General features: G+C 66.2%; 107 protein-coding genes and 1 pseudogene (1 of these 108 cut by a window edge). 33 read left to right on the top strand and 75 right to left on the bottom strand.

Annotation, left to right across the window (positions count from 1 at the left end):
* The 3 genes from ACQPZ2_RS12765 to ACQPZ2_RS12755 all read left to right on the top strand — a co-directional run.
* Positions 1–505: the 3' portion of a phosphotransferase family protein gene (locus ACQPZ2_RS12765; RefSeq protein WP_433525720.1), read on the top strand. The gene continues 626 nt to the left of window position 1, outside the view; only the last 505 of its 1,131 coding nucleotides appear in the window; its start codon lies beyond the left edge, outside the window; the stop codon is at positions 503–505.
* An 8-nt stretch (positions 506–513) separates the two neighbouring features.
* On the top strand, positions 514–1,644 hold the full coding sequence (locus ACQPZ2_RS12760) for a hypothetical protein (RefSeq protein WP_433525719.1): 1,131 nt from the start codon (positions 514–516) through the stop codon (positions 1,642–1,644).
* Between the two features lie 255 nt (positions 1,645–1,899).
* On the top strand, positions 1,900–3,114 hold the full coding sequence (locus ACQPZ2_RS12755) for a cytochrome P450 family protein (protein WP_433525718.1): 1,215 nt from the start codon (positions 1,900–1,902) through the stop codon (positions 3,112–3,114).
* 6 nt (positions 3,115–3,120) lie between these two features.
* Here the strand turns inward: ACQPZ2_RS12755 and ACQPZ2_RS12750 are convergent, their stop codons facing one another.
* The 6 genes from ACQPZ2_RS12750 to mqo all read right to left on the bottom strand — a co-directional run bounded on the left by ACQPZ2_RS12750 (position 3,121) and on the right by mqo (position 10,733).
* Positions 3,121–3,516, bottom strand: a complete 396-nt coding sequence (locus tag ACQPZ2_RS12750) for a cobalamin biosynthesis protein (RefSeq protein WP_433525717.1) — start codon at positions 3,514–3,516, stop codon at positions 3,121–3,123.
* Between the two features lie 106 nt (positions 3,517–3,622).
* Positions 3,623–5,302, bottom strand: a complete 1,680-nt coding sequence (locus ACQPZ2_RS12745; protein ID WP_433525716.1) for a cobyrinate a,c-diamide synthase — start codon at positions 5,300–5,302, stop codon at positions 3,623–3,625.
* Between the two features lie 262 nt (positions 5,303–5,564).
* The gene (gene cobO, locus ACQPZ2_RS12740; protein ID WP_433525715.1) at positions 5,565–6,179 is read right to left on the bottom strand and encodes a cob(I)yrinic acid a,c-diamide adenosyltransferase; all 615 of its coding nucleotides are present in this window, start codon (positions 6,177–6,179) and stop codon (positions 5,565–5,567) included.
* 153 nt (positions 6,180–6,332) lie between these two features.
* A complete protein-coding gene (locus ACQPZ2_RS12735) occupies positions 6,333–8,471 on the bottom strand; it encodes a VWA domain-containing protein (RefSeq protein ID WP_433527406.1) in 2,139 nt (712 codons plus the stop codon).
* A gap of 264 nt (positions 8,472–8,735) precedes the next feature.
* On the bottom strand, positions 8,736–9,185 hold the full coding sequence (locus ACQPZ2_RS12730; RefSeq protein ID WP_063045533.1) for a GNAT family N-acetyltransferase: 450 nt from the start codon (positions 9,183–9,185) through the stop codon (positions 8,736–8,738).
* Between the two features lie 18 nt (positions 9,186–9,203).
* Positions 9,204–10,733, bottom strand: coding sequence for a malate dehydrogenase (quinone) (gene mqo / locus ACQPZ2_RS12725; RefSeq protein ID WP_433525714.1), 1,530 nt, complete (start codon positions 10,731–10,733; stop codon positions 9,204–9,206).
* A gap of 281 nt (positions 10,734–11,014) precedes the next feature.
* Between mqo and ACQPZ2_RS12720 the strand changes: the two genes are divergently transcribed.
* Positions 11,015–12,106 (top strand): alpha/beta hydrolase, encoded by a 1,092-nt coding sequence (locus ACQPZ2_RS12720; protein WP_433525713.1) that lies wholly within the window; start codon positions 11,015–11,017, stop codon positions 12,104–12,106.
* 26 nt (positions 12,107–12,132) lie between these two features.
* On the opposite strand, the gene ACQPZ2_RS12715 is transcribed toward ACQPZ2_RS12720, so the two are convergent.
* From ACQPZ2_RS12715 to map, 3 genes are all read right to left on the bottom strand, one after another.
* Positions 12,133–12,696, bottom strand: a complete 564-nt coding sequence (locus ACQPZ2_RS12715) for an alpha/beta hydrolase (RefSeq protein ID WP_433525712.1) — start codon at positions 12,694–12,696, stop codon at positions 12,133–12,135.
* A 253-nt stretch (positions 12,697–12,949) separates the two neighbouring features.
* Positions 12,950–14,491: a cobyric acid synthase gene (locus ACQPZ2_RS12710; RefSeq protein ID WP_433527405.1), complete on the bottom strand. Its 1,542-nt coding sequence runs from the start codon at positions 14,489–14,491 to the stop codon at positions 12,950–12,952.
* A gap of 193 nt (positions 14,492–14,684) precedes the next feature.
* The gene (map, locus tag ACQPZ2_RS12705; RefSeq protein ID WP_433525711.1) at positions 14,685–15,548 is read right to left on the bottom strand and encodes a type I methionyl aminopeptidase; all 864 of its coding nucleotides are present in this window, start codon (positions 15,546–15,548) and stop codon (positions 14,685–14,687) included.
* 143 nt (positions 15,549–15,691) lie between these two features.
* Here map and ACQPZ2_RS12700 point away from each other — a divergent pair, with 143 nt between their 5' ends.
* Complete coding sequence (locus ACQPZ2_RS12700) at positions 15,692–16,702, top strand: LLM class flavin-dependent oxidoreductase (protein ID WP_433525710.1); 1,011 nt, start codon at positions 15,692–15,694, stop codon at positions 16,700–16,702.
* 263 nt (positions 16,703–16,965) lie between these two features.
* On the opposite strand, the gene ACQPZ2_RS12695 is transcribed toward ACQPZ2_RS12700, so the two are convergent.
* The gene (locus tag ACQPZ2_RS12695) at positions 16,966–17,688 is read right to left on the bottom strand and encodes a GntR family transcriptional regulator (RefSeq protein WP_433527404.1); all 723 of its coding nucleotides are present in this window, start codon (positions 17,686–17,688) and stop codon (positions 16,966–16,968) included.
* Positions 17,689–17,823: 135 nt separating this feature from the next.
* On the opposite strand from ACQPZ2_RS12695, the gene ACQPZ2_RS12690 reads away from it, so the two are divergent.
* The 7 genes from ACQPZ2_RS12690 (at position 17,824) to ACQPZ2_RS12660 (ending at position 24,470) form a co-directional block, all read left to right on the top strand.
* Positions 17,824–18,951 carry a TIGR03364 family FAD-dependent oxidoreductase gene (locus tag ACQPZ2_RS12690; protein ID WP_433525709.1) on the top strand — a complete coding sequence of 376 codons (1,128 nt, stop codon included), beginning with the start codon at positions 17,824–17,826 and terminating at the stop codon, positions 18,949–18,951.
* A 9-nt stretch (positions 18,952–18,960) separates the two neighbouring features.
* On the top strand, positions 18,961–19,647 hold the full coding sequence (locus ACQPZ2_RS12685) for a phosphonatase-like hydrolase (protein ID WP_433525708.1): 687 nt from the start codon (positions 18,961–18,963) through the stop codon (positions 19,645–19,647).
* Between the two features lie 62 nt (positions 19,648–19,709).
* Positions 19,710–20,780, top strand: a complete 1,071-nt coding sequence (locus ACQPZ2_RS12680) for a 2-aminoethylphosphonate ABC transporter substrate-binding protein (RefSeq protein ID WP_433525707.1) — start codon at positions 19,710–19,712, stop codon at positions 20,778–20,780.
* Positions 20,781–20,807: 27 nt separating this feature from the next.
* Positions 20,808–21,995, top strand: coding sequence for an ABC transporter ATP-binding protein (locus tag ACQPZ2_RS12675; RefSeq protein ID WP_433525706.1), 1,188 nt, complete (start codon positions 20,808–20,810; stop codon positions 21,993–21,995).
* Positions 21,996–22,170: 175 nt separating this feature from the next.
* A complete protein-coding gene (locus ACQPZ2_RS12670; RefSeq protein ID WP_433525705.1) occupies positions 22,171–23,055 on the top strand; it encodes a 2-aminoethylphosphonate ABC transporter permease subunit in 885 nt (294 codons plus the stop codon).
* Between the two features lie 2 nt (positions 23,056–23,057).
* On the top strand, positions 23,058–23,855 hold the full coding sequence (locus tag ACQPZ2_RS12665) for an ABC transporter permease (RefSeq protein ID WP_433525704.1): 798 nt from the start codon (positions 23,058–23,060) through the stop codon (positions 23,853–23,855).
* A gap of 18 nt (positions 23,856–23,873) precedes the next feature.
* Positions 23,874–24,470: a DUF4126 domain-containing protein gene (locus ACQPZ2_RS12660; protein WP_433525703.1), complete on the top strand. Its 597-nt coding sequence runs from the start codon at positions 23,874–23,876 to the stop codon at positions 24,468–24,470.
* Here the strand turns inward: ACQPZ2_RS12660 and ACQPZ2_RS12655 are convergent.
* A complete protein-coding gene (locus tag ACQPZ2_RS12655) occupies positions 24,467–25,102 on the bottom strand; it encodes a class I SAM-dependent methyltransferase (protein WP_433525702.1) in 636 nt (211 codons plus the stop codon). The genes ACQPZ2_RS12660 and ACQPZ2_RS12655 overlap by 4 nt on opposite strands.
* A 194-nt stretch (positions 25,103–25,296) precedes the next feature.
* On the opposite strand from ACQPZ2_RS12655, the gene ACQPZ2_RS12650 reads away from it, so the two are divergent.
* The gene (locus tag ACQPZ2_RS12650) at positions 25,297–26,502 is read left to right on the top strand and encodes a cytochrome P450 family protein (protein ID WP_433525701.1); all 1,206 of its coding nucleotides are present in this window, start codon (positions 25,297–25,299) and stop codon (positions 26,500–26,502) included.
* Here the strand turns inward: ACQPZ2_RS12650 and ACQPZ2_RS12645 are convergent.
* The 4 genes from ACQPZ2_RS12645 to ACQPZ2_RS12630 all read right to left on the bottom strand — a co-directional run bounded on the left by ACQPZ2_RS12645 (position 26,468) and on the right by ACQPZ2_RS12630 (position 30,066).
* The gene (locus ACQPZ2_RS12645) at positions 26,468–27,445 is read right to left on the bottom strand and encodes a helix-turn-helix domain-containing protein (RefSeq protein ID WP_433525700.1); all 978 of its coding nucleotides are present in this window, start codon (positions 27,443–27,445) and stop codon (positions 26,468–26,470) included. The genes ACQPZ2_RS12650 and ACQPZ2_RS12645 overlap by 35 nt on opposite strands.
* An 18-nt stretch (positions 27,446–27,463) precedes the next feature.
* Entirely contained in the window at positions 27,464–28,702 is a 1,239-nt protein-coding gene (locus ACQPZ2_RS12640; protein ID WP_433525699.1) for a hypothetical protein, read from the bottom strand.
* A 168-nt stretch (positions 28,703–28,870) separates the two neighbouring features.
* Entirely contained in the window at positions 28,871–29,377 is a 507-nt protein-coding gene (locus ACQPZ2_RS12635; RefSeq protein ID WP_433525698.1) for a hypothetical protein, read from the bottom strand.
* 257 nt (positions 29,378–29,634) lie between these two features.
* A complete protein-coding gene (locus ACQPZ2_RS12630) occupies positions 29,635–30,066 on the bottom strand; it encodes a hypothetical protein (protein WP_433525697.1) in 432 nt (143 codons plus the stop codon).
* A 127-nt stretch (positions 30,067–30,193) separates the two neighbouring features.
* On the opposite strand from ACQPZ2_RS12630, the gene ACQPZ2_RS12625 reads away from it, so the two are divergent.
* The gene (locus ACQPZ2_RS12625) at positions 30,194–30,322 is read left to right on the top strand and encodes a hypothetical protein (RefSeq protein WP_433525696.1); all 129 of its coding nucleotides are present in this window, start codon (positions 30,194–30,196) and stop codon (positions 30,320–30,322) included.
* A 329-nt stretch (positions 30,323–30,651) separates the two neighbouring features.
* Here ACQPZ2_RS12625 and ACQPZ2_RS12620 read toward each other — a convergent pair whose 3' ends face one another.
* Complete coding sequence (locus ACQPZ2_RS12620; protein ID WP_433525695.1) at positions 30,652–31,095, bottom strand: DUF4254 domain-containing protein; 444 nt, start codon at positions 31,093–31,095, stop codon at positions 30,652–30,654.
* A gap of 1,242 nt (positions 31,096–32,337) precedes the next feature.
* On the opposite strand from ACQPZ2_RS12620, the gene ACQPZ2_RS12615 reads away from it, so the two are divergent.
* Positions 32,338–33,198, top strand: a complete 861-nt coding sequence (locus tag ACQPZ2_RS12615; protein WP_433525694.1) for a helix-turn-helix domain-containing protein — start codon at positions 32,338–32,340, stop codon at positions 33,196–33,198.
* Here ACQPZ2_RS12615 and ACQPZ2_RS12610 read toward each other — a convergent pair whose 3' ends face one another.
* Entirely contained in the window at positions 33,199–34,023 is an 825-nt protein-coding gene (locus tag ACQPZ2_RS12610; protein ID WP_433525693.1) for an ABC transporter permease, read from the bottom strand. It lies immediately after the preceding gene.
* A complete protein-coding gene (locus ACQPZ2_RS12605; RefSeq protein ID WP_433525692.1) occupies positions 34,020–34,919 on the bottom strand; it encodes an ABC transporter permease in 900 nt (299 codons plus the stop codon). Before ACQPZ2_RS12605 ends, ACQPZ2_RS12610 begins: the two co-directional genes overlap by 4 nt.
* A gap of 409 nt (positions 34,920–35,328) precedes the next feature.
* Between ACQPZ2_RS12605 and ACQPZ2_RS12600 the strand changes: the two genes are divergently transcribed.
* A complete protein-coding gene (locus ACQPZ2_RS12600) occupies positions 35,329–35,829 on the top strand; it encodes a hypothetical protein (RefSeq protein ID WP_433525691.1) in 501 nt (166 codons plus the stop codon).
* Here ACQPZ2_RS12600 and ACQPZ2_RS12595 read toward each other — a convergent pair.
* Together ACQPZ2_RS12595 and ACQPZ2_RS12590 are read right to left on the bottom strand one after the other, a co-directional pair.
* Positions 35,826–36,263 (bottom strand): DUF4254 domain-containing protein, encoded by a 438-nt coding sequence (locus ACQPZ2_RS12595; RefSeq protein ID WP_433525690.1) that lies wholly within the window; start codon positions 36,261–36,263, stop codon positions 35,826–35,828. The genes ACQPZ2_RS12600 and ACQPZ2_RS12595 overlap by 4 nt on opposite strands.
* Positions 36,264–36,485: 222 nt before the next feature.
* Entirely contained in the window at positions 36,486–37,259 is a 774-nt protein-coding gene (locus tag ACQPZ2_RS12590) for an SDR family oxidoreductase (RefSeq protein ID WP_433525689.1), read from the bottom strand.
* A gap of 47 nt (positions 37,260–37,306) precedes the next feature.
* Here ACQPZ2_RS12590 and ACQPZ2_RS12585 point away from each other — a divergent pair, with 47 nt between their 5' ends.
* A complete protein-coding gene (locus ACQPZ2_RS12585; RefSeq protein ID WP_433525688.1) occupies positions 37,307–37,651 on the top strand; it encodes a winged helix-turn-helix transcriptional regulator in 345 nt (114 codons plus the stop codon).
* Between the two features lie 59 nt (positions 37,652–37,710).
* Here ACQPZ2_RS12585 and ACQPZ2_RS12580 read toward each other — a convergent pair whose 3' ends face one another.
* On the bottom strand, positions 37,711–39,015 hold the full coding sequence (locus ACQPZ2_RS12580) for a TIGR03118 family protein (RefSeq protein ID WP_433527403.1): 1,305 nt from the start codon (positions 39,013–39,015) through the stop codon (positions 37,711–37,713).
* 173 nt (positions 39,016–39,188) lie between these two features.
* Between ACQPZ2_RS12580 and ACQPZ2_RS12575 the strand changes: the two genes are divergently transcribed.
* Entirely contained in the window at positions 39,189–39,698 is a 510-nt protein-coding gene (locus tag ACQPZ2_RS12575) for a peroxynitrite isomerase (protein ID WP_433525687.1), read from the top strand.
* On the opposite strand, the gene ACQPZ2_RS12570 is transcribed toward ACQPZ2_RS12575, so the two are convergent.
* Positions 39,699–40,814 (bottom strand): hypothetical protein, encoded by a 1,116-nt coding sequence (locus ACQPZ2_RS12570; protein ID WP_433525686.1) that lies wholly within the window; start codon positions 40,812–40,814, stop codon positions 39,699–39,701.
* 227 nt (positions 40,815–41,041) lie between these two features.
* Here ACQPZ2_RS12570 and ACQPZ2_RS12565 point away from each other — a divergent pair, with 227 nt between their 5' ends.
* The gene (locus ACQPZ2_RS12565; RefSeq protein ID WP_433525685.1) at positions 41,042–42,196 is read left to right on the top strand and encodes a BTAD domain-containing putative transcriptional regulator; all 1,155 of its coding nucleotides are present in this window, start codon (positions 41,042–41,044) and stop codon (positions 42,194–42,196) included.
* Between the two features lie 7 nt (positions 42,197–42,203).
* On the opposite strand, the gene ACQPZ2_RS12560 is transcribed toward ACQPZ2_RS12565, so the two are convergent.
* The 5 genes from ACQPZ2_RS12560 to dxr form a co-directional block, all read right to left on the bottom strand.
* Complete coding sequence (locus ACQPZ2_RS12560; protein ID WP_433525684.1) at positions 42,204–43,991, bottom strand: penicillin-binding transpeptidase domain-containing protein; 1,788 nt, start codon at positions 43,989–43,991, stop codon at positions 42,204–42,206.
* Between the two features lie 64 nt (positions 43,992–44,055).
* Positions 44,056–44,919, bottom strand: a complete 864-nt coding sequence (locus ACQPZ2_RS12555; protein ID WP_433525683.1) for a GNAT family N-acetyltransferase — start codon at positions 44,917–44,919, stop codon at positions 44,056–44,058.
* Positions 44,920–45,007: 88 nt separating this feature from the next.
* Positions 45,008–46,165, bottom strand: coding sequence for a flavodoxin-dependent (E)-4-hydroxy-3-methylbut-2-enyl-diphosphate synthase (gene ispG / locus ACQPZ2_RS12550; RefSeq protein ID WP_433525682.1), 1,158 nt, complete (start codon positions 46,163–46,165; stop codon positions 45,008–45,010).
* A 181-nt stretch (positions 46,166–46,346) separates the two neighbouring features.
* Positions 46,347–47,549: a M50 family metallopeptidase gene (locus tag ACQPZ2_RS12545; protein WP_433525681.1), complete on the bottom strand. Its 1,203-nt coding sequence runs from the start codon at positions 47,547–47,549 to the stop codon at positions 46,347–46,349.
* A gap of 191 nt (positions 47,550–47,740) precedes the next feature.
* Positions 47,741–48,880, bottom strand: a complete 1,140-nt coding sequence (gene dxr / locus ACQPZ2_RS12540; RefSeq protein WP_433525680.1) for a 1-deoxy-D-xylulose-5-phosphate reductoisomerase — start codon at positions 48,878–48,880, stop codon at positions 47,741–47,743.
* Between the two features lie 89 nt (positions 48,881–48,969).
* Here dxr and ACQPZ2_RS12535 point away from each other — a divergent pair, with 89 nt between their 5' ends.
* Positions 48,970–49,236: a DUF2631 domain-containing protein gene (locus tag ACQPZ2_RS12535; RefSeq protein WP_387289052.1), complete on the top strand. Its 267-nt coding sequence runs from the start codon at positions 48,970–48,972 to the stop codon at positions 49,234–49,236.
* Between the two features lie 41 nt (positions 49,237–49,277).
* On the opposite strand, the gene ACQPZ2_RS12530 is transcribed toward ACQPZ2_RS12535, so the two are convergent.
* Positions 49,278–50,201, bottom strand: a complete 924-nt coding sequence (locus ACQPZ2_RS12530) for a LysR family transcriptional regulator (protein ID WP_433525679.1) — start codon at positions 50,199–50,201, stop codon at positions 49,278–49,280.
* A 154-nt stretch (positions 50,202–50,355) separates the two neighbouring features.
* Here ACQPZ2_RS12530 and ACQPZ2_RS12525 point away from each other — a divergent pair, with 154 nt between their 5' ends.
* Complete coding sequence (locus ACQPZ2_RS12525; RefSeq protein ID WP_433525678.1) at positions 50,356–50,769, top strand: DUF5997 family protein; 414 nt, start codon at positions 50,356–50,358, stop codon at positions 50,767–50,769.
* A gap of 49 nt (positions 50,770–50,818) precedes the next feature.
* On the opposite strand, the gene ACQPZ2_RS12520 is transcribed toward ACQPZ2_RS12525, so the two are convergent.
* Positions 50,819–51,085 carry a hypothetical protein gene (locus ACQPZ2_RS12520; RefSeq protein ID WP_433525677.1) on the bottom strand — a complete coding sequence of 89 codons (267 nt, stop codon included), beginning with the start codon at positions 51,083–51,085 and terminating at the stop codon, positions 50,819–50,821.
* The gene (locus tag ACQPZ2_RS12515; protein WP_433525676.1) at positions 51,075–51,614 is read right to left on the bottom strand and encodes an RNA polymerase sigma factor; all 540 of its coding nucleotides are present in this window, start codon (positions 51,612–51,614) and stop codon (positions 51,075–51,077) included. Before ACQPZ2_RS12515 ends, ACQPZ2_RS12520 begins: the two co-directional genes overlap by 11 nt.
* A gap of 243 nt (positions 51,615–51,857) precedes the next feature.
* On the opposite strand from ACQPZ2_RS12515, the gene ACQPZ2_RS12510 reads away from it, so the two are divergent.
* The gene (locus tag ACQPZ2_RS12510; RefSeq protein WP_433525675.1) at positions 51,858–52,649 is read left to right on the top strand and encodes an SAM-dependent methyltransferase; all 792 of its coding nucleotides are present in this window, start codon (positions 51,858–51,860) and stop codon (positions 52,647–52,649) included.
* Here ACQPZ2_RS12510 and ACQPZ2_RS12505 read toward each other — a convergent pair.
* Positions 52,646–53,686, bottom strand: a complete 1,041-nt coding sequence (locus ACQPZ2_RS12505; protein ID WP_433525674.1) for a hypothetical protein — start codon at positions 53,684–53,686, stop codon at positions 52,646–52,648. The genes ACQPZ2_RS12510 and ACQPZ2_RS12505 overlap by 4 nt on opposite strands.
* Positions 53,687–53,807: 121 nt before the next feature.
* Between ACQPZ2_RS12505 and ACQPZ2_RS12500 the strand changes: the two genes are divergently transcribed.
* Together ACQPZ2_RS12500 and ACQPZ2_RS12495 are read left to right on the top strand one after the other, a co-directional pair.
* Complete coding sequence (locus ACQPZ2_RS12500; protein ID WP_433525673.1) at positions 53,808–54,836, top strand: alpha/beta hydrolase; 1,029 nt, start codon at positions 53,808–53,810, stop codon at positions 54,834–54,836.
* Positions 54,837–55,114: 278 nt separating this feature from the next.
* On the top strand, positions 55,115–55,315 hold the full coding sequence (locus ACQPZ2_RS12495) for a hypothetical protein (RefSeq protein ID WP_433525672.1): 201 nt from the start codon (positions 55,115–55,117) through the stop codon (positions 55,313–55,315).
* A 181-nt stretch (positions 55,316–55,496) separates the two neighbouring features.
* Here the strand turns inward: ACQPZ2_RS12495 and ACQPZ2_RS12490 are convergent.
* Together ACQPZ2_RS12490 and ACQPZ2_RS12485 are read right to left on the bottom strand one after the other, a co-directional pair.
* Positions 55,497–57,278 (bottom strand): annotated as a pseudogene (locus ACQPZ2_RS12490) (catalase); the annotation flags it as partial.
* Positions 57,279–57,393: 115 nt separating this feature from the next.
* The gene (locus ACQPZ2_RS12485) at positions 57,394–57,678 is read right to left on the bottom strand and encodes a CBS domain-containing protein (protein ID WP_433525671.1); all 285 of its coding nucleotides are present in this window, start codon (positions 57,676–57,678) and stop codon (positions 57,394–57,396) included.
* Positions 57,679–57,941: 263 nt separating this feature from the next.
* On the opposite strand from ACQPZ2_RS12485, the gene ACQPZ2_RS12480 reads away from it, so the two are divergent.
* Entirely contained in the window at positions 57,942–58,253 is a 312-nt protein-coding gene (locus ACQPZ2_RS12480) for a hypothetical protein (protein ID WP_433525670.1), read from the top strand.
* 17 nt (positions 58,254–58,270) lie between these two features.
* On the opposite strand, the gene rlmN is transcribed toward ACQPZ2_RS12480, so the two are convergent.
* Positions 58,271–59,380 carry a 23S rRNA (adenine(2503)-C(2))-methyltransferase RlmN gene (gene rlmN / locus ACQPZ2_RS12475; RefSeq protein WP_433525669.1) on the bottom strand — a complete coding sequence of 370 codons (1,110 nt, stop codon included), beginning with the start codon at positions 59,378–59,380 and terminating at the stop codon, positions 58,271–58,273.
* 180 nt (positions 59,381–59,560) lie between these two features.
* Between rlmN and ACQPZ2_RS12470 the strand changes: the two genes are divergently transcribed.
* Positions 59,561–59,899, top strand: a complete 339-nt coding sequence (locus ACQPZ2_RS12470; protein ID WP_063045823.1) for a LapA family protein — start codon at positions 59,561–59,563, stop codon at positions 59,897–59,899.
* Here the strand turns inward: ACQPZ2_RS12470 and ACQPZ2_RS12465 are convergent.
* The 5 genes from ACQPZ2_RS12465 to rpsB all read right to left on the bottom strand — a co-directional run bounded on the left by ACQPZ2_RS12465 (position 59,896) and on the right by rpsB (position 64,610).
* Positions 59,896–60,762, bottom strand: a complete 867-nt coding sequence (locus tag ACQPZ2_RS12465; RefSeq protein WP_433527402.1) for a phosphatidate cytidylyltransferase — start codon at positions 60,760–60,762, stop codon at positions 59,896–59,898. The genes ACQPZ2_RS12470 and ACQPZ2_RS12465 overlap by 4 nt on opposite strands.
* Positions 60,763–61,265: 503 nt before the next feature.
* The gene (gene frr / locus ACQPZ2_RS12460; protein WP_040693344.1) at positions 61,266–61,823 is read right to left on the bottom strand and encodes a ribosome recycling factor; all 558 of its coding nucleotides are present in this window, start codon (positions 61,821–61,823) and stop codon (positions 61,266–61,268) included.
* A 49-nt stretch (positions 61,824–61,872) separates the two neighbouring features.
* A complete protein-coding gene (gene pyrH / locus ACQPZ2_RS12455) occupies positions 61,873–62,601 on the bottom strand; it encodes a UMP kinase (RefSeq protein WP_063045820.1) in 729 nt (242 codons plus the stop codon).
* Positions 62,602–62,849: 248 nt separating this feature from the next.
* Positions 62,850–63,674 (bottom strand): translation elongation factor Ts, encoded by an 825-nt coding sequence (tsf, locus tag ACQPZ2_RS12450; protein ID WP_387289078.1) that lies wholly within the window; start codon positions 63,672–63,674, stop codon positions 62,850–62,852.
* Positions 63,675–63,776: 102 nt separating this feature from the next.
* Complete coding sequence (gene rpsB / locus ACQPZ2_RS12445) at positions 63,777–64,610, bottom strand: 30S ribosomal protein S2 (RefSeq protein WP_063045818.1); 834 nt, start codon at positions 64,608–64,610, stop codon at positions 63,777–63,779.
* Between the two features lie 365 nt (positions 64,611–64,975).
* On the opposite strand from rpsB, the gene ACQPZ2_RS12440 reads away from it, so the two are divergent.
* From ACQPZ2_RS12440 to ACQPZ2_RS12430, 3 genes are all read left to right on the top strand, one after another.
* Entirely contained in the window at positions 64,976–65,809 is an 834-nt protein-coding gene (locus ACQPZ2_RS12440) for a hypothetical protein (RefSeq protein ID WP_433525668.1), read from the top strand.
* 6 nt (positions 65,810–65,815) lie between these two features.
* A complete protein-coding gene (locus tag ACQPZ2_RS12435; protein WP_433525667.1) occupies positions 65,816–66,361 on the top strand; it encodes a M23 family metallopeptidase in 546 nt (181 codons plus the stop codon).
* Between the two features lie 69 nt (positions 66,362–66,430).
* Positions 66,431–66,949 carry a DUF1990 family protein gene (locus tag ACQPZ2_RS12430; RefSeq protein WP_433525666.1) on the top strand — a complete coding sequence of 173 codons (519 nt, stop codon included), beginning with the start codon at positions 66,431–66,433 and terminating at the stop codon, positions 66,947–66,949.
* Between the two features lie 172 nt (positions 66,950–67,121).
* Here ACQPZ2_RS12430 and ACQPZ2_RS12425 read toward each other — a convergent pair whose 3' ends face one another.
* From ACQPZ2_RS12425 to ACQPZ2_RS12360, 14 genes are all read right to left on the bottom strand, one after another.
* The gene (locus ACQPZ2_RS12425) at positions 67,122–67,487 is read right to left on the bottom strand and encodes a hypothetical protein (RefSeq protein ID WP_433525665.1); all 366 of its coding nucleotides are present in this window, start codon (positions 67,485–67,487) and stop codon (positions 67,122–67,124) included.
* A gap of 69 nt (positions 67,488–67,556) precedes the next feature.
* Positions 67,557–69,455 (bottom strand): alkyl/aryl-sulfatase, encoded by a 1,899-nt coding sequence (locus ACQPZ2_RS12420; protein WP_433525664.1) that lies wholly within the window; start codon positions 69,453–69,455, stop codon positions 67,557–67,559.
* Positions 69,456–69,503: 48 nt separating this feature from the next.
* The gene (locus ACQPZ2_RS12415; protein ID WP_433525663.1) at positions 69,504–69,812 is read right to left on the bottom strand and encodes a DUF202 domain-containing protein; all 309 of its coding nucleotides are present in this window, start codon (positions 69,810–69,812) and stop codon (positions 69,504–69,506) included.
* Positions 69,809–70,174, bottom strand: a complete 366-nt coding sequence (locus ACQPZ2_RS12410; RefSeq protein ID WP_040693247.1) for a YidH family protein — start codon at positions 70,172–70,174, stop codon at positions 69,809–69,811. The genes ACQPZ2_RS12415 and ACQPZ2_RS12410 overlap by 4 nt, the downstream gene beginning before the upstream one ends.
* Before the next feature lie 162 nt (positions 70,175–70,336).
* The gene (locus ACQPZ2_RS12405) at positions 70,337–71,065 is read right to left on the bottom strand and encodes an acetoacetate decarboxylase family protein (protein WP_433525662.1); all 729 of its coding nucleotides are present in this window, start codon (positions 71,063–71,065) and stop codon (positions 70,337–70,339) included.
* 267 nt (positions 71,066–71,332) lie between these two features.
* Positions 71,333–72,253, bottom strand: coding sequence for a tyrosine recombinase XerC (locus ACQPZ2_RS12400; protein WP_433525661.1), 921 nt, complete (start codon positions 72,251–72,253; stop codon positions 71,333–71,335).
* Between the two features lie 336 nt (positions 72,254–72,589).
* Positions 72,590–73,708 carry a DNA-processing protein DprA gene (dprA, locus tag ACQPZ2_RS12395; protein WP_433525660.1) on the bottom strand — a complete coding sequence of 373 codons (1,119 nt, stop codon included), beginning with the start codon at positions 73,706–73,708 and terminating at the stop codon, positions 72,590–72,592.
* A gap of 866 nt (positions 73,709–74,574) precedes the next feature.
* A complete protein-coding gene (locus ACQPZ2_RS12390; protein ID WP_433525659.1) occupies positions 74,575–76,083 on the bottom strand; it encodes a YifB family Mg chelatase-like AAA ATPase in 1,509 nt (502 codons plus the stop codon).
* Positions 76,083–76,439 carry a YraN family protein gene (locus ACQPZ2_RS12385; RefSeq protein ID WP_433525658.1) on the bottom strand — a complete coding sequence of 119 codons (357 nt, stop codon included), beginning with the start codon at positions 76,437–76,439 and terminating at the stop codon, positions 76,083–76,085. The genes ACQPZ2_RS12390 and ACQPZ2_RS12385 overlap by 1 nt, the downstream gene beginning before the upstream one ends.
* 152 nt (positions 76,440–76,591) lie before the next feature.
* Positions 76,592–76,897 carry a DUF2469 domain-containing protein gene (locus tag ACQPZ2_RS12380; RefSeq protein WP_011210678.1) on the bottom strand — a complete coding sequence of 102 codons (306 nt, stop codon included), beginning with the start codon at positions 76,895–76,897 and terminating at the stop codon, positions 76,592–76,594.
* Between the two features lie 46 nt (positions 76,898–76,943).
* The gene (locus tag ACQPZ2_RS12375) at positions 76,944–77,750 is read right to left on the bottom strand and encodes a ribonuclease HII (RefSeq protein WP_433525657.1); all 807 of its coding nucleotides are present in this window, start codon (positions 77,748–77,750) and stop codon (positions 76,944–76,946) included.
* Between the two features lie 25 nt (positions 77,751–77,775).
* Positions 77,776–78,519, bottom strand: coding sequence for a signal peptidase I (gene lepB, locus ACQPZ2_RS12370; RefSeq protein ID WP_433527401.1), 744 nt, complete (start codon positions 78,517–78,519; stop codon positions 77,776–77,778).
* 107 nt (positions 78,520–78,626) lie between these two features.
* Positions 78,627–78,968, bottom strand: a complete 342-nt coding sequence (gene rplS / locus ACQPZ2_RS12365; RefSeq protein ID WP_011210681.1) for a 50S ribosomal protein L19 — start codon at positions 78,966–78,968, stop codon at positions 78,627–78,629.
* 425 nt (positions 78,969–79,393) lie between these two features.
* Positions 79,394–79,771: a DoxX family protein gene (locus ACQPZ2_RS12360; RefSeq protein WP_433525656.1), complete on the bottom strand. Its 378-nt coding sequence runs from the start codon at positions 79,769–79,771 to the stop codon at positions 79,394–79,396.
* A gap of 95 nt (positions 79,772–79,866) precedes the next feature.
* Here ACQPZ2_RS12360 and ACQPZ2_RS12355 point away from each other — a divergent pair, with 95 nt between their 5' ends.
* Positions 79,867–80,739 (top strand): sigma-70 family RNA polymerase sigma factor, encoded by an 873-nt coding sequence (locus ACQPZ2_RS12355; protein ID WP_433525655.1) that lies wholly within the window; start codon positions 79,867–79,869, stop codon positions 80,737–80,739.
* A 94-nt stretch (positions 80,740–80,833) separates the two neighbouring features.
* On the opposite strand, the gene ACQPZ2_RS12350 is transcribed toward ACQPZ2_RS12355, so the two are convergent.
* The 4 genes from ACQPZ2_RS12350 to ACQPZ2_RS12335 form a co-directional block, all read right to left on the bottom strand.
* Positions 80,834–81,703: a hypothetical protein gene (locus ACQPZ2_RS12350; RefSeq protein WP_433525654.1), complete on the bottom strand. Its 870-nt coding sequence runs from the start codon at positions 81,701–81,703 to the stop codon at positions 80,834–80,836.
* A gap of 30 nt (positions 81,704–81,733) precedes the next feature.
* Positions 81,734–84,163, bottom strand: a complete 2,430-nt coding sequence (locus tag ACQPZ2_RS12345) for a Tex family protein (RefSeq protein WP_433525653.1) — start codon at positions 84,161–84,163, stop codon at positions 81,734–81,736.
* A gap of 195 nt (positions 84,164–84,358) precedes the next feature.
* A complete protein-coding gene (locus ACQPZ2_RS12340; protein WP_433525652.1) occupies positions 84,359–85,993 on the bottom strand; it encodes an AMP-binding protein in 1,635 nt (544 codons plus the stop codon).
* Positions 85,993–87,774 carry an AMP-binding protein gene (locus ACQPZ2_RS12335; RefSeq protein WP_433525651.1) on the bottom strand — a complete coding sequence of 594 codons (1,782 nt, stop codon included), beginning with the start codon at positions 87,772–87,774 and terminating at the stop codon, positions 85,993–85,995. The genes ACQPZ2_RS12340 and ACQPZ2_RS12335 overlap by 1 nt, the downstream gene beginning before the upstream one ends.
* 95 nt (positions 87,775–87,869) lie before the next feature.
* Between ACQPZ2_RS12335 and ACQPZ2_RS12330 the strand changes: the two genes are divergently transcribed.
* Positions 87,870–88,724 carry a LuxR C-terminal-related transcriptional regulator gene (locus tag ACQPZ2_RS12330; protein WP_433525650.1) on the top strand — a complete coding sequence of 285 codons (855 nt, stop codon included), beginning with the start codon at positions 87,870–87,872 and terminating at the stop codon, positions 88,722–88,724.
* Positions 88,725–89,159: 435 nt separating this feature from the next.
* Here the strand turns inward: ACQPZ2_RS12330 and trmD are convergent, their stop codons facing one another.
* The 13 genes from trmD to ftsY all read right to left on the bottom strand — a co-directional run bounded on the left by trmD (position 89,160) and on the right by ftsY (position 102,637).
* Complete coding sequence (gene trmD / locus ACQPZ2_RS12325; protein ID WP_063045797.1) at positions 89,160–89,840, bottom strand: tRNA (guanosine(37)-N1)-methyltransferase TrmD; 681 nt, start codon at positions 89,838–89,840, stop codon at positions 89,160–89,162.
* A gap of 35 nt (positions 89,841–89,875) precedes the next feature.
* On the bottom strand, positions 89,876–90,400 hold the full coding sequence (gene rimM, locus ACQPZ2_RS12320) for a ribosome maturation factor RimM (protein ID WP_433525649.1): 525 nt from the start codon (positions 90,398–90,400) through the stop codon (positions 89,876–89,878).
* Positions 90,400–90,642 carry an RNA-binding protein gene (locus tag ACQPZ2_RS12315; protein ID WP_040693288.1) on the bottom strand — a complete coding sequence of 81 codons (243 nt, stop codon included), beginning with the start codon at positions 90,640–90,642 and terminating at the stop codon, positions 90,400–90,402. The genes rimM and ACQPZ2_RS12315 overlap by 1 nt, the downstream gene beginning before the upstream one ends.
* Positions 90,643–90,807: 165 nt before the next feature.
* Positions 90,808–91,233 carry a 30S ribosomal protein S16 gene (gene rpsP, locus ACQPZ2_RS12310; RefSeq protein ID WP_063045795.1) on the bottom strand — a complete coding sequence of 142 codons (426 nt, stop codon included), beginning with the start codon at positions 91,231–91,233 and terminating at the stop codon, positions 90,808–90,810.
* A 197-nt stretch (positions 91,234–91,430) separates the two neighbouring features.
* A complete protein-coding gene (locus ACQPZ2_RS12305; protein WP_433525648.1) occupies positions 91,431–92,009 on the bottom strand; it encodes a Uma2 family endonuclease in 579 nt (192 codons plus the stop codon).
* Positions 92,010–92,180: 171 nt separating this feature from the next.
* The gene (locus ACQPZ2_RS12300; RefSeq protein WP_433525647.1) at positions 92,181–93,164 is read right to left on the bottom strand and encodes an LLM class F420-dependent oxidoreductase; all 984 of its coding nucleotides are present in this window, start codon (positions 93,162–93,164) and stop codon (positions 92,181–92,183) included.
* A gap of 113 nt (positions 93,165–93,277) precedes the next feature.
* On the bottom strand, positions 93,278–94,372 hold the full coding sequence (locus ACQPZ2_RS12295) for an amidohydrolase family protein (protein WP_433525646.1): 1,095 nt from the start codon (positions 94,370–94,372) through the stop codon (positions 93,278–93,280).
* 61 nt (positions 94,373–94,433) lie between these two features.
* Positions 94,434–95,987 carry a signal recognition particle protein gene (gene ffh / locus ACQPZ2_RS12290; protein ID WP_433525645.1) on the bottom strand — a complete coding sequence of 518 codons (1,554 nt, stop codon included), beginning with the start codon at positions 95,985–95,987 and terminating at the stop codon, positions 94,434–94,436.
* Positions 95,988–96,080: 93 nt separating this feature from the next.
* A complete protein-coding gene (locus ACQPZ2_RS12285) occupies positions 96,081–96,395 on the bottom strand; it encodes a hypothetical protein (protein ID WP_433525644.1) in 315 nt (104 codons plus the stop codon).
* A gap of 108 nt (positions 96,396–96,503) precedes the next feature.
* Positions 96,504–98,960, bottom strand: a complete 2,457-nt coding sequence (locus tag ACQPZ2_RS12280; RefSeq protein ID WP_433525643.1) for a [protein-PII] uridylyltransferase — start codon at positions 98,958–98,960, stop codon at positions 96,504–96,506.
* An 87-nt stretch (positions 98,961–99,047) separates the two neighbouring features.
* A complete protein-coding gene (locus ACQPZ2_RS12275; RefSeq protein ID WP_063045789.1) occupies positions 99,048–99,386 on the bottom strand; it encodes a P-II family nitrogen regulator in 339 nt (112 codons plus the stop codon).
* 4 nt (positions 99,387–99,390) lie between these two features.
* Positions 99,391–100,770 (bottom strand): ammonium transporter, encoded by a 1,380-nt coding sequence (locus tag ACQPZ2_RS12270; RefSeq protein ID WP_433525642.1) that lies wholly within the window; start codon positions 100,768–100,770, stop codon positions 99,391–99,393.
* 235 nt (positions 100,771–101,005) lie between these two features.
* A complete protein-coding gene (ftsY, locus tag ACQPZ2_RS12265) occupies positions 101,006–102,637 on the bottom strand; it encodes a signal recognition particle-docking protein FtsY (protein ID WP_433525641.1) in 1,632 nt (543 codons plus the stop codon).
* Between the two features lie 111 nt (positions 102,638–102,748).
* On the opposite strand from ftsY, the gene ACQPZ2_RS12260 reads away from it, so the two are divergent.
* Positions 102,749–103,138, top strand: coding sequence for a DUF2237 family protein (locus ACQPZ2_RS12260; RefSeq protein WP_019048221.1), 390 nt, complete (start codon positions 102,749–102,751; stop codon positions 103,136–103,138).
* Positions 103,139–103,211: 73 nt separating this feature from the next.
* Here ACQPZ2_RS12260 and ACQPZ2_RS12255 read toward each other — a convergent pair whose 3' ends face one another.
* Positions 103,212–104,000: a TetR family transcriptional regulator gene (locus ACQPZ2_RS12255; RefSeq protein ID WP_433525640.1), complete on the bottom strand. Its 789-nt coding sequence runs from the start codon at positions 103,998–104,000 to the stop codon at positions 103,212–103,214.
* Positions 104,001–104,106: 106 nt separating this feature from the next.
* Between ACQPZ2_RS12255 and ACQPZ2_RS12250 the strand changes: the two genes are divergently transcribed.
* The gene (locus ACQPZ2_RS12250) at positions 104,107–105,024 is read left to right on the top strand and encodes an NmrA family NAD(P)-binding protein (protein ID WP_433525639.1); all 918 of its coding nucleotides are present in this window, start codon (positions 104,107–104,109) and stop codon (positions 105,022–105,024) included.
* 46 nt (positions 105,025–105,070) lie between these two features.
* On the opposite strand, the gene ACQPZ2_RS12245 is transcribed toward ACQPZ2_RS12250, so the two are convergent.
* From ACQPZ2_RS12245 to ACQPZ2_RS12230, 4 genes are all read right to left on the bottom strand, one after another.
* Positions 105,071–105,964: an IS982 family transposase gene (locus tag ACQPZ2_RS12245; RefSeq protein ID WP_433523587.1), complete on the bottom strand. Its 894-nt coding sequence runs from the start codon at positions 105,962–105,964 to the stop codon at positions 105,071–105,073.
* Positions 105,965–106,025: 61 nt separating this feature from the next.
* Complete coding sequence (locus ACQPZ2_RS12240) at positions 106,026–110,423, bottom strand: tetratricopeptide repeat protein (protein ID WP_433525638.1); 4,398 nt, start codon at positions 110,421–110,423, stop codon at positions 106,026–106,028.
* Positions 110,424–110,516: 93 nt separating this feature from the next.
* Positions 110,517–114,134 carry a chromosome segregation protein SMC gene (smc, locus tag ACQPZ2_RS12235; protein WP_433525637.1) on the bottom strand — a complete coding sequence of 1,206 codons (3,618 nt, stop codon included), beginning with the start codon at positions 114,132–114,134 and terminating at the stop codon, positions 110,517–110,519.
* A gap of 578 nt (positions 114,135–114,712) precedes the next feature.
* The gene (locus ACQPZ2_RS12230; protein ID WP_433525636.1) at positions 114,713–115,282 is read right to left on the bottom strand and encodes a hypothetical protein; all 570 of its coding nucleotides are present in this window, start codon (positions 115,280–115,282) and stop codon (positions 114,713–114,715) included.
* Between the last annotated feature and the right edge of the window lie 61 nt (positions 115,283–115,343).

The following is a 115,343-nucleotide window of genomic DNA, read 5'->3' as shown; positions in this document are numbered from 1 at the left end:
ATTGGCCGATGACGGCTACCCGATTCCCCTGATCGAGCGGACCTTCGACTGGCTCGACGCGCACTGGCCCGCCGATCCCGGTCCGGACGTACTGAGCTGGGGCGATTCGCGACCGGGCAACATTCTGTACGACGGCTTCACCCCGGTCGGGGTACTCGATTGGGAGATGGCCGGACTCGGCCCGCGCGAACTGGATATCGCCTGGGTCATCTTCATTCACCGCTTCTTCCAGGACCTTGCCACCCGCTTCGATCAGCCAGGGCTGCCGGACTTCCTGCGGCGCGCGGATGTCGTCGCGAAATACGAGGAGACCACCGGATATACGGTTCGGGATCTCGACTTCTACATCGTGTACGCCGCGCTGCGGCACGCGATCGTGATGGCCAGGGTCAAGCGCCGGATGATCCACTTCGGCGAGGACACCGACACCCCCGATCGCGACGACTACGTGATGCACCGTGCAAGCCTGGAGGCGCTGCTCGACGGAACCTACGAATGGGATTAGAGGAAATCATGGCTGCATCTGATGGTCGCTCCGCAGGCTCCGCTCCCTCGCCCCTCGACGAATACCCCATCCACCAGACCCACCTGTCCATGTCCCGAGTCGCCAGCAGCGACCGGAACTTCTACGACAGAAGCTATTTCAACGGTCACGACCGCGACGGCGGCACCTTCTTCGTCACCGGCGGCGGGGTGTATCCGAACCTCGGGGTGATCGACGCGTACGCCTGCGTCCGGCGTGGCGACACCCAGCGCACGGTCCGCTTCTCCGACGCGCTCGGCGATCGCGGCGTCGAGCTGCGCGTCGGCGGCTACCGCATCGAGGTGCAGGAACCGCTGCAGCGGATCCGGGTGATCTGCGAGCACGATGACCTCGGCTTCGACCTCACCTGGCACGGATCCTTCCCCACCGTCCAGGAACAACCGCATCTGATCCTCAACGGCAACCGCCCGATCATCCAGGCCACCCGGTTCGCACAGGTCGGCTCGTGGGAGGGAACGCTGCACGTCGACGGCACGGATCTCACCGTCGACCCGGCCGTCTGGATGGGCACCCGGGACCGCTCCTGGGGCATCCGCCCGGTCGGCGAACCCGAGCCGCCGGGCCGGGCCGCCGCCGAACCGTCCGGCGGATTCTGGTGGATGTACGTGCCGCTGCGCTTCGACGATTTCGCCATCGTGCTGATCCTGCAGGAGGAACCGGACGGCAAGCGCACCCTCAACGACGCCGTCCGCATCTTCCCGGACGGTCGCACCGAACAGCTGGGGTGGCCGCACTACCACATCGAATACCGCTCCGGCACAAGGCATCCCATCGGCGCGCGGCTGGAGCTGACCACCCGGGACGGTAAGCCGCTCGAGGTCGAGGTCCGGACCGTCACCAATATCCCCCTGCACGTCGGCTGCGGATACGGCGGGGATCCGGACTGGTTGCACGGTCGATGGATGGGTCGCGACTGGTCCTCCAGCAGCAGCTACGACCTCACCGATCCGGCCATCGCGGGGCGCATCCCGTTCGGGGTCATCGATCATGTCGCGCACGCGCGCTGCGGGGATGCCGAGGGGTGGGGCCTGTTCGAACACGGAAGTCTCGGGCGGCACGATCCGACCGGGTTCGCCGACTGGGGTTCGGTCGCGCCGTAGAGGTTTTCGGTGGGCATGTGCTCGCGCGTGCCCACCGGATTCAGCTCGTCGACCGTGCCGACTCGGGACGTTCGATGGGCTTCCCGCGACTGAGAACTGTCCTGCTGGCGGGTGCGCCCGATCCCTGGCACCATGCCGCTCCACCGACGAAACATCTTGCTGAACAAGGTGATTCGGCGGAAGCTTTGTCTGGTTGCGCAAGCGACCGATCGTCCATACCCGTGCCAACGGGTCGGCACCGCCCGAGGGGTCATCATGACAAGTCTTCCCGCATTCCCCGCCGCCGACGAAAGCCCGCTCGACACCTGCATCCGGCTACAGCGGACCGCGCCCGTGGTCGAAGTGGAATTCCCGGGCGGCGTGCCTGCCTATTTGGCGTTGACGCACAACGCCGTTGCGGAAGTCCTCGCCGGCGACAACAAGACCTTCGCCAGGGACCCGAAGCATTGGCCCGCGCTATACGACGGATCGATACCGGAGGACTGGCCGCTACGGGCCATCGTCCAAGGCGACCACCTGTCGACGAAGGATGGCGAGGATCACCGTCGGCTGCGTGGTCTGGTCGGGAAGGGATTCACACCTCGACGGGTGCAGGCGATGGAACCGCGCATCCAAGAGCTCATCGACAGTCTGTTGGACGAGGTGATCGCCACAGGTGACGGAGTGGATCTGGTACCGACCTTCACCGACGCACTGCCGATGGCGGTCATCGCCGAATTGTTCGGTGTGCCCGAAGCAGACCGGCCACGGCTGCGGAAATGGACCTCCACTCTGCTGGCGCATACCACCCCGCCGGAGGTGGCGTTCGCGACCCAGAACGAACTCGGGGCTTTCCTGCACGAATTGGTGCAGCGCAAGCAACAGGAACCCGGCGACGACCTGACCTCGGATCTGGTGCAGGCCCGCGATGCGGACGATCGGCTCACCACCGACGAATTGGTCGGCGTGCTCTGGCTGATGCTGATCGCCGGTCACGAGACCACGGTGCATCTGCTCGGTCACGCCGTCGTCGCACTGCATCGGAACCCCGATCAGCTGGCGGTGGCCAAGGCCGAAGACCGTTGGGCCGATGTGGTCGAGGAAACGCTGCGATACCGCCATTCGGTGATGATGACCAGCTACCGGTTCACGCTGACCGATGTGACGATCGCCGGGGTAGCCATTCCCAAGGGGAATGCGGTCGGTGTGGTCTATCAGGCGACCGGCGTCGATCCGGAGAAGTACGGCGCGACCGCGAACCAGTTCGATCTCACCCGCGAACAGACCGGCCATCTCGGCTTCGGACACGGAGCGCGCTACTGCATCGGCGCACCGCTCGCCCGATTGGAGAGCCGACTCGCCCTCGCCTCGCTCTACCAGCGGCTGCCCGACCTGCGGCTCACCATCGATCCGGACGACATTCCCTACTCGCCGTCGTTCTTCACCATCGGCCCGTTGTCCCTGCCGATCGAATTGGGAAAGGTGTCCTGACTCTCGTTATGTCAGTGGCGATTTCGGGGTGAGCGCGGCCGCGATCACTATTCCGTCGACGGTCCGCTTGGGAATAACGAGCGGACCGTCGGCGGCCAGTAGCGCGGCCGCCTCGGCGACGCTGGCGGTGCCGAGTGCGTCATCGGTGCGTGCCGAGGGATTCGGGACGTCGACCTGGGCGAGCTCGGCCGCCGTGAATGTGCGGACCGAGACGCCCAAGCAGTCGGCGGCAGCACGTAGTTCCTCGGCGCGTCGATCGATGCTCGCGAGACAGGTAATAAGCTTGTCGCCCAGCACTTCTCGCAGCGCATTCAGAATCCGTCCGGTCGATGTGCCCGACCGGAACCCGAGACCAACAGCCAGTTCAGGCGCTCGCGGATATCCTGCTGGCGCTGCCGTCATATCGCACAGCGCTGCCACGGGATCGTGTGGATCTACTGCCGGATCGAGCTGTGCCGCAAACGAGTCAGGCCGAATCACCGGTGCGGCGGTGCGAAACTCGGGCGGGTCAGACGGTTGCACGGGTGCGGGCGTAGTCGGCGGCTGCCGCGACGAAACGGCTTGTGGCTCTGGGGTTTCCGGCGGGATGGGTGTGCAGGTACGAGGCGTGGACACGATGGATGAGAGCGCCCTCGCGGATGCGATCGCCTGCGGTGTGCCAACCCCAGGCGGGAGTATCGGTGCCGGTGGTGACCAGGCGGGTGCGGTGGAATTCGTGGCCGCGCACCCGTTCGCCCACGCGCCATAGGGCGGAATCGGCCAGCGCCACGGCATCCCGATAGCCGAGGGTCAGGCGGGGGCCGAATTCGGCTGTCGCATCGACCACACCCGCCATCGGATGGCCATCCAGTGAGCGGCTGAGGTAAAGCAATCCGGCACATTCGGCATGCACCGGAAGGCCCGCCCCGGCTTGCTCGGCCACCTGCGCCAACAGCCGATCATTGGCCGCCAATGCCGCCGCATGCTCCTCCGGAAACCCGCCGGGCAATACCAAACCGGCTGTCCCCGTGGGAAGTTCGTCCCGCATCGGATCGAAGACCACAACCCGCGCTCCTGCGGCCTCCAACAACTCCCGGTGCTCCGCATACCCGAACGTGAATGCCGGTCCGCCAGCCATCGCAATCACAGGATCGAGCCCGGACCGCGTGGCCGCACCCCGGACACGTGTGGCCGTCGGCGTCGCACGACCCGCTGCGACTGCATCGGCTGAACACGCTCCGTTGCCGACGCCTGCAGCAGCACCAGTCGCGCGACTCGAACCGACCTCCCCGAGCTCGGCGATGTTCCCAGCGGATGCGGCCGTGCGACTGGCACCTGCGGGACCGGGGGCATTCGAACCACTCGCGCCCCCCGCAGACGTGCTGGTCACGACGGCGGACACCGCTTCGTCCACACTCGCTGCCGCATTGCTCGCGGACACCGAATCCTCGGTTTCGCTGATCGCGGTTGCGGGATCCCAAGCTGGAGTCGTGATAGTCGAGCGGGCGAGGCGGGCGATGGTTGGGAGGTCGACGTGGGCGGCCACAAGGTCGGTCATTGCTTCGACGGCGGCGGTGGCGGCGTGGCCGTGTTCGACCGCGGGGATGAGGCCGAGGTGGCGGGAGGGGACTTCGAGTTCGGCCATGCGCGGTAGTGATCCGAGGACCGGAAGTCCGACTCGGTCGCAGGCGGCGCGCAGTACCTGGTCGTGACGCTCGCTGCCGACGCGATTCAGGATGACGCCGCCCAAATGGATCGCGGTATCGAAGGTGGCGAAGCCGTGCAGGAGTGCGGCGAGGCTCTGACTGTGCCCGCGGGCGTCGACGACCAAAATCACTGGGGCGCCGAGCAATCCGGCGACCTGCGCGGTCGATCCCTCGGCGATCGGTGCGGCGTTGTTCTCGTCGATTCGGCCGTCGAACAGACCCATGACGCCCTCGACCACCGCCAGATCACACCCCTGGGCACCGTGGCGATACAGCGGAACCACACGTTCCGCGCCGACCAGCACCGGATCGAGATTGCGACCGGGCCGCCCGGCCGCCAAGCCGTGATACCCCGGATCGATGTAGTCCGGCCCCACCTTGAACGGTGCCACCCGATGCCCGGCCCGCCGCAGTGCGCCGATCAAACCGGTCGCCAACGTCGTCTTCCCGCTACCCGAAGCGGGCGCGGCGATCACCACCGCCGGAACCTGCCCCGCGCTCACGACCGCCGCACACTTTCTCGGACCCCCTTGTGTGCGCCCACACCGGGCACGGAGCCCGACACGGGGTGCCAATTGTCCGATCCCCGGCGCCAGACCGCACTCCAAGAAGTCGAGCGATCACGATGCACACGGGCACACGAACGCGGAGTACCGACCCGCGCCAGCTTTCGGTAGGTCGGGTGATCACCATGCGCTGGTGCAGGCACACCCCGAGTACCAGCCTGCACCAGTACATTCTCGAGCGGCTCCGCGGTGGGTGAGGTCACCATTCGATGCCCCGTTGGCCCTTGCGGCCCGCTTCCATGGGGTGTTTGACCTTGGTCATTTCGGTGACTAGGTCGGCGGCGTCCAATAGTGGCGCGGGGGCATCGCGGCCGGTGACGACCACATGCTGGTTACCCGGGCGGTTGCGCAGAGTTTCGACTACCTCGTCGACATCGACCCAGCCCCATTTGAGGGGGTAGGTGAATTCGTCGAGGACGTAGAAGCGGTGCTGCTCAGCCTGCAGCCTGCGCGCGATCTCGCGCCACCCGGCCAGCGCGGCGGCCGCATGGTCCTCATCGGTGCCCTGCTTGCGGGTCCACGACCACCCCTCACCCATCTTGTGCCATTCGACCGGCCCACCGACACCCGTCTCCTCGTGCAGGCTGCCGAGGGTGCGAAATGCCGCCTCCTCCCCCACCTTCCACTTGGCACTCTTGACGAACTGGAATACCGCGATATCGAACCCCTGATTCCACGCCCGCAGCGCCATCCCGAACGCGGCCGTCGACTTACCCTTCCCCGGCCCCGTATGCACCGCGAGCACCGGCAAATTCCGCCGCTGCCGCGTCGTCAGCCCATCATCCGGAACCGTCTCCGGCACACCCTTAGGCATCGAAACTCCTTGATAGCCCATTGATCAGAACGTCCACACCCGCCGAACCGCCACGTGCTACGAGATCGAAGCTGCCCGACTGCACATCCACCAGGTGCTGAGAGGCCGAATACCGCTGTTCGGCTACGGGTTCGGTAGGTAGATCCGCCACGATCAGGCGGCTCGTGTCACGCCGGGGCGACCGGACCCCGCGCGGACGACATCGGCGACCGAGTCGCCGGTCAGTTCGGCGAGTTGGAGATAACCTGCGCGGAGGGTGCGGGCCAGGTCGACGGCGAGCCCCAGGCGGACCATACCGCGTTCGCAGTCCACGACGATCGAGGTGATCGCCTCGGCGGCAACCAGATTCGCGGCGGCGCGGGCGCGGGGCACCGGATCGACGCCGCCGGTGGCGCGCCCGTCGGTGAGCAGGACGAGCATCGGGCGGCGGCGCGGATCTCGGACGCGTTCGCGATGCACGACCTCGCGGGCCTTCAAAAGCCCTGCGGCGAGTGGGGTTTTACCGCCGGTGCGAATACCGGACAGGCGTCGCACCGCGATATCCACCGAGGAGGTCGGCGGTAGGACGAGCTCGGCTTCTACGCCACGCACGGTGATCACGGCGACCTTGTCCCGCCGCTGGTAGGCGTCGCGCAGCAAAGCGACGACCGCGCCGGTAACCGCCGATAGACGGTCGCGCGCCGCCATGGATCCGGAGGCATCGACCACGAATACCACCAGATTGCCCTCGCGCCCTTCGCGATACGCGCCGCGCAGATCCTCGGCGGCCAGTTTCAACGGGCCGTCGGTTCGGCCGCGGGAGTGCTGGTGCGGTGCGGCGGCGAATACGGTGCCGAGCAGGTGCAGGCCGCCGGAGGTATCGGTACTGGACCGCACCGTGCGTCCCTGCCTGGTCTGTGCGCGCGAACGGCGGCCTGCCGCCCCCTCGCCGACACCGGGCACCTCCCAACGCGGCGGTGTCACAACGGATGTCGCGGGCGCGCCGATACGCCCCTCGCGCGCGGACGGTGACTGCCCGCCGCCCGGCGAATCCGGTCCATCGCCGTCGGGGGCCGGTGCACCCGGACCTCCAGGGCCTGGACCGCCATCCGGATCGTCGTCCGGGCCTCGATCATCCGGTCCACCGTTACCGGAACCGCCATCCCGATCATTCGCATTGCTCAACGCACTGTCGACATCGCTGGAGCGGCCGTCCGGACCACCATCGTCCGACCGGCCGTCGTCGAGATCATCCCCTGCGAGATCCTCCGCCCCATGCTCCAATTCCGCACGCTCGCTGGACTTTTCCGCCTCTTCCCCCGCGGCGCGCATCGCCTCGTCCAGCTGCTCTTCGCTGATCCCGGGCTCATCGAACGGATCTCGCCGCCGCCGATGCGGCAATGCCAGCTCGGCCGCAACCCGCACATCCGCCTCGGCCACCGCGTCCGCCCCACGCCAGGCCGCATGCGCGGTAGCGGTCCTGGCAACCACAAGGTCCGCCCGCATCCCATCCACATCGAATGACGCACACAGCGCGGCGATCCGCCGCAACTCCACATCATCGAGCGCGACGGAAGCGACCCGCTCGCGGGCGGTGAGAATCCGCTCGGCCACCTCCCGATCGGCCGCGGCATAGCGTGCGGCGAATCCGGCCGGATCCGCCTCGTAGTCCAGCCGACGCCGCACCACCGACATCCGCATGTCCACATTCCGCGAGGCCGCGACATCGACGGTGAGCCCGAACCGGTCCAGTAGCTGCGGCCGCAGCTCACCTTCCTCCGGATTCATGGTGCCGACCAGCACGAATCGTGCCGGATGCGAATGCGAGACGCCATCGCGCTCGATATGCACCCGCCCCATCGCGGCAGCATCGAGCAGCACGTCCACCAGGTGGTCGTGCAGCAGATTCACCTCGTCGACGTAGAGCACGCCGTGATGTGCGGCCGCCAACAGTCCGGGCCGGAACGCCTGCTCGCCGTCGCGCAGCACCCGCTCCAGATCCAAAGAACCGACCACTCGATCTTCTGTGGCCCCCACCGGCAACTCGACCAGCCGAGCAGGCCGCGCACCCGTCTCATCGACAATGGGCGGCAGCAATTGCGCAAGCGCCCGCACCACAGTCGATTTCGCGGTTCCCTTCTCCCCGCGCACCAAGACGCCGCCGATCCCGGGATGCACCGCACACAGGATCAACGCCAGCTGCAACCGCTCCTGCCCCACCACCGCCGAGAACGGAAAGCCCGCATCACCATCGGCACCGGAACGAGCCCCGGTCAGCGAAGAGGCATGCGGCGCGGTTTCGGTACGGGACATTGACACGCCCCCGACTCTATTAGCGCCACCACACCCACCTCCCAGCACCCTCCACTGCGAGACATCCTCCAGGGCCGCGTTGAAGGAAAGAGCGGGGCCTTCCAGTCAATTACCACCACGGAGCGAGTCTTACGAGCGACCGTTCGCGGCCGTCTCGCGGCCGAGTGGCCGAAGCGCATGCGACGTAGTCGCGAGTCTCGGCGGCTCGGACGCGAGACACAAGGGGCCGCGAACACGCCGCGCCCGCGCGGCCAACAACAGAGCTCAGCCCTTGCGCATGGGCAGATGCATGATGCCGTCTTCTTCGAACTCGTCGCCGTCGGGTTTGAACCCGAACTTGGCGTACAAGTCGACCAGATAGGTCTGGGCACTCAGGCGCACGGTCGCCGAACCCGCCTCGGCGAGCGCGGCCTGCACCAGCCGGGTGGTGTACCCGTGCCCGCGCGCCGGAACCGACGTGCACACCCGGCCGATGCGGAACGATTTCACGCCGTTCTCGTGCTCCTCGGTCAACCGCAGCGTCGAGATGATCTCGCCCTCGTCATCGAGCCAGAAATGCCGTGTCTCCGGCAGCAGGTCGAAGCCGTCCAGCTCCGGGTACGCGCATTTCTGCTCGACGACAAATACTTCGACGCGAAGCTTCAACAGCTGGTACAGGGTGGCAGTGTCGAGATCGAGCGCCCAGGACCGTTTGAGTGCAACCGTTGACATCATCGCGTCTTGCTATCACAACTACGCGATCGGCGCGACCCCTGCGTGCTTCGGCGTGTTGTCCGACACACCGTTCAGGTTCAGGGTTTTGGTCGACCAATCCCAGACTTCCTGGAACAGCGCCTGGTTCTCCGAGAGCTTCACGCCCAGCGAGGGCACCATTTCCTTCAGCTTGGGCGACCAGTCGTCGTATTCGCGCGGGAAGCACCGCTGCAGCACGTCGATCATGGCGCTCACACAGGTCGACGCGCCGGGTGACGCGCCGAGCAGACCCGCAATGGTGCCGTCTTCGGCGGCGATGACCGCCGTACCGAACTCGAGCACACCGCCCGCGCCCTTGCGCCGGATGACCTGCACGCGCTGCCCCGCGGTGATCAGCTCCCAATCGTGGCCGTCCGCGCGCGGAATGAACTCCTCCAGCGTGGCCACCTTGCCCGCCTCGGACTTGAGCAGCTCGCTGACCAGGTACTTGGTCAGGCCGAGTTCGGTGACGCCGACGCCGAGCAGCGAGAAGATGTTGTTCGGCTTGACCGACTTGAACAGATCGGTGTTCTTACCGTCCTTGAGGAACTTCGGCGTCCACCCGGCGTACGGGCCGAACAGCAGGCCGGGACGGCCCTTGATAATGCGAGTGTCCAAGTGCGGCACCGACATCGGCGGTGCGCCGACGGCGGCCTTGCCGTAGACCTTGGCCTCGTGCTTGTAGATCAGATCCGGGTTGGTGCAGCGGATGAACTGACCGCTGATCGGGAAGCCGCCGAACCCCTTGGCCTCCTTGATGCCCGACTTCTGCAGCAGCGGCAGCGCACCGCCACCGGCGCCGACGAAGACGAATTTGCTGATGAGCGTCCGGGTTCGGCGAGTACGCAGGTTGCGCACCTTGACCAGCCAGGAGCCGTCGGACTGCCTGGTGAGGTCGCGTACCTCGTGACCGAAGGCCAGATCGACGCCGGAGCGGCCGAGGTAGGCCAGCAGTTCGCTGGTGAGCGAACCGAAGTCGATATCGGTGCCCTCATCGGTCCAGTTGAGCGCGATCGGATCGGAGAAGTCGCGGCCCCTGGCCATCAGCGGCAGCCGCTTGGCGAATTCGTCGGGGCTGTCGACGTATTCCATCGTCGAGAACAGCGGATGCCGCGACAGCGCCTCGTACCGCTTGCGTAGGTAGTCCACGTTGTCCGCGCCGTGCACGAAGCTGACGTGCGGGATGGGGTTGATGAAGGCGGAGGGATCGCCGAGGATGCCGTTCTCCACGCCGTAGGACCAGAACTGGCGCGAGACCTGGAAGCGCTCGTTGATGTCGATGGCCTTGCTGATATCGACCGAGCCGTCCGGATTCTGCGGGCTGTAGTTCAGTTCGCACAGTGCGGAGTGTCCGGTGCCCGCGTTGTTCCACGGATCGCTGCTCTCGGCGGCGGCCGCGTCCAGCCGCTCGAATAGGGAGATCGACCATTCCGGCTGCAACTGCCGAAGCAGTGCGCCGAGAGTGGCACTCATGATGCCGGCACCGATGAGTACTACATCGGTCTTTTCAGTGATGGCAGCGTTCGGCACGGGTAGATCGACTTCCTTGTCCTTCTGCGCACGCCCACCCCCACGGTGGGCCTGCTGGGCACGGGCGCTATGTGGTTGTTGCGAGTCCTGCGTGACTCGGCGAGGTGTAGGTTACCCGCCGTTCACCTAGCCCAATTGTGCACCTCACCTGTTCGAAGTCCGGCAACGAACCTACTGAATGTGACATAGATTCCTTCCTGGGTTCGACCTTCGAAACGGCGTTGACGTCGCTGACCCTTTCGAGTGACCTGCAAGCAGTCACTACGGTTAGATTGATCCTTGTGACGAATGAAGCCTCGCTCAGCGTGTCCGATATCACCGCCCCGGGAACCGAGCGATGGCAGCCCGATGTCCTCGGTGCGGGCTATGAGCAGCGCACTCTGTCGCTCGGTCCGGACCCCGATGGTGAGGGCGAGGCCGTCGCGACCCTCGTTCGCTACACCCCCGACACCGGTGCCGCCGCTAGCGATCGCTTGCGGGTCGCTCGAAACAACACAGCCACTGAACCCGCGGTGCTCTACGTCCACGGTTTCACCGACTACTTCTTCCAGCAGCATCTGGCCGAGCACTTCGCCGGGCGCGGACATCGCTTCTACGCGCTGGATCTGCGCAAGTGCGGTCGCTCGCTGCGCGACGGCCAGACACCGCACTACGTCACCGATCTGGCCCTGTACGACGCCGAGCTGAACGAGTCACTGCGCGTCGTCCAGGAAGAGGCGGGCGACAACGTGTTGCTGGTCGCGCATTCGACCGGCGGACTCATCGTGTCGCTCTGGTTGAACCGGCTCAACAAGGCGAAGGGCACGGCCGAGTCGGGCATTGTCGGCCTGGTGCTGAACAGCCCCTGGTTCGATCTGCAGGGCCCGTCGTACTACCGGACCATCGGGACCCCGGTGATCAAGATGCTCGGCCGGATCCGGTCGATGGTCGAGCTACCCGGGAACAAGATCAGCTCCTACGGTGACAGCCTGCACCACAGCGTCGCGGGCGAGTGGGATTACAACCTGGATTGGAAGCCGCTGGCGGGCTTCCCGGTCCGGCTCGGCTGGCTGCGCGCGATCCGCAACGGGCACGCCCAGCTGCAGGCGGGGCTCTCGGTCGGCGTGCCCGCGTTGATTCTGCGTTCGCGCATCACGAAATTCGCGCGCAAGTACGGTCCGGCCGTCGATGTGGCGGATGCGGTGCTCGATGTGCGCCAGATCCAGCGCTGGTCGGGCTGCCTCGGTGATCGGACCAATATCGTCCCGATCGACGGCGCCCGCCACGATGTCTTCCTGTCCTCGGCCGAACCGCTGGCCAAGGCCTTCGCCGAACTCGACAGCTGGCTGGACTGGCTGGCTGACCATTTCGAGCGACCTGCAAGCAGTCGCTAGCGGCCTTCCATCGGAAGACCGCCGGATCACCAGAGGCTGGTGCGTAGCACGATCTCGGTGGCCAATTCGTGGTCGGCCTCGGTCGCCACATTGTCGACATCGATCTCCACGACCCGGAATTCGCCGTAGACGTAGCGACCGGAGGCATCCGCGACCGAACGCGGCAGATTCTTGGTGACCAGCACGGTGGCGGCGACCTCCACCGGCCGACACGTGGGGTCCGCGACGGTGCCGTCGGCGGCCGGAATCGCGGGATGGCCGCGATCGGCGACGACAAGGCTGATGAACCGGCCGAAACCGCCCGCGCAGACCTGCCAGCCCAGTTGCGCGCCCGCGCCGCGTCCGGCGACATTCACCCAGGGGATGCCGAGTTCGTCGAGGATGGCGTGCACGCCCGCCGGATCCAGGTCCGCTATCGATTCCACCGCGATGGTGCGCAGGTCCGAGGTGTGCAGCCGCGCACACACCTGGTTGTAGACGTCGACCGGATCACCGGCATCGGGCAACAGCAGCACGCTGTGCCGAGACTCCGGGCCGTCGACCCGTACGGTCCATGCCCGGTCACCGACCGTGATCCGCCGAGATTTCACCCGAAATACGGTACACGCCCGAAGTCAACTTCTCGGTCCGTAGGGGCGCGAGCTTGCACCTCTGACCGGCGTCGCGTTGGCCGCGTCGTCGGCGCCGTGACTCACTGCCCAGCCCGCCACACCGCGTGCGGCGATGTTGCGGGCTGCGTTCACATCAGCCTTTCAGCGAAGCCGCATGGCGTGCGCGGAAAGGGGCTTGGTTCGGCCGGTTTCGGCTTCGGCACATGCCCGTTTCGGCGATTGTGCGGGCTGATCAACAGGGTGCGCTGCCGACTCCCAGGCCCGAGATGATGGTCGGCAGATCGGTGGGTGCACCGTCGGTGAGCAGGCGTTCGATATGGGCGATGTCGAGGTGCTGTTCGATCAGGTCGGCGAGCAGGTCGAGTTGGGACGAGCGGATCGCGGCTACCGAAGTATTTCCGGCGACGACGAAACCGTGCCGTCCGGCGTGGACGGCGACCTCGCGGAGCCAGGAGCGGCGGAACTCATCCGATTCCAGCAGGCCGTGCAGGTGTGTGCCCCAGATCGCGTCGCGCGCAGTGCCCTCCGCGGTCGGGGAGCCGTCCAGCTCCAGCCAGGCCGGATCACCGCTGCGCTCGACGCGACCGTGGTGAATCTCGTAGCCGTGCACGGGAATTCCGTTACCACGCCCGGTGCTGCGCCGCAGCACCTTCCGGTCGGCGAATTCGATCTCCAGATCGAGCAGACCCAGACCCGCGACCGTCCCCGCATCCGATTCGACCCGGTCGACGATGCGACTCCCGAGCATCTGATATCCGCCGCAGATGCCGAGGATCGGCCGCCCGGATGCGGCTCTGGCCTGTAGCGCGTCGGCAATTCCGGTGCGCCGCAACCACTCCAGATCCGAGACGGTCGCCTTACTGCCGGGCAGCACCACCAGATCGGCATCGGCCAGCCGGGACGGTTCGCCGACCCAGCGCACCGCGACACCTGGCTCACAGGCCAACGCCTCGATATCGGTGGAATTGGAGATGCGCGGCAGACGGATCGCGGCGACCGTGAGCCATTCGGCGCCGACCGGCGGGCCGGGACGGCCGACCGGCGCGTCGGCGACCGTGCCGAGCGAGTCCTCCGCGTCGATCCACAGTTCGTCCGCGTAGGGAATGACACCGAGTGTGCGACGTCCGGTCAGCTCGGTGAGCCGGTCGAGTCCGGGACGCAGCAATTCGACATCGCCGCGGAACTTGTTGACGATGAAGCCGGAGATCAGTTGCTGGTCTTCGGGTTCGAGGACGGCCACGGTGCCGAACAGGTGCGCGAGCACGCCGCCGCGGTCGATATCGCCGACCACGAGCACCGGCAGTCGCGCCGCCTGGGCGAGCCCCATATTCGCCAGATCGGTGGCGCGCAGGTTGATTTCGGCGGGCGAACCGGCGCCCTCACAGATCACCACATCGAATTCGGCACGCAGCGAATCCAGTTCGGCGGCAACGACTTCGCGTAGGTCCTGGCGATGCTGGAAATAGTCACGCGCGCCGACGGTGCCGATGGCCTTGCCGCGCACCACGAGTTGGGAGCGCCGGTCGCTGCCGGGTTTGAGCAGGACCGGATTGAACCGGACACTCGGCTCGAGCCCGCACGCCGCCGCCTGCAGGGCCTGCGCGCGACCGATCTCGCCGCCGTCGAGGGTGACCACCGAATTGTTGGACATGTTCTGCGCCTTGAACGGCGCGACTCGAACGCCGCGCCGGGCGAGCAAGCGGCAAAGTCCCGCCACCACAACGCTTTTCCCGGCGTCGGAAGTCGTTCCGGCGATCAGCAGCGCGCCCTTCAAAACGCTGGTCACGGCGCGAGCCTGCGCGGTCCACTGGTCACGGCACGGTGAGGATTTCGGCGCCCGTGTCGGTCACGACCCAATAGCGCGAGCTTCGACCTGCTCGGTCCACTCGTCACGGCACGGTGAGGATTTCGGCGCCGGTGTCGGTCACGACCCAATAGCGCGAGCTTCGACCTGTCCGGTCCACTGGTCACGGCACGGTGAGGATTTCGGCGCCGGTGTCGGTCACGACCAACGTGTGTTCGAACTGCGCCGTCCACTTGCGGTCCTTGGTGACCACGGTCCAGCCGTCGTCCCAGATCTCGTAGTCGATACCGCCGAGGTTGATCATCGGCTCGATGGTGAAGGTCATGCCCGGCTCGATGACCGATTCGATGGCGGGCTGGTCGTAGTGCAGGATGACCAGGCCGCTGTGGAAGGTGGGGCCGACGCCGTGCCCGGTGAAATCGCGCACCACGCCGTAGCCGAAACGGTTGGCGTAGGACTCGATGACGCGTCCGATCACATTGAGCGCCCGGCCCGGCCGAACCGCCTTGATGGCCCGCATGGTCGCCTCGTGCGTGCGCTCGACCAGCAGTCGCACCTCCTCGTCGACATCACCGGCCAGGAAGGTCTTATTGGTGTCGCCGTGCACGCCGTCGATATAGGCGGTCACGTCGATATTGACGATGTCACCGTCCTCGATCACCGTCGAATCCGGAATGCCGTGGCAGATCACCTCGTTCAGCGAGGTGCAGCACGACTTCGGAAAACCCTTGTAGCCCAGGGTCGATGGATACGCGCCGTGGTCGCACATGTATTCGTGCGCGATGCGGTCCAGCTCATCGGTGGTGACACCGGGCGCGACCGCCTTGCCCGCCTCGTCGAGCGCCTGCGCCGCGATCTTGCCCGCGATCCGCATCTTCTCGATGGTCTCGGCCGTCTGCACCCAGGGTTCACGGCCCTCGTTCACGGTCTTCTTCCACGCATACTCCGGACGCTCGATCGAGCGCGGAACCTCACGGGTGGGCGAGAGCGTGCCGGGAACAAGCGGCTGGCGGGTACGCACTGACATGGAACAAGAGTATCCGCACCGGTCATCGAGCACTGTCCTTGCCCGAGCCGCGAACGCGCGGTCAACTGAAGGAATAGTTGCGGACCACGGTCCGTTTAGACTGGTGGTTGACGTAGAAACTTCACACGAACAGGACTCGAGCTGTGGAACTGGGACTCACGACTTTCGCGGAGCTGTACCCGGTCGGGGACCGACCGGCGCCCACCGCGGCCGAACGGCTGCGCGAGGTGGTGGACGAGGCGGTCGCCACCGAGCGCGCCGGACTCGACGTCTATGGCGTCGGCGAACATCACCGCAAGGATTTCGCGGCATCCGCGCCGGCGGTCGTCCTGGCCGCGATCGCGGCACGGACCGAGCACATCCAGCTGACCAGCGCGGTCAGCGTGCTGAGCTCGGATGATCCGGTACGGGTGTACCAGGATTTCGCCACGCTGGACGGACTCTCGAACGGTCGCGCCGAGCTGATGGCCGGACGCGGTTCGTTCACCGAGAGCTTTCCCCTGTTCGGTTACGACCTGAGCGACTATGACGAGCTCTTCGAGGAGAAACTGGCGCTGCTGCTGCACATTCGTGGGGACGAGCCGGTGACCTGGAACGGCAAATTCCGTGCTCAGCTGCGCGATGCGGTGATCTACCCGCGCACCGACAACCGGCCGCTGCCGGTCTGGATCGCGGTGGGCGGCAGCCCGGAATCCGTGGTCCGCGCGGGACTGCTCGGCCTACCGCTGGCGATCGCGATCATCGGCGGCCAGCCCGCCCGTTTCAAGCCGCTGGTGGATCTGTACCACCGGGCACTCGAACAGGGCGGCCACGAGAAGCTGCCGGTGGCGGTGCACGCGCACGGCTATATCGCCGATACCGACGAACAGGCCGTCGCCGACTTCTACGCGCCGTACGCCGGGGCGATGAGCACCATTGGGCGCGAACGCGGTTGGGGCCCGATGACCCGCGCACAGTTCGACGCCCTGCGCTCCCAGAGCGGTTCCCTCTTCGTCGGCAGCCCGGACTACGTCGCGGAAAAGATCGCCGACATCCGCGACACCCTCGGCCTGGACCGCTTCATGCTGCACACCAGCGTCGGCACCCTGCCGCACGAAAAGGTGCTGCACAACATCGAATTGCTCGGCGCGAAGGTCGCACCACAGGTGCGCTGAAGGACCCTCACGAGGTAAGGACCTTCTCCTGGTGCCGTGGTTGTGGCTGGCGGTCCCACCGCAAGCGGTCCTTGCGGATGTTGAGTAGTAACCGATCCAGGCCGAGGTGGCACCCCTCACGATCGCGAGCGCAGCACCGCAGAGGGCAAACACCGGCACAGCGTAGTTGGCCGACCATCCACGCGCGCAACAGATCTCCGCCTCGCGACGCGCGATACCGAGGCTCGAACCGTCACGGCGAGCAGTGGATGCAGCCCAAGGGCCTATCCACCGAGTTGCGCTTCGAAGGCGATGCGGTCGCCCCGGTAGAGCGCGCGGACGCGTTCGACGGGCGCACCCTGCTGGTCCACGCTGCGCCGGTGCAGGAGTAGCAGCGGTAGGGCCGTGGTGCACTCGAGCAGGGCGGCCTCGCGTGGGGAGGCCAGGACGGTTTCGATGCGTTCGGTGGCCTTGCCGAGTACCACGCCCGAGGCGCGCACCGCGGCGTAGAGCGATGTCGTCGGATCGTAGGTATCCCGCAGGTGACCGAAACGGTCGAGGGGCATGAAGGTGCTCTCCAGGCCGATGCGTTCGCCGTCGGCGAGGAGTACGCGTTCCAGGTGCATGACCGGGGTGCCCGGGGTGAGCCCGAGGTCACGCGCGGTATCGACGTCGGCGGGGATGTCGTCCCAGCCGACCAGCAGGCGGCCGGGCACACGGCCGTGACTGATGGCCCCCTCGGTGTAGGAGCGCAGCGACAGCGGCTGCACCATCTTCGGCCGGGACACCACCGTCCCACGGCCCTGGCGGCGGATTCGCCCCTCCACCAATAGATCTCGCAGCGCCTGCCGAACGGTTTCGCGGGCGACCTCGAATCGAACGGCGAGGTCGCGCTCGGAGGGGACGGGGTCGCCCTCCTCCAGATCGGTCAGCAGCTGCTCGAGTTCGGTGCGCACCAGGTACGACTTCGGCAGCCGCGGCGCCGAATCGATACGCCCGCCGCGCATTTCGTCGGCCTCGGCTCTCGTCGCACCTGATGTGTCCATACCGACAGCCTACCCCGAATTGGTCTATACCAATTGTTAACCCAGCGTTCGCGCGGGCAACACTCGTTGGTCTAGACCATTGCGCATTATGTATTCATGCGATTGGTCATCATCGGCGGCGGAATCCTCGGCACCGCGCACGCCCTGGCCGCCATCGGCCGTGGTCACGAGGTCGTGCAGCTCGAGCGCGAGCCCGAGGCGCGCGGTGCGACGGTGCGCAATTTCGGCCTGGTGTGGGTTTCCGGGCGCTCGGCCACCGAACTGGACTTCACGCTGCGCTCCCGGCAGCTGTGGGAAGAGATCGGCGGCAAGGTGCCCGGTGTCGGATTCCGGGCCGCCGGATCGATCACGCTGGTGCGCACCCCCTCCGAACTCGCGGTCGCCGAGGCCGCCGCGGCGAGCCCGCATGCCGGAGCCCGCGGCTTCGAACTGCTCGACCCCGAACAGGTGCGCGCGATCAATCCGGCCCTGCGCGGCAAATTCCTTGCCGGACTGCACTGTTCGACCGACGCCGCCGTCGAGTCCCGGCAGGCACTGCCCGCGCTGCGCGCCTATATGACCGCATCGGACCGCTACACCTTCCATGCGCGCACCGAGGCCCGCCAGGTCACCGATACCGGTTCCGGCGCAACGGTTCTCGACGATCAGGGTCGCGCCTTCGAGGCAGATCTCGTGTTGGTCTGTCCGGGCGCGGCGCACACCGGCCTGACCCGCGAACTCGTCGGCACCATCCCGGTGCGCCGAGTCCGGCTGCAGATGATGCAGACCGCGCCGCTCGGCGAACCGCTGACCACCGCGATCGCCGACGGCGACAGCTTCCGCTACTACCCGGGCTTCGCCGGTCCGAAGTTGGACGTGCTGAACGCGGAACAGTCGCAGACCGCGATCGCCGCCGAGCACAGGATGCAGCTGCTGTGCGTGCAGCGCCTCAACGGCGGTCTCACCATCGGCGACACCCACGAATACGAGGAGCCCTTCGCCTTCGATGTGGACGAGGCGCCGTACGAACACCTCACCGCCGTCACCGAGGAACTACTGGGACGCAAACTCCCGCGGGTAGTGCGGCGCTGGGCGGGCGTCTACAGCCAGAGCATCGATCCGGCCACCATCGTGACCCGCGCGAAGGCCGATGCGCACATCTGGGTCGTCACCGGCCCGGGCGGCCGCGGTATGACCCTCGGCCCCGCGATCGGCGCGGAAACCGCCGACCTGCTGAATCTCTGAGGAGCACCCGTGCCGGATAAGCACATCACCCTCGCCGTCCTGGATATGGCGGGCACCACGGTCGCCGACGGCGGACTGGTACTGCGCGCCTTCGATGCCGCCGCGACCAGTGCCGGTATCGAAATCGAAGGGCCGCAACGTGATATGGCCCGCCAGTATGTGCTCGACACCATGGGCCAGTCGAAGATCGCGGTCTTTCGCGCCCTGCTCGGCGACGAGGAGCGCGCACAGGCCGCCAACCTCGCCTTCGAGGCCGCCTACGACGCACTGATCGACGAGGTCGATATCACTCCGATTCCCGGTGCGGCCGAGGCGATTTCCGCACTGCGCGCGGCGGGAGTCAAGGTCGCGCTGACCACGGGCTTCAGCCGCACTACCCAGGATCGGCTGCTGAATGCGCTGGGCTGGAACGAGATCGCCGATCTGACGCTGGCCCCCGCGGATGCCGGACGCGGCCGCCCGTACCCGGACATGGTCTTGACCGCGCTGCTGCGGCTCGGCATCGATGCCGTGGATCAGGTTGCGGTACTCGGTGATACGACCAGCGATATCGCCAGCGGTCTGGCCGCCGGTGCGCGAATTGTCGCAGGGACGCTGACCGGCGCACATGACACAGCGCAGTTGCGTGCGGCGGGAGCCACCCACGTGGTGGCCTCGGTCACCGAATTCGCGGATTTGATCCTCGACCGAACCTGATCGCCCCGAATCCCCCGTCCCTTCGATTCCACACCCGACACGAACCGAAAGTTGTAGTCATCGTGCGTACTTCGAACACGCAGGGCCGTCTGGCACGCACCATTTCCCGGACCGCGCTGGCCGTCACCGCCGTCACCGCCGTCGCGCTCACCGCGGCCTGTGGCGGCACCGGCACCGACAGCAGCGGCGGCAAGACCATCACCGTGTACTCCGCCGACGGTGTCGGCAGCTGGTACACGACCCAATTCGACGAATTCAAGAAGAAGACCGGCATTTCGGTGAACCTGGTCGAGGCCGGTTCGGGTGAGGTCGTCAATCGGGTGGACAAGGAGCAGTCCAATCCGCAGGCCGATGTGCTGGTGACGCTGCCGCCGTTCATTCAGAAGGCCAAGAGCTCGGGGTTGTTGCAGGACAGCGGAATCGACACCAGCTTCGTCGCGGCAGGCGATAAGGATGCCGACGGCAAGTACGTCACGCTGGCGGGCAACTACCTGTCCTTCATTGCCAATCCGTCGGTCGACACCACCAATCTCACCTGGGACGACCTGCTGAAGCCGGAGTTCATGGGCAAGCTGCAATATTCGACGCCGGGTCAGGCCGGTGACGGCACCGCGGTGCTGATCCTGCTGCAGAATCTGCTCGGCAAGCAGGGCGCACTGGACTACCTGGCCAAGTTGCAGGCCAATAATGTCGGCCCGTCCTCGTCCACCGGCAAGCTGCAGGCCAAGGTCGACAAGGGGGAGCTGGTTGTCGCCAATGGCGATGTCCAGATGAACCTCACCACCGTCAAGGACAAGGGCTCGAAGTTCAATATCTTCTTCCCGGCCGCCGCCGACGGTAAGCGCTCCACCGTGGCCGTGCCGTACGTAATGGGCCTGGCCAAGGGCGCTCCGCACCAGAGCGAGGCGAAGCAGCTCATGGAGTTCCTGCTCTCGGCCGACGCGCAGAAGTCGCTACCCGACACCTTCGCGGTGCCTGCCCGCAAGGAGCTGCGTGATGCCCCGGCGACCGGTTCCGGTCCCTCGGCCAGCGCCGTGCTCAAAGGGGTCGAAGTCGTGAATGTCGATTGGACCAAGGTGCTTTCGGATCTGGACGCCGACGTGGCGGCTTACAACAAGGCAACTGGGCAGTAGATCCACCGAAACCGAGGAGCCGCAATCATGTCCGTCGGTGACGCGCATCCCAGGTCGGCCATCGCAGCCGAATCGACCACCACCGCAATCGAACCCGCGATTGTGTTCGACCAGGTGGGGGTCAGCTACGGCCGCGGCCGCAAGACCACGGTCGCACTGACCGATTTCAATCTGCGCGTCGCCGCCGGTGAGACGGTCGCGCTCCTCGGACCGAGCGGCTCGGGCAAGTCGACCGCACTCGGGGCGCTGGCCGGATTCGTCCGGCCGAGCTCGGGTGCGGTGCGGCTGGCCGGGCGCGATGTCACCGACCTCTCGCCCGCCAAGCGCGGGATAGGTGTGGTCGTGCAGTCCTATGCGCTGTTTCCGCATATGCGGGTGCAGGACAATGTGGCATTCGGATTGAGGGCGCATCGGGTGCCGCGCAAGGAGATCGACGGGCACGTGGCGGAGGCGCTGGCAATGGTCGGCATGGCCGCCTATGCGAGGCGATTGCCGCGCGAACTGTCCGGTGGTCAGCAGCAGCGGGTGGCGATCGCGCGTGCGCTGGCGATCCGGCCGAAGGTGCTGCTGCTCGATGAACCGCTGGCCGCGCTGGACACCCAGTTGCGGCAGTCGATGCTCGGCGAGTTGCAGGAGTTGCGAAAGTCATTGCCGGATACGGCGATGCTGTATGTCACCCATGATCAGGCCGAGGCGCTGGCCTTGGCGGATCGGATCGCGGTGATGCGCGATGCGCGACTGGTCGATATCGACACCGCCGAGAATCTGTGGCGGCGACCGCCGAGCGACTTCACGGCGGCTTTCCTCGGTGGCGCAAACCTTCTGCCCTGCATCGTGAATCGGGTGTCCGGCACCGCGGCGCTGGTTACCGTCGGGACTTTTACGCTGCGGGCCGAGGCACCGGATATCCCCGGCGGTTGGGGCGCGGACGCACCCGGATTGCTTTGTGTGCGTCCGCATACTGTGCAGATCGGTGCCACTTCCGAGCGGAATGCGGTACCCGGCACCGTTGTATCGAATGTGTGGCGTGGGGCCTCGACGCGATTGCGGCTGACGGTCGACGGATCGGGTGACGAGATCACCGCCGATGTGCCCGGCCATCTCGATACCGAGGTCGGCGCGCTCGTCGGTGTACGGTTCCCGGACCTGGCGGGAGTCTTGATCCCGCCGACGGCAGGGACTTCGGCCGCGCTCGAGCCGGGCGTGCCGAAATGAGGGGCGGCACGGTTCCGGCTCGGTGGAGCCCCGTGTTCCCCGTTATCAGGGGACATCTCCGTTGTCCCGGCGACGACCAGAGCCCAACCGCCGAGTGGGTGCTGGTCTTCGCCGGGATGACGACGGAACTCGCCTCGACGGGCATGTCGGATCCGGGCGGCAGTGAGGCTCAGGCATGAGCACTTCCGCCCTGATCGAACCACAGCTCACCGAGAACGCTCCGCCAGTTCAGCGCAATTGGCGGCCGGTGCTGTGGACCCTGCCGCCGCTACTCGTGGTGCTGCTCATCGCGGTGTATCCGATAGTGCGGGTACTCGCCGAATCGACCGAGACCGAGGACGGTCGGGGTACGGCCGTATGGTCGCAGGTGCTCAGCTCGGCATCGTTCCGTAATGCGTTGTGGCGCACCATTTCCATCGCGGTCTGCTCGACCGTCGGGTGTCTGGTGCTCGGCACGTTTCTCGCGATTGTGCTGGCATTCGTGCCGTTTCCCGGTTCGGCGCTGGTCGGTAGATTGATCGATACGGTGCTCACGCTGCCCTCATTCCTGATCACCTTGGCCTTCACGTTTCTGTACGGCACGGCCGGGGCTGTCAACGCGCTGATCGCCAGGATCACCGGGGACAAGACGCCGGTGCTGGACTTCCTGAGCACACCGCTCGGTGTGATCCTCGCCGAGATCACCTTCTTCACGCCGTTCGTGGTGCGCCCGCTGCTGGCCGGATTCGCTCAACTGCCGCGCGAACAATTGGATGTGGCGGCCAGCCTCGGCGCGTCGCCGTGGCGGGTGCTGCGCCAGGTGGTCATGCCGGAGGCATGGCCCGCGCTGGCGGCGGGCGGCAGTCTCGTTCTGCTGTTGACGCTCAACGAATTCGGCATCGTGCTGTTCACCGGCGCGAAGGGCGTGACAACCCTGCCCGCGCTGATCTACACCCGCGGCATCGTGACCTTCGACCTGCCGGGCGCGGCAGTACTGGCCTCGGTGCAGGTGCTGCTGTCGCTGAGCCTGTATATCGGCTACCGGCTGATCTTCGCCCGCTTCGCCGGAAGGGAGAGCTGACCATGCTGGTCTGGACGCGTCGTGGCCGGGGAATCGTGTTGGCGGTTTTCGCCCTTGTCGTGGTCGTGGTGTTCGTCGCGCCGATCGCCACGGTGGTCGGGGCCGCGCTGGCAGGCAGCTGGACCGGGCCGCTGCCCTCGAATCTCGGCGTAGCCAACTTCCGTGCAGCGCTGTCCGGCCAAGAGGCCGCGAGTCTTTCGGTCAGTCTGCAGACCGCACTGCTCTCCGGCGGGGTCGCCCTGATCCTGGGTACCTGGGCCGCACTCGCCGCGCGCGAGGCCCCCGGCTGGTGGTGCAAACTCACCGACGCGGTCTTCCATCTGCCGGTGGCGGTGCCGTCGGTGGCCATCGGTCTCGGCGTGCTCATCGCCTTCAATGAGCGGCCGCTGCTGCTCGGCGGCACCAAATGGATTGTCATCGTGGCACATTCGGTGCTTGTCCTGGCCTACGCCTTCAGCACGGTCTCGGCCGCGCTCGATCGGCTCGATCCCGCCTACCGGCAGGCCGCGGAATCCCTCGGTGCGGGTCCGGTCCGGGTGCTGTTCCAGGTGACGCTGCCGCTACTGCTGCCCGCGCTCGGCGCTGCCGCGGGTTTGGCGATCGCGCTGTCGATGGGCGAGCTCGGCGCGACCGTCATGGTCTATCCGGCCACCTGGAAAACATTGCCGGTCACCATTTTCGGGCTCACCGATCGCGGTGAGGTATTCGACGCGGCCGCTAGTACCTGCCTGCTGTTGGCGGTGACGCTGATCGCCTTGGTCGTCCTCGGTCGGCTGCGTGGTCGCGCCGCGCTGCGCTGAGCACCATACGATGACCCCATGTCAGCACTGCCCCTGATCTTCACCGCGGGCTGGGCGAGCGGGGTCAATGCCTATGCGGTGGTCCTGCTGCTCGGCATCTTCGGCGTGACCGGCTTGTCCGACGAGGTGCCGGAGGCACTGCAGCGCACCGATGTGCTGATCGCGGCCGGTGTGTTGTTCCTCATCGAGGCCGTCGCAGATAAGGTCCCCTATCTCGACAGCTTCTGGGATGCGGTACACACCATCGTGCGCCCGGCATCGGGTGCGGTTGTCGCGGCGCTGCTCGCGGGCCAGGACGGTTCGCTTCCCCAACTGGCGGCCGGTGCGGTCGGCGGAACCACCGCCCTGGCAAGCCATCTCGTGAAGGCCGGAACACGGATGGCCATCAACACCTCGCCAGAACCCGCCAGCAATATCGTCATGAGCCTCGTCGAGGATCTGACCGTCGGCGGCATCGTCACCATCGCGATCTTCCATCCGGTTGTCGCGGCCGCCTGTGCGGGCACACTGCTGGTGATCGGCTTGATCCTGGTCTATCTGCTGGCGAGCCGAATCCGCCGCTACCGCATTCGCCGCAGACAGCGTCGCGAGGCCAAACGCGCGGTGGCCGTCTAGCCGGGTTTGCGCCACACCAACGAGTAGCGCCAGAAGACCAGCCGCCGCACCCGCGCACCGGGCAGAACCGCCGCGACCCGCGCCCGCACCTGCCGCGTCGTCAGCGGCGGATCGAGTACAACCGGCATCACATCATGCGTCTGCTCGACCGCATACCAACTCCCCTGCCCACGCGCCCGAAGAATCCGAAACACCATCCCCAGCACCCGCTGCCCGATCGCCGCCACCAACTCGACGGGTAGTTCCCGAACAAGATCGGTTCGTGGCAATGCCACTGCCGCGATCACACCACCCGGCCGTAGTGCCCGTGCCAATACCGGCAGCACCTCTTCGAGGGGCATGTGGTGCAACGTGCTGATCGACACGATCGCGTCGTAGGTTTGATCGGGTAGTGGTTGCTCCAGCACATCCCCGAGAATGCACCTGACATTCTCCGGCACGGCCTGCTGCGTCGCGTCGATCATCACCGCGGACCGATCAATCGCATCGACATGCTCGACGCGTCGCGCAAGTCGCCCCGCGAATGCCCCAGCCCCACAGCCGACGTCCAACACCCGGGTAGACGGGATGGGCAGCTGCCGTATGAGAAACCGTTGGTAGTAGGCGTTGTGACTCCACTCGAGCTTGCTCATCCAGTACACCCTGCCACGCGTCTGCCGAAAGTACTTACGCGCCCGAAATTATGTTCCGATCGCGGCGAAATTCCGTTGCGGAGCAGAGGTTATCGATCGGGTGCACCGCGGCGTGGCGGCTGATCGACACTGACCTCGCACGAACTCGGATGGACGGGGATGCCATCCGTCGATCACACCAATTTGGAGACAGAATGTCCGAGTCGGTCATCCAGCTGCCCACCGACGGCGAAACGGTTATCGAAACCTATGAGCGAATCGCTCGACGCGGGGCGATGGTTCCGGTCGAGCTGACCGGCGGTGTCGCCGCCTGGAGCGCGGCGAGCTACCAGGCGGTGAGTGAAGTACTCGCCGGTGACGGCACACTCTTCAGCAAGAGCGCCAAGAACTGTCCGGCCCTGCACGACGGCACCATTCCGGCCGACTGGCCGATGCGCGCACTGACCGATATCGACCATATGTTGAACAAGGACGGCGAGGACCATCGGCGGTTACGCAAGACGATCAGCGCCGCATTCACACCTGCTCGGGTGGCCGGACTCGAGCCTCGGATTCATCAGATCGCCACCGAGATCATCGATGAATTCGCCGACGAGCCCGGCGAATTCGACCTCGTTCCGCGCTTCACCACGCCGCTTCCGGTGCGGGTGATCTGTGAACTGTTCGGTGTGGAGAAGGCCGATCGGTCCCGCATCCGGGACTGGTCCACCACGATCGTGTCGCACACCAGCACCATCGAGCAGATGCAGACGGCCATGGGCGAGATGATCGCGTTCTTCACCGAGCTCATCGAAGGCAAGCGGCGCGAACCGGGCGATGATATGACCTCCGCTCTGATCGCAGCCAATGTCGACAACCTGACCACCGACGAGCTGGTCAATATGTTGTGGCTGGTGATCGTGGCCGGACACGAGACGACGGTGCACCTGCTCGCCAATGCGATCATCGCCCTCAGCGAGAACCCCACGCAGCTCGAATTGGCGCGCACCCAGGACCGCTGGGCGGATGTGGTCGAGGAGGCACTGCGATACCGGTCCCCGGTGTACAGCGCCAACCTGCGCTACGCCCAGCAGGATGTCACCATCGCGGGTGTGGACCTGCCGAAGGGCGCGATCGTCATCTGGAACGGCAATGCAGGACGCGACCCGGACCGATACCCGAACGCCGATGTCTTCGATATCGATCACGATCACCGCGGTCAGCTGGCCTTCGGCTGGGGGCCGCACATCTGCCTCGGCGCTCCGCTGGCCCGGCTGGAAGCGCGCATCGCGCTGTCCACGCTGTTCAACCGCTTCCCACAGTTGCGCCTGGCGGGTGACTCAGCGGCACTGCAGCTCAGCCCGCAGATCCTGACCGCAGGCCCGATCACTCTGCCGGTGCGGTTGCATCCGGACGAGTGAGCACCGGTGCCGGCTGGTCGACGGTCTCGGCCAACCGGCGTTTGCGGAAGTCCCTCGGGGTTTCGCCGTAGCGCGTCTTGAACGCGGCGGAAAACCAGGTGACGGTGAATCCGCTGCGCGCGGCGATTTCGCCGATGGTCAGTGTCGTGCTCGGGCTTTCGAGCATGGCGCGCGCCGCACGCAGTGATTCATCCTGGCGCACTTCACGATACGTGGTTCCGGCTTGCTCCAGTGCGGTCCGCAGCTGTCGTGGCGACCAGCTCAATGCCAGAGCCACCGCGGCCAGCCGGAGGTCGGCGACGCCGATATTGTCACGTACATACCGGCGCACGGCCTCGGCTGTCTCGGCCAGCTGAGGCCGCTGCGGGGTGCTGTCGCCCACGGCCATCATGCACAGCAGTTCGGTGGTCCGGTCGCAAACCGCGTTGAATTGCCGACCCGTGAGCCGGGAGCGCTCGGCATGGGTGTCGCGGATCATGCTCCGGGTAACGCGTCCGAGTCCGGAGTCGAGATCGAATACCGGACGGCGCGCGCCGAGCGGCGATATCGCGTGGTCGACCTCGGTGCGTGGGATCTGGAAGCCGAATGCCACCGAGCTGGGCACCCCCAGCCGCAGGGTCTGATCCAACCCCATCAGCACCGCCTGACCCGGTCCGATACAAGTGGCTTCGCGATCATCGGCGACGGTGAATGTGCCATGCTCCGGGACCACCAGCCAGTAGAAGTTATCGGCAGGTCCCCTGCGGATATTCGACGGCGTGCGGAACGCCAGCCGGTCACCGGGCTGATCCCAGCGCAACAGGTTGTAGCTTCCCGCGTGCTGGCTGATCAGCGTGACCTGCCACCGGCTCCGGTCGCGATACCGATGATCCATCGGAACGATGCCGTTCGCCACGGCGGTCCATTCATCGACGCCGGTCACGTGCAGTTCGTTATAGATCATGTCGACACCCCGATCACCTCACCGGACAACGATATCCGCTCCGCTGAACAAAAGGTCTGCCGGACGGGATCGGGCCGACCGCACCGGCGCGACCAGTTGCGCATGCGGTGCGCGGCTGTGCAATTCGCGCAGGAACACTTCCACCGCCAGCTGTGCCAGCTGTTTCCCGGGACAGGTATGCCTACCGAATCCGAAGGTCAATGGCATTTTTCCGGTGCTGTCGACGGCCAGTGGATCGGCGAATGCCCGCGGATCGCGATTGGCGGCGGCGAACATTACCAGCACCGGCCCGCGCGGGAGCGTGGTGCCGCTTCGTAAAGTGATGGGGCGCAGGATATTTCGCTTCCAGCCCACCAGTCCGGGATCGAGCTGCAGTACCTTGGCGGCGACGCGGGTGGCACCCGTGTCTTCGCCGAGCAGCTTCCACCACTGCCGATCCGGGTCGTCGAGCAGCCGCTGCAGGCCCTGCTGAATGCTGCCGCTGACCGTATGCACACCGGCCGCCAGCGAGTTCGCGACCACCGAGACCGCCACCCTCGGCGGAATATCGGCCGCGCGCAGATGTCCGGAAAAGCCCGTGCCGTGCTGGCGGCTGTGCGCCACCGCCAGACCGCTGACGGTGAACAACCGCCCGAGCGCGCCGACCGCGTCGGCCAACTCGCGTCCACGCATCCGCCGACCGAGCAGGCCGGATTGCGCGCCGCTCCATTGCGCCACCGCGGGCCAATCCCGTTGGGGCAGCCCGATGGTTTCGCCGATAATGCGAGTGGCGTAGGTAATTGATGCTGCGGTTACGTCGAGCGGTTCGGTTACCTCCCCCGAGACCGGCAACGACCGCCGGAAATGCTCGGCGAGCGCGTCGGCCCGCTCGGATCGCGCGTCCGGGGGCACGGTGAAGTATCCGGTCGGCCCCGCCATGGTGGCCCACACTCGCCGGTGCAGAATGTCATCGGTCAGGTCCGCCGTTGCCCTGGCAGGCATCGGGAGCAGGTGCCGACAAAGATGGACCAAAGCAGGCGGATTCGCGGCAATACGTCCGAAGCCGACCAATGGTCGCAGTGCCTGCGCATTCGAAATTTCAGGTGCCGTGGCTTCCAGCAGTTCACGCACGTCGTCGTAGCGCCACACCAGGCGCAGCCCGGCATCATGGTGGTAGCTGCGCTCGGGCCACGCATGCAGCCGCCGGTACCTCTCGTCACGCTCCGAATAGGTCAGCTGGTTGGAAGTCAGCTGCGCGAACGGGAATTCCGTTGCCATTCTGCCTGCCTGTCGGTCGAATGCTGCGCGATGCAGCGAATATCCTGCCCGACAATCGAACTCGCATATCCGCAGCCGACCCGAAAACATAACTTCTCTGCCTCGGAACATAATTGACGAGGTGTTCCGTGGGTGGCAGGTCGTCGACGACATACATCGGACGGCAGCTCACCGCGGCCGGATGCAGGCCGCGGGATACCGTGGTCCGGAGGGGCGCTGCCCACTGGGTTTCAGGCCGTGCTCGCGTGCCGATGAACGCCGGATGGCGTAATCCTCGACGAGCAGCGCGAGCAATCCGGTGCCGGTCAGCACGTCGCCCGATGCCGACGCGCCGATACCGCGCGCGGCCAGTGCGGCGCACATACTGGGGGGAGCCAACTGCACGGCAGCGACGGGAAACATCCGCTGTACTGCCGCCACAATGCCGAATCCCGCACGCCATTCCAGGATTTCAGCGGGCGCGACCACCCCGGCACGCATGCGCATGCGCCCGGCGGCGGCGATGCCGACCGCGGTGATCTCGTCGTCCCCCGCGACATCCAGGAGCAGATCCCGACAGCTCTGCCACACCCCGCGCGCCGGGATCTGACGCCGAGCGAGAGTGTGGCCGTCGATGCCGACAACCCGATCGGCGGCGAATTCGGCGGGGCGCAACACCAAGGCCAGCGCGGTCACGTCACCTCCCGGTTTTCGATCGCAGGGTCACGTGCGATGTCCGATCCAGTGTCGTTGCCGCGGAACGAGCTCCGGCCTGTCTTCGCGGCCACGCTGTCTCCCAGCGTAAATTCTCTGCCCCGCAACGGAATTACGGGCTCATCGATCGTGTCCTCGTGGCCGACACGCAACACCGTGCCCCGCGACCCATAGTCGAATCCGGTTGCACAACTGGGTAACTCGGCCCGATGGTCGCATACGGCAGTTGAACTCGCTGCTTACAACAGCTGAGGCAGCATGATGAGGGCGACGGTGAGTGCGAGGACGGACAGGATGATTCCCGCGACCGCCAAGCCCTTGGCGCGGCGATGTCCGGTGCAGCCGATGATCCCGAGGACGAGTCCGGCGATCGCGAACGGCAGGCCGACCAACGGTCGCACGCCGGTCAGGTCGACCGGCAGGAACGGGAGTACGCAACCGACGATGCCGAGGAGGAGCGACCCGACGGCGAGCCATGGCCCCTGCCGCCGATCAGTCGGCGGTGGGCCGCCTTGCCATCCTGGGGCGTTGGTGTACACCCAGGGTTGTTGCTGCCGAGGAGGGTTCGGCGCGGGCGGGAGGGGCACGGAGTATCCGGCGTTCGGACCGGGAGGTGCTGCGCCGGGATGCCAGGCCGAGTTGGTCGGTTCCGGCGGCGGACTGTACGACATCGGTAACCCTCACTCACGAAATTCCCCGCGCCCTGTCATCGTTCCCGAGCCACGATAACCGTACGGCGGACGTTCGGCCTGGTGCCGACGCCCCCTCCCTTACGACAGGTCACAACCTGAGGCGGCATTGCCGAGCGCCCTGGCCACTGCGCGGCCGGACGACGACACCTCGCCCAGCCATCACGATAGCGGCGAGTTGGCCAGCCTACTTGCCGCGGTGATGCTGATCCAGCAGTGCGTCAAGCACTTCGGCTGATCGGAACCGCGGGTCGATCCGCCGGCTGCGATACGCGCGCATGAGATGGTCGATGTTCGGACCGCGGCGACAGCGCTCTGATGGTTGCCGAATGACTTCGGGTGCTTTCGAATTCGGAGTAACAACGAACTCGTGGCGGGCGTGCCGCGCCAGTCGACCACGCGGCACGCCGGGCGGGGCGCCCCGTTGCGCCCGCCGTCACTGTGCCGGCGACGTTGGCGTCCGGGTCTGGTCATTGGTCGGACAACGCGGACCCGGGACGTCGCCGACTGAGCAGTAACGCTGTCGGGGCAGTGTCACTATTGCGGACGAAAGTCGCCGTCGAGACTTTACTGTTCAGGCAAACGGCGGCGGCCACCGGCCACGTCGGTTACCAGATCAGTGTAGCCGTCGACGAGTTCCGCCAAGTGGTACCAGTGTTTATGGGTATTGTCGCTACGCGCGCCATCGACATCGATGGCCGTGTTGGCCACCACCCAGCTGCGCGCCATCCGATCCACCACCGCACCGAGGCTCTCGGTATGTAGCGAAGCACCATTGCGATGCTGCGGGATCTCCTGCGCAATCCACTCATTGATGTCGTCGACGAGTTCGCTACGACGGCAATCGATTTCGGCCACGAGATTCATGTCCTGAATCTCGGCACGGCGTGCGTGCAGTTCGGCGAGGGCGTGTGCGGAACGCAGTAATTCACGATCTTGAAAACGTCGTCCCTGAAATGCACACAATATCTGCGGAGCGGTCGGCAGCACCCCCACCGTCGGCGCGCTCATCGCCGTACCCCGAATTCACCCGACACCAACGCGCTTTGTACCAACATGATTGGCTCTCGATTCGGTTATCCCGGTCATCGGATCGGTTCTTCACAACTAGCGTAGCTGGATCATGCTCTTACAAATGCAAGAACGCAAGAGTGCGTTCTCATTGCTGCGGTAACGACATGGTCACCGGGGAGCGACCCCACAGACAGCTAGTGACAACGACTTTCACGCTCGATACTCGCGGGGAGCTGGACTGGTGGCCAAGAGTTTGCCACATCATCGCCCGGCGCGTGGGCAGTATGCGATCGCCGCCTACGGTCGAGGAGTCCCGAGGTAACTAGTCATCCAGCGGCGGCTTGTTCGGATCGGCGACGGCAGGCGCGTCCGCGCGCGTGCCACCAAAGCGCGGATGCCCGCGGTGCATTCGATCGGCACACCCGGCGGCGACTCGGACGGACCGGCGGCCACGTCGATACCGATGCCCGACATCGCTGTTCATCGTTGGCTATTTCGGCGATGCCGATATCGTGCTGCCCTGTTCGCGTGCGACTGATTCCCGTGCGGCACGAGCCAACGGCAATGACAGTGAATCCGGTTGTGCCGCAGCCGGTCTCCCCCGCCACCGCACCGTGGATCCGACCCCGAGGACAGTGCGGCGCGAAACGGGCATAGGTCAACTCCTGATCTGGTCGTGCCTCCTGATTCGGAGAAACCGGATGTTCGGCCAATGCGCGTCAATTCAGCGCCGTGATCCGCAACGAGCGCGAGTGCCATATCGATGCCCGCGGCCACGCCCGCCGAGGTGACGATCGGACCATCGCGCACGTCATTGGCATCGGCGTCCACATCGATTCCGGGATAGCACGCCGCGTGCTCACCGCATGCCGGTCAGTGCGTGGTGGCCCCGTCGCCCGGCGAGGAGCGCGGCCGCGGCCGAGACGAATGCCCGGCCGGATCGAGCAGCAGCACACCATTCGAAACCGCTACCACTAAGTCGCCATGCCCGGCCGATCTCATGCCCCCGGTCCCGAGAAGACGGTGCCGCGACTACAAGGACGAGCACCCCATAGATCCGGCCATCGAGCCGCGATCTACCGTGACAAGGGAATATCGCAGCGAAAACTCCGAACTTCGTTGCTGCAAAAGGCGGTAGTCTCTGACCACGCTGCGAATGCATATTTGCGTGTGTGGCGGGCACTTACTACAGACATGTACGCAAGAGTGCTATCGGGTGCGCCGGGCGAAAGGGTTGTCATGGCAGGCAAGCGCACAGTCCTCACCGCGGGTTTGCGGCGGCTCTCGGTGCTGCTGACCGAGATGCGCGAACACGCGGGGCTCAGCAAAGAGGACGTCAGCGGCAAGACCGGCATCAATATCACCACGCTGTACCGCATCGAGACGGCGCAGGCGCGCCCGCAGCGGCGCACGCTGATGGCGATGCTGGATCTCTACGGCGTCACCGAACAGCAACGCGACGATGCGCTCGAACTCCTGTCGGACGCGCTCAAGCCCGGGATGTCGCGGCCGTACGAGGCGACGCTGACCGAGGTGCACGCCGCCTATATAAATTTCGAATCCGAGGCGCTCTCGGCCCGGCACTACCAAACCTCCTACATCCCAGGGCTATTGCAGACCTCGGAATATGCCGAGGCCGTCATCGACACCAATATGCCGAAGCTGGACGGAGCCACGGTGTCGCACAATGTGCGGGCGCGGATGGATCGGGCCATGCATCTCACCAAGCCGGATCCGCTGGAACTGTGGGTGGTGCTCGACGAAGCCGCGATCCGACGGATGGTCGGTGGCCCCGATGTCATGAAGGCACAGCTGAAGCGGCTGCTCGACGATTCGCAGATGAAAAACGTCATCCTGCAGATACTTCCGTTCAGCGCGGGGGTGCATCCCGGCATGGCCGGATCCTTCACACTGCTGGACTTCAAGGATCCGGCCGATCCGGAACTGGTGTACGTCGAGGGCATCGCGGGTGATCAGCTGATCGAGGGCCATCCCCAGATCCGCCGCTTCGGCATTATTTTCGACCAGCTGCGCGCCATGGCGCTCAGCCCGCGCGACTCCATGGCGCTGATCGACCGGGCCTCCAAGGAGATGAGCTGATCAGCTGCGGCTGGCTCGTCGATAACCGACCGCCGCCGGGATCGCGAAGACTACGAGCGCGCCGACACACCAGGCGATGGTGGCAAGTAACGGGTCGCGCACCGGCCCGCCGACGGATAGCCCCTTCATGGCATTGATGGCGTAGGACATCGGCTGATGCTTGACAATCGGCTGGGCCCACGGCGGATAGGCGACCAGCAGCACGAACCCGGTACTGAAGAACATCATCAACGATGATCCGAGCGAAACAGCCTCCACCAGTGCGGCTTTCGCACTGAATACGGCCACCGCGGTGACCACGGTGGCGAAGGCGATGCCGAACAGCAGCGGCACCCCGAACAGCGCGATACCGGCGAGCAGCCCTTGCTTGAATCGGAAGCCGAGCGCCACACCCACCGCGAACATCACCGCCGTGCACAGCACAATCCGGATCCCTTCGGCGACAATGCGCGCGATCAGTCCGGACGCGCGGTGCACCGGCAGCACCCAGAAGCGGGCCAGCAGACCTTCGTCGCGCTCGCGTCCGAGGGTGATGGCGCCTGCCACCGAACCGGACATCACCCCGACCAGCGCCGACATCGGCACGAAGCCGTACAGCGCACTCACCTCGGAGAACTCCGAAATCTGTTTTCCGAGAACGGTATTCAGAACGATCAGCAGGAGCGCGGGAAAGACGAGCGACTGCACGACGGTCAGCGGATCACGCCACCAGCGCATCAGCAGCCGCTTGGTCTGGATCATCGTCTGCGGGATCAGTAGACGCCAAGTCTCGGTCCGGCCGTAGACCTTGGGCAATTCCGCCGTGGGAGTCAGTACCTCGGTCATGCCGACCTCCGGATCGAAACGAATACCGCGCCCGCACCGAAGAGAATGATCTGACCGAATATCCACGCCAGCCCGGGCCCGAGGATCGACCAGCCGACCACGCCCGCGTGGCCCGATGGATCACCGGCCAGCGCCCGCAACCCGTATACGTACTGCGAGACCGGCTGGTTGCGTGCGAACCCCTGTATCCAGTGCGGGAATTGGCTGACCGGGGAAAGTCCGCTCGACACCATGCCGAGGATCAGCTGCGGCAGGATCAGCGCCTGGGTGGTCGCCTCCGGGCTCTTGGTCAGACTGCCGAGCAGATCGGCACCCAGGCACAGCGCCAGCCCGATCAGCATCGCGAACCCGATGAAACCGATTGTTTCCCACCAGCTTCCATAGAAGCGGAAGCCGATCACATGGCCGCACACGAGGGCCGCGGCCAGCGCGATCCCCGCCCGGCCCAGCGCGGTCGTGACTCGCGCGGCCAGCGGCACCGGCGAAAGCATCGGCATCGATCCGAACCGCACATTGAGCCCGTCCTTGGCATCGGCGGCCGCTCGGAATGCGGCCGTAATGGCGCAGAAGGCGATCGCCTGCATGGCGATCATGGGCATGAGGAATTGCGCGTAGTTGCTCAGCCCGCCCCGGCGGAGCGGGTTCAGCGACATCACGAGGTTCAGCGGGACATAGAAGCCGACGGTGAAGACCACCGGCGCGAGCAGCGCGGTGAATAGTTCACCATTGCGCCAAGACGGCCGGACCAGGCGCGAGGTCAACGCCCACCATTGCGCCACCGTCGCCATCCGCGGCGGTGGCGCGTCCACCAGCCGCTCGCTGCTCAGGCGGCGGTTTTCCCCGTCGCCGCGTTCCTGCTGAACGGTGCTCGATACCGCGTCGCTACCGATGCTCATCTGCACGCTCCCATCCTGCGCGTCAACCGTGCTTGTCGGTGGGGAACCGGCTGTTCTCAGCATGTCGCACGCAGCCGCAGCCGGTACTGCTTTCCGCACTCTTCGAGTACGTATCGCATGATCAATCTCGCTCGCTCTCGTCCCCTGCCCACCGCAATCGGGCGCGCCGCCACCGTGTCGGGCGATCGGCTCGTCGTCCAATCTCGCCGCACCGATGACGTTTCGATACCGTCCCCGGGTGTCGCAACGACGACTCCGAGGGGGCGATGAATCCCACCAAGGTGTTGTGCCGACCCGAGTAGAACGGCGTCTCAACGGCGCGTGAATTATGCAGTGTCGCTATCTGTTTCGACGGAATGTCCGATTCGCGAGGTGACTACCGCGCACGGGGTGAGTAATGTATGCCCCGATGACCAGCATGGAAGCCCGTTTCCGTGAAGCAGCGCGGACCGTGCCCCTCCCCAGTCCTTGGAATCTGTCCGCCTACCTCGCAAGTGTCGCCGCGCACCGTGGTCGTTCCATCTCGCTGCAGGCGGTCCCCGCGGCCGCGCTCGCGGATATCGGATGTCGTGGCAGCGGACTCTGGATCGCGCGCGGTCACGACGACATCATCGTCTACGACGCGTCCGCCACCGAGCGCAACGCGGATCACATCATCCTGCACGAGATCGGTCACATGCTATTCGGGCACGGCAAGGAAGGCACGGAGGCGGGCGAGCCGATCACACCGTCGCTGGCCGCACTACTGCCATCCATCTCACCGTCCTCCATCAAGCATGTGCTCGGCCGCGAGCATTTCGGCGCCGACCGCGAACGGGAAGCGGAGGTATTCGCCGATATGACCATGGTCTATGCCACCCTGCCGCGCCGCCCGGCGCGTTCGTTCCGACTTTTCGGACGCGGGCGCTAGCCACCGGGTAGTCGGCGGGTGCCCTCACGTAATCCATCGATGAGATCCTGATAGCTATCCGCCAGCTCGTTGAGCTGCACCCACGCGTCGTAGAAGACGGGTTCCGGCGCCTCGGACAATGGCACGAAGGCCTGCGTGGTCATTCTGGCCAGCCGATCCACGATCTCGCCGACGGTTTCGGAGTGCAACTGCGCCTCGGAGCACGGCACTGGCATCGCCAGCGTCACCCACATATCGATCGAGCGCACCAGTTGGGCGCGCCGCCGATCCAGCTTGGGGATCTCGCGCACCGGCGTCCGCTCCCGGATTTCGTGCAGCTGCGCCAGCTCCCCCGCCGCCTCCAGCATCGGATGATCGTCGTGCGGTAGCCCGCGGCATGCGGCCAGCAACATGTCCCGCCCCGGAACCATCCGGTTATTTCCGACATTTCTCATCTGGGCCTCCCACCGACGCCGGAACGCGCCGCGATCGGCGAACCTCCCGACCAGCAACGTCGTTTCCACACCGCACGACCGCACGTGACACTTCGATTATCGACCCAGATCCGTGCCCGCGATCGGAAACGCCGATATCAATTTGTTACAGACCGGCGCGCCCGTGGCAAATGTGCAGTAACCCAAACTATGGTCCGATGCTCAGCGACCGCGTAGCTTCGACTACGCGGGTACGCCCTCCGCCAGATAATCCTGACCACCGACATAGAACGTGCGACCGGATTCGCTTGCGGCACTTGCGGCCTCGCCGACGACAGCGGCGAACGCCTCGACGGTCGGCAGTGCACCGTGATCGCGGCGAGCCGAAACCGCCTCGGGATTACGGCGTTCCAGCAGGCGGACAATGATCGTGCCGTCGATCATGTCGCCGGACACCACGTTCAGCCCGATACCACGCTCGGTCAGCTCCGGAATCATTGCGCGCAAGGCGTCTTCACCCGCACGCTTGCTCGCCGCGATCGGCTCATAGTCCGCCGGAACGGGTTTGCGGCCGTGGAAGTGGGCCTGATGGCTGGTCACGAAGACGATCCGGCCACCGGACGGCAGGTGCGGCAAGGCTTCCCGCACCAGGCGGACCTGCGCGTCACGGTTCAACGCCATCGCGTAGCCGGGTGCCGCATTGCGCTCGAGACCGCCGGATGCGTTGAGCACCAACACATCCAGCCGACCGAACTCCGTCACCACATCGGCGATCATCGCCGCGGTGGCGTCCGCATCCGCGATATCCGCACCGGCGATCGAGGCGCTACCGCCGACGGCGCCGATCTCATCGGCGATCGTCTGGGCGCGCTTGCGCTTCTCCCGATAGTTGATGATCACGTGATCACCGTCCGCCGCAAGCGCTTTCGCCGTCTCGGCCCCTATCCCCCGCGACGCGCCGGTGATCAGCACAATCCGTCGTTCCGTCGAGTCGCCCACCATCTGCCTCTCATTCATCAGCCCACAGCAACGCTTCTAATTTAGAATCACTATGGTAGTTCGAAATGAGAAGTGCAAATGGAGCCAAGCCGTCGCGCGGGCAAGACGACCCGGCGCACGCGCCCATGCTGGCCACCATGGAGCTCATCGGCCAACGCTGGATCCTGCGCGTCCTCTGGGAGTTGGAACCCGGCCGCCTCGGCTTCCTCGAACTGCGCCGCCGCATGGGCAACTGCTCGTCGAGCATGCTCTCGACCCGCCTGCAACACCTCCAGACCGCGGGCGTGATCACCAAGAACGCGGACAAAACCTACGAACTGACCCCCGCGGGCCTCGACCTCACCGCGGCGCTGCGGCCACTCTGGAGCTGGTCCGAACGATGGACCCCGCCGTCCTCCGATCCCGAGTAGTGCGTACGACAAAGGCGGTCCCCGGCGCACTACCGGGAACCGCCTTCGCGTAGAACGGGTTACTTCAAGCGGAGCTTGCCGAACAGACCTTCCTTCTCGTCGTCCGGACCCGCGGTGAAGTACAGCGAGTCGGCATCACCGAGGCTCTCGCCATTGCCGAACATCAGCGCCCACAGACCCTCGATCTCGACCGGCTGGCCCTTCTCATCGCGCAGGTAGTCGACGAACTTGCCGGTGGCGTCGTCGTAGGCGAGCACATGGCCGAGGCCACCGAAGTTGCCGACGAGCAGCTTGCCGCTGAGCGGACCGAAGTTCGCGGGCGCCACCGCGACACCCCACGGCGCATTGAGGCGACCGCCGTCGTCGAGGATGCGGACCAACTTGCCGCTGCCGTCGAATTCCGCGACCTTACCCTTGGCGGGCTTGCCCTTGGCGTCCTTCTCCTGGTCCTTGTCGAGCGAATCCTCTTCGGCCTTGTCGAACTTGGACGCGTCCTGCTCATCCGGCTTGGTGTCCGCGTACGAGACGAATACGCGGTTGCCGATGGTGGTCACATTGAACGGGGCGGGGTCGCCGGGCTTGGCCTTCTTGCCCTTATCCGGGGCGGCCGCGTCGATCTGGTCGCCGGTGGCGAAGGGGTTGGCGAAGCCGGCGGTCGGGATCAGCTGCCAGTCCTTGTCGAAGGTGCGGACCTGCGGGTTCTCGCCGAAGTCGGCGGCGAGCAGCTTGTCACCGGACGGAGCGAGCGCGATGCCGAAGAACGCCATGCCCTGGGACTCGCCGTCGAAGACCAGATTCGCCGGACCGTCGTGCCGGATGATCGCACCCTCGGGCCCCTGCTCGGTCCAGGCCGAAATCTTGCCGGAGTCGGTGGCGAAAATGAACCGCGACGAACCGGTCAGCAGCACCGGCGCACCGTCGACATCCACCGGCTGGTCGCGCACGACGAACAGATCGGAGGTGATGGGAGCACCGTTGAACACGACGCCGGTGGTTTTGCCGATGCTCTTGTCCGAGGTGTCGGCATCCGCACCCGGAACCGTGACGATCTTCAACGGATCCTGGAACAGCTTCTGCACCTTGGGATCCGCGGACGCGCTGACATCGCCGACGAATTGGAACGATTTACCGCCCGCGCCGACCCAGAAGTGCCCGCCCGCACCCTTCGGGCGATCGGCTAGGCCCCACGCGTTCACCATATCCGGAAAGGTGTACTGCGCTTTGTATTCGGCCGTGTTGGCGGCGAGGTTGGTCTGCGCGTAGTGGTTGCCGTCGAGGGCAGGCACTTCATCGTTAGACGACTTCGAATCCGAGCATGCCGCGGCCACGACCAGGGCAGCGCCGAGCACCGAGGCGCGCAGCAGACCGTTGCGGGCCCGCGACCGCCAGGCACCGTTGCGGCGCAATTCACTAAGGCGTGCGTTCAACTTCTTCGTCCTTTCCAGCCACTCGCAACCCTCATTTGGCGATTAGGCGACGCTAACCTTAGCTTGGAGGAATTTCGACCGTATCGGAACGTCCCGAATCCGACGGGTTTATGCTGTCGCGCGTGGTCGCCCCCCAACCTTCCGTCGCCCCTCATCCGGATATCGCTCCGCTCGCTCCATTGCTCGGCACATGGCGCGGACCAGGGCACGGCGAGTACCCGACCATCGAGTCATTCGACTATGTCGAGGAAATCAAGTTCGGCCACCTCGGCCGACCGTTCCTCACCTACCGGCAGCGCACCCGCGCCGCCGACGGCAGCCGGCCGATGCACGCCGAAACCGGTTATCTGCGGTGCCCGCGCCCGGATCACGTCGAATTGATCCTGGCCCACCCGACCGGCATCACCGAGATCTGTGAGGGCAGCCTCACCATCGTCGATGGCGAACTGCGGATGGAATTCGATTCGACCAGCATCGGCCGCAGCAGTACCGCGAAGGTGGTGACCGCCCTCGGCCGTTCGATCAAGTTGGTCGGGGACACCATCGACTACACCCTGCGCATGGCCGCGGTCGGCGAACCACTGACCCACCACCTCGCGGCGACCCTGCACCGCGCCTGATCAGTCGCGGGACGGATCAGGGCGCCATGGCACGTGCGGTCGGCCCGCGGCCTCAGCGGCCGCCTCGGCCGAATGCAGTTGGTACCGCGTGATACCGCCCGCCTCCCAAGCGCCGACGGAACCCGCCGCAACGGCCTCGGGTGACTTCGCGGTCAATCCGATCTCGTTGCGCACCACCGCGATCGGCCGATCGGCCAGCGTGAACCAGTCCAGGTCGAGAAAGTCGTGGCTGCCATGGGTGAGCGCCCCGCGTCGCATGGCATCGCCGAGGCGCGTCGCCATGCCCGCGGTGCTCAAATGTCCTTCGTTGGCTTCGAACAATCCGGCTCCGGCATGTAGGTAGCCGGTTTCGAAGAGTGAAATCACCATGGCGAGCAGGCTGAACGCGCGCGGGTCGTCATTGGCGCGTGCCATGAATGCGAAGACCTCGATCTCGTTTTCCAGCGTGGTGCCGTATCCGGCGAGCACATGCACCCAGTCGTGCTGGGCGAGCAGCGGCGGCGCGGAACCCGGCAGGCCGGGCGTGACGAAACCGCGGTCGGCATAGAAATCGGAGACGCCGCGGCCGAGCGTACCGACGGGCAACTCACGCAGGGTGGCCCAGTGCGCGGCCAACGCCGGATCATCGCTGACCTGCCCCCAGGACGAATCCAGACTTTCGGTGTGCAGCGCGGTCAACCGGCTCGGATCCAGCCCACCGAGATAACCGTTGCGATCGAAGTCGACCGCGGCGAGCTCGATCGCGCCCTCGGCATATTTCTGCGCCACCGCGATCATCTCGTCGTCGACCGCGAGCGCGTCGGCGAACTCCCGCAGTTTGGTCGCGACCGCGGGCGGCAACGGCCGCACCACCAGCGCGGACAGCAGCATCGTCTGCACGATTCGCTCCCGGAAGATCCGATTGCGCCGGGCCAGACCGACCGCGAAGGTCTCGGCATCGACGGGCGGCAGCGTCTCCAACTCGACTCGATGTCCGGTCATCGACAGGAACAGCGACGGAATCAGCAACTGCTGCAGCGGGGTCAGCCCGTCCGCGCCGGACGCCGCGGCGACCACACCGCTGGCCAGCAGCTCCACTTCGGCCGCATCGGGCGGGGTCAGCAGTACATCTTCCATCCGGTCAACTCCAACAAGATCGCCGACAACGTCCACCCCGGCGGTGGACGATCACATTATCGATCCGAATCCAGCACGGCGCGTATTCATTTCGCCGACGGCGTAGTCGCGACGGGCACGGTGTGCCATCGGTGCGTATGCTGAATTCCATCGCGTGACGCTTCCGTCGGCGAAACAGCCGTGGGGCAGCGGCGGTCCGGAAGCAGATTGCGTTCGGAGGGAATCTGGTGGGCTCTGCGGGCTCGAATCGACCGGCGCTCGATCTTCGAGTGCTCGGACCGGTGCGCCTGCTGGTTGATGCTCGAGCGATACCGTTGCCCGGCGCCAAACTTCGCGCGCTGCTCGCCATGCTCGTCATCAACCGCCGCAATGCTGTCGCGAAAACCGCACTGGCGAACAGCATCTGGGAAGAGGAGATGCCGAATCGCTCCGTCGACGGCCTCTACGCCTACGTCTCCAATCTGCGCACCGTGCTGCGTTCGGCCGGGGTCGACGACCGGGCCATCCTGCGCACCGTGCACGCCGGATACCTTCTCGATATCGGCGAGGATCAATGCGATGTCGGCCGCTTCGAGCGGGCCAGGACCCAGGGCTCGCTGGCCTTCACCACCGGCGATCTGGAAACCGCGGCCGAATGTTTCGCCGACGCGCTCGCGGAGTGGAGTGGTGAGGCGGTCGCCGGACTGCGCGGACTGCGTTTCGCCGACAATTTCGCCACCGACATGGACGAACGCAGGTTGAATGCCATCGCCGATCGCCTGGACGCGGATATCGCATGCGGGCGCGAAGGCGCGGTGCTGGGCGAACTGACCGCACTGACCACCGAACACGCCGTGAACGAGCGGCTCTGGCGACTGTTCATCTCCGCGCTCTACCGCGCGGGCCGCCAGGCCGACGCACTCGCCGCCTGTTTGCGCATCCGCCGCAACCTCGCCGACCAGCAGGGCATCGACCCGGATCCGCGCACCCTGGCACTGGAGGCGGCGATCCGCAGCCAGCAGGCACTGCCGACGATCTCCTCCTCCCCCGGGGCGACCAAGCGGGATCTGCCCGATGTGCTGCGGCAGGCCTGGCTGCGGGTCGGCGACGGTGAGGCGATCGCCATTCCGGCGACCGGGCTGCGGATCGGCCGGGAATGGGATAACGACATCGTGCTCGACGATGCCCGGGTCAGCCGTAAACACGCGCGCATCGTGCCGCGCGAGAACCGGATCTTCATCCGGGATCGGGATTCGGCCAACGGCGTCTACGTCAACGGTGTGCCGATCGGTGCCGATACCGCACTCGCGCACGGCGATGTCATCCGAATCGGTTCCACCACACTGCGTTACGAGATGCCCGATCGCGGCGCCCCGCCGGAATCCACCAGTCGCACCAACTGAGCGGGGTTCAGTACCCTGCGGGCAGGGCGGCGAGCATATCCCGCGTCACCGCAACGGCATTGTCCGAACTGCCGCCCTTGACCAGCAAGGTCGCGAAGGCCAGATCCCCGCGATAGCCGACGAACCACGAATGCGAGCCGCCGTCGACCTCGGCCTCCCCGGTTTTCCCGTACACCTCGCCCTGGTCGGCAATGCGTTCGGCGGTACCGCCGGTGACCACCTTGCGCATCATCATGCGCAAACCATCGATCACTTCGGCCCCGATGGCCGGACGGTCCCCTTTGATCTCCGTTGTCCGTCCGGCGATCAGATACGGCACCGGTGCCGACCCGTGCGCGACGGTCGCGGCGAGCACCGCCATTCCGAACGGACTCACCACCACCTTGCCCTGCCCGATGCCGTCCTCGGTTCGCTGGATCATATCGTCGGCCGGTGGCACCGAACCCGATTCGGTCGGCAGGCCCGGAACCGTATAACCCTGTCCCACACCGAGTTTCGCGGCGGTGTCGTGCAGCGCGTCGGCGGGCAGGTCGCTGGCCAGTTTCGCGAATGCGGTATTGCAGGACCGCTCGTAGGCGGTGGCCATCGGTACGTCACCGAGTTGGAAGAGGTTGTAGTTCGGAATTGTCCGCTCCCCGATGACAATTCGGCTCGGACACGGCAAAACCGTTTCGGGCGTGGCCTTTCCGAGCGACATCGCCGCGGCTGCGGTCACCGTCTTGAAGACCGAACCCGGCGGATACTGGCCGATGGTGGCCACCGGACCGGCACGGTCGGCCGCCCTGTTCTGTGCGACAGCGAGAATCGCGCCGGTCGACGGCCGCAGCACCACCATCATGGTCTGCTCCTCGCGGCCGCTGACAGCGCGCTGCGCGGAGTTCTGCACATTGCGGTCGATGCTGAGCGAGAACGACGGGGCGGGTTGTGCGGGCACCTCGGTGAGTACGTCGGTATCGGCGCCGTTGGCGTTCATGGTGACAACGCTCCAGCCCGCCTTGCCGTCCACCTCGGCGATCACCGTCTTGCGCACCTGCGCGAGCAGATCGGGTGCGAAATCCCGGTCGGTGGGGACCATATCCCACTGCTGAGTCAGCGTTACCCCGGGCAGACCGATGAGATCTCCACTCACCTGATCGAATTCGTACTCGCTCAACAGCGCGACGGTGTACTCGCTCTTGGCGGCGTAGGCAGCGTTCAGGATCGCCTCGGGGGTGAGCCGGTCGTCGAAGCGGTGCAACGCCGCCGCCAGCGAGGTCGCCGTATAACCCGGATCCGGTGCGGAGGCCACGGTGAACGCGACCCGAGATACCTTGCCCGGCACCAGCACATCGCTGCCGGACTGCTCGTTCACCCTGGCGCGCGGGGCCGGGTTGGCGCGCAGTGCCATGGTCTGGGTGGCGCCGAGTTTGGGGTGGATATCGGCGGAGGTCCAGCGCACCATCCAGCGGCCATCACTGCGGCCCATCTGCAATTGGCCGGTGTATTTCCAGATCCGGTCCTTGGGCAGGCGCCACTCGTAGGTGTATTCGACAGTCGCGGTATCGCCGGTGACCCTGGCCGCGCCGGTATGCGCGGTCAACTTCTCGGCCTGCAACTCGGCCCATGCGGAACGCAGTGCGGCGGTTGCCTTCTCGGGCTGACCGGTGAGTTCGGCCGCGGCCTCGATGTCGTGGCCGGCGAAGGCGGCAAGGAAGGCATCGGCCGCGGGCACCGGTCCCTGCGGGTCGGCCGAGCAGCTGGATCCGGCCGCCGCGAAAGCCGCGACGGCCAGCGTAATGAGCATGCGAGTCGACATCGGGACCGATCGTATAGTCAACCGCGAGCAAACGGCTGTGGCACACCGATGTTCGGTGCCGGGTTCAGTCGAGCAGCACGGTCGCGAAGGTGGCGATCTGCCGGAATCCGACCCGGCTGTAGGCGCGGCGGGCAATGCTGTTGTAGTCGTTCACGTAGAGGCTCGCGGTACGGCCCGAGGCAACCACCGCATTCGCCACGGCGGCCGTACCGCGGGTGCCGAGACCGGCACCGCGACGTTGCGGATGTACCCACACGCCCTGGATCTGCCCGGTACGCCGGGACAGCGATCCGACCTCGGCCTTGAACACCACTTCGCCGTCCTCGAAACGCGCCCAGGCGCGGCCGGATTCGATCAGGCTCTGGATCCGGCGCCGATAGCCGCGGCCGCCGTCACCCGCGCGCGGATCGACCCCGACCTCCTCGATGAACATGGCGATTGCCGCGGCGAGATAGCGCTCCAACTCATCGGGCCGGACCCGGCGGACCTGCGCATCGGCGGTGGCCAGCGCGGGCTGGCCGAGAGCTAGCAGCGGCTGCGCACCGCGTAGCTCGCGTTCCGGTCCCCAATGCGCGGACAGCATCTCCCACAGCGGCAGCGTCAATTCCTGACGCCCGACCACCGAGGAACACACCCGCGGCCAGCGGACCGCCCGCGTGGCAAAGGCGCGCAACGCATCCTCGTCACCGCGCAGCGGCACCAAATTCGCACCGGAGAAGCAGAGGGATTCCGACGGTCCACCCCGACTCCACAGTTCACCGTGTCCGACGCCGGTATCCAAGCCGAATTCCTGTAACCGCGCCGCCACCATGCACGAGGCGATCGGATCGCTATCCAGCACCCGCAGCACCTGTGCCAGATCCCGATTCGCGAGCTGACGCGCGGGGGCATCCTTGGCCCGTCGCGCCGGCTCCAGCAGACTCCGCACATCGACAGCCTGCCACGAATCGGTCGACTGTGATACGGCTACTCGGGAACTCCCGCCCGTAACGACCGCTTGCGGGTCGCTCGAAAGGTCAGCCGACGGTGACGACGGGTTCGCCCACGCCTTCCGTCTCGCCCATCTCTTCGGCAATGCGCATGGCCTCTTCGATCAAGGTCTCCACGATCTGCGCCTCCGGCACGGTCTTGACGACCTGCCCCTTGACGAAGATCTGGCCCTTGCCGTTGCCCGAGGCGACACCGAGGTCGGCCTCACGCGCCTCGCCCGGTCCGTTCACCACGCAGCCCATCACGGCCACCCGCAGCGGCACCTCCATGCCCTCCAGACCGGCGCTCACCTCATTGGCCAAGGTGTACACATCGACCTGAGCGCGACCGCAGGACGGGCAGGAGACGATCTCGAGCTTGCGCGGGCGCAGGTTCAGCGACTGCAGGATCTGCCCACCGACCTTGACCTCCTCGGCCGGCGGCGCGGACAGCGATACCCGGATCGTGTCGCCGATGCCCTCGGACAGCAGCGAGCCGAATGCGACGGCGGACTTGATCGTGCCCTGGAACGCCGGACCGGCCTCGGTCACACCGAGGTGCAGCGGGTAGTCGGACTGCGCGGCCAACTGGCGGTAGGCCTCGACCATGATCACCGGATCGTTGTGCTTGACCGAGATCTTGATATCGCCGAAGCCGTGTTCCTCGAACAGGCTCGCCTCCCACAGCGCCGACTCGACCAGCGCCTCCGGGGTCGCCTTGCCGTACTTCTCCAACATCCGCTTATCCAGCGAACCGGCGTTCACACCGATGCGAATCGGGATGCCCGCGGCGCCCGCGGCCTTGGCCACCTCGCCGACCCGGCCGTCGAATTCCTTGATATTGCCGGGGTTTACGCGCACCGCGGCACAACCCGCATCGATGGCGGCGAAGATATAGCGCGGCTGGAAATGAATATCCGCGATGACCGGGATCTGGCTCTTGCGCGCAATGGTCGCCAGTGCGTCGGCGTCCTCCTGACGCGGGCAGGCGACGCGCACGATATCGCAGCCCGAGGCCGTCAGTTCGGCGATCTGCTGCAGGGTGGCGTTGACGTCGTGAGTTTTGGTGGTGGTCATCGACTGCACGGAAATCGGGTAATCGCTGCCGACGCCCACATTGCCCACCATCAATTGGCGGGTCTTGCGGCGAGGCGCGAGAACGGCCGCGGGTGCGGTCGGCATCCCCAATCCGATTGTGCTGGTCACTTTCGGCTGCCTACTTTCGTGCGTACTGTTTCGGGCCGTTCGCCTACCGAGGATAGCCGCGTGTCGCGGCTGCTCACCCTGTGACAGCTATGACATGAGTCATGACACACCGATGTCCCGAAATGCCAGCAATCCGGCGTACGCGGTGGTTATCGCGGAACAACCGCGACAGGTTAGCGCATCAGCGGAACAACTGGATCGGATTCACGATGTCGGCGACCAGCGTGAGCACCATATACGCACCGCCGATCACCACTGCGATGTAGGTCACCGGAAGCAGTTTCAAATAGTCGACCGGAGCGCCCGGCGCCAGTCCCTTCCAGCCGCGGACGGTATTGCGGACCTTCTCGTAGAGCACCACCGCGATATGGCCGCCGTCCAGCGGAAGCAGCGGCAGCAGGTTGAACGCGCCGAGGAAGAAATTCAGGCTGGCCAGGACCAGGATGAACACGCCCCACAGGCCGCGCTCGGCGGTCTCGCCGCCGATCTTGCTCGCGCCGTAGACACTGACCGGGGTTTCCGGATCGCGCTCGCCACCGGTCACCGCGGTCCACAGCGCGGAAACCTTCTGCGGCATCTGGGCCAGCGATTCCACCGTGCGCACGAACATCTGCCCGGTGTACGCACCCGCGGCCGGAATCGCGGCCAGCGCGTTGTACTTCAGGGGTGCGTAGTACTCCGAGCCGACGCCGACCGCGCTGACCTCGCGGCCCGGCCCGCCGTCATCGGGATAGCGCGTGACGCGTTCCGGGGTGACCTCGATGGTCCTGGTCTGACCGTCGCGCTCGATGGTGTAGGTGAACGGGCCGGTCTGCTTCTGGGTTTCCGCGGTGAACTGCTGCCAGGTCGTCACCTTCACGCCGTTGACGGCCTTGACCACGTCACCGCGCTGCATACCGGCCTGCTGCGCCGGTCCGGTGCCCTGGCAATCGGCCAGCGATTTGTCCGGATTCTGCTGGGCGACGCATTTCATCGCGCCGATGGTGGTCGCGGGCGGCTGGTCGAAGCGCGGCAGTCCCCAACCGATGGCGAGCACGACCAGCAGAAGGAAGCCGAGTACGAAGTTCATCCCGATCCCGCCGAACATCACGACCAGGCGCTTCCAGGTGGCCTGGCGATACATGGCCCGGTCGAGGTCCTCGGGCGCGAGTTCGTCCAGTGCGGTCATGCCCGCGATATCGCAAAAGCCGCCGAGCGGGAGCGCCTTGAGACCGTATTCGGTTTCACCGCGCCGGAACGAGAAAATCTTGGGACCGAAACCGATGAAATAGCGCCGCACCTTCATGCCGGTGGACTGGGCGGCCCACATATGCCCGCATTCGTGCAGCGCGATCGAAATCGTGATGCCGAGGGCGAACAGTACGAACCCCAACGCGAACACCATTTGCTGTACAGCCCTCCTGCGTTGCGCAGCTCGCCTCAAATGAAGTGCGGCCGCCCGCAGCGGCCGCGATTACCCGCACAGGCACGTCCGTTCGCGCCGCGGGCACCCCGACCACAGTAACCGGACGCCGACCAACCCTCTCTGGTAAGTCTGCCAGGCCGCCGTCCTACGGCGCGCCCGATACGGTTCTATCAGCGATTGACGAGGGTGCGCGCGTAGTCGCGGGCCCAGGTATCGGCGGCGAGTACGTCTTGCAATGTCTCCGGTTCGGCGCGCCACCGATCGGCCGCCTCGACCGCGCGGGCGACGGTGCGCACGATATCCGGGAAACGGATGATCCCGTCCAGAAAGGCTTGCACGGCAATCTCATTCGCCGCGTTGTAGACCGCGGTGACGCTGCCGCCCGCGGTACCCGCCTGCCTGGCCAGCTCGACCGCGGGGAATACCGCATTGTCGACCGGCTCGAATTCCCAGGTCGAAGCGGTGCTGAAGTCGCAGGCGGCGGCCGCGCCCGATACGCGATCGGGCCAACCGAGTGCCAGTGCGATCGGCAGCTTCATATCGGGCGGGCTGGCCTGGGCCAGCGTGGAGCCGTCTTTGAAGGTGACCATGGAGTGCACGATCGACTGCGGATGCACCGTGACATCGATGCGGTCGTAGGGCACCCCGAACAGCAGATGTGTCTCGATCAGTTCGAGGCCCTTGTTCACCAGCGAGGCCGAATTCAGCGTATTCATCAGTCCCATCGACCAGGTCGGATGCGCCTTCGCCTCGGACGGATTCACCGATTCCAGCATTTCGGTAGTCCAGCCGCGGAACGGACCTCCCGACGCGGTCAGCACCAGCCGATCCACCTCCTCGGCCCGGCCGCCGCGCAGGCACTGGGCGAGCGCGGAATGTTCGGAGTCGACCGGCACGATCTGCCCGGGTGCGGCGGCGCGGGTCACCAGCGAGCCGCCCGCGACGAGGGATTCCTTGTTCGCCAGCGCCAGCCGGGTGCCCGATTGCAGGGTGGCCAGGGTCGGCTCCAGGCCGAGCGAACCGACGAGTGCGTTGAGTACCACATCCGCCTCGGTGCGGCGCACCAGTTCGGTGACCGCGCCGGGGCCGCTCAGAGCCAGGTCGAGTCGGGTGCCCGCGGCCGGATCGGCGACCGCGACATTGCGGGTCCCGGTGGCGGCCATCTGGGCCGCGAGCAGCTCGGTATTGCCGCCGCGCGCGGCCAGGCCGACCACCTCGAACTTGTCGGGATTGGCGGCAATCACCTCGAGCGCCTGGGTACCGATGGAACCGGTGCTGCCGAGCAGAAGGACTCTCACGATGTCGGACACGGCCCTATTGTGGCAGGGCTGCTGGCTACGACGAGCGGTCGTATGCCACGATATCGGCAGCAACGCTTACACCGAGCTAAGGAGCGATCGTGGCCGCCACGGAACTCGAACCCACCAGTGACCGCGCAATCGTCACCCACGTGGATACCGCCGAGGTTCCGTCCGCCGAATGGGGCTGGAGCGGAGAATCGCGCCGCACCTTCCGTGTCGCGGGCTGGATCGTCTGCGTGATCCTGGTGGCCATGACGATCGGCAACCACAAGGGCCACATCGAGGACCTGTTCCTGGTCGGTTTCGCCGCCGTGATCGCGGGCATCATGATCCGCGACTCGATCCTGCGCCGCAAGCCTCGGTAGTCCATACCGGAAGGTATCGACTCGCTCGGGGATTCGCCCGCCTAACGCCCTCGTCGCTTGGCGGGCTTTTTCTTGGCTCCGGCGTTCTTGGCGACATTCCTCGTCGAGCGCTTGCCGGTGGTCTTCTTCGGCTCGGTCTTCTTGCGCTGAGCCTGGGCCCGTGAGCTGCGTTCCGAACGGCCGCGCACGATGCCGACGAACTCTTCGATCAGTTCGGTGGTGTGCGCGGTCGACCAGGCCAAAGCGATTTCCGTAGCCGCGACGCCCATCATCGTCCGGTAGACGAGGTCGCGGCGGGCGTACAGCCGGGCGATGGAATGCGGGACGATGGCGACGCCGACACCGGCCGCGACCAATTCGATGGTGCCACCGATCGCATCGATATCGCTCGAGTCCTGGATCAATTCACCCTCTAGATCGCCCATACCCACCTGATCGAAAAGCGACAGTGTGTGGTCTTTGGGCACCACGACGACGGGAAGCTCGCGGTAGAGCGGAATCGCGCTCAGGCCTTCGCGTTCGATGGGCAGACGGACGAAACACGCGTCGACGCGCCCGTCACGCAGCGCGGCGAGTTGTTCGGCCATCGGGATCGGGAGCATCTCCAGGGGGGTGTCCGGGAACCGCTCACCCCAGATCCGCGTCCATTTGGAGACCGTCACGCCAGGGACGAAGCCGACCCGCAATGCGACATCCTCCGCGGCCACCGGCTCGGGCTCTTCTTCGGCGCGCGCGATGATATCCCTGGCATCGCGCAGCAATTGCTGTCCGGCGTCGGTCAGCTGCGTCGGCTGTGCTCCGGGCACAAAGAGTTTCATCCCGAGTTCTTGCTCCAAGTCGATCACCGTGTGACTCAGCTTCTGCCGCGAAATGTGCAGCGATTTCGCCGCACGGGCGAAATGCAGTTCCTCGGCAACCGCGACAAACCAGCGCAGGCGGGTCACGTCGATGGACTCGGGGTTCATTCGTACGAGGGTATTGCCATCGGGGCTGTCGTCTCGCCAGGCGGGTGGTCTGAGGGCACGCCCGGGCCGGATAGGCGGTGGCCTCGCATTCGCTCGTCCAAGCGCAACAGACCGCGGGCGGACCGCGTCCGGCTGTGCCCATTAGGCTGTACCGGTGAGCCCGGATAAGAAACCGCAGACCATGAAGCCGCTGACCGCGGCCAACAAGCTCGGCATCTACCTTCCGGCGACGCCCGAGGAATTCCGCAACTCCCCGATCTCCCGCGCCGAACTCGAAGACTTGCGCACCAACCCCCCGGCCTGGCTGACCGAACTGCGCAAGAACGGCCCCTTCCCCCGCGATATCGTCGCCCGCAAACTCGGAGTTTCCAATACCGGCCTGGCCCGCGCCGAAGTCTCGGACGCGATGAACGCCGAGGAAATCGCCGCCCTGCTCGCCGACCCGCCCGAATGGCTGATCCGCGAACGCGAGAACTACGCCGCGGTGCTGAAGGAAAACGAGCGCATCAAAACCCAACAGGCCGAACGCCGCGCCGCTTCCAACCGCCCCGCCAAGAACCACACGTAGAACAGCCGCACCCAACTTGGGTGCGGCTGTAGCCGGGTGATGGAAGCGGTTATGGCGCACCGGATTTCGTGGTGACCAGTTGGCAGGATCCGTCGGTGCACGAACGCTGCAGTCGGCCGCGGGAAAGCGTCTGGAGCAAGCCGATCGCCCAGCAGGTCGGGCAGCCACGCAGCGCGACGAGACCGACCGGCAGGAGCAGCAGACCGACGGGCCCTACCGCAGGCATCAGTGCGAACGAACCGATCACAGCGCCGAATCCGATTGCGCCACGGGCCAAATGGCGCGATAGCGACGCACTGGCGAACTCATCCGACATTGCCGACCTCCAAACTCCCCTGCACCGCCATACGCGCCCGATGCAGCCGTGATTTCATGGCCGCGGTGCTCAGCCCGAGCAGATCCGCGACCATTCGACCGCTGTACCCCTGCACATCTCGCATGATCAGCACCCGCCGCTGATCTCCGGGCAGTGCCGCGATCGCCGCGGCCACCCGCTCGGCCTCCCAGCGATTGATCGCCTCCTCTTCCGCCGATGCGATAGCCGAGTCGGGAATCGGTTCGGCCCGACGCACGCGTAACCGCAATTGCCGCAGGCATTCATTGCGCACAATGCGAAACATCCACGAGGCCAACGCACCCGATGCTCGCAATGTCCCGATCTTGCGGTACAGAATGATCAGCGCCTCCTGCGCCGCATCCTCGGCATCCTCCGGCGTCGCGCACAGCGAGTACGCGAAGCGCCGCACATGCGGATGCGATCCGGACACCAGGGAGGTGATCGACTCGATATCGCCCGCCCGCGCCGCGGCGACGAGATGTTCGTCGGGCCAGCACACCTCGGTCATTCCGACCGGCTCCGCCGCCGCAGCACGGTAATGCTGCACGCGCAAATGAGCAGCGCCCCAACAACAATCGCGGCTATGATCACGACAAACCTCCCGATTTCGTGCCGACCGTGTTGCCGACACAAGTATGAGAGGTGTAAACCCGCACAAAGGATTCACCGCAATCGAGCATCGCAGCCCGGTCCATGCGGACAAACGACCAGACGTTGTTACGATGTGCCGAGGGGCATCAAGGGAGGTGCGGTGGCTGAGGCCGATCGGGCGCCGGTACGCGTCGATCCATCCAAGCCGAACGCTGCTCGGGTGTACAACTATCTACTCGGCGGTAAAGACAACTACGAGGTGGACCAGCGGGTCGCCGAGCGAATGCTCGCGGTCGCGCCGGACACCAAGACGACGGCCTGGTTCAGTCGTAAATTCCTGCTCAACGCCGTGGAAGAGGCGGCCAAGGCGGGGATTGGGCAATTCATCGATATCGGTGCCGGAATCCCCATCTCGCCCAACGTGCACGAGATAGCGCAGAAGGTCGACCCGGCGGCACGCGTCGTGATGATCGACTACGACCCGGTCGTGCACGTGCACACCAACGCGCTCCTGTCCGGCACATCCGGTGTCGCGTCGATACTCGGTGATATCCGCCGCACGGACGAGATCATCGAGAAGGCGCGGACCGAGGGACAGATCGACTTCGACCAGCCGGTAGCGATCCTGATCGTCGGCGTGCTGCACTTCGTGATGGACGACGAACACCCAGCAGAGATCATCGCGCGACTGCGCGATGTGATGGCGCCGGGAAGCATCCTGGCCTTCACCCACGGATCGGTCGACACGTACGCGGAGTTCGTCGCGCAGTCGACCGGCGATACCGACGGCAGCTCGGCGCAGGTCCAATTCCGGACCCCGGATATGGTGGCCGCGTACCTGGACGGCTTCGAGATAGTCGAACCCGGTCTGGTGCCGGTACAAGACTGGCTCGACGACGACCTGCCGCACACCAAGTTGGTGATCTTGGGCGGCGTCGGCCGCAAACCTTAGATCGCGGCAAGCGTATCGGCGCGTGCCGCGAGCGCGTCGGCGATCGGACGCGGACGGCGACCGAGTCCGCATGCACTCGCGACGCCGTCCACCGGTCTGCTCAGCGCGTTCTCGATCAACCGCAAGGTCTCGACCTGCTCTGGCACCGTGGGAGTGTCGTGGACGAATCCCGCGTAGAAATTGGTGCCCGCGCCGAGTGACAGGTCCGCGAGGGGTGCGTAGAACGCGGGATCCGCCGACGGCGGGATATCTCCGGCCGCAAGCGGACCGTGCACATAGGTCAGCGGGCGATCCGAAGGCCACTGCCGGGCAACGGAATTGGCCAGCTCCACGAAAGGCTGCAGATCACGCATACTGGCCCGGGACTTGTTGTGCAGGCTTCCGACGCACAGGTGCACGCCGAATCTGGTTCCCGCAGGCGCGGATTCGGCCAGCGCCGCAATCCCCTCGCCGAGGCGCAATGCCGCCTCCAACGGTCGGTGCAGTGGCTGTGCCTTCGCCATGAGCACCATTTCCGCGGTCGCCTCCAATTGCACGACCACGTCGTCGGTACCGACCAGTTCGTGGATGGCCGCGATATCGCGCACGGTCGCGTCACGGAATGCCTTGCGGTGCAACCGGACACCTGGAATGCCCATGGCAATGAAGGCCAGGGTGAAATCGGTCGGCATCCCGATCTGGAGAGTGAGTTCGGGCAGCTCGCGCACCGTACGCAAGCCCTGGAACATCGGCAGCGCCTCCTGGGCCTCGGCGAGATAACCGAGCTCCATCATGTCGCCCGTCAGCTCGCGACCAGTCGGAACGCGATGGATGGTCCGCTCCCGACTCGAGCGCCACGTACCCGACTTCTTCACTTCCAATGCGCCCTGCGCCACCAGATCCTCGATGATCGGCTGGATGTAGAACTCGTAGCGACGCGTTTCCCCGGTCGGGAGCGTGCGTAGGCGCGGCCCCGCGGCATCGAGCATCGCGCGCATCGCATCGTCGGTACTCGTACCCGGAAAGCTGCCGACAAAGTGCACACCACGCGAACCCATGCCGTGCATCGTAGATCGCATCTTCGTCACGCAACCCCATAGCTACGGATGTTCGTGTGCGGTATGGTGATTCGCCAGAAGATGGCGCGGCGCACGATATTTCCCATTCGGAGGGAACGCGGTGACGAAGAAGCTCTACGCCCGAATGTTGGTGGCCGCTACCGCGGCGGCGACAATACTCGGTGTGGTGCCGGGCGGGGCCAGTGCTGATCCGACCGCCTCGCCCGACCGTTGTCAGGAGATCTCTTTCCCGGTGCCGCAGGGGACGTTGGGCGCGACCCTGTGCCTGCCGGACCGGCCGACCGACGCCGTCATGGTGTTGATGGCGGGGTCCAATTACAACCACACCTACTGGGATTTCCCTTACGCCCCAGAGACTTACAATTTCCGGCGCGCGATGAACGCGGCGGGTTACGCGACGCTGGTAGCCGATCGGCTCGGTAACGGCGCAAGCACCCGTCCGCCGAGCATGTCACTGACCGCGTCCGCCACCGCTGAAGCTCTGCACGACATCGTGCAGGCCCTGCGCCACGGACTCGCGGGCGCACAGCCGTTCGACAAGGTCGTCACCGGTGGTCATTCGCTGAGCTCCGGCACCTCGGTCATGGAAGCCACCACCTACCACGATGTCGACGGCGTGCTGCTCACCGGATATTCGCACACCCTGAGCGTGCCGGACGTCCTCGGCGTGATCGGCACCTACTACCAGGCGGTACAGGATCCCGTATTCGCCAGCCGCGGATACGATTCGGGCTATCTCGTGACCCGGCCGGGCACCCGGGCCAGTGATTTCTTCGGGCCGGATAATTACGATCCGCAGGTGCTCGCGATCGATGAGGCGACGAAGGAAACCTTCTCGCTCACCGAATATCCCGACGGCCTCACCTCTACCCTGCCAGGGATGTCCAGCTTGATCACCGCCCCGGTCATGGTCGTCAATGGCAGTTTGGACCGGTTGTCGTGTGGACCCGCCTATGCGATCTGCGCCGACAGCACGACCCTGCAGGCCGCGGAGGCCGCGTTTTTCAGTCCAGCCGCGCGGTTGCGTACCTTCGTGCTGCCCGGCAGCGGACATTCGGTGAATCTCGCACGGAACACCGCGCAATATCATGCCGCCGTCATCGACTGGATGAAGTCGGTCGTCGGATAGCTCGATCTACTTGCGGCAGTTCAGTTTCCGTTACCGGTCCGCCATGCCCAGGTCGGATCGACAACGCTGCTCACCGTAGCCTCGCGACGGCGAATTCGGCCAGACCCCCTCTCGGTCCACCCGCGAATACTACTGGTAAACACCACTTTTCAGGGCCGCGAAACAGCCGGACCGCCGGGTGATATCCACTCGATTAACCGACCGGATCCCGGGTAGGTCGCACATGTGGTCCGAACCGGGGCCGCAGATAGTTCCAACTACCGAGAAGGAGCGCTGTCATGGCAGATCCGAAGAATCCCGGGCAGTTCGGCAATCGCAAGGACACCCACGAGCAGGCCAGCAAGGGCGGCAAGGCCAGTACCGGCAGCTTCGGCCAGCGCAATGCGGCCGACCCGCACGAGGCAGGTCGTAAGGGCGCGCGGGCGCAGCCGACGGCGGCCAAGCAGAAGGGTGGCCAGCACAGCCACAGCGGCAGCTAGCTCAACCTGTCGAACGGGCCTCGGTGATCTATCCGGGGCCCGTTCGATCGCGAATCCACCCGTGAGCACTTCGCCACCGGGCCCGATCCGGAACGTCATATCCGCCGACTCCGGCAGTATCTCGATGCCGGTGTCGACGAACTGTACGTCCAGCAGATCGGGCCCGATCTGGATGGCTTCTTCACCGCGTGGGAGAAGGAGATCCAGCCCGCCCCGAGCTGAACGGGGACGGCCAGGCGGGTACGGCGACGGTCGACCGACGCCAGACCCGGTGCTGGGCAAGCGCATTCGCGAACATCTCGATGAATTCCTCGGACACGCCCGCGCCGACGGCGGTCGTGGTGAAGACACCTGTTCGCGCGTCATGATCGGTATCGGATATGACACCGGCGACCCGCAGCAGCGTGACACCGTCGCCGAAGCCGCCGATCGGTTTGGCGTGTTTGAACGCCTCCAGGACGAAGTGCACCGCCGCGCCATTGCCCACCAGCGTGTCGGCGGACTGCGCGCCACCCGCGACCAGCACCGCATCGTAGAGAACCGAGGCGACGGTGGCCAGCGACCGGTCCACCGGGAGGGTTTCGCCGTCGCTGCCGTCGCCGCCGAACGTACCGGCGTGCGGCGCAAGCACTTCGGGGACCGCACCACGGTCGGTCAACCACGATTTGATGCGGCGCACACCGAGTGTGTCCACCCCATCGGCGGCCAGGATCGCGATCTTCCGGGTCGCGATGGTATCGGTGACCGTATTGAGTTGCGACAGCGCAGGAGATACCGCCGCCTCGCGATCACCCGAGTCCGGTTGCGGCACAGGCATACCCAGTTCACTCGCGACCCGCTCGGCCAGTTCGGGCTCGATTCGCACCAGATGTTCGAGCACCCTGGTCCGGATGATCGCCCGCTCCACCTTGCCCAGTTCGAAGGCGAAGGCGGCGACGATGTGGTCGGCCTCCGGCGGCGACATACTGCGCCAGAACATCCGCGGCTGCCGGTAGTACTCCCGAAAACTGCTGGCGCGCTGACGAATAGCAGAACCGGACAGCGGCTCGGCATAGTGCTGGAACATCTCGGTATTCGCCAATGCCGGACAACCGCCACCGATGGTGTTCTTGGTATAGGCGGCCTCGCCCCGCGGAATGGCGTGCTGACCGTAGCCGTCCTGCTGGTGATTGCGCACGTCGGCGACCGGCCGGTTGATCGGCAGCTGGGCGAAATTCGGCCCGCCCAAACGGATCAGCTGGGTATCCAGGTAGGAGAAGTTGCGCAACTGCAGCAGCGGATCATCGCTGAAATCGATACCGGGCACCAGATTGGCGGTGTGGAAGGCCACCTGCTCGGTCTCGGCGAAGAAGTTGTCCGGATTGCGGTCCAGCACCATGCGGCCGACCGGCTGCACCGGAACCTGTTCTTCCGGAATGATTTTCGTCGGATCGAGCAGGTCGAAGTCGAAGCCGAATTCGCTTTCGTCCGAGACCAGCTGCACGCCGAGTTCCCACTCCGGATACTGGCCCGCCGCGATGCAGTCCCACAGATCGCGTCGATTGAAGTCGGGATCACGCCCGGCGATCTGCTGACATTCGTCCCACAGCAGCGAATGCACGCCGAGTTTCGGCGTCCAGTGGAACTTCACGAAAGTGCCTCGGCCCTCGCTGTTGACGAGCCGGAAGGTATGTACGCCGAAGCCTTGCATCATGCGATAGCTGCGCGGCAGTGCCCGGTCCGGCATCAGCCACATGATCGCGTGCAGTGTCTCCGGCTGCTGCCCCACGAAATCCCAGAGGGTGTCGTGCGCGGAGGCGGCCTGCGGAATCTCATTGTGCGGCTCGGGTTTCACCGCGTGCACGAAGTCCGGGAATTTGATTCCGTCCTGGATGAAGAACACCGGGAAGTTATTGCCGACCAGATCGTAATTGCCCTGGGCGGTATAGAACTTCGTCGCGAAGCCGCGCACATCGCGCACGGTACCTCCTCGATCGGGGACGGAGCCACCGCGGCTCCTCTCGTCCGCGCATACCCGCGAGCGGCACACTCACACCTGCGCTCAGGGCAGCGCGGACGAGAAGGTTCGAAGGTCGCGGTCAGTCCGTCGACACCGCCTCCACCACGCCGCCGGTATCGGCATTGCCGAGCGCGACGGCCACATCGGCCTGCGCCACAATGCCGACCAACTGGTCACCGTCGAGCACCTGCACCCGGCGGATCTGATGCACCGCCATCACATTGAGCACCTCGTCGGCATCGGTGCCCACCTGCACCGTAATCGGTGTGCCCTCGGCCAGTTCCCCCGCCTTGACGCCGATCGTGTCCTTGTTCTCGGCAAGCACCTTCACGACGATGTCGCGGTCGGTCAGTATGCCCTTCAACCGATTGTCCTCACCGCATATCGGCAGCGCCAATGCTCAGCTGTTTCATCAGCTTCGCGACCTCGACCACCGAATCGCTGGATCGCACGCACTGCACGCCTTCGGTCATGAGTTCCCGCGCGGTTGCCATGGTTGCCCTCCTGTTCGTCGCAAGCAGATTCGGGTTCGCGGTACCCGACGTGATCGCCGATACACCCTGATTGATCCGGAACATGTCGGGTATCCGCTCGAACGAGACGATCCATCCGAAGGGAGAGGACGCGATGTTTCCTGGACCCGACGCATCCGATCGGCTGCGTTCCGACTTCCCGGACCACGCACGCAACACCAGAAATCACGCGGGCGAAATGATCGCCGACACCCACAACTGGCCCGGCGTCATCCTGGTGCTGCTGGGCGTAGTCGGCGCCGCCCTGACGCTCACCGCGGCGGGCTACGGATTCGCGGGCTGGGCCGTCGTGGCCGGTATCGCCACTGCTCTGTGCCTGATCTGCGGCGGCGGACTCATCCTCGCCGAACACCGCCGCGTCAAGGCCGACGAAGGCCGCGAACTCCTCGAGCCGGGCGGCCACTGACGCGAAAAGGGGGCAGCCTAGCCCTCTGCGGCCAACTGCCCGCAGGCCGCGGCAATTTCCTGGCCCCGCGTATCGCGCACCGTGCACGGAACGCCCTGCGCGTTGACGCGCCGAACGAATTCCTGCTCAACAGGTTTCGGGCTGGCATCCCACTTGCTGCCCGGCGTCGGGTTCAGCGGGATGACGTTCACATGCACGCGGGAGCCAAGCGCCTTGTGCAGTTTCGCGCCGAGCATATCGGCGCGCCACGGCTGGTCGTTGATATCGCGGATCAGCGCGTATTCGATGGAAACCCGGCGCCCGCTCTTATCGGCGTAGTAGCGGGCGGCGTCGAGGACCTCGGCGACCGGCCAGCGGTTGTTCACCGGCACCAGGGTGTCGCGCAGTTCGTCATCGGGTGTGTGCAGCGACACCGCGAGGGTCACCGAGAGGTCCTCGTCGGCGAGCTTGCGGATCGCCGGAGCCAAGCCGACGGTGGAAACCACCACATTGCGCTGAGAGATACCGAAGCCGTCGGGCGCGGGTGAGGTGATGCGACGAACCGCGGCGACCACCCGCTTGTAATTCGCCAGCGGCTCCCCCATGCCCATGAAGACGATATTGGACAGGCGGCCCGGACCACCCGAGACCTCGCCATCACGCATGGCAGCGGCTGCGGCGCGGACCTGGTCGACGATTTCGGCGGTGGAGAGATTGCGGTTGAGGCCGCCCTGACCGGTGGCACAGAACGGGCACGCCATACCGCAGCCGGCCTGGCTGGAAATGCAGAGGGTGGCGCGATCGGGATAGCGCATCAACACGCTCTCCAGCAAGGTGCCATCGCCCGCACGCCACAAGGTCTTTCGCGTCTCGCCGCCATCGCACGCGACATGTTTGACCACCGACATCAGCGGCGGAAACAGCGCCGCGCCGACCTTTTCGCGCACGGTGGCGGGCAGATCGGTCATCAGCTCCGGATCGGCCTGCAGGCGGCCGTAGTACTGGCGCGCGATCTGGTCGGCGCGGAACTTCGGCAGACCGAGCTGCTCGACCGCGGCCTTGCGCCCGTCGGCATCGAGGTCGGCGAGGTGCCGTGGCGGCATGCCACGGCGCGGAGCATCGAAGACGAGGGGCAGGGAGACGGTCATAGTCCCTCCAGTGTCCCATCTCGCGTGTGCGGCCCGGACCGAAGGTGACCATCACGACGCCCGACGCGACGAACGTCACGTTCGATCGGGCCGGTGAGCAGCTCTGCTTCGACATCACGACATGCCGGTCACCGGACAGAAATGCGTGCACCGACGATAGCGATCGGCAATGATCGAAGGATGACCAGTCACGCCGAGTCGTCCGAGCCGGAGCGCACCGAAGATGCCGCACCTGCGTCGACCGGCCGTGAGACGGTGGAGCCGACCGGCCGCAAGTCGGTGATGAAGTCCCGGACCGGCGACACCTGGGTCGCCCTGGTCGCCGCGACGCTGATCGGGATCGTGCTGCTGATCTTCATCCTGCAGAACCTGGAACAGCAGCGAGTGGATCTGTTCTTCTGGAGCTTCTCCATGCCGGTCGGCATCATGGTGCTGCTGTCCGTGATCGCCGGTGCGCTGGTGATGGCGTTGGTCGGCGGGGTGCGGATCATTCAGCTCCGCCGCGCTGCGAAGCGCTAGAGCAAGCTGCTGAGCACCAGCCACGACACGAAGGCCGAGGGCAGCATCGAATCGAGGCGGTCCATGATGCCGCCGTGGCCGGGCAGCAGGGTGCCCATATCCTTGATGCCCAGTTCCCGCTTGACCTGGGATTCGATGAGATCACCGACGGTCGCGACCAGTACCAGGCCGACGCCGAGCACCACGCCGATCATCGAGTTGGCTTCCAGCAGCAGGGTCACCGTCAGCAGACCGCCGATCACGCTGAACACCAGCGAACCGCAGAAGCCCTCCCAGGACTTCTTCGGGCTGATCGCGGGCACCATCGGATGCCGCCCGAACAGCACACCCGCGACGTAACCGCCGACATCGGAGCAGACCACCAGGATCATGAAGGTCAGCACCCGCAGATTGCCGTCGGGCTCGAGCAGCAGCAGCGTCGCGAACGAGGCGAGCAGCGGGATCCAGGCCAGGGTGAAGATCGTGATCGCGGTGTCGCGCAAGAAGTTTCGCGGCGCGGTCTGCAAGCCGTGATCGAAAAGGCGCCACACCATGCAGACCAGCGTGGTCGTGGCGAAGGCGCCCGCCACGCCGCTGGCGCCCCACGGCCAGCCGAGCCAGAACACCGCCTGACCGCCGACGATGAGCGGGATCCGCGGGACGAGGACATCCGCCTCCCGCAGCCGCTTGGCGACCTCCCAGGTCGCGACGCCGACTCCGGCTGCCGCAACGCCGATGAATACCTTCGGCACGAACAGCAGGATCGCGATGAGCGAGAGCCCGAGACCGAAGCCGACGGCCAAGGCGGCTGGGAGATTGCGACCGGCGCGCGAGGCGGGAGCTGCGGGTTCGTCCGAGTTCTGTTGCTGGGCTACGGGATTCACCGGCTCGGCGGCGGAGTATTCGGGGGTCGCGGAACCATCGTTTTCGGGTCCGGGCGTCGCCGGTCCCCAGGTCGAAGGCTCATCGGTCGCAGGTCCCGGAGTCGCGGGTTCATCAGTCGCGGGGCCATCGGTCGGCGAGCCGGATGCTGCGGGGCCGACTGTCGCGACACCATCGGTCGCGGGTCCGGATGTCGCCGGACCCGAGGGTGCGACGGTCGCATCCCCCGGAGTCGCGGACCGACCGGTCGAGGCCTCCACCGAGGATCCCCGACGTTCGGCCTCGGACGTCGCGGAGTCGGTGTGCACGGGTTCGGGAGGTGCGGCTTCGGGAATCGCGGCATCGACCGCGCGCCCGTCCGTCGCATCAACAGTGCCGTTGGCCGGCCTCGGCTCCTCGGCCGCACCGGTCGCGGCGGCGTTCTCGGCCACGATTGTCCCGTCGCTCAACTCGTCGTTCCGTTCGTCCCCCGCCCGGGCGGGCCCGAAAGATCCGGCCTCGGACCTCAGACCTCGAGCAGTTCAGCTTCCTTGTGCTTGACCAGTTCATCGACCTGGCCGACATATTTCGCGGTGGTCTTGTCGAGCTCCTTCTCGGCGCGCCCGACCTCGTCCTCACCCGCCTCGCCATCCTTCTGGATCCGCGACAGTTCGTCCATGGCCTTGCGGCGGACATTCCGAATCGAGACCTTGGCGTCCTCGCCCTTGCCCTTGGCCTGCTTGGCCAGTTCACGGCGCCGCTCCTCGGTGAGCTGCGGGACCGAGATCCGAATGATGTCACCGTTGTTGGTTGGGTTGACACCGAGATCCGAATTGCGGATCGCGGTTTCGATCGCGCCGAGCGTCGACTGCTCGTACGGCTTGATCACCACCATCCGCGGCTCGGGCACGGTAATGCTCGATACCTGGGTAATCGGGGTCGGCGAACCGTAGTAGTCGATGACGATCCGTTGGAACATGCCCGGATTCGCCCGACCGGTACGGATGGACCCGAGGTCGTCCTTCGCCACCGAGACGGCCTTCTCCATCTTCTCCTCGGCGTCGAAGAGCGCTTCTTCAATCACGACCGTTTCCTCCACAGCGTCGTCATCGTCATGATCCGCGGGCGCGGGGTCAGGACCGAACCAATGTGCCGATCTTCTCACCGGCGACCGCACGGGCGATATTGCCCTTCGTCAACAAATTGAACACCAGGATGGGCATCTGGTTGTCCATACACAGGCTGAAGGCCGTCGCGTCGGCGACCTTCAGGTCACGCTCGATGACCTCTTTATGCGTGATCTCGGTGTACATGGTCGCGCTCTGGTCGACCCGGGGATCCGCGGTGAAGACCCCATCGACGGCCTTGGCCATCAGCACCACGTCGGCGCCGATCTCCAGCGCGCGCTGGGCGGCGGTGGTGTCGGTGGAGAAGTAGGGCATGCCCATGCCCGCGCCGAAAATGACAACGCGGCCCTTTTCCAGGTGCCGCTTGGCGCGCAGCGGCAGATAGGGCTCGGCGACCTGCCCCATGGTGATCGCGGTCTGCACCCGGGTGTCGATGCCCTGCTGCTGCAAAAAGTCTTGCAGCGCAAGGCTGTTCATCACGGTGCCGAGCATGCCCATATAGTCCGAGCGGGCGCGTTCCATACCGCGCTCCTCGAGTTCGGCGCCGCGGAAGAAGTTGCCGCCGCCGATCACCACGGCGACCTGAACACCGCTGGAGACCACCTCGGCGATCTGCTCGGCGACCGTCTGCACCACATCGGGGTCGAGCCCGACCTTGCCGCCGCCGAACATCTCCCCGCCCAATTTGAGGAGCACCCGGCGATATCCTGGGCGGTCGGTCCCGGGGTCCGTCATGGGTGTTCGTCTCCTTCGGCGATAGATTTCGGTCTGTCGACACAGCACGTGGGCCGGATGGCAACGCGGAGGCTCAATACGGAGCGCCCTTATCCTGCCCTACTCGGATTCGATGTGGGTAGAAGACCCCCTCGGACGCAACGAACTCGCCCGGTCAGGCTCGGGAATTGCGGATGAACGGCCGGCGTCCGGACAGCCGAAACCCCTCGTACACCGTATCCGGAGCACGAGGGGTTTCGCGGGCGTTATCAGGCCTGGCCGACCTCGAAGCGGGCGAAGCGGGTCACGGTGACACCGGCCTCGTCCAGCAGCGCCTTGACGGTCTTCTTCGAATCGGTGACCGACGCCTGCTCCAGCAGGACGACGTCCTTGAAGAAGCCGTTGACGCGGCCCTCGGTGATCTTCGGCAGCGCGGCCTCGGGCTTGCCCTCTTCCTTGGCGGTCTGCTCGGCGATGCGGCGCTCGTTCTCCACCACGTCGGCCGGCACATCCTCGCGGGTCAGGTATTTGGCCTTGAGCGCGGCGACCTGCATGCCGACCGCACGCGCGGCGTCGGCAGCGGCGTCACCCTCGCCCTGGTACTCGACCAGCACGCCGACGGCGGGCGGCAGGTCGGTGGCACGCTTGTGCAGGTAGACGGCGACCGGGCCGTCGAAGGCGACGACACGACGCAGCTCGAGCTTCTCGCCGATCTTGGCGGCGAGCGCCTGCAGCGCCTCCTCGACGGTCTGACCGTCCAGCTTCAGCGCCTTCAGCGTGTCCAGGTCGGCGGGCTTGGCAGCCGCGGCGGCGGTCACGATCTTGTCGGCGAGGCCCTGGAACTCGTCGTTCTTGGCGACGAAGTCGGTCTCGGAGTTGATCTCGATCAGCACGCCGTCCTTGGCGACGACCAGACCCTCGGCGGTGGCGCGCTCGGCGCGCTTGCCGACATCCTTGGCACCCTTGATGCGCAGCACCTCGACGGCCTTGTCGAAATCGCCGTCGGTCTCGACCAGCGCGTTCTTGCAGTCCATCATCCCGGAGCCGGTGAGCTCCCGCAGCCGCTTCACGTCAGCGGCGGTGTATGTCGCCATGGGTGGCGATCCTCCTGTGTGTTGTTTCGGGTGGTAACACCACCTTGCCGACCGCTCCTATGCAGGAGAGGTCGGCAAGGTGAACAGACGCTGTCGCGACGATCAGGCGTCGGCCGGGGTGGCGGGGGCCTCGGCGGCAGCCTCGGCCTCGGTCGCGGCGGGGGCGGCCTGCGCGAGCAGCTCCTGCTCCCACTCGGCGAGCGGCTCGCCCGCACCGGCTTCCGGCTTCTCGTCACCGGAGGAGATACCGGCCCGCGCCTGCACGCCCTCGGCCACCGCGGAGGCGACGACCTTGGTCAGCAGAGCGGCGGAACGGATCGCGTCGTCGTTACCCGGGATCGGGTAGTCGACCAGGTCGGGATCGCAGTTGGTGTCCAGGATCGCGATGACCGGGATGTTCAGCTTGCGCGCCTCGCCGACGGCGATGTGCTCCTTGTTGGTGTCGACGACCCAGATGGCCGAGGGCACCTTGGCCATATCGCGGATACCGCCGAGGGTGCGCTCCAGCTTGTTCATCTCACGCGTGAGCATGAGGATTTCCTTCTTGGTGCGACCCTCGAAGCCACCGGTCTGCTCCATCGCCTCGAGCTCCTTGAGGCGCTGCAGGCGCTTGTGCACGGTGGAGAAGTTGGTGAGCATGCCACCCAGCCAACGCTGGTTGACGTAGGGCATCCCGACGCGAGTCGCCTCGGCCGCGATCGACTCCTGGGCCTGCTTCTTGGTGCCGACGAAGAGAACGGTGCCACCGTGGGCGACGGTCTCCTTGACGAACTCGTAGGCCTTGTCGATGTAGGTCAGCGTCTGCTGCAGGTCGATGATGTAGATGCCGTTGCGGTCGGTGAAGATGAACCGCTTCATCTTCGGGTTCCAGCGCCGAGTCTGGTGTCCGAAGTGTGCGCCGCTGTCGAGCAGCTGCTTCATTGTTACGACAGCCATGGTGCCGTATCTCTCTTTCGTTGCCGGTTGTCGCGGCGAATCGGTGATCCGCCGCCCTGGCGCCTCCGAATCATCGGACCCGATCGCGAGGATCAGGACCAGCCGATGATTCCCTGCTTCGCATGCGCTGCCGGTTCACGAAGTCGAGCTCCGGTTCGAACAGCGCCGTTACGAACAAGCACGGGGTGGCGCGCGAAGTCGGTCCGTGCAGGCACAGACCGCTCGACCAGTCTACGGGCTGAGGGGGCGAGTTCCTAAATCGCCCTGTCAAGGGTCGAAACGGGCCATCTCCACAACCGAGCAAGTTGTCCACACTCACCGAAGCGAGGGTACTGCGGGTCCCGTATGCGGCCGACGCTTGAAACATGAATCGCATAGCTATCTCGATGACCATGCTCATCCCACCGCTGTTCCTGCTGTCACTGGCTCTGGCACAGCCGGTTTCGGCAGCACCACCCAATGGCGGGGCTCCGGTAGCGCTGCCTTGGGGATCCGCGGCAACCGCTGCGCCGGATGGCGGTTTCCCTGGATCGGAAGTCGTGTTCGGGGAGTGCACGGGTTCGGCCTGTTCGGCGGGTGGCGGGTCGTCGCGGATGCCGGATCCGCTTCGTGCTGCGCCGCTCGTTGTGAATATCGCGCCTGGCGTGCTGGATGCGCGAGTCGCGCCGGATGCACCCCACGTGAACATCGCGCTCGGCGCAGCCCGCGTGAATATCGCACCAGGTGCGTGGGGCGCATATGTCGCGCCTGACGCACTGCACCTGGACATCGCGCCACATGCTGTTCACGTAAACGTCGCGCCGAATGCGCTCCGGGTGAATGTCGCGCCGGATGCATTGCGCGTGAACATCTCTTCCGACGGACTCCACGGAAATGTCGCCTCCGAGCCACTGGTGGACGTCGCGTCCGATGCACCGCGCGTGAACATCGCGCCGGACGCTCTCCGCGTCAATATGGCGCCCGACGCACTTCGCGTGGGCACTGCACCCAACATGCTCCGAGTGGACACTGCATCCGACCTGCGTTCGGCCGACGGGGCGCAGACACCGGCCTCTGAGGAGGGTGCGACGCCGCTCGCCGCCGACATTGCATGTGGGGCTGGCACCGGGTCGGCGAGCGCGTTGCCGCGGGTTTTCAGCGATCTGCTGTCGCGGCTGCTGGATCTCGTTCAGCGGGCTCCGCTCCCGCTGCCGCGCTGATCTCGGATGAAGCGCCTCAGCAGAATCGGCGGCCCACATGGGCGGCGGCTGATTTCGATTGTCCTCGGGGTCATCGCACTGCTGGGACTCGTTGCGGAGCAGTCGGTTTCGGCTGCTCCGCACGGGGAGTTCAGCTGGCCGCTGCAACCACGGCCTGCGGTCGAGCGGCAATTCGACAAACCGGCGCAGGACTGGCTACCCGGACATCGCGGGGTTGATCTGGCAGGTACGAATGGGCAGGCGGTCCTCGCGGCCGGAGACGGAATCGTGGTGTTCGCGGGAACGGTCGCAGGCAAACCCGTCGTCTCGATCGATCACCCCGGCGGGCTGCGAACCACGTACGAGCCGGTGCAAGCAGAGGTTTCGGTGGGCATGCGAGTGGGTCGCGGAACGCGAATCGGCGATTTGGAGGCGGGACACGTGGGTTGCGTGGCGGCGGCGTGCCTGCATTGGGGTGCGAGACGAGAAACAAGCGGTCACAGCCGACGTGAGTACATCGATCCGCTCGGACTACTGCACCCGACTCCCCTGCGACTGAAGCCGGTGACATGAATTCAGGGCCGAGCAGCAGCTTCGGAGGATGCCCTTCCGCAATGACGGGTTGGGCGCGAGGATCGGGTAATGGGATATGCGTTCGGAGATCCGCCGTTCACCTATGCCGAGGTCGGCGCGACGAGGGAGGTGCTGCCTGCGGGCTATCACCGGTTTCGGCTGCGCCGCCGCATCGGGTCCGGGCGGGCGCTGTTCGAGCGTGCGGGTGCGGAGATCCTGGCGTATCGAATGCAGAAGGGCACTGGCATCTTTCGGGAGGCCGACACACCGACCGCAGAGCCGGGGACGCGGCTGACCGTGCGGTTGGGCGCCGGTCCGGTCAGCATCACCGCACCGTGCCGGGTCGTCTACGTCCTCGACGAACCCGACCGGCGCGGCTTTGCATACGGCACGCTGCCCGGACATCCCGAGATCGGCGAGGAACTGTTCGCTGTCGAATACGACCCCACCGATGACGCCGTCTACGGCCTGGTCACCGCCTTCTCCCGCCCCGGGGCCTGGTACGTCCGGCTCGGCGGACCGGTGGTGCGAGCCATCCAACACATCATCGCCGGAAAGTACATCGACACACTCCCGACCTCCGCCTAGGATCCGCACAACGCCCAGGTCAGGCCACCGGATTCCGCTGCAGGGCAGCTGAATTCAGCGCACGTGTCCGGATGGCGACAACACCAAAAACCTGCGGCAATGATGTGCTCGACGGCCATCCAGGCGTCGCGTAACCAACTCGGCTCACGCAAGCGCACACGGCCTCGGGCACCTAGAGCTGCGCCTCGAGTGCGGCAGCTTCGGCGCGCAACAGGTCACTGTGATCGGAGCGTCCGAGGGTGTCGTATTCGACAGCCGCCTGCTGCCGGTCGGCGATTTCGGTGCGGACGATCTGTTCGATATCGGCCTCGGTGAGATCGCGTCGGCGAGCTTCGGCGGCGCCGAGTCCGACCGCGCTGTTCTCGACGGCTCCGGCCTTGATGTCCACCGTGTCGATGGCTTCGGCGTTATCGATGGCACCGAGCGCAGATCGCAGACCGGAGATCGCGCTGCGATCGCGGGTCTTCATCGCGGCGGACAGCGCAGTGCGGAGGCGCGCACGCAGAGGTACGGAGTTGTCGATGGATTCGGTGGACATGGTCGCCGACCGTACGCGCCGGGACCTCACGGGTCGAGCGATTTGGCCGAGCGGCCCGCAAGCGCTATCTCAGGGGGTGACGATGGCGAAGTCCGGATCCGGCGCGTCGATCACACCGACCACCGCGTTCAGCCCGCTGGGATCCCCGGCAATGGCGATATCGCCCGCGGCGACCAGTGCGCCGAGATTCTCCCCTGCCAACAAGGCTCGAATCAGGATCGACCTCGTCAAGGTGAAAGCGGCGTCCGGATCGGGTAAGTCGGCGCCGTCGGGCTTGTCGTAGTGGACCATCAGGCCGTTGCGCAGTTCGAGGCGGTAGGTGCGTTTTTCGTCGGTGATGTGCCAGTCGATCACCACGCGCAGATTCCACGCCTTCGGTCCATCGATGCGCAGCGCGATCGCATCGAAGATCTGCTCGATGGTCAGCGCGTCGAGCATCGTGGGCGCATTCGTCGTCGTCGGCGTGCCGAACGACCCGTTGCGCAGCTCATAGGCTCCACTGAGATAGAAGTTGCGCCAGGTGGCATTCTCCGCACCATAGCCGAGCTGCTCGAAGGTGTTGGCCTGCAACGTTTTCGCCGCCTCATTAGCCGGATCCGCAAAAACGGCATAGTTGACCACCTGCGCGACCCACCGGTAATCCCCTGCGTCATAAGCGGTTTGCGCCTTACGCAGCACCTCGTCGACACCACCCATGAATTCCACATGACGCCTGGCGGATTCGACCGGCGGATGCTCCCACAAATGCGCCGGATTGCCGTCGAACCACCCCATGTAGCGCTGGTAGATGGCCTTGACATTGTGGCTGACGGAACCGTAATACCCGTGCGTATGCCACGCGTCGGCGATGGCCGGTGGCAGCTCCAGCATCTCGGCGATCTCACCGCCCAGATAACCCTGATTGAGCCTGCGCACCGTCTGATCGTGCAGGTAGCCATACAGATCCCGTTGCAGCGATAGGTATTCCACCAGCCGCTCGGTACCCCAGGTCGGCCAGTGATGTGAGGCGAAGACCACGTCGGAATTGCGGGCGAACAGATTGATCGACTCGGTCAAATATTTGGCCCACACATGCGGGTCACGTACCAGCGCGCCACGCAGCGTCAGCAGGTTGTGCAGTGTGTGCGTTGCGTTCTCGGCCATACACAGCGCGCGCATGTCGGGGAAGTAGAAGTTCATCTCGGCGGGCGCCTCGGTGCCCGGGGTGAGCTGGAAGACGATCCGGATTCCGTCGACCGTTACTTCCTGACCGGTACCGGTGATGTCCACCGTCGGCGGAATCAAGGTGATCGTGCCCAGCGACGTGGTCTGTCCGAGTCCGGCCCCGACCTGCCCCTTCGGCCCCCGAGGCAGCGCGGCACCGTACATATAGGCAGACCGGCGCCCCATCGCAGTTCCCACATAGATGTTCTCGGCAACCGCGTGTTCGAGGAATCCGGCAGGTGCGAGTACCGGGCAGCGGCCCGCCGCAACATCGTCGACCGTCGTCACACCCATCGCACCGCCGAAATGGTCGGCGTGCGAATGGGTATAGATCAACCCGGTTACCGGCCGATCGCCTCGGTGCGCTCGATACAGCGCCAAGCCCGCCGCGGCGGTCTCCGCCGAAATCAGCGGATCGATCACGAGCACACCGGCGCTTCCCTCGATCAGCGTCATATTCGATAGATCGAGCCCACGGATCTGATAGATGCCCGCCGCGACCTCGTACAGCCCCTGCTTGACGACCAGCCCGGACTGCCGCCACAGGCTCGGATTGACCGACGCCGGGCAGGTTCCCTGCAGGAAGCCGTAGGAGTCGTTGTCCCACACCACCTTTCCATCCGATGCACGCACCTCTCCCGGCTCGAGTGCCGCGATGAACCCGCGGTCCGCATCCGCGAGATCGGCCGTGTCAGTGGGCAGTGCGGCCGCCGCTCGTTGCTGCTCGGCGACGATGAATTCGCTCGGCTCGGTCGCTGTGCTCATATCCGTCCTCCTGTGCTTGTCAGCCGAACATGTCCGGCCCGCAACGCATTAGGGCCGTGGATCCGTAAACCCGATCGCGGCCGCGACACATGCGACGGCCAGCACCGCCAGCATCGTCGCAGCAATGACTCGCCCGCCGTGACCGAAGCGCCCCTGATGCAAGGCGCGATTGCGCGAAAAAGACAGGGCCGCAACGGCTGCCATGGTGATCGCCGCTCCCGTCGGCGCGATGGCGACGGCGCGCCACCCGTTGGTCGCGGCATGATTGACGAAAAGCGCGGCGACGACCATCGCGGCAATGGCCGTACGCCGCCACGCCAATGCGGTGCGTTCGGCGGCCAGACTCTCGGCGGTCATCGCAACAACACCACCACGCAGGCAAATACCGACACGACGGCAATACCCCACGACAGAATCGGCACCATGATGGTGTCGGGTAGCGGTTCACCGTTGCGCATGGCTCGACCGACGCGCCGCCAATGTCCATACGCACCGACCGCGATGATCACGGCGAGCACGATGCAGCTCATCGCGAGCGTCCGGCGCAACCCCGACATCCGCACCGGCTGCACCAGCGTATGCACCGCGACACCACCCGCGAGCAGGCCGAGCGAGGTGCGCATCCAGGCCAGGAAGGTGCGTTCGTTGGCGAGGGTGAAGCGGTAATCGACCTCCTCCTCCCCCTCCTCGGATTCCTCGGCGGGGTTGGGGAGTGTCATGGCGCCTCGGCTCGGACTGCACCATGGTCGTCGTCGGAATTCACGGGCACCTCTCCATCGCTGGTCGGTTTACTGCCGCATGCGAACGCTCCGCTACGTCAGGTTAACGAGCGGCGTTGTCGACGTCTACGAAGATCACCATCGCGGATGCCGCACTCCCGGTCAGACGGGTGTGGCGTCCTGGAAGGTCATCGCGAGCCGATCGACGGTCGAGGCCATGAGTGCGCGCTTGGGTAAGCCGAGGGAGCGTAATTCGTCGGCCCAGGCATGCTCGCCGAGGGACAGTTCGGCGCCGCCGGGGCGAGCGCGCATGCCGGACGGTTCCATCTGCCACTGCGTGCAGCGGGTGACGCCGTCGATGTGGGAGTATGCGTCGAAGGAGGAGCCCTTGCGACGTTGCGGGACCGCGAGGCCGGGGCGGATGGCGAGATCGACGATCAGCTGCCCGTTCTGGTGCAAAACGCCGTGTCGCACGCTTGCATCGTGCTGCGCGTCGAAATCGGCAATTTCCTTGGGGAAGCCCCAGATGCCGCGGCCGGCGGCCAGGGTGAATTCGCCGTCGACCGGGAGACGATGAATGAAGACGCCCGCGCCGCCCGTGGACAGAGCACGCAGATCGCCGAGCGTACCGGCGGGCCCAGCAGTGTGGTGCCGGACCATGAACGAGACACCGAACTCGTTGTACGGCCCGAGGTCGCCATCGACGTAATCGACGAAAACGAGCGTGCACATGGCGCGACCACCCGGCAACCGAAGAATCTCCAGGCCGGAGTAGTCGACGAGCCGCTGCGCGGCCGCCGTCGGTACCGAGTAGGTCGCCATGAAGGCATGCGCGAGCCGAATCCGCACCGGCATCTGCACTTGCCTGCCCAGCACAGTATGCGAACTCATCGGCCCCACCCCGAGACAGCAATGCAGCATGCGTCGACCACCGAGTGGTCGACAAATCGTGCGGCGCCCACAAATCCTCCAAACTAGAACCCGTGTCAGAATAGTATTATTTCACGCTCATCACACCACTTTCATTAGCAAGAACACGTTTCAGAATTGCGGCTGAGTCGTTTGCTGGGCAGTTCGAACTCGCACACGGCTGGCCGCTGCGCAGGAGCGGGCCTCCCCCAACGCGCCGCAGATCCTCGGTCGCCGCTCTATAGGCCGTCAGGCTCGGGGGTGGGCTTGGTCGTGGACCTTTTTCAGGCGCTCGATGGAGACGTGGGTGTAGAGCTGGGTGGTCGCCATGCTGGCGTGGCCGAGGAGCTCTTGTACGACGCGCAGGTCCGCGCCGCCCTCGAGCAGATGGGTTGCGGCCGAATGCCGCAGGCCGTGCGGACCCATATCGGGTGCCCCCGGGATTGCCGAAACGACCTCGTGGACAACTGTTCTGGCCTGACGTTGGTCGAGCCGTTTGCCGCGACGGCCGAGCAACAGCGCACGGCCGGAATCGGCTGTCGCGAGGGCGGGACGGCCGTACTGCAGCCAATTCGCGATCGCCTCGTCGGCCGGAACTCCGAAGGGCACCGAGCGCTCCTTGTTGCCCTTACCGATGACGCGGACCAGCCGCCGTTCGCGATCGATATCGTCGAGATCCAGGCCGCACAACTCGCTCACCCGAATGCCGGTCGAGTACAGCAGCTCCACGATCAGCCGGTCTCGCAATGCCATCGGATCACGTTGCACCGCACCGGATTCCGCCGCATCCATAGCCGCGACAGCTTGCTGCGCACCGAGTACCGCAGGCAGTACCCGATGCGCCTTCGGCGACCCGAGCCGCAACCCCGGATCGATCGACAGCCGCCCGGTACCGGTCAACCACGCGGTGAACGTCCTCGCCGAAGACGCCCGCCGTGCCATGGTCGTCCGCGCCGCCCCACCGGCCGACTGCGCCGCCAACCACGACCGCAACAACGCCAAATCCAGTTCCCGCACCGCCGAATCCGCCGATCGCGCAACCAAATGCCCCAACAACGACCGCGCATCCCCCACATACGCCCGCGCCGTATGCACCGATCGATTCCGCCCGAGCCGCAAATGCCGCTCATACTCGGCCAGCAATGCCTCGAGATCCTCCGGCAACTCCATCCCCCCACCGTCACCGCCCCCGCTCCCCTTGGCAAGTAAGCACGCCGCAATGCCGCGGTTTACTGCGAGAACCGCGTCACCGCGTCCCGACCGGATCTCCTCCGACCGCAATGGCCGAATCACTCCGAGCCGCGACTGCACCGATCCGCGCCGAGCTGAATTCTTGACCGCGTAGAGACCGGGCAGCTCGCCCGGTCGCGGAGCTGTGATCGGCCCCGGGCGTGAGCGCTCACCGGCCCGGTACATAAGCGCTCACCAGCCCCGGTACATAAGCGCTCACCAGCCCAGTACATAAGCCCGGTATATAAGGCGCTCACCGGCCCGGTACGTGAGCGCTCATCGGCTCGGAGGGTTTGCGGTTCGGTGCCAGCCGTATTCGTCCATGCCTACTAGGCCGACTAGTTCGAGGGCAGGGAGGATGGCGCGGACGGTCGGGAGATCCAGGCCGACGGTTTCGGCGATGGCGCGGGGTTGGCGGGAGCCGATTTCGGGGAGGGCGGCGTAGACCGCTGCTTCGTTGCCTTGCAGTCGGTCGCTGAGGTCGGACGGCTGGGGGGTCGGTAGGGAAAGGCGTAGTGGGCCTGCTTCATCGATGACCTCATCGGCGCGGGTGACCAGGAGGGCCTCACCTTCGCGGATCATGCGGTGGCAGCCTGCCGATGAGGCGGCGGTGACCGGGCCGGGGATGGCGAGGGCGGGGCGACCGAGGCGGCGGGCCCATTTCACGGTATTCCGGGCGCCGCTGCGTAGTCCGGCCTCTACGACGAGGGTGCCGTCCGCCAGCGCGGCGATCACGCGATTACGGGCCAGGAATTGGTTCTTGTGCGCAACCGTGCCGGGCGGGTATTCGCTGATCACCAAGCCCGTTTCGGCGATCTCGGCCAAGAGTCGTTCGTGCTGGGCCGGATAGGCGCGATCGACGCCGCAAGCAAGAACGGCGATCGTCGGAGCACCGACGGCGAGGGCGGCGCGATGCGCCATACCGTCGATACCGAAGGCGGCTCCGGAGACGATTGTCCAGCCCTGAGCGGCCAGATCACCAACGATCTCGCCGGTGACATGCTCTCCGTATCCGCTGCTGCAACGCGAACCGACCACCGCGATCGCCCGCTCGCTCGACTCCGACAACGACCGCGGCCCACGTACCCACAACGCCAATGGCACCGCCCCGTCACGATCGCGTCCGGGCTCGAGCTGCCGAAGCCCGAGCATCCGCCAGGCCGGCCACTCCGGATCGTCCGGGGTCACCAACCGCCCACCCAGCCGTTCCATCACCTCGAGATCCCTTGCCGCACTATCGATCTCCCGCCGCCGAGCGGTCGGCCCGAGCAACGACTCCGGCAGCTCACACTCCCGTACCGCCCGCGCCGCCTCCACCACCCCCACCGATTCGATCAACGACGACAACGCCGCACACGGCCCCTGCACAACCCGTGACAAATACGCCCAAGCCAACCGCCGCTCATCAGCGTCCTCGCCAGAAACCGCCGGCTCGGAACACCCCGAATCCCAACCATCCAGATCCACAACCCCATGCCCCGAACCACGCGCGCCCCCTGCCCCGGCATACCTCGCCGCATCCATCTTCCTGACTACCAATGCGACCGGATACGTATCGCTTCCCGCCGCCGCACCCGAGGCTCCCGTTGCCGCAGCACCACTCGCCGACTCAGCGGATCCACCACCTGCCGCCAGTTCTGCACAACCCGACGTCGCTTCGGAATCCTCTGTCGCACAAGGGTCGTCCCCCATCAAACGTACTGTTGCACGACGGCCGCCACAGGCTGCCGGAGCTTGGCAATCCGAGACAGTGTTCACCGACACGCCCACACTCCCGACAGCAGCAGATCCGCCGCCAGCCAGGGCCTCTACACGTCCTGCGACATCAACGGCTCGCGCCGCGCAAGACCCGGTGCCCACCGAGGTGCCGGTGGCACCGACTACAGGACTGCCGCCACATATTGTCAGTGGTTCGCAATCCGAGGCACACGAGATAGTGCCCGTCGACTTGCCTGCACGCCCGAAAGAGGCAGAACCACTACCCACCGATTCCACCGCCCTCCTATTGACAGTGGCAGAGCCGTTGCCCGGCGACGAGGCCGCACACGAATCGGCTGGAAAGCCATTGCCCGTCAACTCGCCCGGACACCCGACGCCAGCAGGGCAACTCTCTTCTGCCGCCGCGAGATCCGGCGCGGTCGCGCCGACATGCGCCATCACAGTGAGCTCGCAGGCGTTTGCACCGGCACCCACCTCTAGCGCAGCGGACCTCGTTCCAGAAATCTCACCGCTGATCGAGCCTTTGTCTTCCGTTGCCGCACTCAATGTGAGCCCCGTTGACGGAAGTTCAAGGCGGCCAGTACGTCTTGGGCGCTGGGTTGCTCGGCGTTGCGGAGGTCGCTGATCGTCCACGCGACGCGGAGGGCGCGGTCGGCGCCGCGGGCGGACAGGCGGCCCAGGCGGAGGGCGGCTTCGATGGGAGCGGTTGCCTCGTGGGGGAGTCGGAAGCGTTGGCGCAGGATGTGGCCGGGGACTTCGGCGTTGGTTGCCCAGCCGTAGTCCTGCCAACGCTGTATTGCGGCTTGCCTTGCGGCCGCGACTCTACGGCGCACGACCTCGCTGCTCTCGGCGTCCTCGGCGGCGAACGATGCGCCGGCGTGGCCGCGCATCTGGACCCAGATATCTATGCGATCCATCAACGGTCCGGACAGCTTGCCAAGGTATCGGCGACGCGCGAGCGGGGCACAGATGCAGTCGACATCGCGGGCTGGGGCACAAGGACAGGGGTTTGCGGCCAAAACCAATTGGAAACGGGACGGGTAGCGAGCCACGCCATCGCGGCGGGCGATGCGAACTTCGCCCTCTTCCAAGGGGGTTCGCATCGCTTCCAGGACCTTGGTTCCTATCTCCGCACATTCGTCGAGAAACAAGACCCCGCGATGGGCACGGCTGACGGCGCCCGGACGTGCGGTACCCGATCCCCCGCCGACCATGGCGCTGGCCGAGGTCGAGTGATGCGGAGCGACGAAAGGCGGCATGGTGATCAAGGGGTGGTCATCGGAGAGTGCGCCTGCGACGGAATGGATGGCCGTCACCTCGAGTGCTTCGGATTCGGTGAGCGGCGGAAGCAGACCCGGAAGACGTTGCGCCAGCATGGTTTTACCGATTCCGGGCGGCCCGGTGAGCAGCAGGTGGTGTCCGCCTGCCGCGGCCACCTCCAATGCCCACCGGGCCTCCTCCTGACCGACCACCTCGCTCAGATCGCCACCGCAGCGCACCGTGTCGGGCAGCATGCCATCGGGCTCGACCAGACCGCCTTCACCACGTAGCCAAGCGACGACGGTACGCAGGGTCGCGGCCCCGAAAACCTCGATGCCGTCCACCAGCCCGGCTTCGGCCAGTGCGGATTCCGGCACGATCACCCGCATCCAGCCCGCATTGCGTGCCGCGAGCACAGCGGGCAGGATGCCGCGCACCCGGCGGACCCGCCCGTCCAGCGCCAATTCCCCGAGCAATACAGTCTTTCCGAGCCGATCGGAGGGGACCGCGCCCGCCGCGTCGAGCACCGCGATCGCGAGGGCAAGGTCGTAGACACTGCCGATTTTGGGCAGCGTCGCCGGGGACAGTGCCAGGATCACGCGACCGTCGGGCCACTTCTCCCCGATATTCGCCACTGCGGAACGGACCCGGTCGCGGGATTCCTGCAGCGCGGTATCGGGCAACCCGACCAGATGCACCGACGGCAGCCCCTGCCCGATATCCGCCTCGATTTCGACCAGCTGGCCGTCCACCCCGCTCACCGCGACCGAATACGCCACCCCCAGCGCCATCAGAACACCGCTTTCAGGTGATCGATGACCGGTCGGTGGCCGCGGTGCAGCAGCACCGAAATGACATCGAAACGGACATCGCGCCACGGGCCGTCCTGTTCGGCCAGCCACACCAGCGCCAACCGCCTGATCCGCTGCTGCTTATCGAAGGTGACCGCCTCGGCGGGCATGCCGAATTTGATTCCGGTTCGCGTTTTGACCTCGACGAACGCGGTAACGCGGCCATCCCGGGCGATCAGATCCAGTTCGCCGTACTTGCACCGCCAATTCCTGCTGATGATCTCCATCCCGGCGGCCTGCAGGAATCGGGCCGCCAGTTCTTCCCCTTGTGCGCCGAGCGCCTGGTTGTCTGCCACCAGCTCAGCGTGCTCGGACCACACCCACGCCCGATGACACCGACCTGCGCAAACAGAAAACCTGTGGATACCCGCTCAGCTGTGGACAACCCGGGCATCCGACCCTCGCACTGCACCTACTTGTCGGTGCCCAATGGTATTGGCCGCCAGCCCTACTCGGGTAACCGCAGATCCGGCTTCTCCAGCTCCTCGATATTCACGTCCTTGAACGTGATCACCCGAACATGCTTCACGAAGCGCGCGGGTCGGTACATATCCCACACCCACGCATCGCTCATGCGCACCTCGAAGTACACCTCGCCGTCGGCGTTCTGCGGCCGCAATTCGACGGAGTTGGCCAGATAGAAGCGGCGCTCGGTCTCCACCACGTACGAGAACTGACCGACGATGTCCTTGTACTCCCGGTATAGCGAGAGCTCCATCTCGGTTTCGTATTTCTCCAGGTCCTCGGCACTCATCGGGTGGGACGTCCTCCTTCTCGCCGCACTGCGTCTGCTGTAATCATCATCGCGCATGCGCCGCGTCGGTAGCCACTCGGCTATCCGGTTCGACGCCCTCCAGCAAAACCTCGTCGGCCAGTTCCGCATCGGCGTACTCCGCCGCGGCTACCGGCCGCAACCCCGCTGCCGAGCGCACATTGCGCCAGGATCGGCGGTGCTCACTGCTCGGTCCGAGCCGTTCCAGCGCGGCCGTGTGCTCGGGCGTGTTGTAGCCCTTGTGCGCGGCGAATCCGTAGCCGGGGAACCGCTCGTCCAGCTCGACCATCATCCGATCCCTGGTCACCTTGGCCAGGATGCTCGCGGCGGCGATGCAGGCCGCGGCCGCGTCACCGCCGATGACGGGCAGTGACGGCACCGGAATCCCGGGCACCCGGAATCCGTCGGTCAGCACATACCCCGGTGTCTGTCCGAGTCCGGCGACCGCGCGGCGCATACCCTCGATATTGGCGACGTGGATGCCGATCGAGTCGATCTCCCAGGCCGGAATGACGACCACCTTCCAGGCCAGCGCCAACCGGGTGATGATCGGGTACAGCTCCTCGCGCACGGGTTCGGTGAGCTTCTTGGAATCGTCGAGTCCGGCCAGCCTGTCGTAGGCCTTGGGCGCGAGCAGGCAGGCGGCGACTACCAGAGGTCCCGCGCACGGTCCGCGCCCGGCCTCGTCGACCCCGGCGACCGGGCCGAGGCCGCTGCGGATCAGCGCCGCCTCCAGCGTGCGCAACCCACCGGCTCGACGCATGACGACACGCGGCGGCCACCCGTTGCCCGGAGTCGCGCCATTAGCCCTAGCCACTCGACCCTGCCCCACCATCCAATTATCCTGCGGCCCGCAACGATCAGTTCGTCTGGGGATCCTGTGATTTCACCGGACCGATCCGGCTGGGCGGCCAGATCTTGAAGACCGTCTTGCCGCGCACATTGTCGATCGGGACGGTGCCCTGCAGGTTATCGCTGACGTGGGCGCGTGAGTCGGCGGACTGGTTGCGGTTGTCGCCCATCACCCACAGGTTGCCCTCGGGCACCTTGACCGGGCCGAATACCCGGCCCGCCGGGTAGGTCGCATTCTGCTGACCCGGGTACCACGGGTAGTCGTTCAGGACGTACGGCTCGTCCAACGGCTTGCCGTCCACCATGACCCGCCCCTGCGCGTCACAGCACTGCACGGTCTGGCCGCCGACGGCGATCACCCGCTTCACCAGGTCGTTCTCATCCGGTGGCACGAGCCCGAAGAAGGAGAAGAAGTTCTGCACGCCGCGCACGGCGACATTGCTGGACCGGATCGACTGGTAGCGGGTATTCCAGGACGACGGGCCGACGAACACCACGACGTCACCGGGCTGCGGCTCGCTCCAGTAGTAGCTCGGCTTCTCCACGTAGATGCGGTCGCCGATGAGCAGCGTGTCTTCCATCGACTGGGACGGAATGACGTACGGCCGCCCGACAAAACTGACCATGAGTGCCGCGATGACCGCGGCGATGACAATGAGAACCGGCAGTTCCTGCCAGAAGGGGCGCTGCTTGCGCTTCGAGCGCCGTGAGCGGCGGCTCTTGCCCTCGTCGTCCGAATCGGACACCGTCATCGACCCACTTTCGTCTGCCACGCCGAACAGATTAGCCCGGCACCAAGACTGACGTCCGGTGCCGGGCTAGCTGAAGAACATTCGTGCCGAGCGGTGCCGCTACTTGCTCAGCGCTTTTCCTTGATCTTGGCGGCCTTGCCGCGCAGATCGCGCAGGTAGTACAGCTTGGCACGGCGGACGTCACCGCGGGTCACCACATCGATGTGGTCGATGTTCGGGCTGTGCACCGGGAAGGTGCGCTCCACACCGACACCGAACGACACCTTGCGGACGGTGAAGGTCTCGCGGATGCCACCGCCCTGACGCCGGATCACGACGCCCTTGAAGACCTGGATGCGCTCCTTCGAGCCTTCGATGACCTTCACGTGCACGTTGAGCGTGTCGCCCGGACGGAAGTCGGGGACATCGCTGCGCAGCGACTTTTCGTCGACGAAGTCAAGGGTGTTCATTTCATCCTTCTGATGTTTGCGCGAGCAGAGGACCCTGGCGGCACTCGCGTGCTCGACCGGTTCATGCTCCGAATAAGGGGTGCTCCGTGGGCCGAATGCACCCAGGGCAACCTGTGCATTGTGCCAGATCGGCGCGTCGCGGGAAAAATCGGGCCCGGCTCACCGGGTGGCCGCGCGGTGTACGGCGGCCGCGAGACAGTCCCGCCAGCTGCCATCCCCGAACCCGAAAGCCGCGCGCGCCGACGAGTGTAGCCATAGGCCAACCCACTCCGCGGATCCGCGAACCCATCGCTGCCCACGGCGCCGGTGTGCCCGAAGGCGTTCGCGCTCGAGAATGGGTAGTACAGCCCCTTGGCCTCGAAGCCGCACGCACAGGGCGCGCGGTCACCGCGCACGAGATCCGGATCGGTGCGATTCCGCTCCCGTCAGACCGCGAGTGGCCTGGTCGGGCGCAACGCCCACGACGCGAGGGCAAGCCCGGCGAAACCCAGTGGTCCGAGCCAGGCCTTCGGCTCGTCGCCGACGGCGATATGGGAGGCGGCCGCGCCGCCGTAGACGAAGGTCAGGCCCGCGTACGCCCACTCCTCGGCACGCGGGAAGCCCGGCGTCACGATCGCGGCGACCGCGGCAGCCTTGGCGACGCCCATGATGGTGGCGAAGTACATCGGGTATTCGAGTCGTTGGAAAACCTGGCGTACGTAGGAGATGCGCGCGAGATCCCAGTAGGACCCGACGACTGTTTCGGTCAGCAGGATTCCGGTGGCGCCGAGGTAGGCCAGGCGGGCGGTCTTTCGTAGGTTCATATCTGTGTGACGGATGGCGACCCGGCAAGGTAACGGCTTGTCACACTCACGGCCTCGGCGCCGTCATCTCTTCGAGCAACCTCGAGGAGATCCCTGTGGGCGACAACGATTCTTTGGCAGACCGATTCGTGGCGCACCGGGCGCACTTGGTCACCGTGGCCTATCGCATGCTCGGTTCGCTGAGCGAGGCCGATGATGCGGTACAGGAGGCCTGGTTACGGCTTTCCCGGGTCGACACCGCCGAAACCGACAACCTCGGCGGTTGGCTGACCACGACCGTGGGGCGGGTCTGCCTGGATATGTTGCGGTCGCGCAAGTCCCGCCGCGAGGAGGCCTATCTGCCCGACCCGATCGTCCTCGCCGATGCCGGAACGCAGCCGGAACAGCAAGCGGTACTTGCGGATTCGGTCGGTCTCGCGCTGCTGGTCGTGCTGGACTCGCTGAATCCCGCGGAGCGCGTAACCTTCGTGCTGCACGATATGTTCGCGGTGCCGTTCGACCAGATCGGCCCGATCATCGGCAGATCCGCGGCCGCGGCGAAGATGATGGCCAGCCGCGCCCGCCGCCGGGTCCAGGGTCGAGCGCCGCGACCCGACCGGGATCTACCGCGTCAACGTCGCGTGGTCGAAGCCTTCCTCGCGGCCGCCCGCGGCGGTGAATTCGACGCACTGCTGGCCATTCTCGACCCCGACGTGGTGTTGCGCGCCGACGCCGGAGCCCGCTTCCCCGGCGGCATGCGCGTACTGCGCGGCGCCGCGACGGTGGCCGGTCAGCTCGATGCCTTCCAGCGCGCCGCCAATGCCTTTGCTTCGCAACATGTCCTCGTCAACGGCGCGCCCGGCCTACTCAACACCGCTAGGGGCAAGACAGTCTCCCTGATCGCCTTCACCATCGTCGACGACAAAATAACCGCCATCGACCTGCTCTCGGACCCCGCCCGCATCCCACACGCAGTCTCGAGTGCTTGATCACCATGCAACTGTTGAGGCAAACGTCGAGAGCACCCCTCCGCCAGAGCATTCTCGTGGGCGCGGGACACACGGCGCGCTGGGGAGGCGCGGATCAATCGCGAAGGGAGTGGTCGGACACTGAGGGCAGGTGCCAATGGGTGGGGGCGGGAGGTGCGGGGACGACAGTGCGAGCCAATTCGGCCTCCGCGGCCTCGCGGACATGGACGACGTCGGGTTTTCCGGCGACCAGGTCTTGTACGAAGATCTTGGCGCGGATCACCGGGCGTCGGTAGCGACGTTCACGGACTATCGCCCGATACATGAGTCGGCGTCTACCCGGGTAGCGCCAGCGAGCCCATGGTGCGCCCGGTCGGCTCAGCCGGAATGCGCCGACCACGAGCAGGGGCAGGAAGAACATGCCGAACAGGCCGGTCCAGATCTTGCCCTTGGCGATGACGACTGCCGCCAGGCCCAGATTCACCACGGCGAAACAGACGATGAAGATGCGGACTTCGGTGCTGGGATCGCGGCGGAAGTCGTTGATATCCAATAACCACAGCGGGTGGATTCCGAGCAGCAGCAGTCCGGTCACCGCGAGCGCGACGAAGACCGCGTCGACCGAGGTGCGGCCCTGTTCCTCCCAGTACACGTCGCGCAGATAGAAGATCAGCGCGAATTCGTCGAGGGTCAGGGCCGCGCCGACACCGAAGGCGGCGGCGAGCAGGCTCGCGGTGAGTGTGGTGGCGCTCTGGTACATGGTGACCATCCCGATGCCGGACAGCAGCACCAGGATGACCCCGAACACCATGTGGTGGATGTGCACACCGCCGGAACGCACATTGCCCGGCCACCAGCGGACCTGCTTGCGGATCAACCGGACGCTGAGCCGGATCAGCAGGAAGCCGACGATGAACCCGAGGAGGAAGCACAGCAGCGGAAGGCGGCCGTGCCCGATCACATCGTCTTCGAGCCACCGTCGCATGGCCGCCTACAAACCTCCGCCCGTATCGCCCTACTGCCCGAACCCGGCCCGCCGCAGCGCATCCGCCATCGAACCGCTCGGTGCGGGCGCGTTGCGCCGCTGGTTGCCCGGGTTGCGGCCCTGATTCTGCTGTCGACCCTGGCCCTGCTGCTTACCCTGTCCATTCTGCCGCTGCCCGCCGCGATCCTGCCCGCCGCGACCGCCTTGGCCACGGCCGCGGCCGCCGTCGCCCTTGGTCGCCGTACCCGGCTCGTCGTCCAGCCGCAGCGACAGCCCGATGCGCTGGCGTGCGACATCGACCTCGAGCACCTTTACCTTGACGACATCACCGGACTTCACGACCTCGCGCGGATCCTTGACGAAGTTGTGCGACATGGCCGAGACGTGCACGAGTCCGTCCTGGTGCACACCGATATCTACGAATGCGCCGAATGCGGCCACATTGGTGACCACACCCTCGAGCACCATGCCCGGCTGCAGATCCGCGACCTTCTCCACGCCCGCCGCGAATTCGGCGGTCTTGAATTCCGGACGCGGGTCACGACCCGGCTTCTCGAGTTCGGAGATGATGTCGGTGACGGTGGGGATACCGAACTTCTCATCGGTGAACTCGGCGGGCCGCAGCGAACGCAACGCCGTGGTGTTGCCGATCAGTTCCGCCATGCCGCGTCCGGTCGATTCCAGGATGCGCCGCACCACCGGGTAGGCCTCGGGGTGCACGGCAGAGGTGTCGAGCGGATCGTCGCCACCGCGGATGCGCAGGAAGCCCGCGCACTGTTCGAAGGCCTTGGGGCCCAGGCGCGGCACGTCGAGCAGCGCGGTGCGGCTGCGGAACGGGCCGTGCTGATCACGATGCGCCACAATGCTTTCGGCGATCGAATTGGCAATACCGGACACCCGCGACAGCAGCGGCACCGATGCGGTATTCACATCGACACCTACCGCGTTCACCGCATCCTCGACCACCGCACCCAACGAGCGCGCCAGCAGGGTTTCGGAGACATCGTGCTGGTACTGACCGACGCCGATGGACTTCGGGTCGATCTTCACCAGCTCGGCCAGCGGGTCCTGCAAACGACGGGCGATGGATACCGCACCGCGCAGCGAGACGTCCATATCCGGTAGTTCCTGCGAGGCGTAGGCCGATGCGGAGTACACCGACGCGCCCGCCTCGGAGACCACGATCTTGGTCGGCTTGTTCTCCGGAATCCGCGAAATCAGCTCGGCGGCAAGGGCATCGGTCTCGCGCGAGGCGGTGCCGTTGCCGATGGCGATGAGCTCGACGCCGAACCGGGCGACCAGCGCGCCGAGTACGGCCAGGGACTTCTCGGTCTGGCCCTGCGGCTTGTGTGGGTAGATGACCTCGGTCGCGACGGCCTTGCCGGTGGCGTCGACGACGGCGACCTTCACACCGGTGCGGTAGCCCGGATCCAGGCCCATGGTGGTGCGGGTACCCGCGGGCGCGGCCAGCAGCAGGTCACGCAGATTCGCGGCGAAGATGTCGACGGCGTCCTTCTCGGCGGCCTGACGCAGGCGCATGCGGGTGTCGATACCAAGACTCACTTGCAGTTTCGTGCGCCATGCCCAGCGCACGGTATCCAGCAGCCAGGTGTCGGCCGCCCGGCCACGGTCGGCGATATCGAACTTCACCGCGATGCGGCCCTCGTAGACCGACCGCTCGCCCGGCTCCAGCTCCTCGGTGTCGGGTTCGAGCTGCAGCTGCAGGATCTCTTCCTTCTCACCGCGCAGCAACGCGAGGATCCGGTGCGAAGGCAGCTTGCCGAACGGCTCGCTGAATTCGAAGTAGTCGGCGAACTTCGCGCCCGCCTCCTCCTTGCCCGGCCGCACGCTCGAGCTGACCTGGCCGCGGTTCCACATCAGCTCACGCAGCTCGCCGACCAGGTCGGCGTCCTCCGCGAAACGCTCGACCAGGATGGCGCGGGCGCCGTCGAGCTGTTCGGCGGTGTACTGCGCGGGATCGGTGGTCGGATCGCCGATCAGCGCATCGGCGACGGGCTCGTGACCGGCCTCGCGGGCGATCTGCGCCTTGGTGCGCCGCTTCGGCTTATAGGGCAGGTAGATGTCCTCGAGGCGGGCCTTGGTCTCGGCTGTCATCAGCTGCCCGAGCAGCGCGTCGTCGAGTTTGCCCTGGCCCTTGATGGATTCGATGATCGCGCCGCGGCGCTCGTCGAGTTCGCGCAGGTAGGTCAGGCGCTCGTCGAGCTGGCGGAGCTGGGCGTCGTCGAGGCCACCGGTGACCTCTTTTCGGTACCGCGCGATGAAGGGCACCGTCGAACCCGCATCCAGCAGCTCGACGGCGGCCCGGACCTGGGTCTCGCGCACGCCGAGCTCATCGGCGATGCGCCGGCCCACGCTGGCCAGAGCTGTGGTCGCGGCCGGTGCGGCGGCGGTCGTGTCGGTGTTCGTCGCTGAACTGGCGATCTCGGGCGCTGTCGTCACGCCCGAGACACTACCGTTGTCACCTGACAAACGGCCCATGCCCAGGTAAACCGGCATGCTTGGACCTGAATCGTACGGTGACTCCCCCGCCTCCCGGGGCCTTTTGCCGGTCGTGAGGTGCTCGTAGACTTCCGTCGCGGACCGGCGGTCGATCTGCTGGCGGAGTCCCGGCGAGTTACCCGTGTGGCAACGAAATCAGTCGTCGCGGTTCGAAGGTGCGAGCAGTTCCACAGCCAGCTCACGCATTTCAGCCTTGCGTATTTTCCCCGTGACCGTCATCGGGAACTCCTCGACGATGTGCACGTAGCGCGGGATCTTGAAATGCGCGAGCTTGCCGGTGCAGAAGGCGCGGATCGCGTCGGCGTCCAATGGTGTTGTGCCGTCCTTCATTCGGATCCACGCCATCAGTTCCTCGCCGTATTTCGGGTCGGGGACGCCGATCACCTGGGCATCGAGGATGTCCGGGTGGGTATAGAGGAATTCCTCGATCTCGCGCGGGTAGATGTTCTCGCCGCCGCGGATCACCATGTCCTTGATCCGGCCGGTGATCGCGAGATACCCGTCGTCGTCCATGACGCCGATATCGCCGGTGCGCATCCAGCGGGCGGCATCGATGGCCTCGGCGGTCTTCTCCGGTTCGGACCAGTAGCCGAGCATGACCGAGTAGCCCCGGGTGCACAGCTCGCCGGGTTCGCCGCGCGGAACGGTCAAACCTGTTGCGGGGTCGACGATTTTGACCTCCAGGTGTGGGCCGACCCGGCCGACGGTCGCGGTGCGGCGGTCGATGCCGTCGTCGCGACGGGTCTGGGTCGATACCGGGGAGGTTTCGGTCATGCCGTAGCAGATGCACACCTCGCTCATGCCCATGCGATCGATTACCCGCTTCATCACCTCGACCGGGCAGGGTGATCCGGCCATGATGCCGGTGCGCAGGCTGGACAGATCGAAGTCTTTGCCCGAATCCAGTTGCGCGAGTATGGCGATGAACATCGTCGGTACGCCGTAGAGCGAGGTGCACCGCTGCGCGGCGACCGCATCCAGGGTTGCGACCGGATCGAACGCGGGCGCGGGAATCACCACGGCCGCACCGTGACTGGTGCTTGCCAGGTTGCCCATGACCATACCGAAGCAGTGGTAGAAGGGCACCGGCACGCAGATTCGGTCATGTTCGGTATAGCCGCAGAGTTCACCGACGAAGTAGCCGTTGTTGAGGATGTTGTGATGGCTCAACGTCGCACCCTTGGGAAAACCTGTTGTGCCGGAGGTGTACTGGATATTGATCGGGTCGTCCATGGACAACGTCGCGGCGATCTTCGCGAGTCGTTCGGCGTCGATATCGGACTGTGCCACCGCATCCCATTCGGGAGTTCCGAGTATCAGCACTTGTTCCAGGCCAGGACAATTCGGCCGGACCTGCTCGATCATGTCGACGTAACTCGAGGTCTTGAATTCCGGCGCCGCGATCAGCATGCGCACACCGGCTTGGCGCAGCACATATTCCAGTTCGCTGGTGCGGTAGGCCGGATTGATATTGACCAGGATCGCACCGAGTTTCGCGGTCGCGTACTGGGTGAGGAACCATTCCGCGCAGTTCGGGGCCCAGATGCCGACCCGGTCGCCCTTGGCGATACCGCGTTCGGCCAATCCGGTGGCCAGTGCGTCGATCGCGGCCGCGAGTTCGCGATAGGTCCAGCGGCGATCGGATGGACAGTCCACCAGGGCTTCTCGGTCCGCGTACGCGGCGGCCATGCGGTCGAAGTCATCGCCGATGGTGTCGCCGAGCAGCGGGGTTTCCGCAGTGCCGGATGTGTAACTCGCCAGTGCGGACATCACCGAACCCCCTGCTGTCGCAGGATGAACCGCTGCACCTTGCCGCTGGGCGTCTTGGGCAGGGCATCCACGAAATGCACCTTGCGTGGATACGCGTGCGCGGCGAACTTGCGTTTCACCAAGGTCTGCAATTCCGCCTCGAGTTCGACATTCCCTTCGAAACCGTTGCGCAGCACCACGAATGCCTCGAGCACCTCACCGCGCAATTCGTCGGGCATGCCGACCACCGCGGCCTCGACCACCCGCTCATCCAGCACCAGCACGCTCTCGACCTCGAACGGGCCGATGCGATAACCGGCCATGATGATCACATCGTCGTCGCGGGCCGAGAAATGGAAGAAACCGTCCGCATCCTGGGATCCGGCATCCCCGGTCAGATACCAGCGGCCGTCGGCGGTATAGCGCTGCGTGGTGCGTTCCGGGGCGTCCAGGTAGCCGAGGAACCACAGCAGCGGGCTGCGTCGGGTATCGATGGCGACTCGGCCCAGTTCGCCGACCGGCGCTTCGACGTCGGCGTCGTCTGCGAGCACCGCGCAATGCCATCCCGGCATCGTCCGGCCCATCGAGCCCGCGGGTGCGTCGACCCGGAGCGCGTCGTGCCAGGAATTGCAGATGAGCATGCCGTGCTCGGTCTGCCCGTAGTGGTCGCGCACCGCGACGCCGAGTGTCTCGACCGACCAAGTCACCACATCCGGAGTCAGCGGTTCGCCTGCGGACGACGCGCGCCGCAACCGGAGATCTGTTGGGGCAGCGGCACTATCGGCGCGCAACGCGCGGTAGACCGTCGGCGCGGCGGTGAAGTTGGTTACCCCGAAGCGGTCGAGCACCTGCCAGGTCAGCGGCGCCGAGAAGGCGGCATGCAGCAGCAGGCTGCGGATGCCGGAGGCCAGCGGGCTCAGAATCGCCCAGTACAGTCCGTACGCCCAACCCGGATCGGCCGCATTCCAGTAGACGTCATCCGCGCGCACGTCCAGCGAAAACTCTTGGTACGCATGGAATGCCGCGAGTGCACGCACCGGAATCGGAACGCCCTTCGGAGTGCCCGTCGTGCCGCTGGTGAACAGCTGCACCAGCAGCCCGTCCCCGCCGACCGGCACAGCGGCCGCGCGCGGGTCGTCGGCGGAGTACGCGGCGAGCAGATCCGCGAGCCGCAGCGGCGCCTCAGCCGCGGGGTCTGCGACTGTCGGATCCTGTGCCCCGATCGACCCAGCGATTGTCGGATTGTCCGCCCCCTGCCGGTCGGCCGGGTCATGCACGCGTTCGGCGGCGGCATCGCCACCGCCCTGCGCGGCCGCGTGACTGTCAGCGACAGCCCGGCCATTCCCGGCAATGATGACGCGCCAGGGCGGATCGGCCGGGATGTCGTCGCCCGGCACCAACTTTGTCGCCTGATCCGCGTCGGCGATGACGATCGTCGTGCCGCTCGCCTCGAGCCGGAAGGCGATGGCGGGTGGGGCGAAAGCGGTGAAGAGCGGGACGTGGACCGCGCCGCGCCGCCAGATGCCCAGCAATGCGACCACCAGGTCGGCGGATTTCGACATCAGGGTGGCGACGCGGTCGCCGGGTTCGACACCGAGGTCGGCGAGGGCGACGGCGAAGCGCTGGGAGCGCTCGCGCAGCTCGCCGTAGGTGAGGTCGGTCGAGGTCAGGTCGGGGTCGACGATGGTGAACGCGGTGCGGTCGGCGGGGTGCCGGTCGCACAGCAGATCCGCTGCGCCGACGTCGGGTCCGTCGTAGGTTTCCAGTAGCTCGCGCACGCGCGCGTTCAGGTCCGCGGTCATCTCGCCTCTCCTCATCGGTGATCCAGGCCACCTCGTCTCCAATAGGATGTGGGTCACATCACGTTCGGCACTACCCCCGAAAAGGGGTGAGTCTTTTGACCCACACCACCGCGCTGCTGCGGCCGCGCGACGGCGATGCGCTGCGCGCCGAGATCCGCTGGGTGGCGACCAAGGCGGGCGTGCCGGTGGTTTTCGGCGGCGAGGTGCACGATGATGCGCTGCTGCTCACCGAATTCGTCGGCACTGTCACCAATGGCCTGCGGGGACTGACCGTGCTGCGTACCTCCGGGCTGGGCGGCCGGGTGATGGATATGCGCAGGCCCGCCTCGGTCGCCGACTACCGCAATGCCTCCGAGATCACCCACCACTACGACGGTCCGGTCTCCGGCGAACGCATCCGCTCGGTGCTCGCGGTGCCCGTGGTGGTCGACGATCGCTCCCGCGCGGTGCTCTACGCCGCCAACCGCGGCGGCGTACCGCTCGGCGACCGCACCGCCGATCTGGTCGTCGCGGCCGGCCGACGCCTGGCCACCGAAATCACCATCCGCGACGAGGTGGACCGCCGCCTGCGCCTGCTGGAAATGACGACTCCCGCGCCCGAGACCGCACCCGCCGTCGCCGAGGAACTCCGCGAGATCAATGCCGAACTCCGCGGCGCGGCGCGCTCGACTGAGGACGAACGCCTACGCGAACGCCTGCACTCGGTGTGTGAACGCCTCACCCGAGTCCTGGTCGGCGACCCGCCCGCGGATGCCCCGCGCCTGTCCCGACGTGAACTCGACGTGCTGTCCCAGATCGCGCTCGGCTGCACCAATCACGAAGCTGCCCAACGCCTTTCGCTCGGACCGGAAACGGTCAAGAGCTATCTGCGCAACGCGATGACCAAACTCGACGCGCACTCGCGCCACGAGGCCGTCGTCACCGCCCGACGCCTCGGCCTGTTGCCCTGACCAACGAACTCCCGCGCACGCATTCGCACGCCGCGCACAGAATCTCGGACGATCCGATACGCGGCGTGCGAACACGATGACCGAACCTCGTCAGCGGCCGCCGGTGCAGACGCCTTCGGGGGTGTACTGGCAAGGGCGCTCGTTCCGCCCTTTGTATTGCCCGTGGTTACTGCTGCGGCCGCGCTGACCTGCGCTGTTGCGGCTACGGCCAGCATCGGGTTCATGGGTGTCCCGATCAGCGGCGACTCTGACTTCGACCAGTTCGGGGGCGGCTAGGTCCGATAAGACGATCATCGCGCCACCGATCAGAGTCGAGACCACCGCCCGACGCACTGTCCCGAAGCGAGCCACCGTCACCATAGCCACCTACCATTCACCGTTGATTAACGTGCCGTTAATCAACGATACATTCGATAAGGCGTCGAGTCTGTAGTTTCAATCGTCGAGCAGATCCGGACGCCGTTCACGGGTACGGGCAACGGACTGTTCGCGTCGCCACGCGGCGACCTTGGCGTGATCACCGGACAGCAGAATCGGCGGCACTTCGAGGCCGCGCCAGGAGACGGGGCGCGTATAGCTCGGCCCCTCGAGCAGTCCGTCGGAGAACGAATCCTCTTGGTGGGACTGCTGATTGCCGAGAACGCCAGGGAGTAGGCGGACCACGGCCTCGGCCATCACGAGGACTGCGGCTTCGCCACCGATCAGAACATAGTCGCCGATGCTGACCTCTTCGACACGAACCCGGCGGGCGGCATCGTCGAAGACGCGTTGATCGATGCCTTCGTAACGGCCGCAAGCGAATACGAGGTGCTTCTCGCTCGCCCAGCGTTGTGCGGTGGCTTGGGTGAAGGGCACTCCGGCGGGGGTCGGCACCACGAGCAGGGCGTCGTCGGGGCATACCTCGTCGAGGGCCGCGCCCCAGACGGTCGGCTTCATGACCATGCCCGGCCCACCGCCGTAGGGCGAATCGTCGACGGACTTGTGCACGTCGTGCGTCCAGCGACGCAGATCGTGCACGTCGAGGGAGATCAGGCCCTTGTCGATGGCCTTGCCCAGCAACGCCGTTCGCAGCGGCTCCAGATACTCCGGAAAAATCGTGACGACATCGAGTTTCATGTAGTCCCTTAAGTTTCCGGTGGATCGGCGATCCGCTACTCCGGATCGAGCAGACCCTCGGGCGGATCGATGACGACAAGTTGATCGGCCAGCGACACCGTCGGCACGATCGCGGTGACGAACGGGATCAGGATCTCCCTGCCGTCGTCGGCGGCGCGCACCGAAAGCAGTTCTCCCGCAGCCGAATGCAGCACCTCGGTGACCTTGCCGACAACAGTGCCATCGGTGAGCTGGACGGTCAGTCCCTCCAACTCGTGGTCGTAGAACTCGTCCGGATCCTCCGACTGCGGCAGCTCGGCACTGTCCACGATGAACAGCGTGCCGCGCAGCGCATCGGCGGCGGTGCGGTCGGAGATCCCGACGAGTTGCACGAGGAGCCGGCCCGAATGCTCTCGGGCCGACTCCACGGTGAATTCACGAACTTCTTCGGATCGCGCCGCCCGCCCGCGCAGTCGCACACCAGGTGCGAAACGCGCGTCGGGATCATCGGTGCGTACCTCGACGACCAGCTCGCCACGCACACCGTGCGATTTGGCGACCCGGCCTACGACGAGTTCCATCAAGCGTCGGTATCGACCACGTCGACCCGGATGCCCCGGCCGCCGATCCCTGCGACGAGGGTGCGCAGCGCGGTCGCGGTACGACCGCCGCGACCGATCACCTTGCCCAGGTCATCGGGGTTGACGTGCACTTCGACGGTGCGTCCGCGGCGGCCGGTGATCAGCTCGACCCGGACGTCATCCGGATTCGCGACAATGCCGCGAACCAGGTGCTCGACGGCATCGGCGACGACGGCGCTCATGACTGCGCCTCGCTAGCGCTCGGCTCCGTCATGATCGCCGTGGGCGCTGTGCCTATGGCTCGCTCGCTGCGCTCGCTCATGACTCCGCCTCGCTGGCGCTCGGCTCCGCCATGACCGAGCGATGCTCGGCTGTGCCCACGGTTGGCTCGCTGCGCTCGCTCACGGTTACTCGGCAGCCTCGGTCTCGGCGGCCTCGTCCTTCTTGGCGGCCTTCTTCTTGGGGGTGACGGCCTCGGCGACCGGCTCGTTGTCGGCGGCGGCCAGCGCGGCGTTGAACAGGTCCAGCTTGGACGGCTTCGCGGGCTTCACCTTCAGGGTGCCCTCGGCGCCCGGCAGGCCCTTGAACTTCTGCCAGTCGCCGGTGATCTCCAGCAGGCGCTGCACGGCCTCGGTCGGCTGCGCGCCGACACCCAGCCAGTACTGCACCCGCTCGGAGTTGATCTCGATCAGCGAGGGCTCTTCCTTCGGGTGGTACTTGCCGACGTTCTCGATGGCGCGGCCGTCACGACGGGTGCGGGCGTCCGCGATCACCACGCGGTACTGCGGGTTGCGGATCTTGCCGAGACGGGTGAGCTTGATGCGAACAGCCATGTGCTGATCTGCCTTTCATTGTTTGGTCACGGCGCAATTCAGCGACCCGCACGGTCTGCGAGCCCGGTTTTGCGCTTGGAGTGTGTGACCGCCGCGCGGTACGTAACCGGAGACGGGCTGACACTTGTCCAGGAAGGACGGTGGTCCATTCTGCCAGACCGGTCCCCCGCTCCTGAAATCGCGGTGTCAGCAGCGCCTCAGCGCAGATCCGCCGTGTTGACGGTGATCGGAACAGGTCCCGGAGCCACGACCGTCTCGCCCGCCGCGACGTACACCTCCTGACGGTATCCGCTCTCACCGAGCCGATAGCCCCAGAAACGTGCTGGCTTGTCCTCGGGCAACTCGACAACCCACAGGTACGGGACACGTGCGGCCGCGTATCCGGCGATCTCTGTATCGCGCTCCTCGCGGGTATTGCCAGGAGACCACACCTCGACGGCCAGCACGAGGTCCTCGGGCGCGAAGCTGGCGTGGTTGATGTCGACATTCACTACAGCGATATCGGGAATGACCCCGGTGCGGAAAGCTGTGCTGATCCGCACAGCTACCGCCGGCAGTACATCCAAATCGCTCCGTCCCGCGGCCCGCAGCGCGTCGCACAACAGAATCGCCAACTCCAGCGACGCATACTGATGCGGACCGCCGGGCGCTGGCGTCATGTACAGGTACCCCAGGATGAGTTCGAGTCGAGATCCATCGGACGGCTGCTCTTCGGCCAGCCAGTCTTCCACAGTCGTTGGGCCCAAGGGATGAATCATCGCAACCTCGGCGCTCATCGTCATGTCCCGTCCGATCTCTGTCGCAGGGCATAGGGCGCCGGTGACTGCGGTAGTCGTCATGACCGGGCCGCCCACGCCGGTCGAGCGGGCGAAGAGTGATCTGCCCCGGCGGGCATTGATCTGAGCGCCCACTGCTCGGGAAACGAATGGGCGCTCAGGGCAACCGGCTCAGCGGACCAATGGGGCGAGAGTGCGTCCGGCAAGATCCACGGCGCCCGGTTCGTGGCCGTTCGTCACCATGTTGACGATGAGACCCTGCACACCCTGGTCGAGCACCCTGGTCTGCAGTTGCTCGGCGACTTCGGCTGGGCTGCCGACGAATTGGCGGTCGGCGATGGTTTGCTTGCGCTCGTCCTCCGAGATGGTGGACAGGTCGACGCCGATACCGCGCAGAAGATCGTGCTGTTGTTTGCGTGCGCGGTCGCCGTCTTCATCGATCATCAGGAAACAGAGGTAGCTCACCTCCAAAGTCTCCGGGTCGCGGTCGATTTCGGCACAGCGCTGGTGCAGTGCCTCGATCTTGCGGGGCAGTTCGGAGGCGTTGCAGATGATGTTGATGTGGTCGGCGAAGCGGGCGGCCAGCGCGAAGGTCTTTTTCTCGCCGCCGCCACCGAGCAGAATGGGCAGGTCATTGCGCAGCCGCGGCTCATTCATGGCGTTCTCGGTGTGGTACCACTTGCCGTCGAAGGTGGAGTGTTCACCGCGCAGCATCGGGGTGATGATCCGCAGCGCCTCGTCGAGCCGTTGGAATCGTTCGGTGAAGGTGCCGAATTCGAAACCATAGGACTGGTGTTCGAGCTCGAACCAACCGGCCCCGATGCCGAGTACCGCCCGTCCGCCACTCACCAGATCCATGGTGGTGACGGTCTTGGCGAGCAGGGCGGGATTGCGGTAGGTGTTGCCGGTTACCAACGCCGACAACTGAATTCGTTCGGTGGACGCGGCGATTCCGGACAGTGCGGTGTAGGCCTCGAGCATCGGCTCACTCGGCTCACCGAGACCGGGCAGCTGGTAGAAATGATCCATGACGAAGACCGTGTCGAAACCGGCGGCTTCGGCCTCCCTGGCCTGCGCGACCACGGTCGGAAAGAGTTCGCTGACGGGCTGGCCATAACTGAAGTTGGGCATCTGATAACCGAGGCGAATGGTCATAACCCGACCCTACGCGCGCCACACCCCAGCCTTCCCGATCTTGGCCACATCAGCCCGCTGACCTGGGAGTCTGTCGCACACCGACTGACGACCCAGCGCACGCGACAGGCCGGTCAGCGGTGGCCGGTGACCGGATTGTGGGTTTTGACGAGGCGGCCACGCAGGACGACGTAGTGCGGCTCGGTGAGCGCGGCCGGGTTGATGCGCGGATCTTCCTGGTAGACAACGAAATCCGCTGGCGCACCGGCCTCGATGCCCGGACGCCCGAGCCAGGTGCGGGCGTTCCAGGAGGCAGCGCCGAGTGCGTCGTGGTTCGACAACCCCGCCCCGGACAGGGCGGCGATTTCGTCGGCAATCCGGCCGTGACGGATGGAGCCACCCGCATCGGTGCCCGCGAAAATCGGAACGCCCGCATCGTGCGCATTGCCAACGGTACGCCGGACGCGCGCGTGCAGATCGCGCATATGTGCGGCGTAGATAGGGAATTTGCCCGCGCCGTCGGCGATTTCGGGGAAGGTGTCGATATTGATCAGCGTCGGGACCAGCGCGGTGCCGTGTTCGACCATCAACTCGATGGTGTCGTCGGTGAGGCCGGTGCCGTGTTCGAGGCAGTCGATGCCCGCGTTGATCAGGCCGGGCAGGGCGTCCTCGCCGAAGACGTGTGCCGTCACCCGCGCGCCGTTGGCGTGCGCGGCGTCGATCGCCTCCTTCAGGATCGTGTCACTCCACAGCGGCCGCAGATCGCCCGCCGACCGGTCGATCCAGTCGCCGACGATCTTCACCCAGCCGTCGCCGAACCGAGCCTGTTCGGCGACGATCTCCGGCAGATCGCGCTCGTCGTCGAGTTCGATGCCGAGTTCCCGGATATACCGCCGCGGTCGGGCGATATGGCGGCCCGCGCGAATGATCCGCGGTAGTTCCTCGTGCTCATCGATGAAGTGCGTATCGATCGGTGACCCCGCATCGCGCAGCAGCAGCGCACCCGCGTCCCGCTCGGTCTCGGCCTGGGCGATCGCGCCCTCGCGATCCTCGTGGCCCCCGCCGTACCGGATGCCGACGTGACAGTGCGCATCGACGAGTCCGGGCACGATCCAGCCTGTGCCGCACAGTGTTTCGGCCCCCGCGACGGGCTCGAACGACACCAGCCCGTCCCGCACCCACAGGTCACGCACCTCGTCATCAGGGAGAACCACACCCCGCAGATGCACACCAACCTCCTCGACCGTCGTCGGCACCCGACCTACTGCCGACGCCGAACACGAACACGCCCTACTTCTTGGGGAAGTTCAGCTTCGACAGGTCGAAACCCTCGAGCCCAGGCGGCAGTTGGTCCAGCCCGGCGGGCATTCCGGACAGATCCGGCATCCCTGCGGGCATACCGGGCATGCCGGGGAACCCACCGCGCACCTTCGGCGGCGTCGGCCCACGGCCACCCTTCTTACCCTTCTTGCCCTTCTTCGCGTTGGCCCGTCGCGAGCCGGGCAGCCCCATTTGGCGGCCCATCATGGCCATCATCTTCTTGGCCTCGAAGAAGCGGTCGACGAGTTGGTTGACCTCGGAGACCTGCACGCCGGAACCGTTGGCGATGCGCAGGCGGCGAGATGCGTTGATGATCTTCGGGTTCGCGCGTTCGGCCGGGGTCATGCCGCGGATGATCGCCTGCACCCGGTCGAGCTGCTTATCGTCGACCTGGGCGAGCACATCCTTCATCTGGCCCGCACCGGGCAGCATGCCGAGCAGGTTGCCGATGGGGCCCATCTTGCGGATCGCGAGCATCTGATCGAGGAAGTCCTCGAGCGTCATCTCGCCGCTGCCGATCTTGCGGGCGGCTTCCTCGGCCTGCTGCTGGTCGTAGACCTGTTCGGCCTGCTCGATCAGGCTCAGCACGTCACCCATGCCGAGGATGCGCGAGGCCATCCGGTCCGGGTGGAAGACGTCGAAGTCCTCGAGCTTCTCACCGGTGGAGGCGAACATGATCGGCGCACCGGTCACATTGCGGACCGACAGCGCGGCACCACCACGGGCGTCACCGTCGAGTTTGGTGAGTACGACACCGGTGAAGCCGACGCCGTCGCGGAATGACTCCGCGGTATTGACGGCGTCCTGACCGATCATCGCGTCGAGTACGAACAGCGTCTCGTCCGGCTTCACCGCATCGCGGATGCCGGCGGCCTGCGCCATCAGCTCGGCATCGATACCGAGGCGACCGGCGGTGTCGACGATCACCACGTCGTACTGTTTGCTGCGCGCCTCCGCGACACCGGCCTCGGCCACCGCGACCGGATCGGCCGCCGAAATGCCGAGCGGATTCTCGCCGCCGCCGATGGAGGTGCCGGGATGCGGCGCGAAGACGGGCGCACCCGCGCGGTCACCGACCACCTGGAGCTGGGTGACCGCGCCGGGGCGCTGCAGGTCACAGGCCACCAGCAGCGGCTGATGCCCCTGCCCCTTGAGCCATTTCGCGAGCTTGCCCGCCAGGGTGGTCTTACCGGAACCCTGCAGACCGGCGAGCATGATCACCGTCGGCGGATTCTTGGCCAGGGTCAGCCTGCGGGTTTCGCCACCGAGGATTCCGATGAGTTCCTCGTTGACGATCTTGACGACCTGCTGGGCCGGATTGAGGGCGGCGGAGACCTCCGCGCCCTTGGCCCGCTCCTTGATCTTGGCGATGAAACCGCGCACCACGGGCAGCGCGACGTCGGCTTCGAGCAGGGCGAGGCGGATCTCACGACAGGTGGCGTCGATGTCGGCCGGTGACAGACGCCCCTTACCGCGAAGATCCTTGAGGGCACCGGTAAGCCGGTCGGACAGGGATTCGAACACCGATCGCGCTCCTGATCTCGTGGGACGTCACTTGGTATCCCAGGGTAATGGGACTGCCCACCAGTTCGCGCAAGCGGTGCTCGCTTCGTGGCGTTATTCCATCGCGCGGCGGCGCGGTCTGGCGGTTTTGCGGTAGTCGTGGTTCTCCAGAGCAACCATGAAAACCGCCTCCCGACCGGTGAGGCCGAGCTCGAGGGCCAGGTCGTCGAGCATGGCCCAGTCCGTGCCTGTCGGCACATCGTGGGTGGCAACGGTGGTGGCAATCGTCATAGCGGTCACAGCCTGCTGACCGGTCAGTGTCCGGCCGGGCAGCCAGGAGACCACCCACCGATCACCGCCGACGCAGCGCGCCATATGCGTGGTCTCGTCACTCGTCATCATCGACGCCGAAACGACTTCAATTGCCACCGACCTGCTCCCCTCATGCTCGCGATAGCCAGACGCTCTGATAGTAGGGTGCGCCGGGCGCGCTGCATACGCTTTCAGCAAATCATGTGCAAATGTCAATCACTCCGGTCAGGAGTCCGAGCCGGTACCGGGTGGTCCGACTCCCTCCGGCGGCTTCGGGGCGGGCCGCGGGACCACGGCCAGAACCGCCTTTTCGACGGTTTCGCGACGCTCCGGAATATCGACGCCGAGGTCGAGGCTGAAGGCATCGACCACCGCGGAACCCATGGTCACCACCTTCGCCCAGCGCACGTCGGCACCGCATTCGGCAAACGCCGCGGCCAGACGGCTGAGCAGGCCGATCCGGTCCTCGGCACGCAATTCGAGGACCACCTGGCCGGGAGTCGATGCCGTCGACCAGATCACTCGGGGCTGTGCCTGCGCGTACGGGTTCGGGCGAGTACCGGTGGCCTCGCGCTCCCGCTTCGCGAGCACCGCGGACAGATCCAGATCGCCCGCGCTCGCCCGGATCAGCTCCTGCCGCAGCAGTCCGCCGTCCGGCGGATCGCCGAACTTCGGGGAGACCACGAAAGTATTGATGGCCGAGCTACCTTCGCTGCCGACGGTTGCCGAGAGCACCCGCAGCGAATGCAGGGCCAGCACCCCGGCGGCATCCGAGAGCAGGCCCGGCGTATCCGGCGCGATCACGGTGACCGTGTAGGTGTACTTGCCCTCGCCGGGCCGCAGATCGACGTGCACGCCACCCGCCGCGGCCTTGGCCAGCAGTTCCGGTGCGATCGGCTCCGGCTCCGGCAGCTGATCCCCCGCCATGACCAAGCGGCAGCGCCGCACGAGTTCCCCGATCAGCGAGGCCTTCCAATCACCCCACACGCCGGGTCCGGTGGCCAGCGAATCGGCCTCGGCCAGGGTGTGCAGCAGTTCGAGCAGTTGCACGTCGCCGCCGAGGGCATCGACGACGAGTCCCACGGTGTCGGGATCGGCCAGATCGCGGCGAGTCGCGGTGTCGGGCAATAACAGATGGTGGCGCACGATGGCGCTGAGCGTGCGCACGTCCGATGGCCACAGGCCGAGACGCCGTCCGATATGGGTGGCCAGTTCGGCGCCGACAATGCTGTGGTCACCGGTGCGACCCTTGCCGATATCGTGCAGCAGCGCACCGAGCATCAGCAGGTCGGGACGGGCGACGCGGGTGCTCAACGCGCTCGCATAGGCGACCGTCTCCATCAGGTGCCGGTCCACGGTCCAGGTGTGCAGGGCATCGCGCGGCGGCAGGTCGCGCACCGCACCCCATTCGGGAAGCAGCCTGCCCCACAAGCCCGTTCGGTCCAGTGCCTCGACCGCATCGATGACGCCGCGGCCCGCGCCGAGCAGGATCAACAGGTCGTTGACCGCGTCCTTGGGCCAGGGTTCGCGCAGCTCCGGCGCATCCTCGGAGAGCCGGTTCAGGGTCGTCGCGGACATCGGCAGCCCGGTCTGCGCCGACGCCGCGGCCACCCGCAGAATCAGTCCGGGATCGCGCTGCGGCCGCGCATCCCGGGCCAACACGACCTCCCCCGCGTGTTCGACCACCCCCTCATCGAGTGGTCGACGAACCGGCATGCGACGCAGTCGCGCGAGACCACGACGCGGTAGCGCATTGGCCGCGGTGCGCAGACCGACATCGACCGAGTAACTCACCGTCCGCGCCGAATCGCTCAGTGTGCGGGCGAGATCGAAACGGTCACCGATGCGCAAGGCCGCGCCGATCTCGTCGGCATCCTGGGCGCGCAGCTGATCGCGCGCCCGGCCCGCCACCCGATGCAGCTCCGTGCGAACATCCAGCAAACGGCGCCGCGCGTGCTTCACCCCACCGCCCGGCACATCCGGCCCGAGACCCGGCATCGCATCGGTCAGCTGTGCGATGGCCAGCGCGTCGAGCAGTTGGATATCGCGCAGTCCGCCGCGCCCGTTCTTCAGATCGGGTTCGGCACGATGGGCGATCGCACCGCTGCGGTCCCATCTGGTCTCGGCCTGTTCGATCAATTCGTCGAAGCGCGAACGGATTCCGGTCCGCCACTCCCGGCGCACCCCGCCGATCAGCAGATTGCTCAACTCGATATCGCCGACGATGTGCCTGGCCTCGAGCATGCCGAGGGCCGCGATGAGATCGTCGGAGGCCACGCGCAATGCCTGCGGCACGGTGCGCACGCTGTGGTCGAGCTTGATGTGCGCGTCCCACAGCGGATACCAGAGCTGGTCGGCCACCTCGGCCACCCGCGCCGGATCGACGTCATCGTGCAGCAACACCAGGTCCAGATCGGAGTACGGCAGCATCTCCTTGCGTCCGAGTCCGCCCACCGCGACCACGGCCAGACCGCTGTCGCGGCCGATGCCGAGATCGGTGCCCTTCGTAGTCAGCCACAGTTCGAACAGATCGACCAGCGCCGAACGCAGGGATTCCGCGTCCAGACGCGGATTACGGGGCAGTCCGCCCTCGAGCAATTGATTGCGTGCCCGGACCAGGTCGGTCGCGCCGTTGGAGACATTCTCGGTTACCTGTCTGCCGTCTTGCTCGTGACTACCCACAAACCACCGTCCATCCAAATGCGTACGGCCCCGCCCCGACCGGGCTATCCGGTGGGAGCGGGGCCGCCGCTCGATTTCGATTTCCGCTTACAGAGCGTCGGTACCGCGTTCGCCCGTCCGCACTCGGATGATCGACTCCACCGGGGTCACCCAGACCTTGCCGTCACCGATCTTGCCGGTGCGGGAGGCCTCGACGATCACCTCGACGACCCGGTCGACCGACGCATCGTCCACGACAACCTCGACCCGAACCTTCGGAACGAAATCCACCGAGTACTCGGCGCCGCGGTAGACCTCGGTGTGCCCCTTCTGGCGGCCGTAGCCCTGTACCTCGCTGACGGTCATGCCCAGCACACCAGCCTGCTCGAGCCCGGATTTGACGTCCTCGAGAGTGAACGGTTTGACGATTGCGGTGATCAGTTTCATGTCGTCATGCCTCCTTGACGGCGGTACGTGCCGTGCCACCCACAGCAGCGAAATCGTATGCCGTTTCAGCGTGCTCGGACTCGTCCATGCCCACCGACTCGGCTTCCTCGCTGGCGCGCAGCCCAATGGTGAACTTCACGATATAGGCAATGATCAGGGTCGCGATGAAGGAGAACGCAAGTACCGCACCGGCGCCGACGGCCTGACGCCACAGCTGGTCGAAACCGCCGCCGTAGAACAGGCCGGTCTTGCCCGCGCCCGCCTCCGGCGCGGCCACGAGGCCGACCATGAGGGTGCCGATGATGCCGCCGACGAGGTGCACGCCGACTACGTCGAGCGAGTCGTCGAAGCCGAACTTGAACTTCAGGCCGACCGCGAGCGCACAGACCGCACCGGCCACGAAGCCGATCACCAGGGCGCCGACCACGTTGACCGAGGAACACGACGGGGTGATCGCGACCAGACCGGCCACCACACCCGAGGCCGCGCCCAGCGAGGTGGGCTTGCCGTCGCGGACCTTCTCCACCAGCAGCCAGGCCAGCATCGCGGCACAGGTCGCGAGGGTCGTGGTGATGAAGGTCGAACCGGCCAGACCACCCGAGGTGACCGCGGAACCGGCGTTGAAGCCGAACCAGCCGAACCACAGCAGACCGGCGCCGAGCATCACGAACGGCAGGTTGTGCGGGCGGAACGGAGTCTTCGGCCAGCCCTTGCGCTTGCCGAGCACCAGCACGAGGGCCAGGCCCGCGGCACCGGCATTGATATGGACCGCGGTACCACCGGCGAAGTCGACCGCGAGCAGTTTGTTCGCGATCCAGCCGCCTTCGTGCACGACATTGCCGTCGGCATCCTTGACGTCGAAGTCGAAGACCCAGTGCGCGACCGGGAAGTAGACGACCGTCGCCCAGATACCGGCGAACAGCAGCCAGGAGCCGAACTTCAGGCGGTCGGCGACCGCACCCGAGATGAGGGCAACCGTGATGATCGCGAACATCAACTGGAACGCGACGAACACGGTCGCGGGGATCGTGCCCGCGAGCGGGATGTTCACTGCCGCAGTGGTGACAGCACCGGTGGCGTCCTTGACCTCGGCAACCGAATTGCCGCCGATCAGACCTTTGAGACCGAAGAACTGCGCCGGATCGCCGACCACGCCGAACTTGTTGTCACCGAACGCGGCCGAGTATCCGTATAGCGACCACAGCACGCCGACCAGACCCATGGCGCTGATGCTCATCATGATCATGTTGAGCACGTTCTTGGAGCGGACCATGCCGCCGTAGAAAAACGCCAGGCCAGGCGTCATCAACAACACGAGCGCTGAACTGGCCAGCATCCAGGCGGTGTCACCGGTGTCCGGTGCACCGGTAAGGGGAAAAGCCACCTTAATGTCCTCCTCATCTCGGGCCCTGCCGACTCCGGCAATTGGACCTGCACAGAAGGGTCGCCATTCGGTGTTTCATCCGTGATGATGCTGTGTTTCACCTAAGTGAACGCGTGGGGCAGTTGTGTTGCTACCACGTTTCCTGGCGTACACAGACGTTTCATCGCGGGTGTGCGATGCGTGTCGGAGCAAACCGACAGCTGTTTCCGAGGAGAAGGATTCGGTGGCCGCGGAGCTAGCCGAGCAACGCGTCCACGAAGGCGCCGGGCTCGAAGGGAGCCAGGTCGTCGGCGCCCTCGCCGAGGCCGACCAGTTTCACCGGAACCCCGAGTTCGTGCTGCACCTGGAAGACGATGCCGCCCTTGGCCGTGCCGTCCAGTTTGGTGAGCACGACTCCGGTGATATCGACCACATCCGCGAAGACGCGCGCCTGCATGAGACCGTTCTGTCCGACGGTGGCGTCCAGCACCAGCAGGACCTCGTCGACCGCGGCCTTCTTCTCCACGACACGCTTGACCTTGCCGAGCTCGTCCATCAGACCGGTCTTGGTGTGCAGTCGGCCCGCGGTATCGATCATGACGACATCGACGCCGCCCTCGATGCCCGCGCTGACCGCGTCGAAGGCGACCGCGGCCGGATCCGCGCCCTCCTTGCCACGAACGGTATGGGCGCCGACCCGCTCACCCCAGGTCTGCAGCTGATCGGCGGCGGCGGCGCGGAAAGTATCGGCGGCCCCGAGCAGGACCCGGCGGCCGTCGGCGACGAGTACGCGGGCGAGTTTGCCGGTCGTGGTGGTCTTGCCGGTGCCGTTGACACCGACGACCAGCAGGATCGACGGATGGTCGTCGTGCGGGAGCGCGCGTACCGACCGGTCGAGTTCGGGGCGTAACGCCTCGATCAGTACCTCGCGCAGCACGGCGCGGGCCTGTTCGGTATTGCGGACGCTGCGCGCGGCCATCTCCTCGCGCAGGCGATCCACCACCGCGGTGGTGCTCGCGGTGCCGAGATCGGCCAGGACCAGGGTGTCCTCTACCTCTTCCCAGGAATCGTCGTCGAGGTCGCCGCCGCCGAGCAGGCCGAGCAGGCTCTTGCCGACGGCATTCTGAGAGCGGGACAGGCGGCCGCGCAGGCGCACCAGGCGGCCCGCGGTCGGCTCGATTTCTTCCAGGGCAGGGGTGGTGGCCGCGTCGGCGGCGGTGGGTTCGGCCGCGGTTTCTACGGCGTTCTTGTCCGGAGCCGGCGCTGGTGCGGTGGCTGCGGGCGGGGTGGTGCTCGTGGGCTGGGCTGGTTTGGTGCCCGTCGGTGCGGTGGGTTCCGTCGGCGTGGCGGTGTCAGCGGGCGCGGCGGGGTCCGCAGGCGCGGTCGTGTCCGAGGGCGCGGTGGCATCGGCGCTGGTGGGCGGGGCCGTTCCGGGTTCGGTGGTTACTTCGTCCGACTCGACCGCGGTATCCGAATCGACCGTGGCCGTGGCCGATTCGGCCGTGGTGCCCGCACCATCGGTTTCGACCGGTGCGGATTCCGCGGTTTCGACATCGCCCTCGGGCAGCGGCACATTGGTAATGCCACGTTTCGGTGCGTCACGCGGAATCGCCGCGTCGTCGCCGACATGGGGTTGCCCCTCCGTATCGGTCCGCTCGATCGGCGCGGGCTCCGGGCGTGTCGCGGTGGCCGTGCCGCCCTGACTGAAGTTGAAGCCACCGGAGGCCGCGTATCCGCCGGACCGGTCGGTCAGTTCTTTCTCGGCGGCGGGTGGCGTCAGCGTGACGCGACGGCGCTTGTACAGGACGAATCCGGCGACAAACGCCACCACCAGCAGGGCGGCGACAGCGGCGATCAGGATCCAGGCTTCGGAGCTCACGCCGACCATCCTTGCAGAACCAGGTCATCCGCCTTACCACAGCGTCCTGGACCCGACACACAACCCCCGAGATTTCTTGTCCTGCGGAACTTCTCGCGAAGTGACAATAGTATCGGCGACGTGACCGATCGAAACGTGCTTGGGGGGCCGCTGGAAGAGTGCGGCACCGATCCTCTCACCGGCTTCTACCGGGACGGCTGCTGCAGTACCGGGCCGGAGGATCTGGGCAGCCATACCGTGTGCACCGTCGTCACGGCTGAATTTCTCGAACACCAGGCGTCCATCGGCAACGATCTGAGTACGCCGCGCCCGGAGAACAACTTCCCGGGCCTGCAGCCGGGCGACCGGTGGTGTGTGGTGGCCGTGCGCTGGTTGCACGCCCATGAGGACGGTGTCGCCGCGCCGGTGGTGCTGGCGGCTACCCATGAAAACGCCCTGGAAGTGATCTCGATGGACATCTTGCGCAAATACGCCGTCGATGTGCCGGACGACGTGAGCGACCTGCTCTAGCTCCCCCGCCCTTTTGCCGACCGTCGATGCCCGGATCGTTCCAGGGCAGACGGTCGCCGAACATTCTGTCGTGTTATCCCAGAACGGCCGCCTCGGCCCGCGCCGCGCGGGTGGTTCGTCGGCGGTGTGCCTTCTGACGGCAGGCCGCCGAGCAGTATCGGGCCGGGCGGCCGGTGCCGGTGGGGTGGATCTCGGTGCCGCAGATCGGACAGGTTTCGTTACGAGGGCCGGTTTCGTTACTGAACTTGGCCTCGGAATCGGGTTTCGTTACGGCTATGCTTCCGGGATTCGCACGCATGGCATCGAGCATGATCGCGACAGCCCGAATCAGTGGCCCACCGGGGCGTTGACGTCGTTGAACCGCGACGCATCCGGTGAAAATGTCCAGCACATCGGCGATTTCGAGATCGGAGCGGACCGCGCCTCGGCGCTGCGCCGCCGTCAGCAGTGCGCCGAGCGCGTGATGAAAGCGGTCGCCCGCGCCTCGTAACAGCGCCTTCGGCCAACCGTCATCGGACTGGACGACATCGCAGAGCGCCTGGCTGCCCGGGGCCGACATGACCACCTCGGTGCAGACCGCGAAGAACGCGGCACCCGGATCCGGCGCGTCGAGATATTCGGCGGCCAGTGTCGCGAGCCGGTCGACGCGCTGCTGCATAACCGCTTCCAGCAGATCGGTTTTCGTGGGGAAATGCCGATAGACGGTGCCCGCGCCCACCCCGGCTCTGCGGGCGACCTCGGCCAGTGAGACCGAGGTGCCGTGTTCGGCGAAAGCACGTTGCGCGGCGGCCAGCACCAGCGCGCGATTGCGGCGGGCATCGGCCCGCGCGGAAGACGCCGGAGTGGACAGCGAAGCAGACATTTCGTTACGGCCTTCCGTTTCCTGGACCTGGCCAAGCGGGTGGCCACACCCATATCGTGCGAATACGGGTTATCCGACCCGATTGTATCGAGCAGAGAAGGCGAGCATGTCCCTTCAGCAGAACCCCATCCTGGTCACCGGTGCGACCGGCAAGCAGGGCGGCGCGACCGCGCGCCGACTGCTGGCCGACGGCATCGCGGTGCGTGCGCTGGTCCGCGATCCGCAGACGCCCATGGCTCGCGCATTGGCCGACGCCGGTGCGGAATTGGTGACCGGTGACTTCGACACTCCCGCAACGCTGGACACCGCCGTCGCCGGAGCGCGCGGTGTATTCCTCATGCCGCCAGCCGCTTTCGGACCGAACGGCTGGCAAGCCGAGTTGGAGGCAACCCGCGGTATCGCGGCGATCGACGCGGCCAAGCGTGCGGGGGTCGAACAGATCGTCTTCACCGGCGTCGCTTCGATGACCGATGACGCGGCCTGGGGCCAGTCCGGAAAGAGCAGCATCGAGGCGGCTGCGGCGGCCAGCGGTCTGCGCTACACCCTATTGCGTCCGGTGCGCTTCATGGAGAACTACGTTCTGCGTGGCAGTCCGGTGGACGGCATCATCGACGGCGTGCACAAGCATCTGTTCCCGGCGGACCAGCCGCTGCAGATGATCGCGATCGACGATATCGCCGCCTTCGCCGCACTGGCCTTCGCCGATCCGGATCGCTTCCACGGCCGAACCCTCGAATTGGCCGGTGACGCGATAACTCCCGTCGCGGCCCTTGCGGCGATCACCCGGGCCACGGGATATCCGGTGCGCTATCACGAGGTCACCGAGGCCGAAGCGGATGCCATCGGCGAACAGATCGGCAACACCTGGCGGCTGCTGCGCGAGTCCGCGGGCTGGCACGCCGACATCCCCGCGCTTCGGGAAATCTACCCCGCCCTCACCACCCTCGAATCCTGGCTCACCACAACCGGTGCCGCCGTGATCAAGGCACAACAGGACAGCGACCGTCTCGCCGCCTCGCACTGATCGGAGTCGTCGGGATCCGCACTAGACGAGTAAGTCCGAAGCCTGGTCAGTGGTCGTAGGCGATCAGTGAGCGGGTGACCGGTGCGGCGATCGTGTGGTTGTGCCAGATCGCGGCGGCCATCGCCAGCACGCGTTGGGCGACGCGGATCGCGACGCCCTGGCAGGAGCGTCCGCCGTGGTCTTCCAGGTCGAGTTGCCCTTTGAGGGTGTCGTTGACCGACTCGATCAACTGCCGCACCTTCTTCAGCAGCGGTTCACCGTAACGGGCCTTCTCATCCTTGCGGGATGGCCGCAGCATGGTGATCCCGTACTCGCCCAGCAGTGTCTCGAAATCACGGCCCGCGAAACCCTTGTCGCAGATCAACAGAATCCCGTCGTGCTCACCCGCCACGACCGCGTCGACCTCGAGCATCGCCGAAAGCACCTCGCGTTCACCGATTTTCGGGTCTGCTAAGGCCCACATGATCGGCATCCCCGCCGGGGTACACACCAGATACAGTTTCAAACCCCAGTAGAACCGTGAATGCGACGCGCAGTAGCCGTAACCGGCCCACCCGGCCAGCTCCGAGCGCGCCACTGTGGGTCGGGACATCCCGCACGGTATCGGGGTCGAGTCCACGATCCAGCAGTCATCGAGCCAGAAATCACTCGACCGCGCCAGCATCCGAACGACCCGCTTGACCAAGCCCAGAGCCGCCCGAAGCCGCTTGTTGTAGCCGGACTGCTGCGGCAGATACGGAAACATGCCGGTCAAATGCTTGCGGGCATACCGCAGCCAGTGCGCCTCGGAGGTAAACCCCAGCAGCGACTGCGCCACCGCCAGGCACACCAGTTCCGAATCGGTCAACACCGGAGGCCGCCCAGTCCACCGCGGTCCGGTCAACTCATCATCGATCTTCACGTACAGTGCGGTCAGGAGGGCGTCCAGATCGTTCGTCACACAATGATCTTCGACGCCCTCCGCCATGTCCGGGCATCACGGGGACTTCGGACTTACTCGTCTAGTGCGGATCCCGACGAGACGGTGAAGGTTTTCCATTGGGGCAGGCGGCTCGGGTACGACGGGTATCGGGGTGTTCGGGACCCAGAACACGAAGCTGGTCCGCCAGGAGTTCTGCGTATTCGGTCGCGGCGGTTACGGTGTCGCCCGCGGAGTCGCGGGCGTGCGCCAGGTGGAAGCGGGTGCTGAGGGTACGCGGATGGGACCGGCCGAATATTCGAAATTCGTCGGTGAGCAATTGCTCGAAATCGCGCACGGCGGATTGCGGATCGCCGGATTCACCACGCCAGCGAGCCAATTCGTTTCGGTTCAACAGCGTATCCGGATGGTCATCGCCGAGCACTCGGACGCGATCGGTGAGCAGCAGCTCGAGGCGCTCGACCGCGCTGGCCGGATCACCTTGCGCACCAAGCCAACACGCCATGTCATGGCGGGTGCGGAAGGTGTTGGGGTGTTCGGGTCCGTGCACCCGGATGCGATTCACGAAGACGTACTCGAATTCGGAAAGGGCCGTGGCGATATCGCCGCTCTCGGCCCGATAGTGCGCGAGATTCGCACGGGTGCGCAGGGTGTCGGGGTGGTCCGGTCCGAGTACGCGCTCCCGGTCGACGAGCAGATGCTCGAATTCGATGACCGCCGCGGCCGGATCACCGCTTTCACCGCGCCAGTAGGCGAGGTTGTGCAGAGTCGTCAGCGTGTCGTGGTGGTCGGCGCCGAGAATGCGCCGCCGGTCGTCCAGCAGTTCCTCGTATTCGGCTATGGCGGTGGCGTATTGGCCCGCCTCACCGCGCCACTTCGCCAGATTGTGCCGGGTGCGCAATGTATCGGGATGGTCGGGACCGAGGATGCGCAGCCGCATCGGGAGCAGTTCCTCGAGTTCGGCGAGCGCGACAGCGGTATTGCCGCTCTCACCGCGCCAGAGCGCGAGGCGGTGCCAGGTGTGCAGGGTTTCCGGATGCAAGGGTCCGAGCACTTTGCGCTCGTCGTCGAGCAGTTGTTCGTATTCGGTGACGGCCGTGGCGATCTGGCCGCTCTGGCCGAGGAAGAATGCGAGACAGTGCCGGGTACTGAGGGTTTCGGGGTGCTCCGGGCCGAGGATGGCCAGTTGATCGCGCAGCAGCAGCCGGTACTCGGCGACGGCCGCTGCCGGGTCACCGCTCTCCCCGCGCCAGTAGGCGACCGCGTGCCGGGTGCGCAAGGTGTCGGGATGATCGATCGGCAAAACCCGCTGCCGGTCGGCCAGCAGCTGCTGGTACTCCAGCACCGCGGTGGCCGGATTGCCGCTCTCCCCACGCCAGAAGGCGAGTTCGTGACGTGTGCGCAGGGTATGCGGGTTATCGGGGCCGAGGACCCGGATCCTGGCCGGGAGCACCTGCTCGAATTCGGCGACGGCGGTGAGGTAGTGACCGATTTCGCCATATAGGTGGGCGAGGTTGTGGCGTGACTTCAGGGTGAGCGGCTGATCCAGGCCGAGGATGCGGCACTCGTCCTCGATCAGCTGACGGAATTCGCCGATGGCCCTGTGGTGTTCGCCGCTTTCGCCACGCCAATAGGCAATGCTGTTGCGAGTGCGCAGCGTTTGCGGATGTTCCGGACCGAGAATACGGGTCCGATCGGTCAGCAGCTGCTGGAATTCGGCGATGGCGGTGGCGTGGTCGCCGCTCACACCGCGCCAGCGCGCAATATCGTTGCGCGTGATCAGAGTATGCGGATGATCGGGACCGAGCACCCGCTCCTGTTCCGCGAGCAGCTGCTGGAATTCGGTGATGGCGCGCATGTGATCGCCGCTCTCGGCATGCAATTCGGTCAGGTGATGGCGAGTCTTGAAGAAGGCCGGATCGGCCGTGCCGGAAATGCGTTGCTGATCGACGAGCAGTTGGTGCAGCTCGATGATGGCGGCATCCAGGTCGCCGCTCTCACCGCGCCAGTACGCGAGTTCATAACGGGCGGTGAGCGTGTCGGGATGATCCGGTCCGAGGACGCGCAGCCGGTCGGCGAGCAGCTGCTGGAAATCGGTGATGGCCTGGGCGGTTTCGCCCTGTTCGCCACGAAAATGCGCGAGGTCACCCCGGGTGCGCAGCGTCGCAGGGTCGTCGACGCCCAGCAGCCGGGTCCGGTCGGCGACCAATTGCTCGAATTCGGCTACGGCGGTGCGAAAATCACCGCTTTCGCCATGCCAGCGGGCAAGGTTGGTGCGAATGGTGAGGGTGCCCGGATCGTCCGCACCGAGCGCGCGTATCCGTTCGGCGAGTAGCTCCTGGTGCTCGGTGATGGCGGTGGCCAGATCGCCGCTTTCCCCGCGCCAGAAGGCGAGATTGTTACGGGCGGTGAGAGTGTCGGAGTGATCGGGGCCGACCGCGGATTCGAAGGACGGTATCCAGGCGGCCCACAGATCACGATTATCCGCTGCTCGCGGGGTGTTCAATCGTTCCAGGAAAGCCATCGCGGCGGCCGAATCGCCGTAGCCGAGATAGTGGCGCACCGCCGATCGCCGCGCGTAATCGGTGATCTGTGGTGCGGGTGTCGGCGAGCCCGCATCCACATCGATCACCTCGGCCAGCGCCCGATGCGCATCGCGCCGCCATTCCGGCTGCCCGGCGACCATCAGGGAGCGCCGAAAGGCGTTGTGCGCCAATCCCAGCGTTTCGCCTTCGGTGCCAGGGCGACCGCGGCTGACCAACACTCCCAACCGGACGACCAGATCGCGAATCCGGTTGGTGCTCAGCTCGATACCGAGGAATTCCAGACCGCGCTCGAGCAGCTCCAGCGGCAGCACCGGCCCGGCACCGGCGGCAACCAGAATGCCGAGCAATGCGTATACCGCTGCGCCCGTGGCCGAATCCGTGTTGTCGACGACGTCGCGGACCCGTCGCGACACCAGAGTATCGATGCCGATTCCCCGCTTCAGATCGGAAGCGGTTATATCGGAACGGATTTCCATCAGCAGGCGCGCCAGCAGCCAGCCGCCCGTCGGCGTCTGCTGCAGCAGGCCGTCGATCCATTCGCGCCAATTCGTATGCGCGGTATGGCCGCGTGCCGCCGCGACGGTATTGGCGATATCCGGAGTCGTCGGCGCGGGCAGTTCGATGCGGCGCATATGGGCGAGTCGCGGCGAATTCTCGATGCCGGTGCCCTCACGGATCCCGACGATCAGATGGACGTGCGCGAGCTCCGGGCGACGGGTCAGCTCGGCGACCGCATACGACAGCAGCGTACGGCTGCCGCGCTTGGGTTGATCGAGTCCGTCGACCAGAACGTGCACCGGCTTCGAGGTACGCAGCCTGGACAGCGGCTGCAGAATCCTGATCTCGAAAAGATCGAGCCCACGACTGTCCTGCTCGGCCAGATCGAATTCGACCATGCGCGTCGCGGCTTTGAAACCGTCGAGCCTGCTGCCCAACTGCTTGGCCAGCTCGGCGGTGAACGATTCCATGGAGCTGGTGACGTCGAGAAATATGGCGGCCGTGACGTATTCGGCCTTGATCGGCAGCGTATCCACCCAGCCCGGGCGGATCAGCGTGGCGAGCAGCGTCGATTTACCGCAGCCCGCCGGACCGAGCACACCGCGCAGCCGTTCCTCGCCGGAGTCGACCACCTGGGTCAGCCGCTCCCGCAATGGCTCCGAAATGACCAGACCGTTGATCAACTGGTCGATGAAACCGGCCGCGGCGGTGCCGCTGACCGCGTCCTCACGGCGGGCGGCATTGGGCACCAGCCAGAGCCCGGGATCGCTGCTGGCTGTGCGGATTCCGGAGGTGAACGAGAACGACTGCGGCTCCAGCGCGGGGCACTGGCGCAGTGGCTGCACCAGATCCGAGGGCAGCAGACTTTCGCCGCCGTGCGGTACCCCTTTGCCGAAGGTGGTGATGATCGTCCTGGTGAAACAGCCGAAATAGGCGGGTCCGTTGCCGGTGGCGACCAGCAGTTCGACGCGCCCGTTCGGGCCGGAGGCCTCCGGCCAGCGCCGGGCGGCCCCGCGCACCCCCTCCCCCGTCTCGCAGGCGTCGATCAAGACGATCAATCCGTCCAGTGTCGCGGCACTGTTCAGTCGCTCCTGGATTTCCTGTGTCAGGTGAAAGGCGTTGCGCAGCTTGGGCAGCCGCGGTGAGTCACGGGCGAGCAGGTAGAAGTTCTCCGCGGCGGTGGTCATGCCGTGGCCGACGAAGCTGATCAGCAGTGTCGCTTGCCGATTCGACGCGGTGTCGAAGGCTTCGTCCACCGCGCAGACCAATTCGTCGATCGTCGGATCGAGCAGCGGGCCGTCGGTGCCGGTGGCCGGTTGCCAGCCACCGATTTCGCGCAGTTCGGTGTAGAGGCCGTTGGCGAGGTCGTCGGTGAAACCCAACCTGGGCAGCGCTGTGCACTCCGAGCCGACTACCAGCGCCACCCTCCCGCCCATATTTCGCAACGTACTCGGCGGGCGTCGGCGTCGGGCAACAACGCGGAATCGAAAAGGCCACGATCACAAGAGGATCGTGAAGGGGCCTTACATTCAGCTGGCCGCGCCGACCGGAGTCAGGGTCTCTCCGCGCAGCCGCTGACTGATCACCTGGGTGATGCCGTCACCGCGCATGCTGACGCCGTAGAGGGCGTCGGCGATCTCCATGGTCGGCTTCTGGTGGGTGATGACGATCAGCTGACTCTTCTCGCGCAGCTGCTCGAACAGGCCGATGAGGCGGCGCAGGTTGGTGTCGTCGAGCGCGGCCTCGACCTCGTCCATCACATAGAACGGCGAGGGGCGGGCGCGGAAGATGGCCACCAGCAGGGCAACCGCGGTCAGCGATTTCTCACCACCGGACAGCAGCGACAATCGCTTGACCTTTTTGCCGGGCGGGCGGGCCTCCACCTCGATACCGGTGGTCAGCATGTCCGATGGGTCGGTGAGCACCAGCCTGCCCTCGCCGCCCGGAAACAGCTTCGCGAAAACGCCGACGAATTCGCGCTCGACGTCCTCGTAGGCCTCGGTGAAGACCTGCAGGATGCGCGCGTCCACCTCGGCGACCACTTCCAGCAGATCCTTGCGCGCGTTCTTGACGTCCTCGAGCTGAGTGGCGAGGAAGTTATAGCGCTCCTCGAGCGCCGCGAACTCTTCCAGCGCAAGGGGATTCACCTTTCCGAGGGTGGCGAGGTCCTTCTCGGCGCGCTTGGCGCGGCGCTCCTGGGACTTGCGGTCGAACGGCATCGGTGCGGGCGCGGTGACCTGCTCGCCGCGCTCCTTGGCCTGCTCGTACTCCTGCCACTCCAGATCCGATGGCGGCATCGGCACATCCGGACCGTATTCGGCGATCAGATCGGCCAGTGCAATGCCGAACTGTTCGGCGATGGTCGCCTCGATCTGCTCGATGCGCAGTGCCGCTTGGGCTTTGGCGACCTCGTCGCGGTGCACGGCGTCGGTGAGTTGGGCCAGCTGGGTGGTCAGCGCGCGGACCCGCTCCTTGATCTGCTCGACCTGGGTGGCGCATTCGGTACGGCGGCGCACCAGTTCGTCACGGCGCGCACCCGCTTGCGCCACAACGGATTCCAGCTCCGCGGCGACCTTGGCGCCGGATTCGGCAACGGCGGCGGCGACTTCGGCGGCCTGCCTGCGCGCGGCCTGCGCGCGTTCGGCGCGGGCCCTCGTCTCGCGTTCGGCGCGGGCGGTCCGGCGCAGCGAATCCGCTTTGCCGCGAACCGATTCCGCGCGTTCCTCGGAGGTGCGCACAGCCAGGCGGGCCTCGACTTCCATGGACCGCGCCTCGGCCAGTGCGGCGGCGGCTTCCTCGCGGTCGCGGCCGGCGGATTCGGTGCCCGCCGCGCCCATGCCGTCGTCGTCGACCTCGGATTCGAGTTCGGTGCGGCGCAGCCGCTCTTCGAGATCGGCCAGCGCCGCCAGCGCCTCTTCCCGGCCCGACTCGGTTTCCGCGCGCTGGCCGGTGAGCCGGTCGATATCGGATTGGGCGGTGCGCGCCACCTCGCCGAGCCTGCCCAGACGGTCGTAGATCACGACCAGGGCCTGATCGGATTCGTGCAGTGCGAGCAGTGCCTGGTCGACGGCATCCTTGCGGTCGGCTTGTTCGGCAAGTGCACCGGAAAGGGCCGCCTCCAGTTCTTCGGCGCGGCGTTGCGCGGCGACCAGATCGGCCTTGGCGGTATCGATATCGGCCTGGATCTCCAGCTGACTCGGTGCGCGATCGGATCCGCCGAGCACCCAACCGGTTCCGGTGAGATCGCCGTCGCGGGTGACCGCCCGCAGTTCCGGCCGTTCCCGGACCAGTTCGGTGGCGGTGGCGAGATCGTCGACCACGGCAACACCTGCGGTCAGCGCGGCAATGGCGCCGCGCACGTTGTCCGGTCCGTCGACCACGTCGACCAGCCAGCGCGCTCCGCCGGGCAACCCGCCGTCGGACGTGATCGGCGCAGCCGCGGCATCGAAGACCAGCGCGGCACGACCGCCGTCGGCTTCCTTCAACGCCCGCACCGCGGCGTGTGCGGAATCTCCGGTATCTGCGGCGACGGCGTCGGCGAGCGGTCCGAGGGTCGCGGCGACCGCGGCCTCGAAACCACCGTGCACTCGGATCAGCCCGGAGAGCGGACCGAGCAGGCCGTGTGCGCGATTCTCGACCAGCCAGGCCGCGCCGTCTCTGCGCGCCAAACCCATGCCCAATGCTTCGATGCGGGCGCTCAGCGAGGCAACCCGTTTGCTGGCGTCGCGATCCTGTTCGCGCAGTTCCGTGACGCGCTGATCGGCCAGTGCGAGGGCCTGCACCGCATGCTCGTGCTGGGCGTCCAGGCCGGTCTCACCGGCCTCGAGCTCACCGAGTTCGCCCTGGACCGTATCGAATTCGGCCTGGGCTGCCTCACCGCGCAGGCGGGCCTCGCCGATCGCGACCGTGAGCCGGGTGATCTCCGCATCCACCGACTGCGATCGGGTGCGCAAAGTTTCGACCTGACCGGACAGCCGGGCCAGCCCCTCACGACGGTCCGCGATGGCGCGCACCGCGGCCAGATGCGCCTGCTCGGCGGCCTTCGCGGCCTGCTCACGTTCGGCGAGGGCCTCGCGCGCGGCCTCCAGGGTTTCGGCCGCGATCTCGACTGCCTCGCGCAGTTCGGCTTCCTCGGCCTCCACGCGTTCGGCCTCGGCCTCGAGTTGCTCCGGATCGCGGCCGCTGCCGACGGGCATTTCGGTGTGCAGGTTGCGGGCTCGGTCGCCCGCGATTCGGATGGTGGCATTGACGCGCTCGGCCAGCGCGGACAGCTGGAACCAGATCTGCGCGGCGGCCTCGGCGCTCGGCGTCAGCCGGGACAGCTGGAATTCCTGCTGTGCCAGTGCGGCATTCGCGGCATCGAGTTCGGTCTGCACCGTGATCTGCTGTTCGCGCGCGTACGCCTCTTTGCTCTGCTGACTCTCCAGCTCATTGCGCCTGGTGACCAGGTCGTCGGCGGCCAGGCGCAGGCGCGCGTCGCGCAGGTCGGCCTGGACGGTCTGGGCGCGGCGAGCCACCTCGGCCTGTCTGCCGAGCGGTTTGAGCTGGCGGCGCAGTTCGGTGGTGAGGTCGGTGAGGCGGGCGAGGTTGGCCTGCATCGCCTCCAGTTTGCGGACCGCCTTTTCCTTGCGCTTGCGGTGCTTGAGCACACCGGCGGCCTCTTCGACGAAGGCGCGGCGGTCCTCGGGACGCGATTCCAGGATGGCCGAGAGTTGACCCTGTCCGACGATGACGTGCATTTCCCGGCCGATGCCGGAGTCGCTGAGCAGTTCCTGCACATCCATCAGGCGGCAGGAGCTGCCGTTGATCTCGTATTCACCCGCGCCGTCGCGGAACATGCGCCGGGTGATGGAGACCTCGGCGTAGTCGATCGGCAGCGCACCGTCGGAGTTGTCGATGGTCAGCGTGACCTCGGCGCGACCCAGCGGCGCGCGTCCGGAGGTACCGGCGAAGATGACGTCCTGCATCTTGCCGCCACGCAGCGCCTTCGCACCCTGTTCGCCCATCACCCAGGTGAGCGCATCGACGACATTGGATTTGCCCGAGCCGTTCGGGCCGACCACACAGGTGATGCCCGGCTCGAAACGCAAGGTCGTCGCGGACGCGAAGGACTTGAAACCCTTCAACGTCAGACTCTTCAGGTGCAAATTCGACGCCCCTTCCCTGCGCGGTGGTCGGACAATTCGTCGTCCACTCGGGGCGACCAGCCATGGTATCCGTCTGGCAACGGTTACCCCGTAAGCGGGCGGATACCTCCGTAGGTTATCGACTCGGCGCCCGATGTCCCGCATTTCCGTGTGCTCCACATTTGCTGGCCGCGCGTCAGTTTCGCATCCCTTGTCGGTGTTCGCACCTCGGGCGTTCAGGGTGTGGTGGCGGTGGCGCAGCGATGAGCGGCACGTGGTTCCAGACAGGCAGAAGTGCCGCAATGTCGCCGGGCTCGGCGAAGGGGTTCCGACTCGACTTCGAAGCTGAGCACCTGCCCTTCGCAGTTCGTCGACCCGGCGCTGGTCCGGGACTCGAACGCAACCGGGTGCGCTGCGATATCACCACGCCGGGCGGCGTCTTCCACTGCTTGGCGGACATTCCGACTCCACCGAACTGACCGGTTTGTGCTTGCGGTATCGCCGGGCTGCCGGGGCGCATACGATCCAGTCTGATTCGCCAGCGGACCGTTAGTTCGGGAGTGCAGAGCATGTCGGACAAGACCAGCAGCGTGCTCGGTCTAGTTCGCCATGCGACGACGCTGCGGCTGACGCGCATCGGGACGCTGGTCGTGGGGAGCTTGGTTTTTCTGTACGCCTGCGAGGTCAGCCGGAAGAGCGATCTGTCCGATGTCTGGGTGCAGGTCGCCTTCGCCGCTGGACTCGCGCTCACCGGCCTCACGACCGCCTGGTTCGAGATAAAGGCCGCTGACCACGCCGCGACCCGCGCCCGCACCGATATCCGCGGTTTCCTCATCGAATCCGACGACATCTCGGTGCGGGCCCGCATCACTCGCTCCGGCGATCTCGTCTTCCACGGCCACGACGCCGGCGGCACCTCTCCGGCCTACGAATGGGACTGGGCCTTCCGGGCCACCACCTTCCCCGACATCCGCTCCGCCCTCGGCGGCGGCAAGGGCGACCTGCTCGACCTCCTCGAACGCACGGTCCCCGATCTCGACCGCCAAGGCCGGTACGACCCCGGCGCCTGGCTGCACAACCAGGGCATCCCCGCCGCCTTCCGCGAGCGCGGCGATACCTCCCACCGCATCACCCGCGAGCTGCCGGTGGTCGAGCCCGAAGGTCCCCAACGCGAATCATCCCGTGAATCCACTGGGGCACAAAAGCTATCGAGCAAGCGCCACAATCCGG

The organism is Nocardia pseudovaccinii (genome assembly GCF_050942345.1).
Taxonomy (GTDB): domain Bacteria; phylum Actinomycetota; class Actinomycetes; order Mycobacteriales; family Mycobacteriaceae; genus Nocardia; species Nocardia pseudovaccinii.
Note: the sequence above shows the minus strand (reverse complement) of the source record. Positions and strands in the feature narration are given on the sequence as shown.

Bases quoted from the DNA above. Each gene is read 5' to 3' on its own strand.
- ACQPZ2_RS12435 (WP_433525667.1), top strand. From the start codon at position 65,816: ATGAAGCGCCTCAGCAGAATCGGCGGCCCACATGGGCGGCGGCTGATT.
- ACQPZ2_RS12305 (WP_433525648.1), bottom strand. From the start codon at position 92,009: ATGAGCGCCGAGGTTGCGATGATTCATCCCTTGGGCCCAACGACTGTG.
- ACQPZ2_RS12735 (WP_433527406.1), bottom strand. From the start codon at position 8,471: ATGTCCCGTACCGAAACCGCGCCGCATGCCTCTTCGCTGACCGGGGCT.
- ACQPZ2_RS12440 (WP_433525668.1), top strand. From the start codon at position 64,976: ATGAATCGCATAGCTATCTCGATGACCATGCTCATCCCACCGCTGTTC.
- ACQPZ2_RS12240 (WP_433525638.1), bottom strand. From the start codon at position 110,423: ATGGGCGGGAGGGTGGCGCTGGTAGTCGGCTCGGAGTGCACAGCGCTG.
- ACQPZ2_RS12695 (WP_433527404.1), bottom strand. From the start codon at position 17,688: ATGCGCGGCGGGCGTATCGATTCGGCGCCGCGGCTGCCGAAGTCGTAC.
- rpsB (WP_063045818.1), bottom strand. From the start codon at position 64,610: ATGGCTGTCGTAACAATGAAGCAGCTGCTCGACAGCGGCGCACACTTC.
- ACQPZ2_RS12545 (WP_433525681.1), bottom strand. From the start codon at position 47,549: ATGGTGTTCGCGTTGGGGTTCGTACTGTTCGCCCTCGGCATCACGATT.
- ACQPZ2_RS12495 (WP_433525672.1), top strand. From the start codon at position 55,115: ATGGCAGATCCGAAGAATCCCGGGCAGTTCGGCAATCGCAAGGACACC.
- ACQPZ2_RS12620 (WP_433525695.1), bottom strand. From the start codon at position 31,095: ATGAGCGCGCCGACGGTGGGGGTGCTGCCGACCGCTCCGCAGATATTG.
- ACQPZ2_RS12690 (WP_433525709.1), top strand. From the start codon at position 17,824: ATGCGATTGGTCATCATCGGCGGCGGAATCCTCGGCACCGCGCACGCC.
- ACQPZ2_RS12730 (WP_063045533.1), bottom strand. From the start codon at position 9,185: ATGATGTCAACGGTTGCACTCAAACGGTCCTGGGCGCTCGATCTCGAC.
- ACQPZ2_RS12335 (WP_433525651.1), bottom strand. From the start codon at position 87,774: ATGACCGCGGACCTGAACGCGCGCGTGCGCGAGCTACTGGAAACCTAC.
- ACQPZ2_RS12255 (WP_433525640.1), bottom strand. From the start codon at position 104,000: ATGTCTGCTTCGCTGTCCACTCCGGCGTCTTCCGCGCGGGCCGATGCC.
- ACQPZ2_RS12640 (WP_433525699.1), bottom strand. From the start codon at position 28,702: ATGGCAACGGAATTCCCGTTCGCGCAGCTGACTTCCAACCAGCTGACC.
- ACQPZ2_RS12650 (WP_433525701.1), top strand. From the start codon at position 25,297: ATGTCCGAGTCGGTCATCCAGCTGCCCACCGACGGCGAAACGGTTATC.
- ACQPZ2_RS12655 (WP_433525702.1), bottom strand. From the start codon at position 25,102: ATGAGCAAGCTCGAGTGGAGTCACAACGCCTACTACCAACGGTTTCTC.
- ACQPZ2_RS12570 (WP_433525686.1), bottom strand. From the start codon at position 40,814: ATGGAAGATGTACTGCTGACCCCGCCCGATGCGGCCGAAGTGGAGCTG.
- map (WP_433525711.1), bottom strand. From the start codon at position 15,548: ATGTCAGTGCGTACCCGCCAGCCGCTTGTTCCCGGCACGCTCTCGCCC.
- ACQPZ2_RS12300 (WP_433525647.1), bottom strand. From the start codon at position 93,164: ATGACCATTCGCCTCGGTTATCAGATGCCCAACTTCAGTTATGGCCAG.
- lepB (WP_433527401.1), bottom strand. From the start codon at position 78,519: ATGACGGTGTCCGATTCGGACGACGAGGGCAAGAGCCGCCGCTCACGG.
- ACQPZ2_RS12415 (WP_433525663.1), bottom strand. From the start codon at position 69,812: ATGACCGCCGAGAGTCTGGCCGCCGAACGCACCGCATTGGCGTGGCGG.
- ACQPZ2_RS12630 (WP_433525697.1), bottom strand. From the start codon at position 30,066: ATGTCGTACAGTCCGCCGCCGGAACCGACCAACTCGGCCTGGCATCCC.
- ACQPZ2_RS12585 (WP_433525688.1), top strand. From the start codon at position 37,307: ATGAGAAGTGCAAATGGAGCCAAGCCGTCGCGCGGGCAAGACGACCCG.
- ACQPZ2_RS12275 (WP_063045789.1), bottom strand. From the start codon at position 99,386: ATGAAACTGATCACCGCAATCGTCAAACCGTTCACTCTCGAGGACGTC.
- ACQPZ2_RS12675 (WP_433525706.1), top strand. From the start codon at position 20,808: ATGTCCGTCGGTGACGCGCATCCCAGGTCGGCCATCGCAGCCGAATCG.
- ACQPZ2_RS12480 (WP_433525670.1), top strand. From the start codon at position 57,942: ATGTTTCCTGGACCCGACGCATCCGATCGGCTGCGTTCCGACTTCCCG.
- tsf (WP_387289078.1), bottom strand. From the start codon at position 63,674: ATGGCGACATACACCGCCGCTGACGTGAAGCGGCTGCGGGAGCTCACC.
- ACQPZ2_RS12600 (WP_433525691.1), top strand. From the start codon at position 35,329: ATGACCAGCATGGAAGCCCGTTTCCGTGAAGCAGCGCGGACCGTGCCC.
- ACQPZ2_RS12665 (WP_433525704.1), top strand. From the start codon at position 23,058: ATGCTGGTCTGGACGCGTCGTGGCCGGGGAATCGTGTTGGCGGTTTTC.
- ACQPZ2_RS12560 (WP_433525684.1), bottom strand. From the start codon at position 43,991: ATGTCGACTCGCATGCTCATTACGCTGGCCGTCGCGGCTTTCGCGGCG.
- rlmN (WP_433525669.1), bottom strand. From the start codon at position 59,380: ATGACCGTCTCCCTGCCCCTCGTCTTCGATGCTCCGCGCCGTGGCATG.
- rimM (WP_433525649.1), bottom strand. From the start codon at position 90,400: ATGGAACTCGTCGTAGGCCGGGTCGCCAAATCGCACGGTGTGCGTGGC.
- ACQPZ2_RS12420 (WP_433525664.1), bottom strand. From the start codon at position 69,455: ATGAGCACAGCGACCGAGCCGAGCGAATTCATCGTCGCCGAGCAGCAA.
- ACQPZ2_RS12340 (WP_433525652.1), bottom strand. From the start codon at position 85,993: ATGTCCGCACTGGCGAGTTACACATCCGGCACTGCGGAAACCCCGCTG.
- rplS (WP_011210681.1), bottom strand. From the start codon at position 78,968: ATGAACACCCTTGACTTCGTCGACGAAAAGTCGCTGCGCAGCGATGTC.
- ACQPZ2_RS12660 (WP_433525703.1), top strand. From the start codon at position 23,874: ATGTCAGCACTGCCCCTGATCTTCACCGCGGGCTGGGCGAGCGGGGTC.
- ACQPZ2_RS12350 (WP_433525654.1), bottom strand. From the start codon at position 81,703: ATGCGACGGTGGCTCGAAGACGATGTGATCGGGCACGGCCGCCTTCCG.
- cobO (WP_433525715.1), bottom strand. From the start codon at position 6,179: ATGCCTAAGGGTGTGCCGGAGACGGTTCCGGATGATGGGCTGACGACG.
- rpsP (WP_063045795.1), bottom strand. From the start codon at position 91,233: ATGGCTGTTCGCATCAAGCTCACCCGTCTCGGCAAGATCCGCAACCCG.
- ACQPZ2_RS12400 (WP_433525661.1), bottom strand. From the start codon at position 72,253: ATGGAGTTGCCGGAGGATCTCGAGGCATTGCTGGCCGAGTATGAGCGG.
- ACQPZ2_RS12250 (WP_433525639.1), top strand. From the start codon at position 104,107: ATGTCCCTTCAGCAGAACCCCATCCTGGTCACCGGTGCGACCGGCAAG.
- ACQPZ2_RS12530 (WP_433525679.1), bottom strand. From the start codon at position 50,201: ATGAACCCCGAGTCCATCGACGTGACCCGCCTGCGCTGGTTTGTCGCG.
- ACQPZ2_RS12575 (WP_433525687.1), top strand. From the start codon at position 39,189: ATGCTGTCGCGCGTGGTCGCCCCCCAACCTTCCGTCGCCCCTCATCCG.
- ACQPZ2_RS12410 (WP_040693247.1), bottom strand. From the start codon at position 70,174: ATGACACTCCCCAACCCCGCCGAGGAATCCGAGGAGGGGGAGGAGGAG.
- trmD (WP_063045797.1), bottom strand. From the start codon at position 89,840: ATGAAACTCGATGTCGTCACGATTTTTCCGGAGTATCTGGAGCCGCTG.
- ACQPZ2_RS12615 (WP_433525694.1), top strand. From the start codon at position 32,338: ATGGCAGGCAAGCGCACAGTCCTCACCGCGGGTTTGCGGCGGCTCTCG.
- pyrH (WP_063045820.1), bottom strand. From the start codon at position 62,601: ATGACGGACCCCGGGACCGACCGCCCAGGATATCGCCGGGTGCTCCTC.
- ACQPZ2_RS12610 (WP_433525693.1), bottom strand. From the start codon at position 34,023: ATGACCGAGGTACTGACTCCCACGGCGGAATTGCCCAAGGTCTACGGC.
- ACQPZ2_RS12605 (WP_433525692.1), bottom strand. From the start codon at position 34,919: ATGAGCATCGGTAGCGACGCGGTATCGAGCACCGTTCAGCAGGAACGC.
- ftsY (WP_433525641.1), bottom strand. From the start codon at position 102,637: ATGGTCGGCGTGAGCTCCGAAGCCTGGATCCTGATCGCCGCTGTCGCC.
- ACQPZ2_RS12430 (WP_433525666.1), top strand. From the start codon at position 66,431: ATGGGATATGCGTTCGGAGATCCGCCGTTCACCTATGCCGAGGTCGGC.
- ACQPZ2_RS12520 (WP_433525677.1), bottom strand. From the start codon at position 51,085: ATGTCGGATGAGTTCGCCAGTGCGTCGCTATCGCGCCATTTGGCCCGT.
- ACQPZ2_RS12670 (WP_433525705.1), top strand. From the start codon at position 22,171: ATGAGCACTTCCGCCCTGATCGAACCACAGCTCACCGAGAACGCTCCG.
- ACQPZ2_RS12595 (WP_433525690.1), bottom strand. From the start codon at position 36,263: ATGAGAAATGTCGGAAATAACCGGATGGTTCCGGGGCGGGACATGTTG.
- ACQPZ2_RS12375 (WP_433525657.1), bottom strand. From the start codon at position 77,750: ATGGTGGGGCAGGGTCGAGTGGCTAGGGCTAATGGCGCGACTCCGGGC.
- ACQPZ2_RS12515 (WP_433525676.1), bottom strand. From the start codon at position 51,614: ATGACCGAGGTGTGCTGGCCCGACGAACATCTCGTCGCCGCGGCGCGG.
- ACQPZ2_RS12470 (WP_063045823.1), top strand. From the start codon at position 59,561: ATGACCAGTCACGCCGAGTCGTCCGAGCCGGAGCGCACCGAAGATGCC.
- ACQPZ2_RS12755 (WP_433525718.1), top strand. From the start codon at position 1,900: ATGACAAGTCTTCCCGCATTCCCCGCCGCCGACGAAAGCCCGCTCGAC.
- ACQPZ2_RS12425 (WP_433525665.1), bottom strand. From the start codon at position 67,487: ATGTCCACCGAATCCATCGACAACTCCGTACCTCTGCGTGCGCGCCTC.
- ACQPZ2_RS12760 (WP_433525719.1), top strand. From the start codon at position 514: ATGGCTGCATCTGATGGTCGCTCCGCAGGCTCCGCTCCCTCGCCCCTC.
- ACQPZ2_RS12360 (WP_433525656.1), bottom strand. From the start codon at position 79,771: ATGAACCTACGAAAGACCGCCCGCCTGGCCTACCTCGGCGCCACCGGA.
- ACQPZ2_RS12645 (WP_433525700.1), bottom strand. From the start codon at position 27,445: ATGATCTATAACGAACTGCACGTGACCGGCGTCGATGAATGGACCGCC.
- ACQPZ2_RS12380 (WP_011210678.1), bottom strand. From the start codon at position 76,897: ATGAGTGCCGAGGACCTGGAGAAATACGAAACCGAGATGGAGCTCTCG.
- ACQPZ2_RS12750 (WP_433525717.1), bottom strand. From the start codon at position 3,516: ATGACGGCAGCGCCAGCAGGATATCCGCGAGCGCCTGAACTGGCTGTT.
- ACQPZ2_RS12505 (WP_433525674.1), bottom strand. From the start codon at position 53,686: ATGGGTTCGCGTGGTGTGCACTTTGTCGGCAGCTTTCCGGGTACGAGT.
- ACQPZ2_RS12590 (WP_433525689.1), bottom strand. From the start codon at position 37,259: ATGAATGAGAGGCAGATGGTGGGCGACTCGACGGAACGACGGATTGTG.
- ACQPZ2_RS12405 (WP_433525662.1), bottom strand. From the start codon at position 71,065: ATGAGTTCGCATACTGTGCTGGGCAGGCAAGTGCAGATGCCGGTGCGG.
- ACQPZ2_RS12315 (WP_040693288.1), bottom strand. From the start codon at position 90,642: ATGAGCGCCGTCGTCGCCGATGCCGTCGAGCACCTGGTTCGCGGCATT.
- ACQPZ2_RS12390 (WP_433525659.1), bottom strand. From the start codon at position 76,083: ATGGCGCTGGGGGTGGCGTATTCGGTCGCGGTGAGCGGGGTGGACGGC.